The sequence below is a fragment of the Providencia vermicola genome (assembly GCF_020381325.1).
GTDB classification, from domain to species: domain Bacteria; phylum Pseudomonadota; class Gammaproteobacteria; order Enterobacterales; family Enterobacteriaceae; genus Providencia; species Providencia vermicola.
Map to the genome: position 1 here is coordinate 57,672 of NZ_JAGSPI010000008.1, position 115,343 is coordinate 173,014.

Consider the following 115,343-nt stretch of genomic DNA (forward strand, 5'->3'; position numbering starts at 1 on the left):
TTAATGTATTTATTATTAATAAAAGTTAAATGTTTAATTAATTATTTTATATTGGAGTGTGGTTAATGAAATCTAATATAATTAGTTGTCATGTTGGTGTTTTTTTAAGGCGTGCCCGTAAAGAAAAAAATATGACAGGAAAGCAGATGGCTAAATTAATGAATATTAGTCAACAGCAAATCTCACGTTATGAAATAGGGACCACATCTATCACGTTAGATCAATTAGAACAATTTTTGAGAATATTAGATAAAAGATGGATTGACGTACTTCGATTTCTTGAAGATGAATCAGTGATTGGAATAAAAACAGATAAAAACGAAAGTAAAAATAAATACCTTGCATGGAAAGGCTATTCTACTAAAAGTTTCATTAATAATTTCTAGTCATTATAACAGCCAGAATAAAATAATCAGGTTTTCTGATTATTTTATTGATTATATTTTATAAAAAGCACGGTTAAAAGTGTTTTTTATACTATGTAATTATTTTTTGATATAAATTAAATTAGAGAGAATAATATGTTAAATAAAAAAATGGCATCTGTTTTGCTATCAACAGTTATTGCTGCGTCTTTTGCAACCGTTGCTAATGCCGATACCCGTACAGCTCAAGCGACTGCAACTTGGCAAGCAACAGCAATTAAAGATACAACAAGTATGTTAGTTGTTACTCCATTAAAAAGTTTAACGTTTAATTATGCTGAAGGCCAAAAAAGCTTTAACCAGCAAAATGGTGCATTCGATGTTGCAATTCAAGGGCAAGCAGGTGCTACAGACTTTAAATTAGCATCAAAAATTATTGCAAACACATTAGCAAGAACAACTGACGATTCTAAATTAACGGTTGGTGTTAAATGGAATGGTGAAGATCTTAATAAAAATACAGATTTAGTTTTAATTGATACATCAAAAGGCTTAACTTCTGGTTTAGATAACTTAGCGGCTGATGGTATCTATAACGGTTCTGAGCGTGCAACAGACCGTGGTGAATTCACCTTTGTTATTGCAAGCGCAGAAGCTGCTGGTGCAGCAACAGACTTTAAAGCACTGACCGATGGTACATGGGATGGTGATGTAAAAGTTCAATTTACCGCGACTTGGGACGGTACTTTCACACCAGCGCCTTAATTATCTCTTAATTGGATAATTGAATACTACGATAAAGATACTATAGGGAAATAATATCTTTATCGTTATTCCTTTCTTAGAAATTTATGATTATGAAAAAAATAACATTAGCGTTAATTTTATTATCATGGCTTCCATTAAAAAACAGCTTCGCTGTTAATGTGGGAAATATTACTGAGATAATACCATCTGATGAAGACACAATAGCGAAAGAAATAGAGAACACAGTTGATACAGCAAGGCTGGTAAATTTAACAATCGAAAAAATAGATTCTCCACTTGAGAACGGGAAGGTTATTCCAGTCGCTGACCCTAATGAAATATTGTCAACACCAGCTAATTTAATTCTGCCAGGCAAAGCAAAAGATGTGTTTAAAATTATTTATCAGGGGCCAAAGGACGATAAAGAACGCTATTACAGATTGAATTGGAAAGATGACCCTATTGGTGAAAGCGGTGTTACACAAAGTTCAAAATCAGCATCAGCAACGACATCGGCAACAATTAGCACGATTTTAGTTGTCGCACCAAGAATTGAAAATTTTAATTACCAATATATTAATTCTCAAGTTGCAAATATTGGTAATAGTTCTTTTCGTGTTGTGGCCTCAGGACCGTGTTTAGCAGAAAAGCAAAAATATGCAGTAGATGGTGTTTGTCGTGAGCGATATTACCTCATGCCACATTTAGCCGTTAAATTGCAATTTGTCGATCTTTCAAATAAAAAATCTAGCGTAGGTATTTGGCACAAAGGAGAGTTCATTGTTGTCAAATAATGAAGAATGGACTTAAATCATGCGTAAGAGTGCTATTGCTTTATCAATATTGAGTATTATTTTTTCGAATTCGATTAATGCTGATGAAATGAAAAGTATTAAGATTGGTGGATATATTATTCCTCCTGCATTTGTGAGTGCATTGGAAGAAGGTATGTCTGTGCCTGTTTTTTTACGACTGAACGATGAGACTAAAAAAAGTCAGAGTGAAAGCAAAATTGCAGATGCAGTTATTGTCATTGATCAGGATAAAATTAAATTATCAAGTCTTCATCTCATTGAGAATGATCAGGGTGCGAAACTCAATAATTTATTAGTTGATAAGCTTGAAAGTAAGCAAAATGCTATTTTTAATGAAAATAATGGCATTGTGATTGATAACAATGCCGTTCTTCAATTAAACATCTCTTCATTCAACCTATCATTAGATGTTGATAAAGCCGCGTTTGCACCAAAAGAGCATGCGAGACAATCTGTTTTAGGAAATTCTTCAGTTAATTCACTTTCGGCTGTTGCCAATTATGATTTAGGGGTATTTCAGAGCCGAGTCAAAGACGCAAAAGATTCATCAAGTAGCTATTTTAATTTAGATACCTTATTTGCTGCCGCAGAGCATCATTTTAATGTAAATGCCTCGGCTTACAGTATTGGAAAATCGAATTCGAATGTTGAGCTGTATCGTGCAATGTATGAGCGTGATTTTAATGGATTCCGCTTTGCACTGGGTTTAATGAGCACATGGAATCTACAATCGATTGCCAGTTTAACGGCGCTCAGTAGCAGTAAAATTTATGCGGCTTCCATTGGAAATAATTCATCCAGTATGGTGGTGAATAAACAACAGTCATTAACACCCATTTATGCTTTTTTAAATAGTCCTGGTGAAGTGCGAATTTACCGCCAAGGTAAATTATTAAATATCCAAAATTTTCCCATGGGTAATTTTGAGGTTGATACTAGCGTGTTGCCTTATGGGATCTATGAAGTCACTATCGAAACGGTTGTTGATGGGAAAGTTGTCACTACACAGCACCAAACAATTAATAAATCTTTCGGTGCGATAACGGGAAATTACGACAAACTGAATTGGGAAATTTATGGTGGATATATTGATTTTGATAAACGCCATTATGTGAGAGGTGAAGATTCACATAGTCAAACCCCTGAAAAAAGTTATTTAGCGGGTGTTTCTTTTGCTTATAACTTCCCTGTGTTATCGGGTATTCGTTTCCAAATGTCTAATTATGGATTTGATAAGTTTGTTGTACAAGAAACCAGCGTTAACGCCACTTTAAATAACTATATTTCAGTTGCTTGGCAGGGCATGTTAGAAAATCATGGCAGTCACCGTAATATTGCGACGGTTTCGGTCAATATCCCCGAAGGGTACGGTTCTTTATGGGCATCTAAAGAAAAGACTGTCGTGACGGGCGATTTACCGCTTTATGATGCGGATAGCTATTCTTACGGCGGCACGATTAATTTTGACAAAATTATTGATAGAACAGGTTCGTTTACTATTAGTAACACCAAAGACCGCCGTGTCGGCAGTGATTCAATCAACTATGAGTACGCGAACACATTATTCTCGGGCCGTTATGGCACGGTAGGATTAAGAGCGGGTGTTCAGCGTTATCATTATGATAATCAAAATAGTACCAACGAAAAATACGTGAATCTTGATTTCTCTTTGCCACTTTCTACGTGGTTAAGTACTGGTGTTTCTTCGACAAACGGTAACGTAAAAGCCAATATTTATGCGAATAAGAATTTTGAAAATTCCGTGATTACTAATGCAGGTGTTTCAGTTTCAAAATTAGTTCGTGATAAAGATAATGGTGAGTCTGATTTTTCAACGTTGGGCTATGCGTCTTACGACACAAAATATAATTCAGGGACTGTAACGATTAATAGGCCTGATAATAACCGGCTCAATGGTAACTTAACTTCGCGCGGCTCAGTAGCCTATAGTGACGGAATGATCACGCCTAGCGGGCAGCAAGGTAAATCTGGCGTGATTATTAATTCAGATATTAAAGGTAGCGGCAGTATGGTCGCGAAAGTGAATGGCCAAAACTACCCAATTAGTGGAAAAAATACTTTTATTCCATTGTCTCCTTATTCTGATTATGACATCCAATTAATGAATGACGGCAAATCAAAAGACAGTTTTGATATTGTCTCTGGTCGAAACAAGTCCGTTACATTATATCCAGGAAATATTGCTCTTTATCAACCTGAAGTTAGGCAATTAGTGACCGTATTTGGTCGCCTGAAATCGCCTAATGGCGAATATATAAAATATGCTTCCATTCGAAACCATATTGGTCGAACAAAAACAGACCAAAATGGTGAGTTTTCCATGGACGTTGATGTTCGATACCCAGTGATATCGTTATTACAGGACGACCAACAGACTATTTGTGAAGCAGACTTAAACCTGCAAGGTGCACGCGGTGCATTGTGGGTTGGCGAGGTAACTTGTGAGCCTCAAGAAGCATTTGCTAAACGTTAATTATCTCTTTAAAGGCTAACTGAATATGCGATTATTATCGATAACAGCACTCTTTTTTTCATTTGCTGTTTTAACGCCGAATTCTTTTGCAGCAACCGCACCACTGCAAGAATATGTCATTGTTGAAAACCAAATTGATAACGAATTTTTTATTGTGGCAAATAGGGTTGATCCGCGTTTTTCGGGTTCCAATGTTTTCACAAAATATCAGCGTAATAGTCAATTAAGTTTAGGCTATATGGGATATACAGGTACACCATTTAGCTCAACGTATAATATAGGCGATATTTGGTTAGAAAATTCCCCTGTTAACCAACCCTTTATTGGAAACCGTTGTATGACGAACAACCGAAATTGCCCTGCAACCTCTTATTGGCCTGCTCAGCAATTACGGGATAATGGCGCATATAAAATACAGCAAACAGGTACGCCAGGTGAATCAGGTTATTCAAGGCCTATTTTCTCGGAAGCATTTTATCGTTGGTTAGCGGAAATCCCGCCAGGAACAGAATACACGTTTGATTTAAGAACATGTACAAGTCGTGATGATTATAATTTAAGTAACACAACGTGTATGACCAGCGGGGGCCGAACAAGCACGCAGCAACACTACATTCCAACCAATAAAAAAGGGAACATTATTTTGAAAGGCACTGGCGCCTTGCAAGAGGTGTTTGTGGACAGCAATGGGAACCCAACTATTGGGCTGGGTTCTAATTTTTGTTCCACGGGTATTGTGGCAAATGCTTCTGGTGTGATTTGTAAATTAGTGGAGTTAGAAACTAAAGGTTCATCAATTAGTGGCTCATTTACTGTCCGTATGTATATTGATAATGCAAAGTTAGGTTTAGCGAGGGCGCCAGCTGCGGCATCTATTAAATATAAAGGCACTAACAGTACACGTTGGACAAATTGGTCTTCAACGACAAATATGTCTGATATTTTTAACAATGGCTCACAGAATATTGAAGTCTTTCTTTCCAATGCATATTTAAAATCGATTGTTGATGCTTCGCCAAACTCCACTGTCACATTGGCGGATAGTGTTTATACGTTTGGTTTTCAGTCTCCGCTTCCTCAATCAGGATTTTATGAATTCACACCGTCTAACTACTTAATTATTAAACCAAGAGATTATGGGATTAGCATTATTCCTGCGGATTTTAATCCAAATCAATCGAAAACGGGTAAGGTTGGTAGCGAAGAGCCGCCGATAGAGTTTAATTACATTGTGACGACCAGTGGCCCAAGACAAGCAGACTCTATTATGGCAAAAGTTGAAGGACCCCAAACAACATTAAAAGGTCAGTCGTATTGTTTATTCACGTCAAGTGATAACAAATTTAATGTCCCTTTTTCTGCATACCTTTCATTTAAAAATGGCAGTGGGGTGAAGGAGTCACACCGCGCAAGTTGTGATAATAATGAAATTTCATTGAAAAATGCATTATGGGCGGAAACCCCTTGGGACAGGCCAAATGAAGATCTCGGTTCCTTTTATCGTACTGATTTAGACTTATCATTCCCAATGAATGACGCTAATTCATTTTTCACATTAGACGGTATTGATTGGTTAGGGACAGTTTCAGCAAGTGGGACGATCACCGTTAAGGCGATTTGGACAGGGCCTGATATTCAATAACTTTAATGGCTATTTTGTGGCTACTTGTAAAGACGCAAGTAGCCTTTTTATTGGTACCAATTCTTCCTTCAATTTAATAGCAGATTTTTATTATGAAACGCTTCTCTTTGCTTAAAATCCCATTCTTAATGGTGTTGTTTTCGTTTTACAACAACGCATTTGCGTTATATATCAACTCAGATATTTCTTCGATGGATTCGGGCCAAGAGTTTTTTTCTAAGCCATATATTAATGACACGAAAAAAACGAATTTATATAATTTTAGCGCTTATAAAATTGATAGACCAGGTGGCCAAGAACGAGGTGAGCCGATACTCAATGGTGAAATTATCTTTACTCCACTGAAGAAAATTTTATTACCAGGAGAGCAGGAATTTTTTAAGATATTTTATCGAGGGCAAGCGGATGAAACTGAGCGCTATTATAAGATCATTATTAGCGAAACGCCTTTGGATATGCGTAATGATAATGGAAAAAAAAAGCAGCCATTATTTTACCCAACAGTGAGCTTAGAAACCTATTTTGTTGTGAGGCCCAAAAAACCAGACTTTAAATACGACCTCAATTCAAATGATGGGGCACTAAAAAATACGGGTAATACCTATTTTAGGGTGTTATTACATGACAGCTGTGATGCAGATGATGATTCGGAACCTTATGTCTTTTATTTGCTGCCTAATCAAGAGTTTAATGATGTGCGATTAAAGAAAAAAAGCCGAAAATATATTGTTATTTTCGATAAATATTACTCGGTTGGGAATTGTGAATAATTAATGCAAAAGAGGCTTTTAATAAGTAAAAGCCTCTTTTTAACACTACGGTGTGGACATAATAATTGTTGCTGCAGAGTTAAACTGGCCTTCGGTGAGCTCATTTGGCGATAAATTTGGCTTCTTTACTAACGTAAACATTAATGTATCTCGGCCATGGCCATTTTCGATTTTTGAATTGAAATGCCCATTCATTGGGGAAACACGTTGCCCTTGATGATAAATTTCTACACCTAATCCTGGCATAATCGGGCCTTGGCTGCCGATATCACCTGTTCTGACGAGTAGCGCATCTCCTGAAAAGGTTGATGTTTCACCACTTAAAATCATTTTTATTGGTGCTGTTAGATTATTATCTTCACAGCTATATGTGATCTCAACATTACGCTGAAAACGGCTCGCACTACCCACTGTTGAAATGCCTGATGCATTAACCGTTTCAAAATCAACAATAATGATTTGGTTATCATTGATATCGCATGTCCCTGTTCCAACAACGACATCATTTCCAGCATAGAAATTCCATTTAAAATAGGCGTGGTCAATATGTTGGTTGCTGCCTACAAATGTTGCATATTTATGGAGATCGAGTGTCATCAATAAATCCCCTTTTCTGACTAAAACTGAAGGTGTAGGCTTAACATTTACTTGCAAAAATAACTTAATTTGTAAGGGCTCAGAGGCGGTGGTTAAACGGAAAACTGGAATTTCTTGACCACTAAATGGTGCTAAATAATAAGCACCGCGTACAACAACACCCGCTTTTAATTCAGGATTATTTTTAAACGCAGGGCCTAAGTCAGCTCCTGTGACATTCAGGTAGTCGACATAGGCGGAGGGAGCTTCATTGCGGCAGGTCATAAAGTCGCTCACATCCGCGAATTCATTAATTCGATTAGGTACAGCAAAAATATCATTATCAAGAGGAACATCTTGAATGCTTTGTGTTCCGCCGCCAACTTCTTGGCCCCCATTTGTTTTACATTGGAATGCAAATATGGTGGGGGAGAATAATAAGGTTGCGAGAAGTAATATTAATATCTTCATTGTTACTGATACCTTAATCATAAATTAAACTAAAAATAGCGGTTGCAGTAAAATGGCCAAACGCAATACTTTTATTTTTTATTGCATCGGGTTCCCCTTGTACATTCGCATTAAAACTTAATATATTTGTACCATTTTCTAGATTGTATGCGGGCGTCGTACTATTAATGGGAATTTTTTTACCACTGTATTCTAAAATTTCAATTCCTATGCCCGAAGCCATACTGCCAGAATCTAATGCAAGGAGGCCTGGTAGATTGGTATTTTCGGTTCCTGTAAATTTAACTGTCACCGTTTTAAAGATACTATTATCACAGTCATCTAGGTGAATATTAAAATTTTCCAGTGGTGTTTTTTGGTTAATATAGAGGTATTTATTTACGATAGTACCAAAGTCCACAATGATATTTTCATCACCAGGCCTGACCGTGCAAGCTTCAGCGACAAGCTGTCCTCTTATCTTAATTTCACCTATTTGGCCATTTTTTGCATGGCTCGTTAATGAAAAAAATAACAAACTGAATAGCATGAAGAGTATTATTTTTTTAAATTTGTTAAAATTGAAATTTAAGTTATTCATATAAATACCTTCAATGCTCTATCCGCTAATTGAATTAGCTTATTCATAGGTTATTTGGAAAGAAATAATGCTTCGGTACGCGCCTGCCTGTAATTTTTCTGCAACTCTGACGGGGGCTACGTAATAAGTTAAAATATTTTGCCCAGACGAAATAAGTTGTGGTTCGCTGTACTCACCAAAGGCAATTTCTTTCCCTTTTGGGTTAGTAATTTGTAATCCCAATCCAGTAACACCTTCTACGCTGGCAATGTTAGGGCGAAACGGAATGACAGGGGCAATAAACCGAATTTTCATCCCAGGCTGGGAAGTGCTCCATGTGACGTTGCCCGATTTATCATTTCTTAGGGCGGTTGGTGTGTCGATACAATCCAGTAATTCAATATTAATCGGGGTTTTATGGCCTTGTGCACCAATTGCTTTTAATGACGCAGTTTCAACATTCCCCAAATCAACGGATTGAAATGCAGAGTCCATAGATAAATGGCAAGCGCTCTCAGTTAAGGAGCCGTAAACAAAAATTTTTCCATTGGCGCCTTCGACATCCCAATTCCCTGTGGCATTATGAAAGGCATTCTCGGATGCTCCATATATTACAGACGATGGAAATATCAGAGATAACCCGAGAAGTAAGGTAAGACTTTTTTGATTAATCATCTTTTACTCTCTATTTATTTTCAGGAATAACCTGGCATGTGCTGGCTTGGCATTTAAATTGCAATTTTGGGCGACCACCATAGTCATTGATATAGGTTAGTACTGGGTTCGCACCAACGGTGGAGCTTGGGACACCTAAATTTTCTTCGCTAAATGGCGCGATCATAACGGCTTTAAAATTATGATTTACAGGCGAGTTTATGCGCTCTGCTGCGCCAATAATGGTGATATAAAAAGGTGTTGGATTTTTAATAATATATTGGTCGCCTTGTTTAATAAGCTGTGTTTTTTCCTGCCAAGGGTTATTCAACATTTCCGTTTCACTTAGCATGATACTTTTCGGGCGGTAAAATAATTTAATTTTGCTTTGTAATGCTAATTGTAAAACATTCGGCTTATCACTTTTAGGTGGTATCTCCCTTAAATTAAAGTAATAAACGCTTTCTCTGTCTTGAGGTAATTGGCTTATTTCAGGAAGCGCTTCAACACGAACTTGGCTTGATTTTTCGGGTTCAACTCTTTGCACTGGAGGTAATACCGCAAAAGGAGAGGTAACTTTCACCCCTTGAATATTTTCTACCCAGCCTTGGGCTAAATAAGGCAGTTGGTTATTTTTATTGGTAATAGTAATTGAAACGCTTTTTTGATCGCCATTAAAAATAATGCGAGTTCTATCTAAAGCAATTGCTGAGAAAGCGCTTCCGCTAACTAAACTGCTTAATAAAATAGTACTGATATATAAATTAGTTAATTTTTTCATAGCAATCACTCAGTTACAGATTATTATCTGTTTCATTACGTTTATTTGATAATGGCTTACAAGGAATGAATAATCCTTGGCTAATTGTTTCTAAGTTCTCAGGAAAATGAATTTCACATTGAGCTGCGCCACCCCAATGAATAATCATGACTTCATTTGGATTGATACCACTGACGTAGGCATATCCATTATCAGTGACGATCCCTGTTTCTTTTCCTTTCAAATTAGTAATCTGAGCACCAAATGGCGGCGCAGTGCCGTCAGACATACGCATTGAAAGCATCATTTTTTCACCAGACAATACATTAAATTTACGGTAGCCAATTGCACCTTCTGTTAATGTTGCCTGAACAATAGAATCAGTTACCTCGGCATTATTCGGTAATGCATTTAAATCGACTTTAACTTTACTGCGGTAGTAACTATTTAAGTCAGGCACGACCACTTTACCGAATGCATTGGATGCAATAGGGATACCGCGGTCTGATACGGGGATTTTAGCTATGCCGTCAGTGTCGATAAGTAAACGAGTGCCGCCAATATTTGAAACTCGGTGAGCATCCGCACCTTTCAACGTCATAGTGAATCCGCCTTGAGCCCCTAATCCAAATGACGTGTAGTTATTGTGAATATAGCTGGCATTTGCGGTTAATTTCGTATTATCTCCGTAATGAGTAATATAGGTGCTTGCGGTTCCACCTTTGTTGGTTGATCCTGCGCTCACTTGGTAATTAGTTCTATCTGATAGTTTGTCATAATAGGTAGCCCGATTAACAGTATCATCCCGCGTTGCTTGTAATGAGTAACCAATATTGGCACCATTTCCCCAAGGCATTGATGCTGAAATATAAAGACCGTCATCATTTGTTTCATTATATTTATTGCGATATGCAGATAATGAAATATTAATATTTTTCAGGCTTCCCCAATCTAAGGTTTTTGTTACCATTAAATTGTAGCGATTGCTTTCTGGCTTATCCCAATAGGTTTGGTGCGAATAATTTAAATAAGCAGTGATCCTTGATTCTCTAAAATTTTTATTTAGAGAAATCACATACATTTCCTTATTACTGCCTTGGCGTTCGCCTGAATCTTTAGCTGTTAAAAAATCAGTCACAGTCATAAAACTGCGCTCAGAGAAGCGGTAACCTGCGAATTGGACTTGGCTATCATAGTCATCAAAGCGCTTCGAATAGTTTATTCGATAAGAGTTACCTGTCAGTTTTTTATCATTCGGAATATTTGCAATAGAATGCGTAATATCGAAAGATAAAGCACCAAATGCTAATAGGTCGCGTCCTATACCTACGTTGAATGCATTATAGTCTTGGCTATTTAATGAGCCTGCGAGCAATGACCAACCATTGGTGACACCCCATGACATTTCACCACTTGCGAATGTGTCTCCGTTCACATGGTGATCCATATCGGTTGGTCGACCCATTGCTAATTTATATCGAATACTACCAGGACGCGTTAAATAAGGGATATTAGCCGTTTCAACTTGATATTCTTGAACCGAACCATCCTGTTCTTCGATTCGAACATCCAGTTTACCCGTCGTCGCATCGCTTAAGTTTTGGACACGGAAAGGCCCCGCAGCAACTTGTTCTTGGTAAATAACTCGCCCTTGTTGACTAATAATGACCGTAGCATTGGTGGTTGCAACACCTGTGATTTCTGGCGCATATCCACGTAAGTTTGGTGGAAGCATTAAGATATCTGAGCGTAAGCTAATCCCAGTGAATCGAAAACTGTCGAATAAATCCGTATTAAAATAGTCTTCACCCAAAGTTAGTTTTGCTTTAATGCTAGTTAAAGCTTTATAAGCATAAAGTCGGCTCCATTGGAAATCATGCTCATTTTTACTATTTGAGCTAGTTTCTCGTTGGGCACGTCCCTGCCAATCACCCCTGAAGCGCCATGCACCAAGGTTAACACCTGCAACACCATTCGCCGTCACATTATAATTACTATTGTTATCGTGAGGTTTATTGGCTCTTGCATTAATGTTGTAGTCTAAAATAGCCCCTGAAATCCCCTCATCCCAAAGAGAGGGTGGATCCCAGTTAGCGGTTCTATATTCAAGATAGGCTTGCGGAATACTCAGGTATAATGTTGCGTCAGATAAATCGCCCTGAGCTTGAAAGCCAGGTAAACTGAGTAAATCAAGACACTCATTATTATGCCACCACGTAATTTTCTTCAATGAGTCCGCTGTTAGCCCTAATTGTTGGACTTGTTCTTGTGTAATACATACAAGGCTTGCTTCAGGGTCATTTTCAGGTGCATAAAAAGAAAATCGTTGTTCAGGCAGAGTTTCTTTATTTAATTGTATTTTTAGAGGGTAAGTGCCAGGCATAATATAGCCAGCACGTGAGAATTGCTTAATATCGATGTTTTTTTTGTCTTCTAAATCAAATAATGCTGTATTAAATTGTATAGTATCAGCAGCATATAACTGGGCAGATAATGACCCAAAAGCGAACATTATCGTTGTCGTTATTATATTTATTTTGTGTTGTTTAAAAAACATAAAAAACATCCCTAAAACACCAATATAACTTTTAGAATTAATAATAATCGACCTTGAACCTTAATAAGGTTTGGTAATTACCCGCTTTAACAGGATGATAATTGGTGACTAATTGCATTTGATATTTCAGTATCATTGTGCCAGGAGTAATTCCTAGTGCAGGTAATGGCTTTCCTGGTGTAATGGAATATCCTGAGATATCATGCAGTGCCAATTGCACTCCTTTTGCTTCACCCGAGAGTGTGAAGAAATTACCTTCTGACGGACCATCAAAAGTGACTTCGAGTGAATTCCATTCGTTATTATCTTTTGAATATTTTTCCCAACGGCAATCAACGAGTTTAATATTGAATTCTTTTATGGGGCCTTTCCCAACTTCGCGAATATAGCTTGTTGGAAGAACCCCCATATTAATGGTCTGATCCCTTGACCCGATATCTATTGCACAGGCAGTATCGACTATTTCGCCGTTCATTGTGACTTTTCCCCATCCATGAGGTGATGCCGCCATTTGTGGCGAAAGAAATAATGTAAGAAGCAATAGAGACGATATATTTCTTGGCGAATAGATAAATCCTTTCACTTTAACCTCTGACTTAATTAGGTGGCTAATAGAGGAATACAGGAGTATTCCTCTTTAACTAATCAATTAGTTATAAGTTAAGGTAAAGTTAGTTACGCCTTCGAATTTACCTAATGGAATTTTATCTACTGCAACGTTTGCACCTTGTACATAAGCGCTATAACGTAGAGTGTTATCACCTGCTTGTAATTGGTGTTCTTGTGCTGTTGCAACACCCATATCTAATGCTGCACCGTTTGTATCCGTTAATTGAATACCGACGTTACCCGCAATAGTTGGATCGGTTGCATCTAAGCCAGTTACACCTAATAATTTAGAGTTGAACGCAGCACTAGAACCAGAGAATGTGATGCTGACTTTGTCATTATAGACTTTGTCATTTGCATCTTTAGGGAATACACAGTCTTCTAATTCAATGTTGAATTGTTTCGCACTAGAAGTACCGCCATTTGCTAAAATAGAGTTAGCGATTTGGCCTAACCATACTGTTTGGTCAATAGAGTCGGAACTAATTGAGCAAGGTGCATCGATGATTTCACCTTTAAATGTAACTTTACCATGCCCTTGATCAGCGAGTGCTGGAGAAGCGATAGCGGCAGAAACAAGTGCTGCTAAAAATACTTTTTTCATTTGAACCTCATTTATATATAACAACGTGATGATTACCCAACAATTAAGTGGGCATAGTTAAAATTTTATATTTTTTAAATAACTATTTGCTGTATAAAGAATTTAAAATAATTTCAGATTGCCGATTAAAAATATAATGGCAATTATCTTGCTCATCGAAGCGGCTTTCATTGTTATGAATAAATGAATTAGCATGAGGATGTTCTTCATTTATTTTCAATGTTATACTTTCGAAAAACGCACTAGGGTTAGTATCTAGATAGAATAAGATTGAAAATAACATCCCACAGTTAATGCTACATATTCCTCTTTCGTATCGAGAAATTTGTTGTTGTGATATTTTTAATTTTTTAGCTAGATCTTTACCGCTTAGCCCTTTTTCTTTTCTAAGGTGGAATAACTCCAAACCAATTTGCTCAGTTAGTATTTTCTGAAAATTATCTATACTGGTTTTTAACTTATTATTTTTCATATCTCACCAATAAAGCTTTATGTCATTTGGTTTATACAGTTAGATTGCGCTCGCAAAGCAAACAATTTGCTTTCTTTTTGACCGATAAACGCAACAAAATAAATCAAAATGTTGCGTTAAATTGGTTTTAGATAATTTGTTTAATATATTGGAGTTGTCAGGATTAAAATCTTTAATTCGCGTGTTTTGTTAGTAAATATGGAGTCTTTATCTGGTGGATTTTATTGGTGAAAACATCACCGTTGGTAACTTTCTGTTGTAGATAACAATTTCTTACATTAATTACTAATTATCTCTAAAATAGATAATGCAAACAGAGTTTTATGCTATTTGATTTTAGTTAGTCTCAGAATTATACTTATTAGGCATTTTAAACATTTTGATTTATTTTGTTGCATTACCATTTGATTTTAAATGATTTTTTATATAGATCATTGATTTTTATTTATTATTTAAAATATTTTTTATATTATTCTTATTTTTTGGTTTTATTTTTATATTTAATTTTTATTTTCCTGAATTACATGGCATTCATGAAACTAAAAACTAAAATAATTTAATTATGATTTTTTTATTTATTAAATGTCTTTATATGACACTCTAAATACGAACTGAAATGTGATTTATACGTATATATATTGATAATGTATTGTTAAATTTATGCGGTTGACTGAATACTCATATTTTGAGTATTTAAATTATGATAGTTGGTAAAAGAAGAATAAATAAAATTATTAACTAACCTTATTTTGGCGGGTTGAAAAATAACGTACTAATGGCTCTATTTAGTGGTATTCACATTAAACATTCATAAGAATACCTCAGTTTTATAAAACCAATTGGTTAAATAACTGAGGTATTCTTGGTGTTTAATTCATTTTATAATATTGAACTTTGGTTTCATGTTGACACAAGTCATTAATTTGTCTATTGATTAGACCAAATACCGCTAAAGCGTTTTTCATTACTTGCGGTATAAATTACAGTATGGGCAATATTTCGATGCCCTAAATAGTCTTGAATTAATCGGGTATCTCTACCGAGGTCAGCTAATGCATACCCACATGCATGTCTTAACATGTGCGGGTGAAGCTTGACGGGAAGTCCTGCTATCTTGCCGTATTGTTCAAATAAACGATAAATTTGATAGCGAGAGATTTGGCTCCCTTTTTGTGAGATAAACAAGCTATCTGAGCTGGACGTTTTCCAAGAGTTTCGCTCGTTCAACCACCTTTCTATTGCAGTAAACTCTTCAGGAATTATCGGTTGAACAGTGGATAAACCTCCTTTTAACCGTCTGATGTAGATTATTTTTTGTACTAAATCAATATCAGCCATTGTGATGTGAGTCAGTTCGCTAACCCTTAGACCATGTAGGAAGCTCATTAATAACAAGCAGTAGTCGCGATTGGGATATCTCCCTTGTTTGGTTGCATTTAATAGAGCGTTAACTTCTGTGCGTGTAATAAATTTACGTTTAGTCATTATGATCTCATTTATACCTCGTTACATTTCGCTATATACCGACAGTAAATTAACTAAAAATAATTAATTTTTCTAAAATTAAATATAATATGTCATAAACATGCGTGATGATACCTAAATACAAGTGATTAATCATGATGACTTTTCATACTCTCTCACCGCGTTAAAAAGTGTAAGAAAACAGAAAGAACGGAATTCTTGAAGGATAAAATTTATTTTTCTAAAACAGGTCTCACTCACTGAAATAAATTGATTTATGAGGGGATGTTGTTGCGTTGGTACTAAAGAGGAAGGGGATGTAAAGGGCATCTACGGGTAAAAATTTGCCAAACAACGCCATAAATGACGCTGTTTGGCGGTTTTAATTTACGATTATTCTTTCTTCTCTTTTTCTTCTTTTAATACTTCGCGATACCAACGAGGATGGTGTTTCCTTGCCCATCCACGCGTCACCCAGCCTTCAACCATGCTACGGATAGAGCCTTTTACCCAAAAGGCAGCATAAGCATGAACAACAACCGTAATTATCAGGGCTATTGCAGACAGTGAGTGTGCCAGTAATGCTGCTCGAATTATCGAAATTGAAAAATAATCAGCGAAATAAGGACGCCAAATAATAATTCCACTTACCGTTAGGACGATAAGGCACAGGCTGAGAACCCAATAAATCCCTTTTTGGCCAAGGTTATAATGGCCGATATCGCCAGCTTCCTCATTACGTAATACCTTGTGAATGTTTTTAGCCCAAATAAGGTCTTGCTTATCCACAAAGTTATATTTTAAATATCTAAAAAACATAAAGATAAATAAAAATGCCATGAGGCTACCGACAAAGGGATGCAGTATGCGAGATAACTGGGGCGTCCCTAAAATATTCATAAACCAGTTTAATGAGGGAAAAAAGAAACCTAATCCACTGAATGCCGTAAAGACAAAGGCAATGACGACTAACCAGTGATTAATTCGCTCAGATGCATTGTGGCGTAAAATTGTGTCGCTGTGTTTTTTCATCAGTATTGCTCCTCGTTGTGCTCAGATTGTGCAGTTTGAGAAGCAGCTTCTTGTTCTTTTCGCGCTTCTTCCTCGTCTTCTTCTGTGGTGTGGTTTGGCCCGATACCAAAATAATGGAACATTGCGCCAGCAAAAGTTGCCGCAAAGCCGACAGCTGCAAGCGGTTTCCAAATTCCTTTCCAGAATTTTACCGTTTCACTGATTTCAGGATTTTCAGGGAGACCATGGTAAAGATTGGGTTTATCTGCATGGTGAAGAACGTACATCACGTGGGTTCCGCCGACACCTTGGGGGTCATAAAGCCCTGCATTTTGGTAGCCACGGGTATTCAGTTCAGAAACACGTTCTTGAGCAAGATGTTTCATATCTTCTTTGCTACCAAAATGGATAGCACCCGTTGGGCAGGTTTTTACGCACGCAGGTTCTTGACCAACTTCAACACGATCGACACACAATGTGCATTTATAGGCGCGGTTGTCCTCTTTATTAATGCGGGGGACATCAAATGGGCAACCTGCGATACAGTAACCACACCCAATACAGTGCTCGGATTGGAAGTCGACGATACCATTGGCGTATTGAACAATAGCGCCTTCTGCAGGGCAGGCTTTTAAGCAACCTGGGTCAGCGCAGTGCATACAACCATCTTTACGAATTAGCCATTCCAATTTGCCATTTTCTTCAACTTCAGAAAACCGCATAACCGTCCAAGATTTTGCCGTTAAGTCAATAGGGTTATCATAAACACCAATATTGGTACCGACTTGATCACGAATATCGTTCCATTCAGAACAAGCCACTTGGCAGGCTTTGCAGCCAATACAGACAGTAACATCGATCAGTTTCGCGATTTCTTCTTGATGGTTGCGCACGTGTGGTGCTGGCGTGAGGTTATTCGTTGCCGAACGGCGAATAATATTTTGAGATTGCAGTGACATAATTTCTCCTTACGCCTTTTCAACATTGACTAAAAACGCTTTATATTCAGGCGTGAATGCATTTGCATCACCAACTGATGGCGTCAATGTATTGGCAAGGAAACCTTTTTGTGTTGCTCCCTCAAATCCCCAGTGGCAAGGGATCCCAATGGTTTCAACCACATTACCATTAATAGTTAATGGACGAATGCGTTTGGTGACTACGGCTTTGGCTTTAATAAAACCTCGTTTTGCACTGACTTTGACTTCATCACCTTGTTTAATGCCTTTTTGTGAGGCTAATTGTTCACCGATTTCGATAAATTGGTCGGGCTGTGCAATGGCGTTTAATAATGAGTGCTTAGTCCAATGACGGAACAGTTCAGTAATAGAGTAAGTTGTTGCTACATAAGGAAAATCTTTTGCATTTCCTAAGTGATCCGCATCATAACTGTATAAACGAGCAACAGGGTTACGCGATACTTTTGGATGCAAAATATTGTGTTCTACTGGGGATTCAAACGGTTCGTAGAACTCAGGAAATGGGCCGTCAGCCATTTTATCCACGGCGAATAAGCGACCGACACCCTCAGGTTGCATAATGAATGGCCCTACACCGCTGTTTGGTGGTGCATTACCAAAATCAGGGACATCAAAACCGCTCCATTGGGTACCATCCCACTTAATGAGTTGGCGTTTTTCATCCCAGGGTTTTCCACTTGGGTCGACGGAAGCTCGGTTATAGAGAACGCGGCGGTTTTGTGGCCATGCGAACGCCCAGCCTGGAGTACAGCCTAAGCCTGATGGGTCTGCATTATCGCGGTTCGCCATCTGGTTACCTTTTTCTGTCCAGCAACCAGAATAGACCCAGCAAAAACTGGCCGTTGAGCCATCGGATTTCAATTGGTGGAAACCATCAAGCTGTTGCCCTTTTTTGAACAATAACTTGCCCGCATCATCATAAATGTCCTGCATCGCTTGGCCATTCGCTTCTCTTGCCACTTCTTCGGGCTGTGGATCATAAGGGTCAACATAATTCCAAGAGAGGTTCATTAACGGCTCAGGGCAAACACCGCCTTCTTCTTGGTATAATTGACGAAGTCGCATCAATAAGTGCCCTAGAATTTTGCCATCATGCCAGGCTTGTGCGGGGGGACGAGCGCCAGCCCAATGCCATTGTAACCAACGACCAGAGTTTGCAATCGATCCATTTTCTTCAGCAAAACAAGAAGATGGAAGGCGGAAAACTTCTGTTTGAATATCGGGGGTGGTGACGTCGTTCATCTCGCCGTGGTTTTGCCAGAAGTTTGATGATTCGGTAACCAACGGGTCAATGATGACCAAATATTTGAGCTTCGAGAGTGCCACGCTACATTTGTTTTTATCGGGGAATGCAGCTAATGGGTTAAAACCTTGAACGATATAGCCATTCATTTTTCCTTCAACCATCATTTGGGTTTGTGCCATGATGTCATAGCTCTTATCCCATTTAGGTAGCCAGTGGTAACCCCATTCATTGGCTGCAGTGGCATTATCACCCCAAAAGCTTTTCATTAAACTAATGAAAAAATCGGGCGTTCTTTTCCAGTAATTTACTTGGTCAGGCACGATTGAGCTTGGTGTAATTTGCGATAGGTAGGTTTGCAGTGAAGCCTGTTTTTCGTTGGGTAACGGCATATAACCCGGTAGATTCAAAGAGAGTAACCCTAAATCGCTATAACCTTGGATGTTGGAGTGGCCTCGTAGTGCATTGACACCGCCACCAGGCATACCGACGTTACCCAGCAATAACTGGATCATACCTGCGGTACGAATAGTTTGGGCACCACCAGTGTGATGTGTCCACCCTAATGCATACAAAATGGTCGATGTTCTGTCTTTGCCAGAAGTAGAAGCAAGTTGTTCACAAATATAGATAAAGTCTTCAAGTGGCGTACCACATAAGGTTGTGACGACTTCAGGCGTATAGCGGGAAACGTGTTGCTTCAAGAGGTTCCAAACACAACGAGGATGTTGAAGTGTTTGATCCTTGAGCGCATGGCCATTTTCATCGGTTTCATAGTGCCAAGAGCTGCGGTCATACTGTTGTTTATCGTCATCAAAGCCGCTAAAAAGCCCATCATCAAAATGATAATCTTCACGAACAATTAATGGCGCATTAGTATAAGCTGTCACATACTCATGTTGAATTTTATTATTTTCAATAAGATAGCGAATGATACCGAGTAAAAATGCGGTATCTGAGCCCGCACGGATCGGCGAATACATATCTGCGACAGAGGCGCTGCGGTTAAAGCGTGGGTCAACAACAATGACTTTGGCATTATTTTTGATCTTGGCTTCGATAACCCATTTGAAACCGACGGGATGCGCTTCTGCTGGGTTTCCACCCATGATTAAAATGACGTTGGCGTTTTTAATATCAACCCAGTTGTTGGTCATTGCGCCGCGCCCAAATGTTGGAGCAAGCGCGGAAACGGTCGGGGCATGGCAAAGTCGGGCTTGGCAGTCGATAGCGAGCATGCCTAGTGAACGGGTGAATTTATTATCGAGAATGCCAGTTTCATTGCTCGCAGCGGATGAACATAGCATCCCTGTTGTCAGCCAGCGGTTAACTTCTTGGCCTTTTTCATTATGAGTAACGAAATTCTCATCGCGGTCTTTTTTCATTAAGCGCGCAATTTTATCTATTGCCTCATCCCATGAAATACGTTCCCATTTATCGGAGCCTGGTTTGCGATATTCTGGGTTTTTTAGGCGGTTTTCACTGTGGATATAGTCGATAAGTCCCGCCCCTTTTGGGCATAACGAGCCTCGGCTAACAGGGTGGTCAGGATCCCCTTCAATGTGATAAATACTTTTTTCTACGTTTTTGGCGCCATCACCTAAGCTGTACATCAAAATACCGCAGCCCACGGAACAATAGGTACAGTTGTTACGTGTTTCGACGGAACGTAATAGCTTATATTGGCGAGAACCTGCGAAAGATATATTTGGGGCAAAACCAAGTAGTGCAGCAGAAGTTCCTGCCATACCACCGGCACAGATTTTGAAAAAAGACCGTCGACTGACTTGCATCAGCGTCTCCTTGTTAATTGATAAGAAAGCCCAAGGCTAGGTCGTTAAAAACAACCTATCCGCGGCGAATTTCATTTTTCAATCATTCAAGACAGACCTGAGCATCATGTTCGAACTCAATGTAATGAACTACTACATAAAATGATGGGCGCTAATTATAATTACTAAAAAAAATAAATCCATAGTAACAATATGGAAACAGCTAGGCAGGAAATTGCATAACAAAAGGTGATAATACCAAAGGATAATCGAAAAATTTACGTTTTAGTGGGAAATATGACTCAGTCAGTGTTGCTGAGAAAAATATATCAATATACTCAGTTATTTTTTCAGAACTTATTGTTTTAATTCAATCATTGCACCCTCTCACAAATTTACCTCCCTAAATTCTACATAAAGGCCCTATTTGGCGTATAATCAGCAAATTGATTATTTTGTGCTATTTCATCATTATTAATCGTCATCATGTTGTTGGCCCCTACAGTACAAAGGGATTTTTCGGCGAAATTGGTCAGGTGGGATATGTTGGAATTTTTAAAAAATTACGATAATTTAACGCTCAGTGAAAAAAAGGTATTAAAATACCTGAACGATAATATTGCCGATATACCTTACTTAAATATCAATGAGTTAGTCGCAAAAACCTATGTGTCGAAAACAGTCATTATTAACTTATCGCAGAAATTAGGCTTCAGTGGTTTTAAAGAGCTTAAATTTCAAATTAATAATTATATTCTGTCCAAAAATAAAACTGAAAAAGTCACTCCCGCTTCCTACAAAAAACAACTCGAGAAAAACATTAATAAAAGTTTTACGCTGATTAATGAAGAGCAAATTAATGACTGCGCGAATATCTTACATAAATCGCGAAATATTTTTATTGTTGCGAGGGGGACCAGTAAGGCCGTAGGGTATTATCTTGAGCACTTACTCTTTGCATTAGGTCTGCACTGTTTTTTTATTAATGACTACAATTTGTCTGATTCTTTCACTCGGCTCGTCAGCAAAGATGATACGGTGATATTTATTTCACTTTCTGGCGGAACAAAAAAGATTATTGAGACCGCTAAAATTGTCCAATTAAAAGGCGCAAATATCATTAGTATGACTGCATTCAATACGAATGAATTAACCAGTTATACTGATAACACGCTTTTTTGTTTTGCAGACAGTTACGATACTAAAAGAGATGATACTAAGTCTCGTATCGGTTTTTTTATTTTAGTTGACTTACTTATCAATGAGTTAGAAAACCTACTTTAGACGAATTTCTTAATTTACTCTTCTTATATTACCGCCTTTTTATTGTTGTTTTTAACAATAATGCCGTTTCAAAATGACCTAGGTCATAAATTATGACCTAAGATAATTTTTAAAACCAGGACATCATTTCTTTTATAAAACCCCCAAGCTAGTATGCCTTTAATTCTAATAATAGAAGTCATAAGGAAAAAGTATGGCCAGAAGAAAGTTTGGTGAATCTATCCAACGCTTTGGGAGAACATTACTCCTTCCGATTGGTGTGCTTGCACCTATCGGTATGATATTGGGTATCAGCGGTGCGTTAGTGCAAACGTATATGATTGCACGCTTTCCTTTCCTCGGAAATGAAACCGTTAACGCATTATTAGTTAGCATTCGTTCTATTGCAGGGGTGATTTTCGATAATATCCCATTGTTGTTTGCGATGGGGGTCGCTTATGGGATGAGCCAGAGAGATAAGGGGATTGCCGTCTTCGCGTCGGTAGTCGGTTATTTATCCTTGATCATTACCATGAATATTTGGTTGGTGCTCACCGGCAAGCTCGCAGATGCAGCGATCATGAGCCAAGTGGGGCAGATTAAAGTCCTTGGCATACAAACTCTGAATATTAGTGCGGCAGGGGGGATCATTACGGGTTTAATTGCCTCTTGGGCGACTGACAAGTTCTATAACCTTGAGCTTCCTACCGCGTTTGCCTTCTTCTCGGGGAAAAAATCGGTATCCATTATCATGATTGGTTTAATGATCATGGTTGGGGCGTTATTACCGTTTATCTGGGAAGTTTTAGTCCAAGGGTTAATGAAGTTATCTGCTGTATTCTTGAGCCCTGTCGGCCCATTCTTTACGGCAGGTGGTGAACGTTTATTTATTCCGTTTGGCTTACACCATGTCTGGAACGTGTTATTCCGTTTCACTGAAGCGGGCGGTACCTATGTTATTGATGGACAAACTTTTGTGGGTGTTGTCCCTGCGTTAACTGAAGTGTTATTTAAACAAGGCCCTAACAGCGAATATTGGGCGATGATGCCAAGTTTGACTCGCTTTATGGCGCAACAACAAATGTTAGTAACACTGTTCTTATTCCCTGCGATTGCGCTGGCAATTTACAGAACATCGAAGAAAGAAAACCGTGCAGAAGTGAAGTCGATGTTGGTGACAATGGTACTGACCGCGATGCTGGGGAACGTAACAGAACCGCTCGAGTTTACCTTCGTATTTATTGCGCCACTGCTGTATCTCATTTACGCGATTATCGTGGGTATCGGTGCAGTATTACTTTCTTTCGCGGGTGTTGCTATTGGTTATATTCGTGGAACGGTATTCGACTTCACGATATTTGGATTGCTATACGAGCATACCAACTGGATATTCTTAGTCATCATTGGTAGCTGCTTAGCCGTCGTCACTTACTTTATTTTCTACTGGGCGATTATCAAATTTGATATCAAAACGCCAGGGCGTGAAGAATCCAGCAATCTGAAAAATACTTTAATTAAAGAAAAACGTTATGGTGAAATTGCAGAAATTTTAATCCAAGCGTTAGGTGGCAAACAAAATATTCGTAACGTAGATAACTGTATTACTCGTATGCGTATTGATGTTGGCGAAGTGAATCAAATTGATAAAGATTTAATGTTGGAATCAGGATGTACCGCATTCTTCTTTCCATCGGCAAACCATGTCCATGTCGTTTATGGGCCGAAGGTTGAATTCGTTCGCAATGCTGTTGATGAAGCAATGAAGAAATAAAGAAGGGATACGAAATGAGAGCATTATACGATTCTAAAAGTAAAACAATTGATGATCGAGGTATTAAAGCGCTTTTATCTGATGAAGCGAAATATACAACTTGGTTAATGTTTGAATCTATGTTGGCTCAAGCACAAGCGGAGCAGGGGTTTATTCCCCAATCCGCAGCTGATGAAATTAAAGAAAAGGCGATTATTGAGAATATTGATTTCGAAGAAATGAGCCGTATTTATCAAAAAATCGGCCATGGCTTCGTGCCTTTTCTGAAAGTATTAGTGAATGCCTGTTCAGAAGAGAGTGGAAAATATATCCACTACGGTATTACCACACAGAATATTCAGCAGAGTTCCCAGTTGTATATGATGAAAACAGTACACAACAAGTTTATGTTGTTACTGAGTGAAATCATTGAAAACCTTTCTGGTTTAGCAGAAAGAACTAAGCACATGGTAATGCCAGGCAGAACCCATGGACGCCATGCGATCCCGATTACTTATGGCTATAAAGTGTCGGTGTGGATAAGCGATTTCATTGATTGTTATCAGCGCATGAAAGAGTGTGAAAAGCGCGTATTCACCATCATGATGGGCGGTGCGGTTGGTGCTTTTAACTCGATGCCAGGTATCGGTTTAGAAGTACAAAAACGCGTCGCCGAGCTAACAGGCATGCATGCGATGGAAGTGCCATCGAGAAACCTAAGCACCCATAAATTAGAATATATGGCGAATTTAGCGCTGATGGCGAATATCTGCCATAAAATTGGTGAGGAAGTCTACAGCACCACATTGGAAGAAATTGCTGAGGTTTCTGAAGGGTTTACGAAGGGCACCGTAGGCAGTAGTACGATGCCACACAAGATTAACCCGAAATTAGCAAAAGGCATTATTGCGAATTCACAGAAACTGTATTCTTTGCCAAGCGTGGGGATGTACTCAGCGGTACGCCCTTATGAAGGTGATAGCAGTTCTTATATGTTATTCGATGGCTTAATTGAAGAAGCGTTAGAATTAACGACAGAAATCTTATTAAGAACCGAAGAGCTTTCAAGAACGCTGGTTCCTCATGAAGATAGAATGCTGCATAACGTATTGAGAAATAAAGGGTTAGATAACACTGAGTACGTAATGATGAAAATGGCAGAAAAACTAGGGAAAGATAAAGCCCATGAGCTGCTATATGAAGAAGCGATTAAGACCGCAGCAGATGGCGAGGATTTCTATACTAACCTCACCAAAAACAGTGTGATTTCCGCTGCTTTTAGCAATGATGAAATTAAAGCGATGCTAGACCCGCGTTCTTATATTGGTTTGTCTGTTGAGATAGCAGAAAAAGAAGCAAAACGTGGCTTAGCGATTTCGCAAGAAATTAAAAAAAGCTATCAATAGCAATTATTAAAAAATGATAAAAGAGCGACCTATTTATTAGGTCGTTTTTTTTGATAAGCAATAATAGCGTATAACTGATTATATTTTTTAAAGTTGTACTAATTGATGAGTTTTTCATTTAATGCTTTTTTATTTATACATAGATACGACATCTCCTCTGTTGAGTTGTCATTTTTGCTCTCTTAAATAAAGGTGAAAATTATTTATGTCTAAACAATATCGCTTTATTGCTAAAGCTGTTGATTTTCTATTACCCAGCCTTAAAAATGCGGAACCAGATAAAAGTGCGATTTATATATATGCGACAGGCTCTTTTGAACATGAAGAGGAAGTGAGGAAAATTCGATTTTTTCTCAGTGGGTTAGCGGTGAATTCAGCGCCGTTTACAGCGCTACTCGCCTTTGTTTTTGGTTCAAAAGAGGCTGATGCGAAAACAGGGTTTACGCCACCAACCCAGCTAGTTTTTACCTGTACAGAGAATGAGCTGAATGCAGGTGCTTTTGATATTGTCTCTTTAGGTTTAGAGTCAGAAGGACTTTGGTAAAAATTATCGCTAGGAAAATAACGGGGTATTTGTTAGGCAAAAATGCCGTTTACTCCCTCTTTTGCCTAATTATTTTTCAAATGCTTTTTTAATTGAAAAAGTGCTTGTTGTCTTATTTCATTACGCTGTAAAAACCGAAAAATTGCAGCCATTTTTGTTGGTTCTAATCTGTTTTGTTGAATTCGTTTTTCAAGCACTTTAAGCACTCTCATCTTCGATCCTTGATGCGCAAATTGTTTCTGTAAAATAAACAGATTTATCCAAACGCCATGTCGAGATGCAAAAAATTCCAGTGTTGATTCATAAGGTTGCTCATTTTTACGTGCAAGTAATAAGCCGCTCAATAAACGGTGCATCATCTGGGTATTCGACGGCTTGTTCCCTTGAATTAGTGTGGTGATCCCTTGTTTAAATTGCTGTTCTGAAAGATAAATTAATTGCTGGTAACGTTTTTTAGGATTGGTAGGAAAAATCCATGCAAAAGCCGCCATGGCAATTAATGGGCCAGAGACTACCGCAATGGCATTACCCACATTTTGCGCCAGTGAAAGGGAAAAAGGATAGCTGGGTTGTAGCAATATCAGTGAAACCATAATGTAGTCAAATGCGATTAGGGCTAATTTATTGTGTGAATAAATCACAACGCCACTAATGATGACTGGAGTAATCAGCAATGCCATTTGCCATGATGATGAGGCGAAAGGCCATAAATACCAAGTGCAAATTAATGCGGCAATCGCACCAAAAAATTGCCCCGTAAAGATGTATTTCATAAATCTTGCAGGGTAATCAATGGAGGCAAACAAGGCGAGCATAACTGATAGCCCCAGTGTTAAGTAAGCCAAGGCTTGCCATTGTGTCCATAACCATAAAAAGCCAACCGCTATAATGGCGATAAAAGAACGTGCAAAAGCATGCCAAGCAGAAATTTTATTTTGATGGAGTTTTAGCTTGTCATGCTGACTCGGGCGTTTGGTTGATTTTCCGAGAGCCGCATAATAAAGAGGGATTAAGAGCAATTTTAGTACGCCATTTGGGCATAAAGACAAAAGATGTTTCCATTGTCTATCCGTAGGCTCTTGCGATGGAAAATAGAAAGGTGGCATCGATTGAAATTGTTCTAAATGTAGCAATATCTGGCTTTGGAAAATAAGCTTCTGTCGAGCTTTGGCGACTTGTTTGCGGTGGTAGCGCCAGCCAATACGGTTTGCTTCTAAAATCTCTTCATAGCTCGCCATTGTTTGCCAAAGTTGGTCAATATCCTGTTGCTTTATCGGACGTTTTTGTTCCAAAGCCTGATGCAAAATTGGATAAAACTGTGTATCGACTTGATTTTTAAGGGCAATGACGGGCTCTTGTTCTCGCTTCGGGGTAAATAAAAAGTTAAACACCACCGCCGAAAGTACTCCAACGAGGATTGTCCACAGTCTATCCCAAGCCACCATAAATAAGCTATCGGTACTATGGACACTCAACATACTGACCATGACCGCAGAGTAACCCGCCAAAAAGGTACCATAGGCGACAAAGCCTTTTTGCAGCTGACCGATACCGCTACACGTTCCTAACCATATTGCTAATCCCACAATAAATAACAAAGGGTTAATGAGATGCAGTTGAATTAATATCACACCAGCTAGCACACCAATGACGGTGCCGGCAAAACGCCACCAACTTTTTTCGAGTAAATTTTCTCGCCAAGGTTGTGCTGAAGCCCAGACCGTCATGGCTGCCCATTGTGGATGAACTAATCCCATATATTGAGCAATAAAAAGTGCAGCGACAGAAGCGCAAGCGGTAATAAAGGCAAAACGAAAGCGTATAGGATTAAACCCTAAGCGAAGCAGTAAATTTGTATTATGTGGCATAGATTATCGGTGAGTTTGGCGTGTTAAAAGGGTTGATAGTTGATAAAATCAACTAAAGGCAGTGTGATTATCGACTAATTAGTTGATAAAATCAACTAACGAGGGATTTATGCGTACAGAACAGGCACGGGTGTTTGGGGTGATTAGCCGAGCAGCCCACCATTATATGAAATGGATGGGTGAGCCTTATGGGATCAATGCCATTGAGTGTTTAATGATTTTACATATTCATCAATATGATGCCTTGACACTCGAACAAATTTCGAAGGCGATGGTGGTGGATAAGTCAGTGACAACACGAGGGGTTGGTAAGTTCTTGGAAAAAGGCTGGATAGTCAAAACCCACAGTCAAACAGATAAACGGGCTTACCATATATCGTTGACACCCTATGGTCACACTATTGTGGGTGAATTAAATGATAAATTAGATAAGTGGAATGATTACTTAGCCACTGGTTTATCTGAAGGCGAAGCGCAGCAATTATTTGCCTCTTTAGAAAGCTTGGCAAAGAGGGCGGTAGAAAGTTCGGTAACGGATTTTCCTTTGATATGTGAAGGAAAAATGACGTGAGATGACATAAAAAAGCCAGTTGGGTTTAGCAACTGGCTGAGTATTTAAATTGAGTTATTATTTAAATACTGGGCGTATGTGGGCTGCGGTTCATCCCTTCCCAGTAAAACTCTAGTTCGTTGGTTGCTGATTTATCACCGAATTTCAAATGAGTCTGTAATTTTCCAGTTCCATAATGGTCACGCCAACATGCACTCATCACTGAATATGTTCGTGAAGTGCTGTCAAATTTATAGCGGTCGCTTTTGGTAATCTGATATTGATTATTAAAACTAAAGGTATCAACATTGCTCTTTACCTTTTCAACAGAATGATGAATAGTCAAGGGAACGAGTAGCTGCTTGTTACCTAGACTGACTTTGGTGATAGGCTGGATCATAAAATGTCTATCACTGTCAGTCCAGAAACGTGCGCATTCATTCTTTTTATCATCAACACCATCATCGGTGACTATATAGCGTGGTTGATAATCAGTTTGTATAGAACCAATTTTGCTTGGGTCAGTATACTCGACTTGTGTATCATGATTTTAGCTTAATAGACCCCTTTATTCGTAGCCAGTTCTCGGACATCCGAAATGGTAATGGCGTTATTATTGCTATTCCATTGTACTGTTTTACCTGTTACTGGATTATCCCATTGGTCTTTTAGCTCAAAGGTAGCAGTTGCCTGCTCCTGCCCATTAGCAACAATAGTTTGCGGTTTGATTACCAGAATACTATTTTGTGCTTTTGCCGCGGAGGCAATAAAGTGAATTGTGGTTTCTTCTGTTGCGTTATTGAGTAATTGTGCAGTTACCTTGGTGTCCCCAGATGTATAACCTGACAATTCGGCCTGTGCCTGACCTCGGTGATTAGTCTGTGTGGTGCAGGCTACCCTGTGTGAAAAATAACTTTTCCTTTGTTTCATAAATGGGATGTAATACATCGATTTGAGAGTTGCTAAGTGAAAAATCTTTATCTGCTTCAAGGCGAATTTGCGCGTTACCAGTTCGATTTAACCACTGCGCAATAGAATCATTTGCTGTTGACATAGCGATATTGCGAGCTAGATTTTCAGCTGAATCTACACTGGGTTTGTTTGATAGAAATCGACCTGCTTGTGAGGTTAGTTGGGCGAATTTTATTTCTTTAGGGGTTGGTGTTGCCGTCGGCTTGTGCTGTTTTGGGTTATCCCACTGAATTGTGGGCAGGGGAGCCATTGGGATATCTAATTCTTCACCTGGTTTTAATTGCTCAAATGAATGGGCAAAGGTACGAAACTGATTTAATTTTCGTAGTGAATCAACGGACATATTATATTTTTTGGCGACAGAGCTCGTGCTTTCGCCCTCTTTTAAGATATAAGGCTGAGTTTGACGGTCGTTCAATATGGCTGTATTTGGCAATAATTTGTGATTATGGCTATTTGCACTATTAGCCATAATGGGGGTGAAGGTACATGCCAATGGGAAACTAATTTGGGTAATAATATTTAACCAAGTTATTATTTTATAGTTTTTGGGAATAGGATCCCGTGATCCGGTTTTCATTAAATAGCTCCGAATAGAATAAATAAAAGATATGCTTAAGGTATATTTCAATGGAAAGGTCTAGGGACTTATTTCCGCTAATATAATATTAATAGAGTGATGTTTAATTTATTTTATTGCTTTATTTGGTAGAGTATTATTATTAATGGTCTTGTTTTTTTATGAAATCGTCGAGAAATTAAAACCATATTATAATTTATATGGTTATTTTATTTGTGTAACTGTAAGTGTAATTTTTTCTGATAAATTATCAGGTAGCTTTGTTATTTTATTGCTCATCATGATTAGCTCGCTATTTTTCTCTATTCGGATACTAATTCCTAGTTTTTCCATATTGTTAGCCGTATTTTCGAGTAAGTTAATTTTAAAATCGATGGTTTTATCCGCATCTTTAGAGCGTAATTGATAGTTTAATAAATTCTCCGTTGGTGATAGTAAAGTATCTATTGGACTAATAGATATAGTTATCTCAGAGTTTTCAGGAATGATTGATGGTGAGTAAATAACCCCTTGTAATTGATGGTTTGAAGAATTTTGAATAGCTTTAGGGAAATAGCTACAACCGAGTAATGTGCTAATAAAAAACAGAGAAATTAAAGGTTTATATATTTTATTTAGCGTTCCAATGATTAACATGATAATAACTCAACTTATTGAAATGAGAGGGAAAATACTTTCTGAAAGAAGCATTTAATATATGCATAAAGTGTATTTTGTGGATAATATTTAGATAAAACAGGCATTTCTGATTTTTCGCCAGTATATAAAATGCCAATTCTTGGTAGTGTCATAATAAGATTTTCATCTAATTCAACTTTTTTAAATGATTGGCGGAGTTGCCTTACTAGCTTGTAATAGCTGCTTTCGGTAACAATTGTTCCTCTTTTTTCCCAAACTTCGTACATAACCTCTCTTTTATTACTCTTTTTTACGAGTAGTAATTTTAATAAGCAAGATTCATTTTCTGTCAGGCTGATAGATTTTTTTCCTTTGGAAAGTGTCCTCTTTAATGGGTTATAAACCACTTCCTCGGATAACAAAATCATGGGTTCTATTTCCGCGTATTCCATATTACTCATATATTTTCCTATAAGTGATGACTGAGTAAGAATTTAGTCATATCCTAACTTCCGCTAAAATATGCTTCAATATAAAAAAACAAGACATAGTCATAAATGAAAAAAATTAAGTCGTTTTTTTACAACCAGTCTGAATTTATTGTTAGGATAAATTTAACTTATATTACTAGGATATATATATCAAAAAAATATACATAATTTTTATTTTTTGGAGGATGGGAAGGGAGTATAAAGAAGATGAAAAATCATTAGAATAAGTGAGCGTTTTACTCCCCTAAAAAATGTATTTTATATTGATAATTGAAATAGGTTTTTAATCCCAATCATCATCATCGTTACCATCAACATTAAAATGAGATAAATTCCTGTTAAGTTGCTCTGTAAAAGGCTGATTCATTAAATTTATTGCCATATAACGATTCAGCCCTTTTGTGAATTTATCATAGAGGGAGGGAAGGGAATCACTCGGAAGTGATTTTAGTGTTTGAACGGTGCCAGCAATAAAATTCTCTTTTTCATTTTTTTTAAGCCGTGTGAGGGTGCTGAAAATAGTGGAGAAAAAGTCTTTATCTGTCTCTTTTGATTGTAACTGTTTAATAAATTTATCTATTTTCTTTTGTGATTCAGCTGAAATATCAACAATATTTTTTACTGTTTTCGGTGCTGAGAATTCCACATGTTTAGTCGCCGTTTTTATCCTATCCTGTAGGTGATTTTTTGAGATTGCTGTATTTTTTAGTGTTGGTTCATTAATCGGGTTATTTGCCTGTATCTTCATTTTTTGGGTTCTCCGTGTGTATTTTTTCGATAAGCTTTTGGTAGGCTATTTTTCGTTCATTAAGTATTTGGCAACGCGTTGGGATGGAGAAAATTTGTGGTAGCGTATTTTTAGTCGCAATTGAGGGCGAAAAGTCGCAAATTTGATTATTACTTTCTAACGCAATTGATCCATAATCAGCGTGAGAGAGTATTGTAATATTTTGTTTTGTAATATTTAAATTCGATTGCATATTCGCGGGTAAATGTAAGGTGATTTTTGATGTCATTTTGCTTTTCTGAGCGAAATAATGCGCAATAATTTCTTTTAATCGGTCATCATCAAACAGTGCCATGAGCAGATTTTCTAATTTTTTTTGGCTTTGATTAACCTGTTCTTGAAAAGTAATTTCACTGTGTTCCAACTTTGTAATAAAATCATGCAAAAGTTGTTTTATGCCATCATCATATCCTTGCTGGTAGGCAGTTTTATGCAATTGAAGCACACTTTCTTGAGCGTGTTGATAAAGGTCATTAGATTTCTTTTTGGCATATTGTATGATGCTTTTTTTATATTTGAATGCGGTTAATACCTGTTTTTTAATCAGGACTTTTTCTTGTGCCATTGTCATTATTTGTGTTTGTGTTTGTGTTTGTGTTTGTGTTTGTGTTTGTGTTTGTGTTTGTGTTTGTGTTGACTTAGTTTCTACTTCTATTGACACGATGAAACGCCTCCTCAATCAGGTTCCAAGGTAAGATCTCTTTGGAATAATTTGAAATAAGTTGTTGTGTATTTTGGCTAAACATATATTTTGCGCGTAAAACATAAATATTGCCGAAAGGGGCAAGGCAAGCCAAGAGCTGAGCTGCACCAAAGGCAGATAGAAACTGTGGTATATTCTCTTTTTGAATCATATTCTTATGGAATGATTCCTTTTGCCATAAACTACCGAGTGTAATAGCAATTGTTGGAAATGCTTCCCAACTATTTGAAAACAGGCTGGGTAATACACGAGTATGATTGTCTGGCATTTTTAATGCGTACTTTTCAATCAGATATTGGTTATGCTGCTGTTGTAATTTTACGGGTAATTGATGATAAATTGGGGCGCTAAATTCCTGATGAAAGTAGCTCCCTGGTGCTAAGAAAATATTCTCTTGGTCAATAAGAAGTTTATTTAGTAATAACATCTAAATTACTCTCAGTTATTTCACTGGCTCTTTTCTTATTTGTTTGCTGTTTCAATATAAAAGCGAATAAGCTAAAGAGAAAAATAATCACGACAAAAACAGTTCCTATTAAGACAGGTTGAATACTATTTTCAGATGTTGGGTTTAATTGGTATTGGAGTGGCGGACGATTAATCACAACAACGGAAACATTATCGTAAGTCGTTTCTATAAAACTATTATTTAAAAAGAGTTTTATTTTATTCATCATCATTTTTGGATCTTCATTCCCTGAATAAGTCACCAAACTAGACACTTTTTGTATTGGTTTTACTGTGCCATTGCCATTTAATGGGTAACTTACATGCACCCGTGCATTGACGACATCAGGGATAGATAACAGGGATTGTTCTAAACGCTGTTCAATTAAAGATAATAAACGAGTTCGCTCCGCTTGTGGCGAAGCCACAAGTGAGTCGCTAGGGAAGGCCTGAATAATTTCAATTGGCTCTTTTGAGGGCAAGTTATATTGTTGTAATAAGTCAACGGCTAATACGAAATTATCAGGGGAAACTCGAATAGAGTCTCCATTTTTATTATCATGTTTACGGCTTGCTTCAATACCATGTTTTTGTAGAACAGCGAGCACCTCGTTACTTTGCCGTTGACTTAAATTACTTAACAATAATTGATTATCACAACCAAGTAATAAACTGATAAAGCTAATTAATAATAGTTTCTTTAAAATATTCATGATTATTGCGCTTTTAACACAGTATCAATAGCGGAAACACTTTTATGAGTGAGTGTACTAATCATACTCATCGCTAAATTGTAGTTACCGACTTGGTTTTGTATTTCAAGTAATTGAGCGGGATTACTGACATCCAGATTATTGGCTTTGCTGAGCAAATTTGCTTTTTCATTACCAACCGCAGCGGTATATTCCGAAAATAATTTTTTTACCTTATCCTCAAAGGAACCAATAGATATTGGCGAGGTTGTATCATCAGTAATACTAGATGATATGTCAGAAAGGGAGATAGGTGTAACCATATATTTATCCTATAAAATAAGAGCACCATAGTAATAGGTGCTTTTATTCAAAAATTAAACGTTACGAATAATCGCTTGAGCGGCGTCTTTAATTGATTTCATGACGTTACTCTGTAATTGGCGGGCCATATTATAATTACCACTTAGCGCGGTGATTTCGCCCAGTACTAGGGGGTTATCGACCTCAAGGTTGGTATCGTTGAGCTTGCCATGTAGTCGATCCGCAATGACTTTAGTTCTTGCACTAAGGCCAGCCGAAGCACGGTACATCATTCCCCATTTGCTGTCACTGACACCACTTTCTTCGAAGGTTGAACCTACCCATTGACCTGATTCTATTCCTTTATTATTCGAGTCTGTTGCTGTATTCGTTCCAATTTCTGGCATAATGTTTTCCTCTTGATTAATATTAAAAAGTTTTTTCGTTAAATAACCAATGGTTATTACCTAATAAAATATAACCATCTTCATTTGTGATAAAAGATTGGCCTACAAATTCATTATTGGCCAATGATATAGAGAATTGAATTTGCTGCTCTCCCCATTGTTGATAAAATGAATTTACAAAATTGATTAGTGAGATAGTTTGATTGTCGTTTAAGCTATCTTTAATCATAAATATGGTTTTATTATTTTTAGTGATTTTATGCCATTTGACGTGGCTTTCTGTTAATCCTAGTTCTGCATTTTTTAGTAATTCATCGAAATTAACAATGTTTGAGGTATAACCTGTATAGCAGATAAAGTAATTTTTGAATGTTTTTTCAATAAAATTATTACCTTCTACCATATTCAGGCTGGATAATGAATTAATGACTGGATTGCAGGGGTCAGTAATATCAATATTTAATAGATCAGGAATTTTATTTGATATTTTGTTTTCTATCTCATTTTCTAATTGGTTCTTCATTTTTATAGAGAAATTGTTGCGAAATTTTGTTTTCAGCAGTTGTTGCATACTCCAATCATAATCTCGCTGGGATTGAACTAATATGAGGGGCATGTTGTTATTGTTTTTTGTCACAATAATTTTTTGTGTGCTACCGATAAGCATGTTTTCAATAGATTGTAGTTGGGCATCTTTTTGTAACGTGGAATTATTTGGAAAAAAGCAATAACCAACAAGAATACAAACGAATAATGATAGACCAGTAAAAAATTTATAGTTGTATGGCGATTTATTAAATTTATTATATTTTTTTTCTGTTTTAATAGGCTGCCATTGCTTATCTTCAGTTATTAATGGTGTTTCCCAAGGTGTATCGATTTCTTTAAGTGAGAATGGGAATAGCTCTTTTAAAACAGTTTCTTGTAGATTTATGGGGATGATTTCACTCTGGTTTTTTGTGTGAAGATCGACTGCAATTTGGCCTTCATGGGAAATAATTGAGAACGTGAAAGTTTCTTGATGGCTAGGTATTGAGTAGCCAGTGAAACCTTCATCAGTCAAGTTAGCCTTATATGTGTCTTCCTCACCAATAATAATCAAATTGGCATTTAAATTAATTATTATTTCATGATCATGCATCTTGCCACTCATGATCTTCATCACGTAAGTCTGATTATGGATATCTGCCACGTATATAATCTCTGTAAAAATAAGTTGAATGTATTAGATAGAATAAAAAAAGTACTGTCAGCTGAATTAATCTTATTATTTATGACTATGTGAACACAGACTAAAGTGGAAAGTATTCCTTTTTATTCCTTTGTATTCGTTGGGCATATATTTCAAGCTGCTGTGTGAAAAAATCAATAGATGAGGCTTATATATCATGACAAAGAAAGATATCGCTGCACCGTTGGAAAATAAAAACTGCTGTTTTTCTTTGCAGGATAAATTGGTTTTGGTAGTACCAAATGATGGCGCGACGACTTTTTTTTATAAATCACCATATTCAAACTTAAATATTTCGTTTGATAAACAATCTATATTTATTACCAATGATGAAGCGTTAGAGAGTAATGAGAACCTAAACTGGGATATTTATTCAATAGCATTATCAGAGTTGATTGAAATTCTTGCTGTTATTGATACAGCGATGGGGCAATCATTCTTTTCGAAGAAGGAAAATTGCAGCTCAAGCGAACAAGTCACACAAGAATTTATCACATTGGATGAAGAGCTTTTTACCAGTGTCTCGATTAGAAATGTTGTTATCGATTTGGTGATTAAAATACACCCGTTATTTAACTGCTGGTGCAATGTATTACGTAAGTATGAAGCTTACGGAATGATGCGTTTTATTTTGGAAGCGGCACAGAGTGATAGGAATGCCAACATTAATCAGCTTTGTGCTCGTTATGGTGTATCAGCATCTTATTTTAGACAACTTTATCGAGAAAATTTTAATAAAACAGCAAAACGTAAAATTATGAGTGTTCGTATGGCGAATGCAATTTTACAGTTAATTGAGAGTGAAAGTTCAATTTTAGATGTTGGGTTAGAAGCGGGTTACTGCTCAGCCTCACATTTCACCAATGATATCAAAAAAGAACTGGGGTTAACACCTTCAGAAATAAGACATCTTGGAGCAAATTTATATGAGCAGTAAAAGAAAAGGGGCAATATTACTGACACTCCTTTTACTGAATTCTAATGTTTACGCGGCCCAATCTGAAATATTTGTTGCAGAGCCAGTCGCACACGAAAAAAGCCATGACACCTTCGTTGCGAATAATATTGCAGTAGGTAAGGTGTTTGAAGCAGTGGCTGAACAATTAAATAAGCCCATTATTTTAAGCAAATTAGCGGCCCAGAAAAAAGTCACGGGTAATTTTAACCTAGCGAATGCCGATGAAATGTTTAAGGCTCTAACACGTCGTATTGCGTTAGTGTGGTATGACGATGGCGCCAGCATTTATGTTTATGATAATAGCGAAATGCGCAGCGTTATTGTGCCAACACACCGCGTGAGTAGTGGGCAAGTGCTAAGTTATATTCAGCGTAATGGGATTTATGATGAACGATTCCCTGTACGTTCCCAAGGTGCTGATAACTTGCTCTTTATTTCAGGGCCCCCTCTGTATGTTGAGCTTATTAAAGCGGCTACGCTATACCTTGAGAAACAATTAAACCAAGAAGAGTCAACAAGCAGTGAAGTTGCTGTTATTTCATTGAAACATGCTTCTGTCACCGACCGGACATATTCATCCCGCGGTCAAAGTACAACGGTGCCTGGCATGCTGACCGTTATTAGTTCGTTATTTAAAGATAGCGGCAATATGGTAGAGGAAACCGTTAACATCCAGCCTGCAAAACTTAATGTATCTGGGGATTCAATTGATGAACTGATGGATGCGCCAATAGGGGAAGAAAGGCAGGAAAAAAAGCAGGTTATTGTTAACCGCTCTTCGGGGAAAAATGCACTTTCATTAGTGGCTCATCCAGATAGTAATAGCTTAATTGTTAAGGGCAGCCAAGAGCAAATAAACTATGTAAAACAGCTTGTTCGTACACTAGATGTACGTCGTCGCCAAGTTGAACTCTCATTATGGATTATCGATATCACTCGTTCTGAGTTAGATAATTTAGGCGTGAGTTGGGAAGTAGGAGCATTTAAAGCGGGTCGAGGGGCGATAGCCTTTAACCGTAGCACACTATCGAATAGCCAAGAGTTTCTGTTGCAAATTGATGCACTTAGCAAAAAAGGTAATGGGCATATCGTGTCGCGCCCTGTTTTACTGACGCAAGAAAATATTCCAGCGCTATTTGATAACAACACCAGTTTTTACGCCAAATTGCAAGGTGAGCGTATTGCGACGCTAGAGCAAGTGACTTACGGCACCATGATCAGTGTCATGCCACGTATTTCAGCGGGTCAGCAAGTTGAAATGGAAGTGAATATTGAAGATGGTGCACAAAGCTATGGGAGTGATGGAAAGGCTTCTAGCGTTGAGGGGTTGCCGTCTATTAATCGCACCAGTATTAATACGGTTGCACGCATTGCGAAGGACAATAGCTTACTGATAGGTGGTTACACTCGTGAGCAATATATTGAAAATGAAAGCAAAATACCTGGGTTAGGGGATATTCCTTGGATTGGCGGATTATTTAGTAGTTCCTCAGTTAACCAACAGAAAATGGTTCGCTTATTCCTTATTCAGCCACGTTTATTGGATGAAAATGAAGCGTGGGATGGTCGACAATTTTCAGAAAAAACACGTATTACTCAACGTGATAGCCAGCTGCATGGCACGGTACAATTTTTACAGCAATATATGAGTGAATCATGGCAATAACGCCAATGAATTACAGCAACCGGTTTTTATCCAATCTTCAGGATAAAAACCGTGCATCATCAAAGAGCAATAGTGATGACAGCGAGGAGGTTGCTCGTGGCTTAGGTGTTATTGATAGTAGTAGTGAATATGCATCAATGGCTATGCTAGCTGCAAGCCATGTGCGTCGAGGAAGCTCCCGAAAGGCGCCTGATGAAGAATGGACTCGTTTCTCTGAACGCATTTTAGATAATGATGCAGATGAAAAAGTGATGAAAATCGAGGGGTTGCTAAATAAGCAGCTTATGACACCGCAGCAATTACGTGCATTATTGTTGCAGTTTTTCCCAGACCCCAGCGATTTACTAATGGCGCTCGCAACATTAATTCATCGAAGAAAGTTAAAGCAGGAGCAAATTAACAACCTCGAGACATTAAATGAGTCTCTTCTGAATGATGAAAATGCGCGCAATGCTCAAGCTGGTGCAAATGTCGCCCTATTAGCGAAAGCATTTGCTGAAAAACTAAAACAAAGTGCTGGGAACCTGAGGGCTGTTTATCGTGAGTTTATTAATTATGATGGCCCTGTGGTTTATTTATATGAACAGTGGGTTGAAGAGCTAGAGTTTCAAGAACGTGAAAATATGATGCGTTATCTCGCTAGGGCATTGGCATGTGATTTGCAGGCCTTGCCATTGGGAGATGTCAATGTCAGTGAATTTGGTAATTTTTTTATTCGGGTAGGACGACTAAGAGAATTACAGTCACTTGACCATATATTTAGCCAGCAATTTTTTCTATCAGCATGTTTTCAAAATAATATTGAGATCAATAAACCCATATTGGAAAAATCGCTTAGCCAAGTTTTTACCAGCGGGATCCGCGGGCAAACAATATTTGAAGAAAAAGTAGTTTATTTTATTAATAAAGAACTTCGCATTGCTCATACCGAAATACGTGCTCAATTTTTGCAGTTATTACTATTGGCTTTTTCAATGATCCCTGTAGCGGTTTTTCCATCATTGGAAGAGAGAGAGCAATTATTGGAATCTTTAAAAAAACATATGAGCGATATTGTGGTTAAAGAACAACAGAAAAATAATAGATAGGAAATTCATAATATTTATGAAAAATGTAACAGGTTTTTTATTACAGATCCGACAGCGACCTGAATTAATGGTATTGGTGATTATGGTTATGGTCATCGCCATGTTAATTATTCCATTACCGACAGTTTTGGTCGATTTATTAATTGGCCTGAATATTATGATCTCAGTACTTATTTTCATGAGTTCTTTTTATATTACACGAGTACTGAATTTTCAGTCATTTCCATCCATTTTATTAATTAGTACATTATTTAGATTAGCTTTATCAATTAGTACAAGCCGCTTAATTCTATTAGAGGCGGATGCTGGTGATATTATTGCTACTTTTGGTGAGTTTGTTATCCAAGATAACCTTGTTGTGGGGATGGTGGTATTTGCCATTGTCACCATTGTGCAGTTCATCGTGATTACGAAAGGTTCAGAGCGTATTGCCGAAGTGGCTGCACGATTTTCTCTTGATGCGATGCCAGGCAAACAAATGAGTATTGATGCTGATTTGCGAGCAGGGGTGATTGATGAAGCGACTGTGAAAGAAAAACGTGGAGATCTCGAAAAAGAAAGTCAGCTATTTGGTTCTTTTGATGGTGCCATGAAATTTATTAAAGGCGATGCGATTGCGGGTATTGTGATCATCTTTGTCAATTTAATTGGCGGCATTTCTGTCGGTACCGCACAGCAAGGCATGGATATTTCGACAGCGCTGAATACTTTTTCCCTGTTAACGATAGGTGATGGTTTAGTTGCTCAAATCCCTGCACTACTAATTTCTATCAGTGCAGGCTTTATTGTAACGCGCGTCGGGGGAAATGATAAAAATTTGGGTGAGAATATTGTTTCTGAATTATTTGCTAATGATTTTACGATATTAATTACCGCATTGATTGTTCTTTTTATGGGATTTTTACCAGGGTTTCCAACAACTATTTTTCTATTTCTGTCTGCACTACTCATTGGGCTTTTTGCTGTGCGTTATTATAAAAAACGCAAGAAAATAACCACTCAGAAACAACAAGAAATAGAGAGTGTCACATCAGAAGCAACAGAAGGGGAAACGCAGCGTGTTAACCAAGATTTTGTTGATGAATATATTCCTGAGACGCTACCTATTATTATTTCAGTGAATCAAAATTATAAAGAACATTTAGAGGAAAATAATTTCTTATCTCGAATGAAAAAAGATGTTTTTATTCGTTATGGTTATCGAATCCCAGATATTGCAATAAATTATTCCCCAATAATTGAAGAAAATAAAATAGTAATATTAATTAATGAAGTCAAGGCGGGAGAATATGACATTTGCTTTTATGGCCATCGATTACTATCAAATACGGATGAGTTGGCATATCTCGGTGTGGATTTAACCGAGTATACAGATGAGTATGGCTCAAAAAATATTTGGTTTGATAACAAAGATAAAGAAAGTATTGAGCAATTAGGCTTGTATGCTCGCGATGATGTTTCAGAAATGATTGATTGTGTCAGTACACTTATGTTACGGCATATTAACGAATTCTTTGGTATTCAAGAAACCAAAAATTTACTTGATGATCTAGATGGTAAATACCCCGAATTGCTCAAGGAGTGTTATCGCCACGCCACTGTGCAGAAAGTCACTGAAGTTTTCCAACGTTTATTAATGGAAAAAATCTCAATACGAAATATGAAACTGATCATTGAGATTTTAGTGCAATGGGTACCCAAAGAAAAAGATAGCCTGATGCTTGTTGAGCATATTCGTAGTGGGATGGCGAGGTATATTTCATCAAGGTTTGCGGTGGACGGACGCCTCAATGTTTTAATGGTCAATTCAGAGTTTGAAGACATCATTCGACAAGGTATTCGTCAATCATCTGGTGGCGTGTATTTACATCTTGAGCCAGAAGCAAGTAATGCTTTAATTCAATCAGCAGAGCTTGCGTTAGAAAATAATTATTTATCAATCAGAGATGTGAACGTACTGGTTCCTGTTGATATTCGTCGTTTTGTGAAAAAAATCTTAGAAGGGCGTTTCCCTGAGTTAGAGGTTCTCTCCTTTAATGAAATTTCGGACACCATAAAAGTGAATGTAATTAAAACTATTTAAATAAGATAAGGAATGTAATATGAAATATCGTTTTATAGAAGTATTAAATGAATATTTAAATGTGATGGGGCGTAGTGACTTAATTAATAGTCAATTGGATTGTCATTCAAATATTCAATTAGAGATGAATGATTTACCTGCGATTAACGTTGACCTTTCATCGGATGAGCTCATTATTTGGTGTAATGTATTGCCATGCAATTATAGTCTTTTAGACTCAATGAGTGCATTGTTATTAAAATCCATCCTTGAATACCCGCCGCGTAATTTTCAACCTGGGCAACCTGCTTTAAATCTTGTTGAGAATGAATTGATTCTATCTGCGGTTTTGAAACCCTCTTCATTGAATGAAATGTCATTATTTTCAGATAGCTTTGAAGAGTTTTTTGAACGCGTTGTTGAATTACGCCAATTATTATCTGCTTAAATGATGAAATTTTTCGATATATGCGCACACCCTGTGCGCATTCATGGATGCCTTATTGAAGCGCCATTGCAAGGGGTTTTTATTGGCGAAATCTGCTTTATTGAACAGTCGATTTTGAATGCTCAAATTATTGCAAAAGCGCAGGTGGTGGGTTTTAAAGAAGGGCTTACAGTTCTAAGCTTGATTGGCCGTATTCAAGGGTTAACCCGTGAAGTTGTTATCAGGCCCAGTGGTTATCCTTTTGTTTTCCCTGTTGGTCAGCACCTTGCAGGTAAAATTTTTGATGCGACAGGGGAGGAAGTTGGGCGGCTAACTGAAGATGAAAGTGAAATTAATCATATTGATAATAAATTACAACGTATTGATAGCCCACCAATTAGAGTGACTCAACGGCACCCAATTGATAAACCCCTGTTCACGGGTATTCGAGCAATTGATGGGTTGCTAACCTGTGGTTTGGGGCAGCGTATTGGTATTTTTGCTGCTGCAGGAAGTGGAAAAACCTCTCTGATGAATATGATCATTAATCAGGCGGAAGCGGATATTCATGTCGTGGCGTTAATCGGTGAACGTGGTCGTGAAGTTATTGAATTTATTGAGGAGCTGAAATCTTCACCTCAAGCTGGACAGACTATTTTAGTTTATGCCACCTCGGACAGTCCCCCTGTTGAGCGTTGTAATGCCGCATTACTCGCCACGACGATTGCGGAATATTATCGTGATGAAGGCAAAAATGTCCTGCTTTATATGGATTCGATGACACGTTATGCAAGAGCCTTGCGTGATGTGGCATTGGCAACAGGCGAGTTGCCTGCAAGACGGGGTTATCCAGCGTCAGTATTTGAACAATTACCACTGTTACTTGAGCGCCCAGGGCGTCTCAAACACGGGGCAATCACCGCTTTTTATACGGTGCTATTAGAAAGTGAAGATGAGGCAGACCCAATTGGTGATGAGATCCGCTCTATTTTAGATGGTCATATTTATCTTAGCCAAAAACTGGCAGGCCGCGGCCATTACCCTGCAATTGATGTTTTAAACAGTATTAGTCGTGTATTTTCTAAAGTTACACAACAAGCGCATCAACAATCGGCGGCGCGGGTGCGTGAGATGCTAGGAAAACTCGAACAGCTTCAGTTGTATCTCGATCTCGGTGAATACCAACGGGGTGAAAATGCAGATAATGATGAAGCATTAGATAAGCAAACCAGTATTGACGCTTTTTTAAGACAACATATGACGGAGAGTCAATCTGTGGAAACACTGCTGGATGACTTAAATCAGTTGGCTTCATGAGTGTCAAAAATCTATTACAGTTGGCTGAGCGTCGCTTGGAAAAAACACGTAATGAGCAGGTACGATTACACTCACAAATTAATACGTTACAAAATGCCTCTCAAGATATGAGAGAACGAATCCTGATTTTATCTGAGCAGGTTGCTTTATATGAAAAATCCCAAGAACTCAGCCCGATCGCTTTTTGGGAACGCCAACGGTTGAAAGCGGCGGTACTCAGTAATATTGCCCAGTTTGAATATGAAATTGACACTATGTCGACTCAAATAGGCAAATATCAACTCTTAGCTAACCAAATGGCAACGCAGGCGCGAGTATTACAGGGTAAGTGTGAAAAATTCCAAAAATATCTTAAACAACAATCTATCACTAAATGTTTAAAATCAGAGCAACAACAGCATACTGAAATAGAGGAGCTCTTTATTCATGTCCGTAATAAATTCATCAAAGAGTGAAAGTGTTATAAGCAATTCTTATATGGGAACTGTAGAGCCCTCAGATAAAAAATTATCGGGTTACGTTCTAATAGGTAAACAAGAAGAGAAAAATACCAGTTTACAAATGATGGCTAAAAAAATAGCCATGAGTTTTAATAAAAGTAAAATACCATCAGATGTAAAACAAAATATTTTTTTTCAATCTAACGAAATAGAAAATCGTATTACGCCAGTAAATATCCAACCAACTAATATACTGAAAGAAAATGTTGTTTCTTCGAATGAGGAAAATAATCATTTAATTATAAAATCAGATTTTTTTGAGTTATTCAATTGTCAGGAAGAAAATATTATTGATGCTAATAATGTGAATCCGCTTGTTTCTAATATAAAAGACGAACCTCATGAAATTCAATTAACTAAAGAAGATGAGTTTATTTTTCTGCAACATAATGAATCTGATATCAATAAGAGCCAGGTGGCTTCCATTGAGGAGGAAGTAGATGACGTTTTATTAACACAAAGTGAGTTTGATGATGAAATTCCATTGATTAATCTAAATGGGATGCTTGCTATTCCATTACGAGATAGCCCCTTACCAGTAAAACCGTTATTTGGCCTGACACAAGCAGCACTTATGCCTAAAAGTACCCCGCTATATTTTGGCGCGGTTGATGAACAACATAATGATGGTACACATTTTATTCAATTATCTCATGAGGAAAAGAGTGGTCATCAGGTGGTGAATGTAGAGTTGGGTAGCGATAAAGAAACGGTATTACATAATGAAAAAGCGTCACATTTTTCGGATGTAGGTGCATTGGATGATCAGCAGTCATTGATTCAAACATTTGCTGATTTTAGACAAGAGCTGACGAAAAATGAGAAAAAAGCACCTGTTTTACAAGAGATGCTAAATATTGAGGACGCTAATATGGTTCAGAATAGTTCATCACGGATTGATGTGGTTGGTGAAGTGTATCGCCAGACTCAGGCTGCGCCATTACAAGGAACAACGACTAACCCTCAGAATATCAATCAACCTATTGAATATAATTCGATTTCTCATTCATTGCTTGCCAATGAAAATGAGCCAAGAACGTTAACTTATACTTTTCATCAATGGAAAAATACACCATCAGTGACTTTTGAATTGGCGACTAAAACCGAATTGGTTGCTCTGACCCAGAGCCAAGAAGTGCAAGAAACTCTAAAAGAAAATAAGCACTTACTAAATAGTGAACAAGATATTTACTTTCACCAAGAACAACATAAAGAGCGTGGACAACATCACCCGCAGCAGGAACATCACCAGCAAGAAGAAGATTAAGTATGTTGAAAATAAGGCGAATAAGCCAACGTGAAAACCAATTAAAAGATTGGGAGAAACAGTACCAAGTAACAGCAATCCTTAATAAAGATAATATCGGAAAACGTTATTTTAAAATAGGTTTAAAAAATGATGACCAGCAAATTCAATTGGTTATTGATGTGCATGGCTGGTGCCAACACCGTTGGCCTCATTTAGCCCATTACGCATGGGACGCAGTAGATAATCAAAGTATGTGCGAGATATTTAAATTTGAAAATGATAATAAACCTTTTTTTGCCCCTGCGTTTTACTGTTATTCCGTGGATGTTGTTAACAACAGTAAGATTGAAAGGTTTGGTTTATCCGTATTCGAAGATCAGCTTGGTACGGTAATTTTAGAGGTTCCATTTGAAGGGTTACCAGCTCGAAATCTTGCACATTATTCCTATGGCAATCTATTACTCTCCATGGATTGGGTTTTAGGATACAGCTATATCAGCGCATCATTATTAGGCTCTTTAGCGTTAGGTGATGTGCTGTGTATTCAACAATTAACATTGAATATGACAATCGCAGGGCAAATATTTGCACGGTTTCAAAAACAAGATGAGGGGGTATTTATGATTGAAGAACTTATTTCGACTGAACATGATGAAAATAACATACATGCTGCGGCAGATTATCAGGATGAAGTTATTCGCCCATTTAATATTAACGAGATGAATATTAAATTGAGCTTTGTATTAGGAAGTACAGATATTAAAGTTAATGAATTGCAGAATATACAATTGGGAACTGTTTTTTCAATTGGTGAAAATAAAGAGCGAGAAGTTAAAGTCTATGCGAATAAACAATTCATTGCAGAGGGTGAGTTGATTTATATTGGAGATAGTGATGACCTTGGTTTAGAAATTACTCGCATTATTAGCCTTGGTGATAAAAGAGTTTAATATGCCAACCGTTCCACAAGAAATTCCATTATTAGCGTTAATTGCATTTTCGACTTTACTCCCTTTTTTGATTGCAGCGGGAACCTGTTATTTAAAAATATCCATTGTATTGGTTATGGTACGTAATGCGATGGGGGTACAACAAGTGCCCTCAACGATGGTATTAAATGCTATTGCGTTATTATTATCTATTTTTGTCATGATGCCAGTTTTACAAGATGTCAATAATTATATGCGCCAAGAAAATGTGGATTTTAGCAATATAGAATCTATTGATCATTTTGTGGATGACGGATTAGGGCGTTATAAAACCTATTTGCAGAAATATTCAGACCCTCAGTTAGTGACTTTTTTTGAGTCTATTCAGCAAGGGCGTAGCGAGGACGAAATTAGTGCGGATGCTACTGCACCGACACTTTTTTCACTGTTACCTGCTTATGCATTAAGTGAAATTAAATCGGCTTTTCAAATTGGTTTTTATATTTATTTGCCTTTTGTTGTTATTGATTTAGTCATTTCCAGTATTTTACTGGCACTGGGCATGATGATGATGAGCCCTGTGACAATATCGGTACCCGTAAAATTAATTCTTTTTGTGGCGATTGATGGTTGGACTCTGATTTCTAAAGGGTTGGTGATGCAATATTTTGAATTAGCACAACATTGACGCGAGGTAATGAGATGGATGAGATTGTCTATGCCAGTAATAAAGCAATGTTATTGATTGTTATTTTATCGGCGATCCCAGTCATTGTTGCTACGGTTGTTGGGTTATTAGTGGGACTAATTCAAACAGTCACGCAGCTTCAAGAACAGACTTTACCTTTTGGTGTGAAGCTATTAGCGGTATTTGGTTCTTTATTTATGATCTCTGGCTGGCTAGCCGACAAAGTGATGAATTACGCTATTGAGGTCATTACAACTGCAATTCCCGCGGTGGGGCTATTTTAATGAGCCAGGAGTTGATTTCGTTGGCGTCATACTTATTTTTTCTCTTTCAACAGGGACTCATTAAGTTGGCACTTGCGTGGTTACGAATTGCCCCAGTGATGTTTTTTTTACCTTTTTTGAGTAATAAGCTGCTTAATAGTGGCATTATAAAAAACTGTGTCGTTGTGTACTTAGCTTTAGGCTTATGGCCTTTTTTCTCCGCAGCAGAAGTACAGTGGCAACAAGTTGGATTAACTGAAATTTTTCTTTATGAAATCACAATTGGTTTGGTGCTCGCCTTTATATTAGGTTTACCCTTTATGATAGCGAATATTATCGGGGAATTAATTGATACTCAACGAGGGGAAACTATCAGTAGTATCGTCGACCCCGCTAGCGGGGCGGAAGCATCGGAACTCGCTGTTTTCTTAAGCTATATTGTCTGCATGGTTTTTTTAGCCCAAGGTGGTATGTACCAGCTATCAATAATTTTTGCACAAAGCTATTACTTATTGCCTTTGGGGCAGGGGTTCTCTTCATTTAATAGCTTACCCCTAGGTGAATGGCTGAATAATATGGTTGTAAAGGGGGTTATTTTAGCTGCACCCATTATTGTGACATTATTTATTACTGAAGTTGCTTTAGGGTTATATTCACGATTTTGTCCACAATTAAATGCATTTTCATTATCTTTAGCAATAAAGTCGACTATCGCATTTATTGTATTTTTACTTTATTTCCAAAATGAAGTGCCTGACATTTTAGTCAATATGATTTCATTATCACCATTATCAAAAGTGTTCCTCTCAACGTAATAAATTTTAATAGGGGGAAAGGGTATGGCAGAGAAAACAGAAAAACCAACCGACAAAAAAATAAAAGATTCAGCAAAGAAAGGGCAGAGCTATAAAAGTAAGGACTCGGTAGCGGCTATTGTACTGGTTGTCAGTGCTTTTGTTTTTGAAGGAATAACAAATTTAAATGATTTAGCAATATTAACTAAAAAAATATTAATTTCACCAGCGAATATTCATATTGATACTTTGTTATGGGAGTTTTTCACTATTTTTATTCGTGTGCTATTACCCGTTTTATTAGCCTGTTTTTTAGCAGGAACGCTGATCTCATTATTACAGAGCCGATTTAGGTTGGCGACAGAAGCGGTAAAAATTGATTTCACAAAGCTTAATCCTATAGCGGGATTTAAAAAAATATTCTCACTTAATTCATTAAAGGAATTAGTAAAAGCCTTCTTATATTTGATTGTTTTTGCTATTTCTGCGGGCGTCTTTTTTTATTTCTGGCGCCACGAAATTTTTATGCTTTATCGCACGGTACTAGATGGCATGATACAGCAATGGGTCAATCTATCAACGACATTCATTGTGGTCTTTTTAGCGGTTGCGCTTTTGATCATCGTTATTGATATGATCACGGAGTTTTTCCTATTTATTAAGAATTTAAAGATGGAAAAACAGGAGGTTAAAAAAGAGTATAAGGATAATGAAGGCGACCCTCATATTAAGAGTGCACGTCGGAGCATACATCAAGAGTTATTATCTGAAGAAGTTAAATCAAATGTGCGTAACTCAACATTCGTTATGGCAAACCCAACGCATATTGCATTACTCATTTATTATGACCCTGATATCGCACCGCTACCGTTTTTATTTTCTAAAAGTAGAGGGTTACAAGCAAAAGCGATCATCAAATATGCCGAAAAACAGGGAGTGCCTGTTGTTAGAGATATTCCTTTAGCAAGAAAAATTTGGCGAAATTATAAAAAAGATAGGTTTATTGATGAAACTGGATTAGAAGAAATCATGAATATTGTTTCGTGGCTAATTCGGGTTGAGCTTATTCGCATGGGGGTAGATATTGATAATCTACTCGAGAAAGAAAATGATAAATAAATGACTAATTTATAAAGTAAGGCGAATAATAAATATAAATTAATAAATAAAATCGTTTTTTTAAAGCGGAGGTTTTTTTGATTAATTATTATGGAAATAAGTTTATTTTTTCATCATATATTAAATTTTAACGTAAAGGTAAATATATGAATAATACACAGCATTTAGAGGAGAAAAATGTCGATATGGAAGCATTGCTCGGAAATATTACTACTGCTTTGATGGAAGGTTCGACTTACAAAGATATTCATGGGATCCCACAAAGCACAATGGATGGCATTTATTCTTATGCTTATGAATTTTATCAGCAGGGTAAATTAAAAGAGGCCGAAACCTTTTTTCGTTTTTTAAGTATCTATGATTTTTATAACACTGACTATGTTATGGGGCTAGCGGCTGTATATCAGTTAACTAAGCGTTATGAAAAGGCAACAGAATTATATGCCTTGGCTTTTGTGCTAGCTAAGAATGATTATCGTCCTTTATTCCATGCTGGCCAATGCAATTTAATGATGAAAAAAGCCAGCGCAGCAATTCATTGTTTTGAGAGTGTTTTAGAAAGTAGTGCTGATGTGGATTTACAGAAAAAGTCACAGGCTTATTTAACTGCTTTAAAGCAAAACGTTTAAAAATGACTCAGAGAGATCTCCAAATGGTTGATATTTCAGATATTGGCAATAGCGCGCGAATTAAAAATATTCACACTTTTTTGCAAGGTAACAACCCATTAGCGCTAAGTGAAGATATTACAAAATCAGCACTTGCTTTAGAAGAAGCATGTGGCGAGCTGGTTTCTTCAGAGCAAACAAAGCGCGCTCGAATAGAAGGTTCACCACAACTGAGTAAGCCAAAGATGGCGAGAGCATCACAAGGAACTCAACCCGAAAGTAGCGTGAATTCAAAGACGTTATTCATTGAAACGTTTTCAACAATTCGGCGTCTATTGCACGAAGGTAATCTTGGTGAGTTAAGTAATCGTTTACAACTTTTAAACCTTGAATCGGCCTCTTTACGGGAGCAAGGGCAGTCATTGCTAGATTCTTTTGCGAAATCAACAGAAAAAATGCGTGATATTGGAATGCAACTTGTTGATGTTAAAGGGAAACTAGACTTAGCAAAAAATACGCTAGTCGGTACTCAAAATTTATCACAGAACCATCAGCTTTCTGTAGTAAATAATCTAAAAGAAATTACGAGTATTAAAAAACAATTGCAGGATAGCGAACAACGACTAGCGCAAATTAATACCCTTGAAAAACCGATTACGGAAGCTATTTATCAAGAGGAAGTTGCGCTTGAAAGAGAAATAGGTGTACTCGCTAATAAGCTGACTGAGCTAACCAATGAACAGAGCATCTTAGAAAGTACAGAGGGTGCTTTTAAAAGCGAAATCGAAACACTTACTCAAAATGCTCATCAACTTCAAGATAGGTTTGAGGTGCTTTTAGATAAGGAAGCTGAGTTAGCGAAAATTGCCGATAATGATAGCCAAAAATTAAATGCTTTTATGGAAACAGCGCCTAGGCCCGTCGAGGTTGATGGTGAGAAGTGGGAAAACACGTTAGCCCTTTTAACGATGCTAACAGCGCAACTTAAAAAGGCGATGAATGAAGATTCAATCCGCAATATGAAAGAGCAAGAAGCGGTAATGATGAAAATCAATGAAGCCTCTCGTAAAGACTCTGATGCAAAAGCCAAAGAGGCTGCTGAGTCTGAGCGTAAAGCCGCAGATGCCAACAAAGCGGCATCGTGTGCCAGCAAAATTTTCAGTTATGTGCTTTTAGCCGTTTCAGTCATTGCCACCGTGGCGTCTTTCGGAACCGCAGCTCCCTTAACCCTTGCAATAGCTGCTATTGGTATCGCGATGGCAGTAGCCGACATTGTATTGGAAGAAACAGGGCATGGGAGCTTGATGCAGATGCTTGCCAATGAAATATCTTCAGCAGTGACAGATATGTTAATTAGTTTTGGTGTAGATGAAGATAAAGCCAAACAAATTGGCAGTATCGTCGGCATGATTGTCGCCGCCATCGCTTTCTTGGCAATTTCGCTGCTTTCTATGGGATCGATGATAAAAAACCTCGTGAGTACGGTAAAAAATGCGGCTCAGTTGTTGCTTAAGAATGTGGGTTCTTTGCTTAAAAACACAATTAAAGCCATGCCAAAAAGTTTAACCAATGCGTTGGGAAATATTGCGACTAACACGGCAAAAGTGACAGATTCCGTAGCTGACGGTGCAGACAGCATGGTGAAATTATCAACGCTAGCGAAACTATCGGATAAGTTTGATGACGCGAGTAATATCGCGAAAAGTGTCAATCAGGCTGCGAGCAAGGTAGATAAATCCTCAGGCTTTATTTCACTTGGTGGGCAAATGGTGAAGGTCAGCGATCCCGTGGCGGATAGCGCAGATAGTGTGGTGAAGTTAACCAAATTGACGAAGTTAGCGGATAAGTTTGATGATGTAAAAGGGGTTTCTAAGTCGGCTAACCAAGTCACGAACAAAATAGATGATGTATCAGACACGGCGTCATCGACAGAAAAGCTCACTAAAGGTGTCAAAAGTCAGAGTGCAACGATGGCGCGTGTTGAAGTAGGGATGAAAGCAACAGGGGCTGGGCTGACAGTCACGAATGCTGCGACAACGGGAGGCCTTCGTTTGAATTCAGCTGCACATATTCGTGATATGAAAGAGATGTTAGCAGGAATGATGCTAAATAATGAAACCATTCAATCGTTAACTGAACTGCTTAATACCCTTATTAAAGCCATGTCAAAAAACAGTGAGCAATTTGATGAAATGTTCATGGGCATGATGACGTCTCTAAAGCAATCTGGCGATAATAAAGTCGATATATTAAAAACAGCTCGATTTGCATAATTTTAAAGGAAAACAAATGGATATCAAAAATTCTAAAATACAAGCTAGCATGATCAATAGTTTGGGTTTAATGCAGCCACCTGTTACACAAGACGGGCCAAATGCATCAACTGTAGAGAGTTGCAAAGAAATCAGTTTGCTGAATGTTCCGTCTGTTGACGTTGAGTTTAACACTGAAAAACCAGCCTTAAAATTGGCAACTAAAAAGGTTGATGATGAGCAATTATCCAGTGTATTAGGGCAATTTGCTTTATCCAATCAACCAATTCCTGTACAGGTTTTTGATGAAAATAAAGCGGTTTTTGAAAAGGTTTTTCAACATGTAACGCCATTAGATGTCGCTGAAATTAAACAATTACCACAGATTGTGAGTGCTATTTATAAAGAGGTACTCAATAATCAGGTTACGGTTACAGAGGGATCTAACGAGGTTAAGTCGGTTAACGAGGCAAAATCTAGCCAGTTTGTTGGTATTGTGAGTAGCGATATTCTACTTGAGTTGGCTAAGATCATCCGCAAAGTACTAAGTGAATTGAATATTTCAGACCGCAAAATTAGTGCAGATTTCTTAATGCTGAATGCCAAGATGGTGGAAGCCGCGGCAGAGTCGACCATAAAAGAAGGTAAAGAAATGATGATCGGCGCATTAGCGGGTTTTTGTACTTCGATGGCCATCAGTATGGCGGGGGCTGGGTTCCAATTAAAATCACTGCGCACTCAGAATCAGTCAATTAAAAATAATTTAGTGAAAGGCAATCAAAATAATTCCGTTGCTGATCGTTTAGGTGAATTAAACAAAAGTAGCAATCCATTAGCAAAAAGTCATTCATTGAGCTTAAAAGGTAAGGATGGCCAGGCAATAGATATGGTGGATAACCCAAGTGCATCTCAGCAAGCCACGGCAAGTCAACGGACAGCGGAATCTGCCCTACGAACGAATAAGCTTGGTCAAGCCGAATATCAAAAACATGACCAAGTGATGAACAGTGAGCGAACAAAAAGTAGTATCGCGGAACAAGGTGCTCGCTTAGCGGATAACGCAGGTCAAATGGCGACTTCGGCAAACCAAATTAATGTCAAAGAAGAAGAAGCCAATAAAATGCAGCAGCAGTCCGTGGCAGATATTGCTCGTTCAGTTTCTGGTGATAAAGATAAGCAGGTCGACAAAGATAGAGACTTAGTGAAACAGATGAATGAGCATTTGCGTGAAATTCGAGAAGGCCAGTTAAGGACTTTTCAAAGTGTTGTAAGGGGATAGTGATGGAAATTGTATCACAGAGAAATTATGCCAATACAATACCTGCGAACATGGCTGGGAAAATGCCAGAAAATCATCGTTCTCAGGTTAGTGAAAATATTAATATGGATATTTTAGCCGATCCTTATGAGCAAGGCGTTCAGTTTGCGAAAGATCTTGGGTTTTCTTTTAGTCCAGCGAACTTTCGTGAAAATATGGTGAGCTCTGATTTAGATAAAATTAAAGCACAAGGGCAAGCGGCTAAACGTGAGCTCAGCTATACCGATGATTTAGTAAACGGTTTGCGAACGAAAAGAAGCGTCACGGAAGAAAAGCTCGAAGATGGGCGCCCGCATATAAAGAGTGTGAGTGATCTCATTGAAAATATCCATTCAGGCTATCAAAAACAGTACGGTAAAGTGATAAAAGGTGCAACAGAGTTCATGCAAGACATGAATACTGCATTGGGTAAGATAAGTAGCCATATACAAGCAGGCAGCGACGGGAAAATAAAGTTTAACGGTAAAGCGGCTATATTAGATATTGATAAAACAGTAAGTAAGTATGCAGGATTAGGCTTCTGGGAGGATACGAATCACAAGCCCTCATTAGATAATTTTTTTGGAAATTGGGAAGCTAACATCTCTAATGCTAAGCTTATTATCCAGATACCTGAAACAAAAGGTGCATTGGATTTTTGGGAGAAAAAGCTCTCAGGGCAAGGTTTTATTGTTAAAGGTAATGGAACAAACATAAATATTTATCCTAACTTTAAGCCTATTAAGGAAATTTATTCGAGTATTAAAAATATTTCTATTGAATGGCGACATGATAATATTATGGTTCAAGAGTTTCAAAGTTTACAAACAGCGATAGATAGCCAAAAGAATGCAATTAATAGCAGCGTGTCTAGACTACTAGAAACTTTTCGTCAAGATAACAGCCATTTTGAAACATTAGTTCAATTGTTAATTCAATTAGTGAAAGATTTAAATCAGAATAATAGTTCTCTAGTCAATATGTAACTAATCAGAATTAAAAGTCACTAAAATTCAAATCATAATTTATTGTGAGGGTATCTCATGCATACAAGCGCGATCCATTCTAAATCCATTGAAGTACCAAGGATGATATCTGCTAATAACTCAGCATCTGTATCATCTAATATTTCGTCAATTCATTCTTCAGGAATGAAAGAGACATTACCACTGAACTCAGAAAAAAATGTGAGTACAGGCACGCCACTCATGAGAAAAGAGGAACTTCATCGTTTAAATAACCAAAAACAGGCCCAAAAAATTGCTCATCTATTAGGTGGTGATATTACTGTTGATATGGTTAAACATGCATTAAACTTTGATGGAATGGGGGATTTAAATCAGCAAGCTATGAATTATCGCCCAGAAAGTAGCTTGGTTGTTTTAACTTTACTGGAACCCCATGAAATGGAGGATGGGTTATTAGCATCAGCCGCTAAAATGGTGAAAGACTTGAACCAAACAACGAATGATACTTATAAAGTCATTCTTAAAAGTTCATTAAAACAATTTGATAAAAAACTTCAACAATCGTTATTTGGTATTAAAGGTGATAATTTTTTAATTATGAGTGAAAGGTTTAAAGAGATATATATTAAACCTAAATTTGAAAACATTTTAAAACCGTACTTATCCGAAAATATAATAAAACAGCTTTCGATGGATGATTGTTTACTCTCTTTGGAAAATAAACGTAAACAAGAAAAAATCTCGGTTTTAAATGACGCTTATCAAAAGGAAGGAAATACTCCATCTGTTGATAAAGCTCATTATATGCACAGCATGTTTAGCATATTGGAAGAAAGCTTAGAAATTATTAAGACATTAAAAACGACCGTTGATTGGCAAGAGCATTCTCCTCCCTCTAATTTAGAAAATTCGCCTTTACACGTAGCGGATGAAGTTGATGGAGCAGCGGGCTTACCTCAGTCCAAGACGTCATCACAGCATCATATATCAGGTAGTTATAATACAACGAATAACTATTACTTTAGTTCTCCACTCAGTGAAAATATCACAAAGATCAGTTATAAAGATCCTGAAGTGGATCACTCATCACCAGAAGAGTCTAAACCAACCAAGCAGAGCGAAGATCCCGTATTAGCACCTGTCAAAAATCAATTTATAGCGAAACTGCCGCGCACTATATTAAACCAATCCGCGAAAGAGCCGGAAGTGGATTACGAATTTCCAAAGGTGAATAACTCTATTTACCAGAGCAAGGGCTTTGTTGCGAGTACGCTGCGTGGTAACCAAGATACACAGGCAAAGGTAAAGTCAGGACGTCAATCGGCCAAACAAGATGCCATACAGCAGTTTTTACCTAAAAATGGTCATCTTTTAGGGAGCTACTTAAGAAATGGCGAAGTGCCCGCCAAAGTCACATTATCAACGGAGGGCGCATTAATACGTAGTCAATCGGATAAAGAAATTTATCGTGGCACACGTGAAGTAACAAAAGTGGTCGTAGATACAGCGTCTTATCTGCCGAATAGCGAGACTCCGGTGACATTAACGGAACGAGGCGCATTGACGCGCGATCAAAGCAAAAAAGATGCTTACACCACAGGCCAGTGAGGGGTTAAATGGATATTAAACCAAACAAGATTCACTGGTTATGGCTGTTGGAACAAATCCAGCAAATACGGACCTATTCAGGGATCACGAATAGCTACACTATGGATTCTGCACTGATCGTAGACGTACATATTGATTCGCTGGAAATGTTAGAGTTAATCACTGCTATTGAGCAATATACGGGGCAGGGAATTAATGATGAAACTTGGATGAAGTGGCGTTATTTACGCGATATCGTCGATTACCTTTCAAATGTTAAATAACACCAAAAGCCACTGGATATTTAAATAGTGGCTTTTTGCTTTTCATTTTCTGAGTTATTTCGCCTAATCTCATCATAAAAAGATGTCTTCTTGTTAATTGTTTATTATCTATCTTTATAAATAGAAATTTAATAATTGATTTTTTGAATATAAAATTTGAGATTAGTCATCGTTATATCAATAAGCTAACATCGAAATTAACTATTTTTTATAAAATAAAATTAACATTAATTTTTCATGCCTTGAAATCGATCACAAAATAAATGGTTCAATAAATGTAATGTTCGAAATAATAATTTCAATTTAAGGGGTTGAAATGGACGCTATTTCGAGCAGGTATCAATTCATTCAAAAAGTTGCTATAGATGCGGGGAAGCTGGCAGTTCTTTATTACCATCAACGTGGGCAATTAAATATTGAAAAGAAGCAAGGTGATGGGCAAGACCTTGTTACAGTTGCGGATAAAAACACAGAGAATTTTATTCGCGAAAAAATTAACCATCATTTCCCTGATGACGCCATTTTTGGTGAAGAAGGCGGTTTTTCTCAAGGAAAATCAGGCTATACCTGGGTGGTTGACCCAATCGATGGCACCAGCGCCTTTATTTTTGGCCTTGCATCTTGGTGTGTTTCCATCGCATTACTTGATGAGCACAAAAATACGGTGATTGCGGCGGTGTATGATGCCGTTCATGATGACCTATTTCATGCAATGCAAAACCATGGCTGCTATTGCAATGAAACACATGTGAATGTTAATCCAGTCCATTCTTTAAATTCAGGCTTATTAGGTGTGGGCATTTCAACTAGAATGTCACCTGAAACTATTATTCCATTTTTAGATAAGTTACTCCATGCGAACGGCATGTTTGTACGCAATGGCTCGGCGGCATTGATGTTAGCTTACGTTGCAGCAGGTCGACTGATTGGCTACTTCGAACCACACCTCAACTCTTGGGACTGCCTCGCTGGGTTGTTATTAATCCAAGAAGCAGGCGGCACAACCAATGATTATTCTTCGAACCCCGATTTTCTAATGAAAGGAGGCTATGTTTTAGCGTCAAGCCCTGATGTCTATCAGCAGCTTGATACGTTCCTTAAGTAATTAAAGACAAAATATTAAAATAATTAAGAACGATAAAAGGGCAATAAAATGAGTTCTAAACTTTCCTTTTTTGATATTAAAAGACTCCCGATTGGCAAGGTCCCTCTCTCTGTACAACGTGATTTATGGCTACGCAAATTTATGGAACCCTTTTTGGTGATGTGTCTCGCCTACACAGGGATCTACTTTCTACGCTATAACTTTAAAGCAGCAACACCATTTATTATTGAACAAACAGATTTTACGTTAAGTGATTTAGGTACAGTGGGGTTTGGTTTCTCCATTACCTATAGCTTAGGGCGGGTATTGCTTTCCTATTATATTGACGGGAAGAATACCAAGAAGATACTCAGTTTCTTGTTATTACTGTCCTGCGCATCTTCATTTGCCATTGGGATGTTCTTGTTGTCTTCAGGCCATTCACTGGGAATATTTATTTTCCTATGGGCACTCACTGGGTTATTCCAAGCACCTGGTGGGCCTTGCTCAAATTCAACCATTAACCGCTGGACGCCAAGAAAAAATCGAGGCCGTTATATTTCATGGTGGAATGCCTCTCATAATATTGGCGCAATCTTAGCAGGGCCAATTGCTTTATTTGGAATGGAATATGCATTCAATGGCAATGTTGCTGGGATGTTTATTTTCCCTATTTTATTTGCCGCTGTTATCGCAACTTTTGGCCTGTTTTTCGGGAAAGATGACCCATCGGAATTAGGGTGGAATACGCCAGAAGAGATTTTTGATGAGCCTGTGTCTAAAGCGGATACCGCGGCAGAGAGCATGTCAAAGCGTGATATTTTCGTCAAATATGTGCTGAAAAATCCCGCAGTCTGGTTTTTATGTTTTGCGAATTTATGTGTATATACCATTCGAATTGGCGTCGATAACTGGAGTGTGGCATACGTTAAAATGGCGCTAAATTGGGATGATATTTCTGCAATAGGAACGATTACTGCACTTGAACTCGGTGGGTTTTTAGGTTCACTGACATGGGGTTATGTCTCAGATAAAATGGGGGGAAGACGCGCGTTACTCGGCATGTTGTGTATGATTTCAGTGATTTTCCCATTGATAGCCTATCAGAACATGACCAGCGTTTGGGGGATTTACATCGCACTGTTTTTTGAAGGGTTCTTCATTTTTGGCCCTGTGATCCTGATTGGTATTTCTATCATTGGGTTTGCGCCAAAATGTGCGACAGCGGTGGTTAACTCAATCCCAGGTTTCTTTGGTTATCTGTTCGGTGACGGGATGGCAAAAGTACTCGTTTCACGCATTGCAGACCCAAAAGGTGATGGTATTTCATTAGGCGGTTTAACGCTACACGGTTGGTCAGATACCTTTTATTTATTATTTGCAGCAACAGCGGTAGGTATTGTGATGTTAGGTATTGTTGCCATTTATGAAGAACGGAAAATTCGTTTAGATAGAGCTGGATAATTTTTTCAAGTACTTAGCCTTTTGTGACATCAAATGTGCGAAAGGCTGTCACTTCTTTTTTGTATCATTTATTTTCTCTGCTTTTCAGTCATATAAAATTCATATTTCTATCATCAAGTGATAATGCTCACAAAATAGGATCACCTCGTTTGCTTAATTCTACGCGCGTAGACTATGCTTTAAGTAAATAAAATCACAAACTATATTGTCTTGATTAATCGGCTTTGCGCCAATACCAAGGGTTTATGACTATGGTCACACAATCAAATGTTGAGACTAATCAACAAGCTGCACAAGAGCGGTTAAATACTCCCGAAGGGAAGAAAGATTTCCGCCGAGCGATTTTCTCATGCTGGTTAGGGACAACCATGGAGTACGCAGATTTTGCTCTTTATGGTTTAGCGGCAGGTATCATTTTTGGTGATGTTTTCTTCCCTGATGCGACGCCGATTATGGCATTGCTCTCAAGTTTTGCCGCCTACTCTGTGGGGTTTATCGCACGTCCGATTGGTGCTCTGTTTTTTGGATGGCTCGGGGATAAACATGGCCGTAAGATGGTTATGGTCATCACGATTGCATTAATGGGGTTATCGACCACATTAATCGGTGCGATACCTAGCCATGCACAAATTGGTGTTTGGGCGCCAGTCTGTTTGGTTATTTTGCGATTTGCTCAAGGGCTAGGTGCGGGGGCTGAGTTATCGGGCGGTACCGTGATGTTAGGGGAATATGCGCCAGTAAAACGCCGAGGTTTGGTTTCTTCGATTATTGCGCTCGGCTCAAACAGTGGAACCTTACTTGCCTCCATGATTTGGCTGATCGTGTTACAAATGGACAAGGAAAGCCTGATGTCTTGGGGTTGGCGTATTCCGTTCCTCGGTAGCATTTTAATTGCGTTAGCCGCATTATTTATTCGCCAACATATGCGTGAAACTCCTGTATTTGAACGCCAAAAAGCACAGCTAGCGGAAGAACGACGTTTAGCCTTGGAATCTGATGCGGTAGCACATCCCGTTGATAATCGTTCATTTTGGCAGAAAACAAGGGCATTTTGGACGATGGTTGGCTTGCGAATTGGCGAGAATGGCCCATCTTACCTTGCTCAAGGTTTTATCATCGGTTATGTCACAAAAATATTACTGGTGGATAAATCGGTTCCGACTACCGCAGTGCTAATCGCATCAATTTTAGGATTTGCCATTATCCCATTTGCGGGTTGGTTATCGGATAGGTTTGGTCGCCGTATTATTTACCGCTGGTTTTGCTTTTTATTAATGCTGTACGCCGTGCCTGCATTTATGTTGTTGGATTCTCGTGAGCCAATGATTGTTATTCCAACCATTATTGTGGGGATGGGGTTAGCGTCACTTGGGATTTTTGGGGTGCAAGCGGCATGGGGGGTTGAATTGTTTGGTGTGCGTAACCGCTATACCAAAATGGCATTTGCGAAAGAACTCGGTTCCATTTTGTCGGGTGGGACGGCGCCACTGGTCGCCTCTGCATTACTGTCCTGGACAGGGCATTGGTGGCCAATTGCGATTTATTTTATGGGAATGGCGTGTATTGGGCTCGTGACAACATTCTTTGCACCAGAAACACGAGGCCGTGACCTGAACTTGCCGGAAGATGCAATATAAGTGGTATATAAAAGCCAGAACGACTGTTATTCTTTGCAGAGAATAAGGGCAATCGAATAAGGAATGCAGTGTGTCTGATGAGAATAACCGTAAAGTGACGCGAGTAGATGTTGCTCGTGAAGCGGGAACATCGGTTGCGGTGGTCAGTTATGTGATTAATAACGGCCCCCGCCCTGTAGCGGAAGCGACAAAACAAAAAGTGTTGGCTGCAATCAAGAAAACGGGGTATCGCCCCAATGGGATTGCAAAAGCGCTTGCATCAGGCAGTACGCAGACATATGGGTTAGTGATCCCCGATATCTCAAACCCTTTTCTGGCTTCGATAGCCCATGCGCTACAACGGGAAGCATTTAAACATGGGCACGTTTTACTACTTGGGGATGCGGGTGATTCAAGAGCACGCGAAAAAGAGCTGATCAACAACTTACTGTTACGGCAGGTTGAGGGATTGATTTATACCAGTGTTGATAGGCACCCTTATATTGACCTGATCCAGTCGTCAGGTACACCGTGCGTCATGCTCGATAGAGTAGAAGCTTCAGAAGGTGTTAGCACTATTCAAGTGAATGAGAAGCTGGCGGCTTTTAAGATCACCCACCATCTGATAGAACATGGATATAAAAAAATTGGCATTATTTGTGGGCCAAATGAAATGCTCAATACGCAAGACCGCTTGAGTGGCTGGCAAGAGGCATTGGCAACAGCAAACCTTCAAGTACAGCAAAAATGGATTTTAGCGGGGAACTATACGCGCGATTGGGGTTATCAGGCAATTTATCAAATGCAACAGGTTGGTTTGCCAGAAGCCATTTTTGCGACAAATGAATTACAGGCTTTCGGTTGCTTAAAGGCGTTAGCGGAGCTAAAAGTGCGTGTTCCTGAAGATATTGCACTGGTTTGCTTTAATGGCACAATTCAATCTGAATATACCGTTCCTACGCTGACAACAGTCCGTCAACCCGTTGATAAAATTGCCGAAAAAGCGATACAAATCTTACAAAACTGGCCATATAAAGAAGCCATTTGTGAGGTGGAGTTTGAATTACAGATTGGGCACTCTTGTGGGTGCTAACGATTTAATATTTCAGGGAAAATTATGCGTGTAATTATTGATTGCGATCCAGGTAATGGCATTGCAGGCGCGAATGTTGATGATGGGCTCGCACTTGCGCTTGCGATTGCGGCACCTGAAATCCAGTTAGACATGATCACGACGGTTTCAGGCAATACGCCAAGTCGCGTAGGGTATAATGTCGCCAGCCATTTGGTGCGTTTATTAAAGGAAAATATCCCTGTTTACCGAGGTGCATCATCCGCCCTAGTTGAAGCCAGTGCTCCATGGCGGGAGCAGCTAGATAATGGTGCGCAAAGAGCACAACTGACTCACCTATGGGACAACCTTCCTTCAGTGCCTGTGTTACCTGAATCGATTCCTGAAGCGGCTTTACGTATTGGTAAACGGGTTTGTGAAAATCCGAAGCAAATCACCATTATCGCCATAGGCCCACTCACTAATATTGCGATGGCGATGCAGTTATTTCCTGAATTTGCGGAAAATGTTGCTGAAATTATTATTATGGGAGCGGTTTTTAATGTGCCAGGTTATGTGAAAGACACAAACTTTGGCTTAGACCCAGAAGCGGCTCATGCAGTCTTAAACAGTGGTGCGAATATCACGTTAGTTCCTATGGATGTAACGGTGCAAACCCAGATGGTGCATAGCGACCTCGACAGGTTTGCTGAGCTCGCCTCGCCACTGAGCCAATTTCTGGTCAGTACTCTGCGCCCATGGATAGACTATTCGCGAGCAACGCGGCAACTTGAAGGCTGCTGGATCCACGATGTATTAACCGTGGCATGGCTATTGGATAAAAGCGTGGTGACTTATGAATTGCAACAAGTGGATATTGAGTTGCAGGGGGCGTTAAGAGGAAAAAGTTACCGCCTCGAGCCACTGCGACTACGCGTGGGGATCCCAGCGTTAAAAACTAAACCTATTAGAGTGTTGCAGTCAGTTGATAACCAAAAGTTATTAGCGTTAATTTTTCAAACCATAAAAAGCTATTCAACGAAATGATAGCGCCGATTGGCGCTATCAGACTACGGACAAACCGATTAGGTTTGACTGCAGGTTGGTTTTGAAAAAGACTAAGGAAAATCAATTCATTGATTTTCGGCTGATAACACAAAGCAGGAAAAACCACGCTTTTATCCTGCTTTGTCAACAACCTCATAGCGCCGATTGGCGCTATCTTGCATGAGTGCTATGCAACAGATTTTTGCATAACACCATGGGCAAGGTTACCTTTATGGAAGCTTGCATGTCTTGGTGAAATACGTGCGACGGCTTCAGCGGAGCAAGACGCATCAACCAACACGAAACTTGCATCATCTCCTTTTGCAGGCCACACCTGCGTTCCTTTTTCATCTAGCGGCAGAATGTTGCCTGTCGCGATTGCCAGTGAACGTGATAACGAAAGTTCGTCAGGGCGGGTATAAAGCTGTGCGTATAAATTGGCTTTTTCCAGCATATCCCCAAGGCCAAATGGCGACCAATGGTCAACCACGCTATCTGTTCCGGTCATCACAAATACACCATTTTTATTGAGTGTCTTCAGTGGCATATGCAGTGTGCCAATCGGCACTGTTGAGGCAATGGTGATTTGTTGTTCTGCTAGCTGTTTTGCCGTTTTTTCAGCTTGCTCTGGGCTCAGCGTTGCGAGAGCAAATGCATGGCTGATGGTGACTTTTCCACGTAAGCTACGGTTTTCATCCACAGTTTTGATCATGTACTCAATAGCGGCAAAACCCGCAGGGCTGGTTTCATGTAGATGAATATCCACGCCTTTGTTGTAATCCAAGGCGATTTGGAACATGGCATCAAGGGATTTTTCCATCGCCCCATCGACATTAGTCGGGTCTAAGCCACCGACATAATGAGCGCCTGCTTGCATAGCTTCACGCATTAATGGCACTGATTTAGAGAGTAAGAGCCCATGTTGCGGGAACGCGACAATTTCGCAGGTCAAATCTTGTTGATGTTCACCCAGTACTTTTTGTAGTGCCTCTAAATTTTTCAATCCAGAAACGGGTTCGATATTGCAGTGGCTGCGTGCAATGGTTGATCCTTGGGATTGGATCAAGTTGATCAGTGCGTGCGCTCTTTCTTCGGTGAAAGGTTGCAACTCGGGCAACATTTTTTGCTCAAGTGCGATCATATCCATAATCGTTTTTCCTTCACGGGAAGCAGGAGCTTGCCATGGGCCGCCATAGAAGGTCTTATCGAGGTGAATATGCATATCGCGAAATGCAGGTAACATCAATTTACCTTGTGCACTATAGGCATTTAAGGTGCTATTGGTATGTTGTTTATTCGGTAAAACCGCAACAATTTTACCTTGATCGATTTCAATGGTTTGCAAGGCCGTTTTCGTACCGATTACCGTTGAATCTCGGAAATTAAACCCTGTTTCAAGTAATACATCATCGAGGTAGTAGTGCTTGTCGGTGATGCTTGAAATAGCGGATTGCCCTGTGGGTTCATTTTGTGCATGGGCGATACTCGACATCGCGCCAAACAAGGTGCAAGCGGCAGCTACTTTTGCGCCTGTGGATAGGAACTCTCTTCTGCCGGATGGTCTTTCTGCTGTCATAGAAACTCCTTTTTTGGATGGCACTAACCGCCCAGATCATGTTCAAACGATCTGGGAGATTATTAAACTGCGAGACGGATAAGACATTCGCGGATCCTAATGAAGCGATCAGCGAACCCAATGTTTATCCTTTAACGATGTGGGTACCTGTTTCACCGCGTAAGGCTTCAGGTAATTTTTCAGGGGTAGTGATAATCACGCGCTTACCGCCGTTAGCAATAAACGATAGGCTTGCTTCAATTTTTGGCAGCATGCTACCCGCAGGGAAATGCCCCTCTTCCATATAGCGTTGCATATCGCTGGTGGAGGTTTCACCAAGGGCTTTTTGCTCAGGTTTACCGAAGTGAATACACACTTTTTCAACACCTGTTGTGATGATCAAAATATCTGCATTCAGTTCTTTTGCGAGTAGCGTTGTTGATAGGTCTTTATCAATTACTGCATCAACGCTTTTGTATCCACCATTTCCATTATCAATGACAGGGATACCACCACCGCCAGCAGCAACGACGACATAATCGTGCTCTGTTAAGGTGCGAATGGCTTTTGATTCAATCACTCGCTTTGGTTCTGGAGAGGCAACAACACGGCGATAACCACGGCCAGAGTCTTCCACAAAATGCCACGTTGGATTAGTTTGTTGCAATTCGTTGGCTTGTTCTTGCGTGAAGAATGCACCAATTGGCTTTGTTGGGGCACTAAAGTTCGGGTCGTTTTTATCCACTTCCACTTGCGTGACAACCGTAATCGCTTGGCGATTATGGCGCTTCGCAAGGACGTTAGTGAGTGCTTGCTGAACTAAATAGCCGATCCCACCTTGTGTGTCTGCAACACAGTTAGCGAGCGGTGTTAATGGCAAACCTTCGGTTTCGTGCGCAATTTCAGCACGACGCAAATCCAGCCCAACTTGAGGTCCATTTCCATGAGTTAAAACAATGTTGTAATCGCCTTCAAGCATGTCGCTAATATGGTGCGCGACTTCTTGAACCGCTTTTTCTTGAGCTTCGATAGACTGGCTGTTGTTATCTTTGATAATACTGTTGCCCCCGATGGCAACAACCACGAGTTCTTTCATTGTTAATATTTCCTGATACAGAGAGTTCGGATAGTAGGTGTGCAGCACACACCTACTAGGCAAGGTTGGCTACGTTACACTGACTTGCTGAGCTTCTCAGACTTTTCAGCTTGTTGTTCTTCAACCGATTTACGGCTATCTAAAAAATGCTTGAGTACAAATAAAGCCGCCATCATGAGGTAAGCGTAAACAAACATCAAGGTTGAACCGGTTGCAATTCCTACCGCTGGGGAGTGAATAATTCCAAAGAACACTAATATTGCACCTGCAGCCGCGGCAATCGCACCACGTAATGGTTGATTGAGGATGGCGAAGATAGCAATACAGCCCCACAACATACTGGCTAATGGTGCGCCGTTACCTAAATGAACAAGTCCTTGGTAATAAACGCCTTTGTGTAATAGAACTTTAGTACCTATCGCACTTGCAGAGGTGCCTGCAGCGCCCATTACACTGTTCACCATGGTCAGTGCCCAGTTGGCAATCCATGGGAATAAACAGATAAAGATGACAGGGACTTCCACTTTTGGCGTTTCTCGCACCACTTGGTTTGCGGTAACGACCCCGATGAATACCAGAATTGGCACGATAGCGGTCATTGGGATGATAGCTAACATAAATGCACCAATACCGAATAATGGCACGATAAACATGGTGATACCTGATGCTAAGGTATAACCCACGCTTGCGCCCATTGCTTTCCAACCGGCGTGGCCCACATAAACAGTGACAGGGAATGGGTTACCCATAAAGCAACCAACTGTGGAAGATAAACCGTTCGCTAACATGACTTTACGTGTGTTGTACTCATCACCTGCCGCGTGCGCACTTTCAATGTTTTCAAGGTCAAAGATATAGTTTGCTAAGCCCAATGGTACCGCGGATGCTAAGTATGGCAGTGCGTGTGGTAAGCCTTGGAAGAAGCTATCAATGTGGATACCTGGAGGGTTAAAACCAAATGACGCCATAGAGTCTTTAATCGCTTCGGCACTTTGTAAGCCAGAAACCCATGCTAATACAGTACCTGCGATTAACAGCAGTAAACCTGTTGGAACGCGAGCAAAGATAGGCTTTTTACCGAACCAGTTAATGAAGATTAACAGTAAAACCACAAAAGAAACGGTCGGTGCTTCAAACGCTTGCAGCATTGGGTTCATCGCTAGAAGCAGTAAACCTAAGCCAGACAAACAAGATAACAGCACGGTACGTGGGATCATCTTACGGATAGTTTCACCTAAGAAGGAACCACCCACTAAGATCATTGATTCTACAAAACACCAAACCAAGGCGATTTGAATGGCAAACTCGGCATTCTGCGTGGTTTGGTACACGGGCATGATAACTAAGAAAGTTACGGTGAAGATGGACGGCGCACTTGGGCCAGAAGGCAGTGCGGTCACATCATTACGACCCGTTTGTTTGATCATTTGCTGACCAAAGTAGGCATAACTGATGCTGGCGAGTAAAACGGCGAAGCCAAAAGCGGGAGCGATGCGGCCGTAAACAATTTCGGATGGGATCCCAACGACGAAAATTAATAAGCCCATCATGGTGAGGAGGTTGGTCAGGTTATTGGTCATTAGGCCGAAGTAGGCCGCCAAGTCACCGCGTTTCCATTTGATATTAAATATACTCATTTTAAGTATTCCCCTGTATACCCGTCATTACCCTTCATACTTTAAGCTGCAACTGCGTTGGCTGCTCTCGGCTACACAGGTCACATACTGGTGTATGCTCCCTGAGATATCCTCGTTTGCCGCCTTGCTGCAACTTAAATTATTTTGGGTAACTGCTTACTCATTTTAAGCCGCAACAGAGCTGGTTTTGCTTTACTTCTGTATGTTAATAATTTGGGTATTGATATTTTATTATTGCCCGACTAAGGTCGGGCGTTTATTGATTAAATGGAAACTAAGCGTATTTTTCCGCGTAGGCCAACATCGCTTTTTCAAAGCAATCAAACGGCGGGTGAACAATACCTGCTCCAATCATACCGATACCTGCATCTTTATGGGCAATTGCTGTATTGATGACAGGTAAAATACCGCTGGCGGAAACTTTCGTAATATCAATGGCAGTTGGGATACCCATAAAGCCGAGCAATGGGATAGTCACATTCGGGTTTTCGCCTAATGTGATTTCGCGCATTTGACGAGAGAAATCCACCGCTTCTTCTACTGTACCGCCGACTAATGCCACGATTGCGGGGGCCGTTGCCATTGCAAAGCCGCCGATACCATAGGTTTCAGTGATGGCAGAGTCACCAATATCTAAGCCTGAATCTTCAGGTTTATAACCTGCGAACATTGGGCCGATAACTTGTTGTGAAGGGCCGGTAAACCAATGACCTGGTAAGCCACTGATACGCAAGCCAAACTCGTAACCGTTACGCGCCATCGTAGTGACCACGGTGCTGTACTCAATGCCGTGTGCCGCATCCATTGACGCTTTACACATAGCCATCCATGTTGGGCCTGAGAAATAGTCACTGCTTGCGACGAAATCAAACACGTCTTTTTGTTGTGCGACAGAGAAATCGGTTTGGATAATCCCAGTGGTTAGCGCTTGGATAAGCAATGTAGTGCCCGCGTTATTACGGTTATGACACTCATCCCCCATATGCAGTGCTTGTGCTAACATCAAACGCAGGTCAATTTCACCGACAATTTTCATAGCGTCACGTAGCATTGGACCCAAGACATCACGCATCCAATTTAAACGGTCAATCACGCTTTGGTCGTTTGCACCCATGCGCAGAATTTTTGCCATTTGCTCACTTAAGTTAGTGAACGCGCGGTTACCGTAAGTCTTGTTTTCAACGATGTGCATAAACATCGATGCAGACGTCACACCCGCCATGGAGCCAACACAATCATGTTCATGGCACGGAGAGAAAATAATTTCACCTGATGCCGCAACTCGCTCAGCATCCGTTAAATCTTTCGCGAGACCTTCAAAGACCAAAGCACCTGTTACTGCACCTTTCATTGCGCCGCACATATCTTTCCATTCCACTGGCGGGCCTGCGTGTAAAATGGTGTTTTTTGTCATCCCTGGCACAACATTAATCGCTTGGTCGTAGCCGATTAATACAGGTTGAGATTGAATAATACGTTCAAGAGCTTGTGCGTTAGCGGCTTCAATTTTTTCTTGCAGCGCGGCATTTCCTTCGATTTGGTCGAGAGCACGAATAACCGCAATGTTACCTTGTCCTGGTGGTGTCCACGTTAAGTGAGTCACTGGAACATGTTGTTTTTTCAGGTCATCACTGAACATCTCAATACCCACATTGATGACACTTAATGGTTGCTTAAATAATGTCGTCATTATGCATTCTCCCCTTTCCACACAAACTCACGTCCTAATAACCCAGTATTGGTGCTGCTGCTTGCCCAAATCACACCTGCATCGGTCAGCATTTTGACCTGTGCATCCATATTCGGCGTATCTTGGTCGGTACCCAGCACATAACCTAAAATTTCGAGTTCACGGCCGTCTTGCTTGGCAATGTTTTTCGCTTCTTTGATAGCGTCAATCATCACGCCAACAGGGTCTTCGTGAGAACCAAAACCAAGGACGAAATCCATCATGATGACGCCAACTTCTGGATCACGGGCTTCTTGCAGTAAACGCTCAATACGGTTTGTAGGGTCGATCATTGGGTGTGGTTTACCGTTGGTAAAGTCATCATCACCAAAGTCAAGGAACGTGTGGGCAATGCTTTTGTTTAAATCTTTCAAGCGATATTCAGGGTTTGGCTGGATATTGCTGTAAACATCGTCATATTTTTCCAGTGCCGCAAACATGGCTTCATCACACAGCGTACCGCCACAGAACAGGCCACGAATGTATTTTTGCTCAGGTTTGAGTTTAGCTCTCACTTCATCGATTAATGGCAGGTTCAGTGGGTGCAGGTCTAAATCTTCTTTACGAATCCCTGTCAGTAGAACCGCTTTCAGTGCCGCCTCTTTGGTGCCTTGTGCAAAGGTCAGCCCTGGTTTGTCTTCTGGTAGTGGCTGGCTACCTAAGAAACAAACAACAACGGGTTTATGGCATTTTTCAGCTTGTTCAAGCACTTTTTTCGCAACCGCTGGTGCGGGTGGCTTAGAAATCAATGCGATAACTTTCGTTTCTTCATCCGCATCAAGCATCTTCAGGGCATCAATCATCATGATACCGCCGATTTTTTCACTTAAATCGCGACCGCCTGTACCGATTAATTGAGAGACGCCAGCGCCGAACTCATGGATACGCACGCTCAGCTCTTGGCTACCTGTACCTGACGCACCAATAATCCCAATACTGCCACGGCGTACATTGTTACCAAAGCACAGTGCGGTGCCATTGATAATCGCGGTTCCGCAGTCAGGGCCCATCATTAATAAGCCTTTTTTACTGGCAAATTGTTTCAGAGCCAATTCATCTTCAATAGAGACATTATCGGAGAACAGCATGACGTTAAGGTCATTTTCTAACGCAATGCGCGCTTCACGAGCAGCAAATTGCCCATTGACAGAAATCACTGCTAAGTTGGCATCTGGAATGTGTGTTTTCGCGGAATTGATAGTGGCGTATTTTGCTTCATGGGATCCGCCACCTTGGTTTTTCTTATTAAATAATTCTTCGATAGCAATTAATGTTGCATCGTTGGCTTCATCACTCGGCCCTTTAATTACAATCATTAAATCGCCATTTTTGGCTTCTTCTAATTCAGCAGTTAATAACCCTAAATTACGTAGAACGCCTTTATTCATTTCCGTTGCCATCGCGACAAAAGCTTGCTCAACATTATCGAGCTGATTGGCTTTAGTCGAAATAGACATCAGTGACACGGAATCAAAATAGGTATTTTTCTTTATGACAACTTTAGTCGACATGTCTTTCTCCGAAATAGTGAGTGAGATACAAAGCGTCGCGAAGGCCAAATAGCATGTCGCTGCCTGAACTCGACCCGATATTTAAAATCTCTAAAAATTGTGGATAAATATTTGTCTCTTGCGCATCAACTAATGACTGAATTAATTGCTGCATGTTTTCACGATATTCTTGGTTTAAAACTTTTTCTAACGTGATGGCGCTAATGGGGGTCGTTTGGCTTTTGCTTTGTGTTATTCCTTGATAAAACGCAGGGAATAAAGCTGAAGCGGGGTGACCTTTTAATAACAAAAATGCCATTAACCCAACTAAATAATCATCACCTGAAGGCGTAAGCCCAATACCCAACCCAACAAATTGCTTAATACACTTGGCGATACTTTGTTGGTCTTTATTAATTAGTGATTCAATGAGGTTTAAACGTAATTGAATCAGTTGTTTTGATGCTGTTAGATAAAACAAGTTGTTTCCCTGATAATTAAATAGGGAGCTTGAGTTATCCTGTAAAATAAAATCCAAACATTGAATTTGGTTTGCTATATAGACTAAATAGTTTTTATTAATTAACTTTTTAGAATTAAAATCAATTTTTAATGGTTGCCAGTGTTTACATAAAGAAAATGAAATTGTGTAACTTTCGCCAATATTCCATTCTTTATTTGAGAGATAAATAGGGTCTCCTGCTTTTAATTTTAAAAGAGAAAAATCAGTATTTATTAATCGGCAACTATTTGGTGCATTATCTAACGAAGAGCAAAGTAACGTATAAAGGGTATTCTCTACCGTAAAATTAATCGCTTTATTGAATACCTGCTCTACTTTTCCTAAAGACTGCGGCTGATGTAAAAGGTTGAGAAAATGGTTATCAGCCGTGAGTCCGTATAATATTTGCCGATGGGATATGGATGCGTTCACATGCCTCCTTATCTCTACTCGTCATACTTCAAGTTGCATGGGTGTTGACTATGTGCAATTTGAATTATTTAGAGTATATGGTTTAGTTACGCTCCGGCAGCAACCAGTAGTTCAGCAATTTCGTGGTAACCTTTCTCACGTGCAAGCTCTAACGGCTTTTTGCCATATTTATCCGTCATATGTGGGTTTGCACCATGGTCTAATAGCAACTTCACGATTTGTTGCTGTTTCTCGCCACCGTCATTTAATACGATAGCTTCAAGTAACGGAGTCCAGCCCACAAAGTTAGTATGGTTGACATTGATTTCTGTTTTTTCGAGCAGTTCACGGACTATTTCAACGTGGCCTTTTTCACTTGCTGGCGTGATACCCACACCACCAAAACGTGTTAATAAATCTAAATTCGGTTTTGCAGGTAACACTAGGCGTAATAATGTTAAGTCGTTATTCAAGCAGCTTAATAAAAATGGGTTAAAACATGTTTGGTCTTGTTTATCGATGTCTGCGCCTGCACTAATTAGAAAAGAAACACATTCATAATGTTTATTAAGACTTGCATTCACAATAGCGGTACGGCCTTGGCGGTTGGTTGTGTTGATATCCACACCTTTTTCAAGGCAACTTTTTAATAAATCTAATTGCCCTTTTTCAGCAGCGGTTAAAAATTCTTGAGCAAGTGTGCTGGCGGTCATTATTTTCCCCTTAGGTTGGCTTATTGATATTGCCAACATAGATAAAGACAATTTAAAGATTATTTATGATGGTTAGAGCATACCAATTGCGATTAATAAAAAGAATCCATTTAAATTTAATTCATCAATGGGAGGCTCTATTGTTGAATGAAATTCAATAATCAGCCTTTTTTGTGCGTGTACGCATTATTTTTCATCCTTTTTTGACGTTTTTTGCCTGTTTTTCACTCGTTTTTATCGATTATTTTTAATTAATAGAGAGTGGTAAGATATCATTATTCTGTTCTGTGACGTATATCAAATTGAAGGTTTTGTGATTGTTAAATTTGTGATTAATTTGATCGTAGTTAGGGTAGATGTTAATACTTGGTTTGGGTATTTAATTCAATAATATTAAGTATTTTGATTATTAATAGTCTCTTAGCTTTTGTGGATAAAATAACAGCTTAAGACAAATAAGATTAAAACACTTCTTCTTGGCAATTATTCTGTTAAGCTATCAATAAATCGGTTGAAAAATAGCCTGATTTTCAATCTATTGAATAATATTCACATAAAAAGCCAATTTGATTAAAATTAAAACACTTTGGGAAGGCGAGTATGAACTCAATTTTTACTGAAGAAAATTTATTGACCTACACTACCGCAGCTAAATTTGCGAGCTTCAGTAAAGCCGCTGAAGCATTAGGTATTACCACATCGGCCGTGAGTTATACTATTAAGCGTATTGAAACTTATTTGGATGTCGCGTTGTTTATTCGTGATACTCGCAATATTGAATTAACAGAAGCAGGTTATTATTTTTATCGTAAGGCAACGGACTTACTGAATAACTTTCATTCTATTCAAAAAAGTATTTATTCTATTGAACAAGGTATTGAAGCGCGGGTACGCATCTGTATTAACCAACTTTTATATACCCCTTACCATACGGCTAAGTTACTGCAAATATTAAAGAAACAATTTGCCACTTGCCAAATTACGGTTACCACCGAGGTGTATAACGGTGTGTGGGATGCGATTATTAATAACCATGCGGATATTGCGATTGGTGCGCCAGGAACGCTAATGGATGGGGGCGGGATAGATTATACGGAAATTGGTGCGATTCATTGGCAATTTGCCATTGCGGCAACGCACCCACTTGCACTGATGCCAGAGCCGATTGCTGAAAGCCAGTTGCGTCTTTACCCCAATATTATGGTGGAAGACACCGCAGATACGATAAATAAACGAGTTGGTTGGTTATTGCACGGGCAAGAAGCGATACAGGTGCCAGACTTTAATACCAAATGCCAATGCCAAATATTGGGTGAGGGGATCGGATTTTTGCCAGACTATATGGTGAAAGAGCACGCCAAGAGTGGCCGATTAGTAGTCAAAAATATTCAAAACCCGCGGCAAGATTCCAATATGCTATTAGCCACACAGCATTCAGCTACAGGGCAAGTAACTCAGTGGATACGCAAATCGTTCACGGAAAATGGGGTTTTAGCTGAGCTTTACAGTGACTTGCTAAAACCCATTAGTGGGTAGGTAGTCAGTGAGTGGCAACAACCAACGCTTTATTGATGGCATCGGGGATCACGCTACCGTGGCTTTTACCCTCAAATAAAGTGAATTCACAGGTTCGCTGGTGGGTTTGAATTTCAGTGCACACTTGGCGGGGACTGATCCAACTTTTGCGGTTTTGGTAGTTTTGTACTTGTTCTGCCGTTAACTTGGATAAATCAGGGGTCTCTTCTAAGCCACCCAAAGTGACAAAAATAGGTGCTGCGGCTTGTTTTTCAGTGAGTTTCGCTAGCTGCACCATTTCACCTTTCCCCCACCACAATGACGGACTGGCTGAAACATAGTACTGAAAATCATCAGGTTTTTGTTGATAAGCCATTAAGGTGAATAACCCACCAAATGAATGGCCAAATAAGGTTTGTTTCTGCTTATCAATAGGAAATTGCTGCTCAGCCCAAGGGCGCAATGTTTGGCTGATAAATTGGTACAATGCAGGTGCTCCCCCACCATGGCTAAAGTCTTCCCCAGATACGGGTGGGGTATAGTCGTAGGTGCGTAATGCCTTTGGAAAGGCTTCATCAACGGGGTAGCCGATGCCGATAATAATGGGTAGTGAGTTTTTATTGAGTGTTTCCACGGCGCGGTTGACGACGTTTGGATATAACCCATTTCCATCAAGCATATACAGCACAGGGCGCTTTGCCGTGACGTTATACGGCACGGCACTGTAAATGCGTAGTGCTCGGTCACCATAAGTCATATCCGTCTGTTTAATATCGTAAAATTGCGCGACATTGTCATCCAAAGGCGGAATACTTTGGCTAGGGCGAGCCATTGCACTGCTTGCCATCATGCACAGTAGTAGGCCGGAAATTAGGAATTTATTCATATACTCGTCATCCTTCAAGCTGCATGGTTGTTGACTACGCTCAGCTACCCGAATCACATACTTTTGTATGCTCATCGGGATAGTTTCTCTTGTCGCCTACATGCAACTTGAATGGTTTATACTCGTCATCCTTCAAGCTGCATGGGTGTTGACTACGCTCAGCTACCCGAATCACATACTTTTGTATGCTCATCGGGATAGCTTCTCTTGTCGCCTACATGCAACTTGAATGATTTAGAGTATGGAATAGGTAGCCTACAAAAATTAAAATTAGAAACTGACGTTAACGTTCGCCCAATAACGGCGTCCATCTTCCACATCCCAGTTTCCGCCACCTTTGGCATCAATTTTATCGCCTTTTTCATTAGCAATATTTAATACCGCAAAGTTCAATTTGGTATTTTTCAATAACTGATAGGTTGCGCCTACATCCATGGTGGTGTAGCCACTGCGGTAGCGAGGGACTGAAGCACCATTACGTTGCGCTGCCCACACTTGCTTACCTTCGTAATGAGCACGAGTATACAGAGTTAAATCTTCATTATAGTTCCAATCTAATTTCGCATTGGCTAAATGCTTTGGTGTTTTATCTAAAGCATAGCCTTTTAGGGATTGCCCACTAGTTAGCTTTTCATCATCACTTTTACGCTCTGAGTCGGTATAGGTATAGTTCAAGCTCAGCTTCCAATCTTCGGCAATTGGAATGCCAGTTGCGACTTCAACCCCTTTAATATTGGCTTTACCAACATTGTCATAGGTATACAGTTTTAGGCCAGTAAGTGGGTCATCTCCCCCCGTGTAATAACTGGTTAATTTATTTTTAAAATCCGTATTAAAGAACGTTAAGCTTGCATCAAAGCCCGACTCATGGTTATAGGCAATGCTGATTTCCTCACTAACACTTTTTTCAGGTTTTAGATCAGGGTTACCGTGAATGATACCTAAGCCTTTTTCAGTAGACGTTCCATAATTAGGGCTGATTTCACGTAACGTTGGTGCACGGAATGCCGAAGAAACGCCACCCTTAATAGTGATCTCATCCGTCAGGTAATAAACTGCATAACCGCGAGGGTTCCAGTGATCTCCATAAAATTCATGGTGATCTAAACGTAGCCCACCCGTCAATATTAGGTTTTCTGTTGCTGTGAACTCATTCTCTAGGAAGAAAGCGTGCTGCTCTGCGGTTAGTTTTGCATTTTCAGTTGTTGAAGAGCCTGTTGATGAGGTGTCTTTTAACTTAGCATGTTGAAATTGACCACCAACAGTTAAAATATTGTCAGGTAAAAACGCGACAATTTTTCCATCAACAACGGTATTGGTAATTTCAGGTACGCGAGCCTCGTAACGATATTCCGTGATCTTAGTTGCTGGGTCTGTAATGTCTGTTTTGGTTCTTTTTTTCGTATTTTCTTGGTAAACACTTAGTTCAGTATTAAACGAATCCCAGTCCCCTTTATAGGTTAATGCAAAATGGTTACGGTCATTGTGGATTTCTGAGTGTTTATTTGCTCTTGGCTTACCATTAAAATCACTGGTTGGTGCAAGGGAGTTACCCGGTTTTTCTTCTCGTTCTTGTGTGGTTCTACCTGCTTCTAAAAGGAAGGTTTGGTTTTCAGTTGGTGTAAAACTTAACTTAGCGGTGAGGCTTTTATTGTCTTTTTTATGGTGGCCATCCGCTATCTTATCTTCCTGACGATAATCACCACCACCGTATAACTGTAAGCCTAATTTATCTTTAATGAGAGGGCCTGACAGATAGAAGTTACCGTCGGTGGAATTACCGCTATCACTGTTTTCTTGGATAATCGCACCTGTGGTTACGCTGCCGTGCCACTCATTGGTCACTTTCTTGGTGATGATATTGATAACACCACCCATTGCATCGGAACCATACAGTGAAGACATTGGTCCACGGATCACTTCAATGCGTTCAATGGCTTCGACGGGCGGCATAAAGCCTGCTTCAAAACCACCGCTGCCATTTGGGCGTGATTCACGGCTGTTTTGGCGACGGCCATCAACCAGTATTAAGGTGTATTCACCGGGTAAGCCACGGATATTAATATCTTGTTTATTGGCAGCACCCACAATGCTAACACCTTCAACGTCTTTAACTGCGTCAGCAAGGTCGCGCACAGGCTTGTTTTGCAGCTGTTCGGCGGTGATCACCGTAATACTGGCAGGGGCATCGCGTAATTGTTGTGAATAACCCGATGCGGTGACGATAAGTTTGTCTGAATCTTCTGCTGCTGTCGTACTAAATGAAGCCAAAGCCGCGCAAATACCTGCGGCGACAAGTGTGTAGTGATGTTGCGTAGTCATAGTAATCCCTAGCAAATAGAAATGAGAATGATAATTATATTGTTTGCGAATAGTATCACTAAAACATATTGGAAATAAATAATTGGCGAGCTAATTTCTGGTCAATATTTGATCTCAGTTAATAATTTTCCCGTATGGCAAAAATGAACTTGATGATTTTTGCCAAGCTTAACGAAAAATTAAGGTTTAACTTTGGTTTATGGAGTTTAGGGTTAAGCGAAATTACAGTAGCTCGAGCGTCTACTCGGGAATTTTATGACTTATGAAACACATCTTTTTAGCCATTTTATTATTTTTCATTTGCTTGAATACACAGGCAGAGGAAATTCGTTTAAGCGTCACAAACCCAAAAAACGTGATGGCGGTTGATGTCGTCAGCATTCCTGGAAAATTTGTGGCAAAAAATGAAATTTCGATTGGTTCTCCATTGCAACAGCAAATGGTCACCGCAGTATTTGTGGAGGAAGGGGAGTGGGTTGAGAAAGGGCAATTGCTCGCGACGCTGGAATCACCAGTCCAAAGTGCTGGGGTTAACCAATTAAAAGCAGAAATCGATAAAGCTGCTGCATACATTAAACAACAAGAAGCGCTCAGCGCTCAATCTCAACAAGAACTGCAACGGTTATCGCCGCTGGCAAAAACAGGGGTGATTTCGGCGAATGAATTTGGCAAAGCTAAGTCAGAGGCCGCTGCACAGAGCGCATTGTTAACCGCTAGCCGTGCAGAGCTGCGCCAGCTCAAAGCCCAATTAATGCGTGAGCAAAGCCAAGAAGACAAATCAAAAATTATTGCTCCTGTTTCAGGGGTGATCAGTGAACGTCATGCTATGAACGGGACGCTGACTGACAATAGTTTGTTATTTAAGTTAATTGAAAACAACGAGTTGGAATTTGAAGCCTACGCACATCCTTCAGAGCTCTCTCGTATTGTGGGCAGCAACGGCGTGACACTTAACCTCGATGAAAATCAGTCAATATCGGGGAAATTACGCTATTTATCGCCAAAAATAGATGCATTAACCCAACTTGGGAAAATTCGTGTGGCGCTTACTGAACCAACCAAACAAGTGCGTTTAGGTGAAACGGGCACAATGGTGTACCACAATTCTCCCCGTGAACAGTTGTCGCTGCCTTATAGCGCCATTCGTACAGAACCTAATGGAGAGCGTTTTATTTTTACCGTGACAGGCGGCAAAGTGCTCAAACAAAAAATACAGATTGGCAAAATACAGCAAGGGCGAGTGGAAGTGTTAACGCCACTTGCGCCAAGTTTAGATGTCGTGGCTTATGCACAAGCTTTTTTATCGGATGATGATATTGTTGTGCCTGTAAAGGATAGCCAATGAAATTACAGTTATCTTCTTGGGCCATTACTCGGCCGATTCCGACAATAGTGATGTTTTTGGCATTAACTATCGCAGGGTTATTCTCCTTTAATCAATTACCTGTAACTGCCAACCCTGTGGTGACGTTCCCGATTGTCACTATCACGGTAACACAAGATGGTTCTTCGCCGACGGAGTTGGAAAATGCGGTAACGAAGCGGGTTGAACGTGCGGTATCTGGGATACCAGGTATTCGCCATATTACTTCCTCCATTAGTGAAGGTGCATCGACCACGACGATTGAATTCGATCTCAGTGTTGATGCCCACGTAGCCACCAATGATGTGCGCGAAAAGATGGGGCAAATCCGTGGTGAGCTACCGCAAACGATAGATGAACCGCTGATTAACCGCATCGATGTTGAAGGGGGCGCGATTCTACGTTACGCCGTTTCGTCTGAGACGGAATCACTCGCAGATTTATCTTGGTTTGTGGATGACACCGTGAGTAAGCAACTGATTACGGTACCAGGGGTGCAAAAGGTCAGTCGTTTAGGGGATACCGAGCGGGTGATCCGCATTGAGCCCGATGCGAACAAGCTGGCAGCGATGCAAATCTCTATAGCCAGTATTAATGAATTACTGAAAAATAATCACCAAAACTCAGCAGGCGGTAACTCAAAATATAATTCATTGCAGCATACCATCCGAGTTTTAGGTGAAAAATCGGCAGCGGATGACATTAAAAACATCATGCTACCAGTCGATAACCAGCAATCTGTTCGGTTGGGCGAAATTGCGAATATTTATGATGGCCATAAGAATGTGAAATCGATTTCTCAGTTTAATGGCCTGGACGTGGTGGGTTTTGCGGTTTATCGTGCCAAAGGTTCAAGTGATTCCCAAGTTGGAAAAGGTGTTGCAAAAGCGGTTGAACAGCTGCAAAAGGCGAACCCAGATATTGATATCCGCCTGATATCTTCCACTGTTAAATATACGGAGTCCAGCTTCTTTTTAACGATTCAAACTTTGCTAGAAGGGGCTTTTCTCACCGTCATTATTGTCTTTTTCTTTTTGAAAAGTTGGCGTGCAACTTTGGTGGCTGCGGTCGCATTGCCATTATCGATTTTGCCGACCTTTTTTGTTTTAGCATTATTCGATTACAGCTTGAACAGTATTACGTTACTGGCTTTAACATTGGTTATTGGGATATTAGTGGATGACGCGATAGTTGAAATCGAAAATATCCAAAAATATATCGAGCGGGGTGAGCGCCCTTATTTAGCGGCGCTTAAAGCGTCTGATGCTATCGGTTTTGCGATTGTGGCTATTACATTAACCATTGTAGCGGTGTTCTTGCCTGTCAGCTTTATTGGTGGCTTTGTTGGGCAATATTTTGTGCCATTTGGTGTGACAGTCTCAGCGGCAGTATTGTCTTCATTGCTCGTCGCTCGTTTGGTAACGCCTTTAATGGCAGCTTATGTGCTGTTACCGCAAAAAGGGGCTCATGATGGCGTAAAACCGCCAAATTGGATAGCACGTTATACGCGGTTTTTATCGTTAACATTAAAGCATCGGAAACTAGCGTCAGCGTTAGCGGGAAGCTTTTTAATTGGTTCAGTCGCCGTGACTAGCTTGTTACCTGTCGGTTTTATGCCAGATGGTGATATCAGTATCAGCCAAATCAATATTGAGCTGCCACCAGGCACACCTGTTGAGCAAACACAGCAAAAAATTAATGAGATAACGAGACAGTTAAAAGATAGGCCAGAAATTATTTCAACTTATACGGTTGCAGGGATCGCGGACGATTCAGAAGGCGTGGCTCAACACAAAGGCGAAATGATCCTCACTTTGGTTGAACCAAGTGAACGTGAATTATCACAAAAGCAATTTGAGCTTGAAATAGGGAAGTGGTTAAGTGAAAAAACAGATGCACGTTATACCTTTAGCAATAGCAATGGTGGCAAAGAGTTTTCTTTAATGTTTACAGGGACAGACCCTCAAGAGCTTGAGGCATCAATGCAAAAACTGCGTGATGCGATGGCCAAAGTGGAAGGGTTGAAAAATGTTCAGGTCATGAAACCGTTATTACGTAAAGAGCTAATTGTTAAGCCCAATTTAGTGGATATTGGCCGAACGGGTGTCAATGTTGAGGAAATCGCCAATACATTACGTATTGCGACTATGGGGGAGGCTAACTCACGTAGTGCCAAATTTAATTTGCCCGATAGGCAATTGGCGGTGCAGGTTATTTTACCTGAGCATCAGCAAAATAATATTGATGTACTGAATAATTTATATGTGAATAGCACAGGGGAGCAAGCTGTACCGTTGAAATCGGTCGCTAAAATAGACTCCAGTGATGGGCCTTCACAAATTGAGCGGATTAATCGACAAAGGCAAATGTCGATAGAAGCCAATTTGGAAGGATTAACACTTGGTGAGGCCCTGGAAATTGTGGCACAACTCCCTGAATATCAGCAATTACCCCACAGTGTTTCACAAGTGGAATATGGTGATATGGAATATATGATTGATATGTTTGAGCGCTTTGGTACCACGATGGTATTCAGTATTTTGTTGGTCTTTGCCATCTTAATTGTGCTGTTTAAGGACTTTATGCAGCCAATCACCATACTTGTCGCGCTACCGTTTTCTATTGGCGGTGCCATCATTGCCCTTGTTTTATATGGTGCGATGATCGATTTACCTGTGATTATCGGTATTTTAATGCTGATGGGGATTGTGACAAAAAACTCGATTTTGCTGGTGGAATTTATTCTTGAAAAGCAGCGCTCGGGAATGCCAAGAGAAGCGGCAATCATAGAGGCAGGTCAGGAGCGTATTCGGCCAATTATCATGACGACATTTGCTATGATTGCAGGGATGATCCCCTTGGTATTAACCAGCGGTGCAGATGCAGGGTTTAGGGCACCAATGGCGATTGCGGTGATTGGCGGCTTACTGAGTTCGACAATTTTGAGTCTGTTATTTGTGCCCGTGATTTACAGCTTGATGGATGACTTAAAACATAAATTATTACCGCAGTTGGCAAAACTAACATCAGTGACGCAAGAAGACCGCAATATTAAACAGTGGTAAATAAAAGCTGTAATGTGTTGGTTATTGCTTTAAACATTGCGATTGCTGGAAAATTGCCACTAGCCTATATTTAGGCTATATTTAGTTCGTGAGTGTCGTATTGATTAGGAGTAGACCATGAAAATAGAGACTATTAGCTATATTAAAAAGCATGCTGCAGGGCTTGAATTATCAGAGCCTATTTTAGTAACTCAAAATGGCATTCCTGCTTATGTCATTGAATCTTATGAAGATAGAAAAAAAAGGGATGATGCAATTGCATTACTTAAATTACTTTCTATTTCAGAAAAAGATAGTAAAGAAGATAAATTATATTCACGTAGCCAATTATTGGATACGCTCTAAACGACCCATGATTGGAACGATTGGATGATAGTCAATTTTAAGTATACAGAAACGTTTATTAGCTCGTTAAAGGAATTAGGTATCGGGAGAAAACAGGCTAATTTACTCCTTGATAAATACGAAAAATATTTACACCCATTTCCAGAGTGTTGTTCAATACCAGAATATCTTCAAGATATTGGTGTCACAAGGTATAGAGGATATTTGTCACCAGAAAACTATACAATCCTCTATACGTATGAAATAGCCGAAAATACGGTTATATCCCATGCCAGCATTCATCAACGTCAAGATATGATGAGGTTATTATTTAATCGAATGATAGAGCGCTAAATATTTTAGTCATATTTAAAAAGCATCAAAAAAAGAAGAGTTATTATCGAATTAATGTATTCAATATATTTAATTGATATTGATTTTATTCAAATTGAATAAAAGTTATCTAATTATGACTAATTTTATTTAAATTAATCATAAAATGAATCTATTATAATAAGTTGTTATCTTTTTATTTATTTTATATTTATCAATGAATTATTTATTTTTTATGGTGATTGTTTTATTTGTAAAATATTAGCCCTTGCTTTATTGTATTTACTTCCTGAATATAGGGGGAGGATTAATATTGGTTTTAGACCCTGAGAGTTATTATGAGTCAATCAACCCATTCAGAAACAAATAATCAAAAAACGAAAAATGAAAAACGCCGAACAATATGGATGACCATTGCGACAATAATTATTATTTTATTATTTGTAGCCTATGGTGTGTATTGGTTTTTAGTTTTGCGTTTTCAAGAATATACCGATGATGCTTATGTTTCGGGTTTGCAAATCCCCATTATTGCGCAAACAACAGGCAATGTTACTCAAGTCAATTTTGAAAATACTGACTTGGTGAAAGCGGGGGATGTTCTGGTGGTGTTGGATAAAACCAACGCTCAACTGGCATTCGAACAAGCTAAGCACGATTTAGCAACTACGGTACGCAAAACCAAAGAGCTCTACATCAACGGTGATGAATATCAGGCGCAAATACAGAAAAACCGTATCTCACTTGCGCAAGCTCAGAAAGATTACCAACGCCGTGCTGCACTTGGGCGCAGCGGAACAATTTCAAAAGAAGATTTACAACATTCCCAAGAAGCAGTGCAGCTCGCACAAGCGGCGTTGGATATTTCCATTCAGCAATACAATGCAAACCGCGCGTTATTGCGCAATACCGCATTAAGAAAACAGCCTGCCATTCAGCAAGCCGCTGATAGTGTGCGCAGTGCGTGGATAAATTTACAACGTACTGAAATTAAAAGCCCAATGACAGGCTACGTTTCACGCCGAAATGTGCAAGTGGGTTCCCAAGTTAGCCCACAAAGCTCTTTAATGGCGATAGTGCCTGTTCAACCTGTTTGGGTGGATGCTAACTTCAAAGAAACCCAGCTGGAAAAAGTGCGCATTGGGCAGCCCGTTACCCTTAACAGTGATTTTTATGGTGATGACATCGTGTATAACGGCACAGTAGTTGGCTTAGACATGGGAACAGGAAGCGCATTTTCATTATTGCCTGCACAAAATGCGACGGGGAACTGGATCAAAGTGGTTCAACGCTTGCCTGTAAGGGTGGAGCTTGACCCTGAGCAGGTGGCAAAACACCCATTGCGTATTGGCTTATCAATGAATGTTACCATTGATATTAAAGACCAAAATGGCCCTGTGTTAGCTGAAGTTCAGCGTACAACGCCCGCGTTTGAAAGTGATGTGTTGGTGCTAAAATTGGCAGATGTCGACCACATTATTGATGGCATTATCAGTGATAATGCGGACTAGCTCGTAAGGAGTGATTGTGGCAGATATCCAACCCCTAAAGGGTGCGAAGCTAGTTTGGGCAACCATTGCATTATCCCTTGCGACTTTTATGCAAGTGCTCGACTCCACCATCGCAAACGTCGCTATCCCGACAATTGCGGGTAACCTTGGTGTTTCCGTCTCGCAAGGGACATGGGTGATTACCTCGTTTGGGGTGTCGAACGCTATTTCGATTGCTATTTCGGGGTATCTTGCTAAGCGTTTTGGTGAAATTCGTGTTTTCTTGTGGGCGACGGCACTTTTTACTTTATTTTCATTACTTTGTGGCTTCTCAGATAGCCTTGGAATGTTGATTTTATATCGCGTGCTACAAGGTGCTGTTGCAGGACCTGTTATTCCTTTATCCCAAAGTTTGATTATGCGGTGCTACCCACCGAAAATGCAGAATATGGCATTGGCTTTTTGGTCGATGACTATCATTTTAGCACCTGTATTTGGCCCCATTTTTGGTGGTTATATTAGTGATAACTTCCATTGGGGCTGGATATTCTTTATGAACGTGCCTCTTGGTATTTTCGTGATTATTGTGGGTTCTATTATCCTTAAAGGAATGGAATCGACGGTGGTTAAAGTACCGTTCAATGTGATTGGTTTGGCGTTATTATCCGTTGGCGTTGGTTGCTTACAAGTCCTGTTGGATAAAGGGAAAGAGCTGGGTTGGTTAGCGTCAAATGAGATTGTGATTTTAGCTGTTGTTTCTGCTATCGCTTTAGTGTTCCTCGTGATTTGGGAACTGACCGATAAAAACCCGATTGTTGAGCTGTCTTTGTTTAAATCGCGCAATTTTACCATTGGCACCATCTCGGTCAGTTTAGCCTATATGGCGTATTTTGGTGCGATAGTGTTATTACCTCAATTGCTGCAAGAGGTGTACGGTTATACCGCAACGTGGGCGGGGCTTGCACTTGCGCCGATTGGCTTGTTACCTGTTTTATTTTCAGCGCCAGTGGCGAAATTATCCGACTTTTTGGATATCCGCTGGATAGTGACCTTTAGTTTTGTTTTTTATGCTATTTGTTTCTTCTGGCGGGCGTATACCTTTGAGCCGAGCATGGGGTTCTCCGCGGTAGTTTGGCCGCAATTGGTGCAGGGCATGGCGGTTGCTTGTTTCTTTATGCCATTGACAACATTGACCTTGTCGGGGCTTCCCCCTGAAAAACTGGCATCGGCTTCCAGTTTGGCAAACTTTTTCCGAACGCTCGCTGGCTCAATTGGTACATCAATCACGACCACGATGTGGAGCGACCGTGAGTCTGTGCATCATAGCCAACTCACGGAGTTTATTACGGATTATAATCCGGAGTCTTTAGCAATGTACCAAGGCATGGCTGCTCATGGCTTAAGCACAGAGCAAACCTCAGGTTTTATTGCACAGCAAATTACTAGCCAAGGGTTAATCATAGCGGCGAATGAAATTTTCTGGCTATGTGGTTGGGTGTTTATTGCGCTGATCATTACCGTTTGGTTTGCTAAGCCGCCATTTGGTAATAATGCGAAGTAATAGTGAATGATTGGGAAGCGCTGTTGCGGGGCTTCCCAATCAGTTTATAGCTGAGATTTTGGGATAATATTCTCAAACTGAAGTACAGGGCGGTTGGCCTCTATTTCGGTTAACGGCTCAGTTTCTTTAAATGTAGTTAAACAGCGAGTGACTAGGTTCTGGTAGTCTTTGGTACCGTTACTTTTCCACTCAATTTCCTTTTCTGATAGTGTTCGTAACACTTTTGCTGGGGTACCCACGATTAGGCTATTTTGTGCAAATATGGCCTCCGCTTTAACAAATGCACATGCGCCAACAATCGAATTTTCACCAATCACCGCACCATCCATAATCACGCTATTCATCCCAACTAAAGCATTACGTTTGATATGGCAGCCATGCAAGATAGCCCCGTGTCCGATATGGCCATCTTCTTCAATAATGGTGTCGAACTGCGGGAACCCATGCATCACGCAATTATCTTGCACGTTAGCTCCATCTTTAATAATTAACCGCCCAAAATCGCCTCGTAAGCTGGCATTAGGGCCAATATAAACATTTTTACCAATTACGACATCGCCAATAACGACCGCAGTGGGGTGGACAAAACTGTCTGGACTAACAACCGGCGTGATACCATCAATTTGATAAAAAGGCATAAGGGCTCCTTAACGGTTAATTTAGGCGGCGATTTCCCGCAATACCCCACCAAAACGCCGATAATAAGCGCTGGAAGGTTGGGGAAGCTCACCCACTGTCGTTTCGCTATTTTCTGAAACATATTGCGTTGCAGCTTGGTCGATACGTTGATAAATATTGGTGCACAAATGACGCGCAATATGCCCTTCCCATTGAGGCGGTAAAAGTTCGTCAGGTAATAGCGGGTCTTTGAGCGTGACGCGACGATAAAAGTGAATTAAAAGTAGCCGTAGCTGAAAACAATGTTCAGGGCTGATGTGTGTTCCCGCATTATCCTTGAGTAACAAGGCCAATGGCCTGAATAAGGAAATAAATTGGTGATAATGCTCTGAAATATCTTGCAAAGACCATGCCTGAGACACGAGGTCTTTCAGGTTTTTTTCTGAGCGGCTATAAGGGTAGTCTGCATGGAAATAAATGGCTTGCTCAGTCGCATTGAGCTCATTTAATAACGCGGGTACATCACTTTGTGCACAACTTGGTGCTGCCATTAAGGATGTATTAAACTGCCCGAATCCTAGCCAGCTCAGTTCTTTTTTTAATCGAATTTTTTCTTCTTTATCAGCCGCTTCTAATAACAATAAGTCCCACTTTCCATCCCAATCAGGTTGCTCTGCGAGGTAAATTTTTTGCTCTGCCCGCCGAAACCGACTTTGCCCACGGGCTGAAATTCGGTAGTAGCTGCGTCGGCCAATTTTTTCGACATCTAACCACCCCTCTTTTTGTAAGCGGAAAACAGAGGTACGCACAAAGCGGTCAGTAAACCCCATCGGTTCTAATAACTTAGTTAGGCTGCCTAACCAAACCTCGCCTCCTCGGTGATGTAGTGCATCGCCGTATAAGGAACTAATGAGCGACGTACCACTAATGGGCTGACTGGCGATGGCATGTTGAATAAATTGGTCGAGCTTGGTATTCATTTATGTTTCATCCATAAATTTTTTGTATCAGAATTCTTCCTGAATAGTAGACATAAAAGTGAATATTGTCTCGTATCGTTTTTTATTAAAGCGTGTTGTATCAGGATGGCATATTAGGTAATCCATTCTTAATATGCCTTAATCCGTTGATTAAATTGCAATTCGGGTGTCAATGACACGCTCGGCTTTACCTTGTGACCGTGGAATATCGCCACAATTTACGATACTGACCCGCGTGCTGATCCCAACCATGGATTTGATACGGTGTTTTAAATGATGGCAGATATTACAGCGCTCATCGTAAGTGAGTTGCTCTGGATGTTTGAGCTCAACGCGGACTGATAAGTTATCCATATTGCCTTGGCGACCGATTTCGAGTTGATAGTGGGGTGAGAGTTCTTTGAACTGCATAATTTGTTCTTCAATTTGAGAAGGGAACACATTCACGCCGCGAATAATCATCATGTCATCAGAACGACCCGTGATTTTGCCAATTCGACGCATGTTGCGATTTACACCCTTCATTAGGTGGGTTAAATCCCGCGTACGATAACGAATTACAGGCATTGCCTCTTTTGTAAGGGTAGTAAACACTAACTCACCATGTTCACCATCCCCTAATGTTTTGAGGGTTTCGGGGGAAATAATTTCAGGGTAAAAGTGGTCTTCCCAGATAGTTGGGCCGCTAGAACCTGAGTCAGCACACTCCATAGCAACACCCGGCCCCATTACCTCTGATAATCCGTAGATATCTAACGCTTTGATGCCAAGGCGCGTTTCGATTTCAGTGCGTAGAGATTCTGTCCAAGGCTCAGCACCGAACACGCCTAATCTAAGTGAGCACTTACTAGCATCACCACCCATAATTTTCTCAAGTTCATCAATAATACTTAGGCAATAGGATGGCGTCACCATAATGACATCAGGCTTAAAATCGGCAATTAATTGTGCTTGTTTTTCTGTTTGCCCACCTGACATTGGAATAACGGCGGCACCAAGGCGCTCAGCACCGTAGTGTGCCCCTAAACCACCTGTAAACAAGCCATAACCATAAGCAACATGAACTTTATCGCCACGTACTGTCCCCGCAGAGCGTAAACTGCGTGCAATCAAATCCGCCCAATTATCAATATCACGCTGTGTGTAGCCGACAACGGTTGGACGCCCAGTGGTACCTGAAGAGGCATGAATACGAATGATTTGATCCATGGGGACGGCGAAGGTACTGAAAGGGTAGTTTTCCCGTAAATCCTGCTTAGTGGTATACGGAAATTTTTCGATATCACTTAATTGTTTAAAATCATCAGGGTGTACACCCGCATCATCAAACTTTTTACGGTACATTGGTACATTTTCATAGGCGTGAGTGAGTGTCCACTTCATTCGAGAATACTGTAATGACTCGATTTCATCACGTGAGGCAAATTCAATTGGGTCGATGCTATTTTGTATCATGCTCATAATTGCCATTCCTCATAATTATTATGTTAACCAGTTTTCGTTGATGACGTTGCTGGTTTTCGCCTGAGCAGGTGTCAGATTTCAGGCGATTATTATTGATATGAATGCGTTTTTCAGACTCGTTCGATAATCATGGCGATGCCTTGCCCTACGCCAATGCACATGGTACATAGGGCATAGCGACCTTGTTTGCGATGAAGTTCATTCATCGCGGCAATGGCGAGTCTTGCACCGCTCATCCCTAATGGGTGACCTAAGGAAATCGCGCCACCATTGGGGTTTACGTGCGGAGCGTCATCGGGTAAACCTAACCCCCTCAATACGGCGAGAGCTTGTGCTGCAAAGGCTTCATTTAGCTCAATAACATCCATTTGGTCGATAGTTAAACCCGCCATTTTCAATACCTTTTGCGAGGCAGGGAGCGGGCCAATCCCCATTAATCGAGGCTCAACACCACAAGTGGCCGTGGCAACAATACGGGCGCGTGGGGTTAAACCTTGCTGTTTCGCAATTGTTTCGGATGCAATAATCAGAGCTGCGGCGCCATCATTTACGCCAGAGGCGTTTCCTGCCGTGACAGTGCCATTTTCACGAAACGGTGTTTTCAGCTTTTGCAGTTGCTCAAAGGTGGTTTCTGCACGAGGATGTTCATCTTCAGTGACCACGATTTCATTTTTTCGCTGTTTAATGGTGACAGGGACAATTTCTTGCGCAAATATACCGTTAACTTTAGCCCGTTCAGCGCGCTGCTGGCTGCGTAGTGCAAATGCATCTTGGTCTGCACGGTTGATCTGGTAGGTTTCTGCCACATTTTCAGCCGTTTCAGGCATGGAATCAGTACCGCATTGTTGTTCCATTAATGGGTTGATAAACCGCCAACCGATTGTGGTATCAAAGACTTGCGCTTGGCGTGAGAAAGCCGATTCTTGTTTCCCCATAACAAACGGTGCGCGGCTCATTGACTCAACGCCCCCTGCAATCATTAACCCTGATTCACCTGCTTTAATACTTCTCGCGGCAAGCGCGATTGCATCTAGCCCAGAACCACATAATCGGTTAATGGTTGTGCCTGAAACCGACATGGGCAAGCCAGACAGCAAACCCGCCATGCGAGCCACGTTACGGTTGTCTTCGCCCGCTTGGTTTGCGCAACCTAAAATAATGTCGTCAGTCAGTGACCAATCTAACTGCGGGTTCCTTGCCATTAACGCTTTTAAGGGTAAAGTCGCGAGATCGTCAGGACGCAGAGAAGAAAGAGCACCACCATAACGGCCTATCGGAGTACGTACACCATCACAAATATACGCATCAATCATGGCAAATCTCCTCTAAGCGGTGCCCTAAACGATGAGAGCGGCCTTGGAACAAGGCAAGTGTTTTGCCATCTTGGTTAGTTATTTCGACGTCATAAAGTCCGTTACGTTTGCCTTGATGTTTCACTTTTGCGGTGGCAGTGAGTAAATCCCCTTCAAAGCCTGGGCGGATGAAATCAATGGAGCACATAGACGCAACAGCAGCATACCCTTGGCTATTACAGGCGTAGGCAAATGCAGTATCGGCTAGGCTAAAAAGTTGCCCGCCATGGCAGGTTTTATGGCCATTAAGCATATTTGCGGTGATTGGCATTTTTAATTGCGCAAAGCCATCTTCGACTTTCTCAATCGACATACCCATTGCCTTTGCACATGCATCATCACGATACATAATATGAGCGGATTGTTGAGCAGTCGTGATATTCGGTACAGAAATCATAGCAACTCCTTGAAAGATAAAGACTGATAATCTGCAGCTAACTGCCTAAGTAATGGGTTGGGACGATAACGACTATCCCCATAAAATTGCGCAAGTTGCTCAAGTACCGATAACACACGTGGCCAGCCGAGTTGAGCTCCCCAAGTTAATGGACCCTTGGGATAATTCACCCCAAAGCGCATGGCATTATCGGTATCTTGAACAGTAGCAACCCCTTTATTCACGACATCGAGTGCTTCATTACATAACATCGCGACCGTTCTCATTGTTAAGAGTGCAGGGTAATCAGGCAGTACAATCACGTTTTTCCCAAGGGATTGAAAAAAAGCAATCGCGTGCTGGTTTTGTTGCGCATTATTTTGTTTTGCGCAGGTGAGCGTGATGGCTGTTGCGGAAAGGTAATTCGCCGATAAATCAAATAAAACCACCGCTTGCCCTGAGCGCTGCGCATGAAACGATGCCAATTCACCATTTGTTAACATAATAATAACGTTATTAACAATAAGGGTAGGGGATTGATTCGGCTGTTGTGTCAATCCTTCGAGTGAGATCCCATTTTCGGATAAAAGCTGCGCAAACTCAGGAAATATTTGCCAATCGCCACGAACTTTTACAGTTTGTGGGTGGTTAAGATGAACTTTTGCGGCAAATGACGCAGTGGGTTGTGGTTTATTATCATCATAATGATAGAAACCTTGTTTTGATTTTCGACCAAAATGCCCTGCTTGCACTAATTCTAATTGCATTAATGAGGTTTGAAAGCGTGGGTCATAACCGAATGCCTGAAATACGGATTCAGTCACGGCATAGTTGACGTCATGGCCAATGAGATCAGTGAGTTGCAATGGCCCCATAGCAAAGCCTCCTGCATCCCGCAGCACACTGTCTAACGTGGCTGGGGAGCCCACTTGCTCTTCGAGGGCGCGTAAGGTCTCTGCATAAAAAGGTCTTGCTACGCGATTGACAATAAACCCAGGTGTTGAGCGGCAAATAACGGGTACCTTACCCCATGAGAGAGTCAATGCTTTCAATTGTTCAATAACTTCTGGTGATGTTTCTAGGCCACGGATCACTTCAACCAATTTCATTACGGGAGCGGGGTTAAAAAAGTGTAAGCCAGCAAGCCGTTCAGGGTGTTCCAATTGGCAACCAATCGCTGTAATCGATAATGACGATGTGTTACTCGCAAATATTGTTGATTTATGGCAAATGCCTTCAAGTTCACCGAAGATAGACTGTTTTATTGCTAATTTTTCGGCAACAGCTTCTATGACGAGTTGGGCACTAGACAACTCAGACAAGTGTTGAGCAACATGAATATTGGCGATCAGTGCTTCTGTCGTTTTCGACTCAGCCTTTCCTTGTTCCACACGTTTACGCAAGCGTTGCGTCATCGTGTCTAATGAACGGGTTAACACATCTTGGTTAACATCAAACAGTAAAACGGTGAGACCCGCAGTGGCTGCAACTTGTGCAATACCAATACCCATGGTGCCTGCACCAATTACGGCGACTGTCTTGATGGTGGAATTCAAAGGGAGTGTCATGGTTATCTTCCTTTGAACAGGGGTTCACGTTTGTTTAAAAAGGCATCGACCCCTTCACGGTAGTCTTCGCTACGTCCCCCTAAACGCTGCAAATCGCGCTCAAGGTCTAGTTGTTCATCTAGGGTGTTGGTTGCTGCGCAGTAAATGGCTTTTTTGATTAGACCGAGGCCGTAGGTAGGTTGTGTCGCAAGGTGTTGAGCGAGTTGCTGAACAGTGTCTGTGAGTGCTTCATTTTCAGTAACTTGCCAGATCATTCCCCATTGCAATGCTTGCTCTGCGCTGATTTTGTCCCCCAATAATGCCATGCCCATCGCTCTGGCGTGCCCAGCTAGCTGAGGCAAAAACCAGCTTCCCCCTGAATCGGGAACTAAACCTAGGCGGCAAAATGACTGAATAAAGCTGGCACTTTTAGCGGCGATAACAATATCTCCAGCTAATGCGATAGCTGCACCAGCGCCTGCCGCGACACCATTGACGGCGCAAATAATGGGTTTAGGTAAGGCAGTAAGACGGCGGATCAGTGGGTTATAATAGGTTTCTACAGAAAAACCAAGATCAGGCGCTTCGCTACCGACGCTGACATTACGATCGTTAAGATCTTGTCCTGCACAAAAACCACGGCCTGCCCCTGAGATCACTAAGCAACGCACCGTGTCGTCACGTTCTGCAATTTTGATGGCATCACTCAACTGACGATGCATTTCATCGTTGAAACTATTGAGCCTATCAGGGCGGTTTAAGGTTATCGTGAGAACCCCATTTTCCAGTGCGGTAAGGATCATCGCTTCGTTTGTCATGGTTATTGTCCTGTAAACTGAGGTGGGCGTTTTTCAAAGAAGGCCGTGATCCCTTCTTGCCGATCTTGCGTGCCTGCTAAGGCCACAAAATATTGGCGCTCCAGCTGTAGGCCCTCAGTAAGGTGGTTATCTTGGGAGTGGACTAAGGCTGCCTTTGCTGCACGCACGGCTAAAGGCGCATGCTCTGTAATACGTTGTGCAAGTCGTTGAGCACGTTCGACCACTAAATCGTCAACACAAATTTCACTGATTAAGCCCGCTTGGAGTGCGTGTTTGGCACTGATCGTTTCTCCTGTCAGTACCATTTGCATTGCTAAAGACTTACCTACTGCACGAATCAAACGCTGGGTACCGCCCGCTCCAGGCATTAAACCGAGGGTAATTTCGGGTAACCCAAAACGGGCAGATTCCCCTGCAATCACCATGTCACAGGCAAGTAGTAGCTCGAAACCTGCCCCGAGTGCATATCCATTGGCGGCAGCGATAATTGGCTTTGATATCATGGATAAACGACGCCATACTTGAGGGCGTTTATCCGTTATCGCGTTAGCGACAGTTTGCTGTTGTAGCTCTTTAAGATCCGCGCCAGCAGCGAAGAAACGCGGGTTGCCAGCGATGACTATCGCACCGATTTCCTCATTGTTATCAGCGGATTCAAGATGTTGTACCAGCAACTCAAGGCATTCGGTGCTAAGCGCGTTACGCACTTCGGGGCGATTCAACGTTAGAGTAAGAACACGCTGATTTTGCTGAGATAAAATCCAAGGGTTTTTCATTGCGTTTCCTATACGTCAAAGTCTAAAACAACGCCATCACCCTTTGGCCAAGCTTGGCAACTCAGGATGTACCCATCGGCAATCTGGTCTGGTTCAAGACTGTAATTGACGCCCATTTCCACTTCTCCTGAACGCAATTTGCATTTACAGGTTGCGCACACGCCCCCTTTACAGGCGTATGGCAGGTCAGCGCCTTGGCGTAATGCCGCATCCAAAATGCTGTCATCTTGACTGTCCATACTGATATCCAAAGTACGACCATCAAGGTGAATACTGACTTGGCGAGTTTCATTGGATTTGGCGGCAGTGGGTTTAAATTTTGCTCCTGATGTGTTGAAACGCTCAGTGTGTACGAATTCTTTTGGTATACCGTAATTCACGAGGGTGTCATGCACCTCATCCATCATACTTTCAGGGCCGCAGATAAATGCGCGGTCAAATTGTTTGAAATTTAATAATGTGTTGCCTAATGCAGAAAGCTGTTGTTGGCTAATACGCCCGCTAAGGAGTTCACTGTCTTGAAGCTCTTGGCTAAATAGATAAAGCACTTGGAAACGCTCAGCAAAGCGGTTTTTTAAGTCTGAAATACTCTCTTTAAACATCACTGAACGGCTATTACGGTTACCATAAATCAACACAAAATGGCTTTTAAGTTCAGTTTGCAATGTGGCTTTAATGATTGAAAGCAGTGGGGTGATCCCAGAGCCTGCTGCAACAGCAAGGTAGTGTGCATGGATATGCGTTTCAGGCTGGTAGCCAAACTGCCCCTGTGGGATCATGACATCGAGGCTATCGCCGACATTGAGCTGTTGATTAATAAAATTGGAAAAGCGCCCTTCATAAATGGCCTTCACACCTATTTTCAACGTTTCGTCATCAGGTGAACTACAAATGGAGTAGCAGCGGCGCAAATTTTCACCGTTAATTAAGGCTTTTAAGGTGAGATGCTGTCCTGGACGGTAACGATATTGTTCGCGCAAGGCATCAGGAATATTGAACGTCACCGCAACGGCGTCAGGGGTGTCGCGCTCAATGGCAGCAATACTTAAACGATGGAATACAGTCATATGAGTGCCCCTAAATACATTTAAAGTAATCAAATGGTTCTAAGCATTCGGCGCACTTATATAATGCTTTGCATGCGGTTGAACCGAATTCACTAATTTTTTCAGTCTGTTCGCTATCACAGCGTGGACAACGAATAGCCCCCTTGTGCTCGGGGTGCTCGCAAGAGGTGCCTTGTGGCGGTGCAATGCCAAATTCACGTAAGCGCCTTTTGGCATCTTGGCTCATCCAATCGGTGGTCCAAGCAGGAGTTAACATGATTTCAATATCAACCTGTTCAAAACCCGCATTGCCCAAAACCGTTTTAATTTCATTGAGTAAAAATTCGGTTGCAGGGCAACCCGAATAGGTTGGTGTAAAAATTACTTTCCAACCCTGATTATCTGGAAGCACTTTGCGGATCATGCCAAGATCAGTAATAGAGAGTGCAGGCAGCTCTGGATCGGGAATTAGATGCAGCTGTTGCCAGATCTGATGAACTTGGGGTGATTGAAGCTCGTTGAATTGCAGTCTCTGTTCCATCACATCACCACTGGCTATTTGGGTAAGCGCGTTGCATAAATTGCAATTGCGTTAACAGCAGGCCGAGATGTTCAGTATGGCTGCCTTGCTTACCCCCTAAACGATAAGCATCTTTCTCAGGTATGCTAAGCGTGGCTTCATCAAAGGTTTCATTGATGGTGTTTAACCATGTGTCTTTCAAAGAACGAGGATCAACGGCAAAACCCGCTTCGCTGAGGGCGATTTCAATGTTATCTGCGTGAAAAAGTTCACCAGTAAAGCGCCATAATGCATTAACAGAATCTTGCATTCGTCGATGACTTTCCTCTGTACCATCCCCTAAACGGATCATCCAATTACGGCTAAAACGCAGGTGATAAATCGCCTCTTTAAGGGATTTTTCTGCAATGGCCGAAAGTTGTTCATCGCGGCTATGGATCAGGGCTTGGTAGAGTGGAACATGGTAAGCGTCCATAAAAAATTGGCGCACCAATGTGTCGTCAAAGCCGTTATTTGGCTGTTCAACGAGTAATAGATTGCTGAATTCTCGTTCATCACGTAAAAAGGCCAGCTTATCTTCATCACAATCGGTGCCTTTTAGCTGGGCGGCGTAGCTTAAAAAATTGCGTGCTTGCCCCAGTAAATCCAGGCCAATATTAGAGAGTGCGAGGTCAATTTCGATTTCAGGTGCATGCCCGCACCACTCACACAGACGTTGCGCAAGAATTAATGGCGAGTCACCGAGCCGTAGTGCGTAATGATGGAGCTGTTCTTGATGATTCATAAGGTGCTCCTTACATGTTTTTAATGCCATCAGGGATGGTGTAAAACGTTGGATGGCGGTAAACCTTGGTGTCCGCAGGGTCAAAGAATGTGCTTTTATCTTCAGGCTGTGATGCAATTAAATGGGCTGCTTTGACGACCCAAATGGAGCAACCTTCGCTGCGTCTAGTGTAGGCATCACGGGCGTTTTCTAGCGCCATTTGGTCATCTGCGGCATGTAAGCTTCCGACATGGCGGTGAGCCAAACCTTGTTTACTGCGAATAAAAACTTCATATAAAGGCCAATCTTGGTTATTCATGGTATTTTCCTTTTTTGAGCGTTGGTCAGTAAACTACGCTGCGGATTTTATGGACTTTTGCTTACGACTATGTGCCATAGCACCTTCGCGTACCCATGCTCCGTCTTCCCAGCCTTTACGCTTTGCACCCAGGCGCTCATGGTTACAAATGCCGTTACCTTTAATCACTTGGTAAAACTCTGCCCAATCAATTTCCCCAAAGCGGTAGTGACCCAGCTCGTCATCCCACATGAGATCAGGATCAGGAATGGTCATACCGAGTGCTTCGACCTGTGACACAGTGTTATCGATAAACTTTTGACGGAGTTCGTCATTACTGAAGCGTTTGATTTTCCACGCCATACTTTGTGCACTGTGCGGAGAATCGGAATCATTCGGGCCAAACATGGTGAGAACAGGCCACCAGAAGCGATTGATCGCATCTTGCAACATCGCCTTTTGTGCTTCAGTGCCTTCTGCTAGGGCCATCACGGCTTCGTAACCTTGGCGTTGGTGGAAACTTTCTTCTTTACAAATTTTCACCATTGCACGTGCATAAGGGCCGTAGGATGCACGGCATAGCGCGACTTGGTTCACAATTGCGGCTCCATCGACTAACCAGCCAACTACGCCTATATCAGCCCAACTCAACGTGGGGTAATTAAATATCGAGGAATACTTCATTTTTTCATCAAGCAGCTTTTGGTAGATATCTTGGCGAGAACAGCCAAGGGTTTCTGCAGCGCTGTATAGGTAAAGGCCATGGCCAGCCTCATCTTGAATTTTGGCAAGTAAAATAGCTTTACGGCGCAGCGTCGGTGCGCGGGTGAGCCAATTGGCTTCAGGGAGCATTCCCACGACTTCGGAGTGGGCATGTTGGCCTATCTGGCGAATAAGGTTCTGCCGATAAGCATCGGGCATCCAGTCCTTGGGCTCGATGGAAATATCCGCTTCGATTTTGGCCTCGAAGTTAGCCTGATTTTTCTCGTTCATTGATTTTTCCATTAAGTGATTCGAAAAATATTTTTAAATGAAAATAGTGAATCATGTTTATTTAACATTGATGCTAGGAATATTTAACATAAAGATCAATGTTCATTAACTTAATTCTGCGAGGCACTTCACAAGGTATTATTTTAAATTCATTAAAATCAATTATATATATTCATTGTTTTTTGTATGGATTTGAATGGTAACTTAGGTTTATACAAATTTGTTTTCAATTTGTTAAATTTAAATTAGCATCTATGATTATTTTTATGATACATATCTAAGTATCATTTTTGTTTATTTACTTTATTTCTGGGGTGAAATATGCAGCATTTGACAAGTTACATTATGGGGAAGTGGGTACAGGGTAATGGTAAAGAGCGGGCGATTTATCATGCACTTACCAATCAGGCTTTATACGCGGTGACAACCGAGGGGCTTCCTTTATCTGAGAGTCTGGCCTATGGGCGAAAAGTTGGAGGGGAGGCGCTATCTGCTATGTCATTCCAGCAACGGGGGCAGATGCTTAAAGCGGTAGCCAAGTATTTGTTGGAGCATAAGGCGGAACTCTATGCTATTTCAGCGCAAACCGGGGCAACAAAAGCAGATAGCTGGGTGGATATTGAAGGGGGGATTGGGACATTATTTGCCTATTCAGGTTTGGCAAGTAGAGAACTCCCCGATGACACCATTTGGCCTGAAGGTGACACAGTTCCCTTGTCTAAGCAGGGGCAATTTATTGGTCATCATATTTTGACCTCTCGCCGTGGCGTGGCGCTGCATATCAATGCGTTTAATTTTCCTTGTTGGGGAATGCTAGAGAAACTGGCACCTACGTGGTTAGCGGGTATGCCTGCCATTATCAAGCCTGCGACAGCATCGGCTCAAGTCACCCAAGCGATGGTCAAGCTGATGGTTGACAGCGGTCTTATACCTGAGGGGGCTATTCAGCTGATTTGTGGTGGTGTCGGGGATATGTTTGATCACCTTGATTTTGAGGATGTCGTCACGTTCACAGGGTCTGCCTCCACAGGGCAAAAACTTAAATCCCATCCGCGCATCATAGAAAAATCAGTGCCTTTCACCATGGAAGCCGACTCACTGAACTGTGCGATCTTAGGGGATGATGTGCAGCCAGAACAGCCTGAATTTGCATTGTTTATTAAAGAAGTGACCCGTGAAATGACCGCGAAGGCAGGGCAAAAATGTACGGCCATCCGTCGCATTATTGTACCGAAAAATCAATTAGACAATGTTAAACAAGCACTGCTTAAACGGTTATCGGCGACGACGGTTGGCGACCCTGCAGTTGATGGGGTTCGTATGGGGGCGTTGATTAATTTAGAACAGCGCCAAGATGTACAGACGAAAGTGGATTATCTACGAAACAATGGCTGTGAAGTACTCTGTGGTGGGCAGTTTGAACAATTAGCGGTCATCGGTGCTGATAGCCAAAACGGTGCCTTTTATCCTCTGACATTATTGTACTGCGCAGAGCCATTTAAATCTTCGGCCGTCCATGAAACCGAAGCATTTGGCCCTGTTGCGACCTTAATGAGTTATGAAAGCCTTGAGCAAGCGGTGCAACTTGCCATTCTAGGGGGCGGTAGCTTGGCGGGCACATTAGTGACAGCGGATGCACAGGTCGCTCAGTCAGTGATCCGAGCAAGTGCACGTGCACATGGCCGCATGTTGGTATTAAATGAAGCATCGTCGACAGAATCAACAGGGCACGGCTCACCACTACCTCTACTAGTGCATGGTGGGCCTGGGCGTGCAGGTGGCGGTGAAGAACTGGGTGGATTGAGAGCGGTGAAGCATTATATGCAGCGCACGGCCATTCAGGGCAGCCCATCGATGTTAACCGCGATTAGCCAGCAGTGGATCCGTGGTGCAAAGACGGTGACTGATGTTGTTCATCCATTTCGAAAACATTTTGAAGACTTAGTGATAGGCGATACGTTGCTCACAGCAAGGCGTACGGTGACCGAGGCCGATATTGCTAATTTTGCTTGCCTCAGTGGTGATAATTTCTATGTGCACGTGGATAAAATCGGGGCGGCACAATCACTGTTTGGTGAACGTATTGCCCATGGGTATTTTGTGGTTTCAGCTGCAGCAGGTCTGTTTGTTGATGCAGGCGTTGGGCCAGTTATCGCAAATTATGGCATGGAAAACTTGCGTTTTATCGAACCCGTAAAAATTGGCGATACGATACAAGTTCGTCTAACGTGCAAGAAAAAGATAAAAAAACCACAAAAATTAGCCGAAGATAAACCAAATGGGGTCGTTGAATGGGATGTGCAAGTCTTTAACCAAGACGATACGGCTGTGGCACTTTATAGCATTTTGACGCTGGTGGAACGCCGTCATGGGGATTTTCATTAACCATAATTGTGACGAAACGGTTACAAACAAATAGGTGCTTTTTCAATCATTTTCTGTTGTGATGGGAAATCGCTAACAAAATGTCAGGAAACAGAGATGAAAACGCACCATCAAGCGGTTTATCAGCAATTTGATGAGCAAGCCAACGCCTATTTAACCAGTCAAGTTCATGCACAAGGTGAGGATTTACTCGCCTTGCAGAGGTTGCTACAGGGTTGCCAAGCTGAGGATGTCCTTGACCTTGGCTGTGGTGCAGGGCATGCGAGTTTTTACACAGCACCGCTGGTTAAATCTGTCACGGCATATGATCTGTCCGACTCGATGCTGAGTGTTGTGGCGAAGAACGCGCAAGAGCGCCAACTAACTAATATCACGACCTGCAAAGGCACTGCTGAACAACTGCCGTTTGCAGATAATCATTTTGATCGGGTGATTAGCCGCTATTCTGCACACCATTGGCATGATGTTGAAAAAGCGCTGCGTGAAGTCCGCCGTGTATTGAAAGTGGGTGGAAAAGGCATTTTTATTGATGTGGTTTCACCTGGCCACCCATTGTTGGACATTTATCTGCAAACCGTTGAAGTTTTAAGGGATACATCGCATATTCGCGATTATTCTGCTGGGGAATGGTCAGGGATGTTCAACAATGCAGGGCTATTTGTTAGTGGTGTTCAAAGTTTCCGTTTGCCCCTTGAGTTTACCAGTTGGGTTGAACGGATGCGAACGCCACAACCTTTAGTTGAGGCAATTCGTCAATTTCAAAACACGCTCAGCGATGAAGTGAAACACCATTTTGCATTACAATCCGATGGCTCATTTACTTCTGATGTGATGCTATTCGAATTTCATCGCCAATAAGTGCTTATTTTGCGATAAACTGCGCTTGGTTAAGTTGGCTGAGCGCGGTGTTCACGGCAAAAATTTCACCTCGGACATCGGGCACACCAAAGGCTTTTAAACGCGCACTGTGTTTGGTTAAATAAGCGTTTGCCTCTTGCTCAGAAGCAAACATGTAAACTCCACCTGCCATTTGAGTTTGTTGGTTTTCAGTCCAAATCTTCCAGATAAAGCCAGGTTCTTGGTTGATTGACTGAGCTAAATCATTCATTGCCGCTGTCATTTCTTCGCCCCACGGGCCTTGGTATGGGAAGTCTACTTGTAAAATTACGCTCATCGATTGCATCTCCTTATCATTAGGCTTGCATAATAACCCTTAACACAAATAATAACTTTGCTATTTATCGTATTTAAGGCTATTGCGCTTACCTGCTTCAAACGCTTCCAGTGTGTTTAAACGTGCTTGTTTGTGATCAACGATAGGTTTCGGGTAATCAATGGCTATATTGTTTTCTTCTGCCCATTCATGGGGGGTATGGATATATTTATCAGGGACGCCATTTAATTCAGGGAGCCAATAGCGGATAAACGTGCCCTGAGCATCAAACTTTTTCCCTTGTGTGGTCGGGTTGAAAATACGAAACCAAGGGGAGGCATCCACACCTGTAGAGGCTGACCACTGCCAGCCGCCGTTATTCGCCGCTAAACTTCCATCAATCAGCTGGGTCATAAAGTATTTTTCCCCTTCCCGCCAATCAATAAGTAAATCTTTGACTAAGAAACTCGCCACAATCATTCGTAACCGATTATGCATCCAGCCTGTGGTATTCAGCTGCCGCATGGCTGCATCCACAATTGGGTAGCCCGTTTGTCCGATTTTCCATGCCTCAAAATCGGTAGGTGAATCATTCCAATGAATATATTGTGTCCAATGAATAAAGGGCTGGTTGTGGCACAAACGAGGAAATGCCACTAAAAGGTGAGTATAAAATTCACGCCAAATTAATTCATTTAACCAAGTGAATGCGCCGCTATCAGGGTAATCAAGAAGCTGTGGGTTTTCAGCTTGTAAACGATTGATGCATTGGCGAGGGGATAACACTCCAATTGCGAGGTATGGCGATAGCTGGCTGGTGCCATTAATAGCGGGGAAATCTCTATCATGTTGGTAATCTGTCACTTTTTTAGCGCAAAACTGCCTGAGCTGCTTTAAGGCAGCTTGTTCACCTGCCGGGAAAGATTGCGCGATGTTTTGAGGCTCATGAGGAAATAGCGGCAGGGTTGTTTCAATCTCTAACGGCTTTGAACGCTGAGCAGGGGCACGTAAGGAACGGTAGTCTGTGACAGTGAGTTGGGTTAGAAAAGCACGGCGAAATGGGGTATAGACTTGGTACATTTCACCTTTTTGATTTATTACTGTGCCAGGTGGGAGCAACAGCGCATCATCAAAAGTATGGATATGCATTGGTGGTGCTTGCTCTATCAACCACTCATCACGTTTCTTTTCATTCCATTCATACTGCCGATTGAAAAACAAAGCATCCGCTTGCTGTTCTTTGGCGTAATTCAGTACCCATTTAGCGGCATCTACAAAATTACCCACAGTATGGCAAATGAATGGAATACCTAACTTAGCAAGGGAATGTTGTAATTCGACAAGGTTTTGGTGAATAAAGGCGATCTGTCGTGCAGAGACATCATGCTGTTTCCACTGTTCGGGTGTGGCAGTATAGAGGGCGATGACATTGGCCTGCGGGTCAGCGCAGGCCGAGGAAAGGGCTTTATTATCGGTGACGCGTAAATCATGACGAAACCAGATAAGATGCTTGGCTGCCACCGCTTTCCTCCTAGGCGTTAATCCAATTTAGGATGCTGATTAATTAACGACTGGCGTTTTTTCTCAAGTTCAGCAATTTGTTGGTCAATATCTTCAACTTTTTGCTCAATATTGTCAAAATGTTCACTCAAGATTTCCTTCGCCTCAGCTTTATCCGACGCCGCTGGTGTTGCACCCCGCAACGGTTTATTGGCTGTTTCTGGCATGCGAATACCTGTGTATAAGCCAATTAATGCAATCACCATCAAGTAATAGGCTGGCATATATAAATCTGTGGTTGATTCGACTAACCAAGCTGCAACAGTTGGGGTCGCACCTGCAATTAATACTGAGATATTAAAGGCGATGGCTAAGGCACTGTAACGAATATGCGTTGGGAAAATCGCGGGTAAAATTGATGCCATGACCCCAGTAAAACAGTTTAGCAATATCGCAAGGATCAGTAATCCGACAAAAATTAACCCAACTGAGCCGCTGTTAATTAGCATAAAAGCAGGGTAAGCCAATAGCACTAAACCTACGCTACCGATAATAACAAATGGGCGACGGCCAATTTTATCACTGGTTAAGCCAATCACGGGTTGAACAAATAGCATACCAATCATAATGGCGATAATTATTAGCACACCATGGTCAGTTGAATAATTCAGGTTATGCGATAAATAACTTGGCATGTAAGTCAACAACATGTAATACGTGACATTAGTTGCAATCACTAAGCCAACACAAATTAATAAGCTTTTCCAATGCTTCGATGCCACTTCGCGTACTGAAACTTTGGGTGGATTTTGAATATTGGCTTTGTCTTGTTTTTCCAGCGATTCAACATGCTGTTGGAAAGCAGGCGTTTCTTCAAGGGAATGGCGCAGATATAACCCAATAATCCCTAAAGGTAAGGCTAAGAAGAACGGAATTCTCCAGCCCCAATCATGGAAATTTGCCTCTCCAACAATACTGGAAATCAGCACGACTACGCCTGCACCTAGCACGAAACCTGCGATAGAACCAAAGTCTAACCAACTGCCCATAAAGCCACGCTTACGGTCAGGTGAATATTCGGCAACAAAAATTGCAGCTCCTGAATATTCCCCACCGACAGAGAAGCCCTGTGCTAATTTAGCGATTAATAACAGGATGGGTGCCCAAATACCGATGCTTTCATATGATGGGATCAAACCAATACAGAACGTACTTATCGCCATAATGATAATGGTCATCGACAATACTTTTTGCCGACCATACTTATCACCTAAGATACCAAATACCACTCCCCCTAACGGCCTAACTAAGAAAGGCACGGAGAATGTCGCTAGTGCAGCAATCATCTGGACGCTCGGTGATGCGTCTGGAAAGAAAACTTGACCTAATACGTAAGCTAGGAAGCCATATACACCAAAGTCAAACCATTCCATCGCATTACCCAGTGAAGCAGCGGTAATTGCTTTCTTTAATTTACCATCATCAATGATTGTAATGTCATTAATATTTAATGGTTTTTCTTTTTTCTTCTTGAATTTCATGAAACCATCCTCTTATTTGAATTTCAACAACGAGATAAATCACATTTAAGGTGTGGGTTTTCATACTTAAACAACGTGCAAAGTCCTATCATTTATAATAGTCGCTGTATGAATTTTTGATCAGTTTTTAAAATTTAAAATTGAGCTAAATAATGGAGTAATACAGTAGAGGTAGAGAGAGAAATAGAGAGCACTTTTTTTGTAAATAGAGCAAAATAACCACCTGAAAATAATCAAAGTCGTGACTAATAATACATTAATATCGCTGGAATGTAAAATACTTGGCTTTTAATGCCGAAAAAAAAGAATTTTTAGCGTTTTATTTTAGCTGGTTAGGTCTATATCAACATGTTACTTATATCAATAATGCATTAGGCTAACAATGTTGATTTAAAATAATAAAAACATTAATAATCAATCAGTTATATTTCATTTTTGCTGATTTAAACTATGCTAAATACTCCATGAATATAGGGGGTAACATGAATAACTCCGTGAAAATATCAGCGATTAATGTTTATCATCCAGCCCAAATTAGGGGGAATGATTATTTTATCGAAAAACATGGCGATATTAGAAATATTAATAATCTATTTGAATCATTAGGTAAGCGACAGCGTTATGTTTCTGACCTTGAAAGTGAAAATGTATTAACGATGGCATTTAAATCAGCAAAGCCGATAGTGGATGATAGTAATATTGATATTATTATTTTCGCATCAACGACACTAGAGTATTTATCGCCAACTCATGCATTATTTATTCATCGAAAATTTAATATTAAACACAATTGTATTTGTATCGATATGAATATAACTTGTTTAAGTATGTTAGCAGTTCTTGAACAAGCAGCTATGATGCTGAAATTAAAAGCGTCCTATTGTAGAGCATTGGTTATCTCTACAGATCAAATTTCTCGATATGCAAAACCAGATGAGCTTTTCCCTGAGGCTTTATTTGGGGATGCGGCGGTTGCAGTGATACTCGATAAAGTAAAGGACAACTTAGGCGCTGGGCTCATCGATAGTCAATATTACACTGATAGTCAGTATGCCGATACGATTGTATTTCCACACTATGGATTATCACATAGCCAAAATATGCAAGAAGAGAAATTTTACTGGGATAATTTTACAGGGGAGCTCTGTGTACCCTTTGCGATAGAAGCCATTCAATTTCAGTTGGAAAAACATCATTTAAAAGTGAATGATATTTCTTGTTTTTTCTTTTCTCAATTTTCAAAGAATTATATTGGAATGATTAAAAATGCATTAAATATTTCCTGGGAGCAGATTGAATATATTGGTGATGAGTATGGTTATACAGGCGGAAATAGCCCATTAGTTGCCTATGCACATCGTTTGAAAAAAGGGCTACTTCATGAAGGTGATATTATTGTATTTTGGTCATTTGGTGCAGGGTATCAAACTGGTGTTTTACTGTGGAAAGTGTAACTTAATCATTCTCAAATTGATTGGGTAATTATGCCAATCATTTTACGATATTCTTATGGCAGTGATTAATATTAACAATAGTCTCTTAATTTATTCCGTTATTATCATCTTCTTTTGATAATAACGGAGGATTGTGTCGTTCTGTTTTATAATGGATTTGATAAGTAGGAATGAATAATTGACTTGGTTACAATCAAATAAATGATTGTAAATAAGTTTGATAATCAGAGAGTACAGTAAGATTTAAAATGAATTTTGCTAAACTCTAAAAGAATACGCGTTGTATTTTATCAAGCGCGTATGACATCCGACTGAGAAGAGTGCCATTATGAAAAAACAGAGTGTTGCATCCTATATTGCAAAAGTACTTGATAATGCAGGTGTTAAACGTATTTGGGGCGTTACTGGAGATTCATTGAATGGCTTAACCGACAGTTTGCGCCGTCAAGGGGCAATTGAATGGTTAGGCACTCGTCACGAGGAAGTAGCTGCATTTGCCGCGGGCTCAGAGGCCCAGCTTACTGGGCAGCTAGCCGTTTGTGCAGGCTCTTGTGGGCCTGGAAATATGCATCTTATCAATGGATTATATGATTGTCATCGTAACAGAGTGCCTGTATTGGCGATTGCAGCGCATATTCCATCAAGTGAAATTGGCAGCAATTATTTCCAAGAAACCCACCCAACAGAACTATTTCGTGAATGTAGCCACTATTGCGAGATGGTCTCTAACCCAGAACAAATCCCACAAGTGCTTGGCATTGCGATGCGTAAAGCAATTCTGAACAAAGGGGTATCCGTTGTTGTCATTCCGGGGGATATTGCATTAAAAGATGCACCAGAGACCGCCAAAGAAACATGGTATCAGCCTCAAGCCCCATTGATCATGCCACAGCGCTCTGAAATCGAACAATTAGCGCAAGCCTTAAATGAAGCTAAAAATGTCACATTATTTTGTGGTAATGGCTGCGCAGGGGCACATGATGAAGTGATCAAACTGGCAGAAACGCTAAAAGCACCTGTAGTTCATGCATTGCGCGGTAAAGAGCATATTGAGTGGGATAACCCGTACAGCGTGGGAATGACAGGTTTAATCGGTTTTTCATCGGGTTACCATGCAATGATGAACGCGGATACGGTTGTTTTGCTCGGAACGCAATTCCCATATCGTCCTTTCTACCCAAATGATGCAAAAATTATTCAAATTGATATTAATGCAGGGAGCTTAGGTTCTCATTGCCATATCGATATGGGGCTGATTGGTGATATTAAAGCCACTCTTGATGCATTACAGCCACATTTACAGGCTAAACAAGATAAAAAGCACCTTGAGAGCGCGTTAAAGCATTATGACGAAGCCCGTAAAGGGTTAGATGACCTTGCAAAACCAGGGCATGAAGGGCTCATCCATCCACAGTACTTGGCAACTAAAATTAGTGAGCTGGCCGATGATGATGCAATCTTCACCTGTGATGTGGGGACGCCAACGGTATGGGCAGCACGCTATTTGAAAATGAATGGTAAGCGCCGCTTAATTGGCTCGTTTAATCATGGTTCTATGGCGAATGCGATGCCACAAGCAATTGGTGCGCAAGCTGTTGATAAAAAACGCCAAGTGGTTGCCATGTGTGGTGATGGTGGATTTAGCATGTTAATGGGGGATTTTATTTCTCTTTCACAAATGCAATTGCCAGTAAAAATCATTATTCACAATAATGGGGTATTGGGCTTTGTGGCAATGGAAATGAAAGTTGCGGGTTTTTTAACAGCAGGAACAGATTTGCATAATCCGAATTTTGCTGCAATTGCGAACGCTGCGGGTATCAAAGGTATTCGTGTGGAAAAAAGTGAAGATCTCGACAGCGCACTTAAAGAGGCTTTTGCCCACGATGGCCCTGTGGTGGTGGATGTCTTAACTGCAAAACAAGAGCTTTCAATGCCACCAGAAATTGCGGCTCAGGAAGCTAAAGGTTTTAGCTTATATATGTTAAAAGCCATTATGAGCGGGCGCGGTGATGAAGTGGTGCAATTAGTGAAAACTAACTGGCTACGTTAATACCTATTGTTCGTTCATAGAGAAGCCTAATCAATTGATTGGGCTTTCTTTTTATCGGCCATAAATTAATAGCCTGCGGCAGATTGACTCCGCCATAAATGTGCTGCAACTAGCGCTCGCCACGGGGAAAATTGCGCTAACCATTTCTCTGTCTCTTTCGCGGTCGGTTGTTCTTGGCTGTTTAATAAGGTTTGTAAATTACGCCTTACCGCAACATCGCCATGCAAAGAGCCATTGAGATAATTAAAGCCCCGCAAGAGTGCATAACTGACCGTCCAAGGGCCAATTCCTTTAATTTTGAGCAGTTGTTCTGTCACCTCGTCGGCATTGTCATGAGTCACTTGTACAGATAAATCAATCTGTTGGGTTTTAATTGCTTCACATAACGCCCTAAGAGCAACAATTTTCCCTAATGAAAACCCTGTTTGTCTGAGTGTATCATCACTGACTAAATCCACTTGTTGGATATCAGGAAAACACCAAATCCCTGATGAATGCTGTACCCCAACAGCTTGTATAAAGCGCCGACGGATTGCGATAGCGGCATGGACACTAATTTGTTGCCCAATAATCGCCCACACTAAAGCCTCGAAAGCATTAGAGGACTGATAAATTCTTAATCCCTTTTGTTTTTCAATGAGTTGACCAAGCACGGGGTCTGTTAGGTAGTGTATTTCAAATTCATTAACGGGTTGATGTAAACCCAACAAGTGTTTCCCAAGGGTGCGCAGCTCTGTTTCAGTTGGGGAAACATCCGAAGAATCAATATCTAAAGAAATTGTTGCATGTTGGTTTTCAATGGCTAACCGAATGTTGGCGGGATGATTTTGCCAAATTAGGCCTTTTTGCAAACAATTGTCGACGACAATCTCTGCCACATTTTGTTGGTCTCTTAAATGGAAGGCAAAAAAATCTGCAGAGCGATAAGGTTGTGGGAGAAGTAAATTAACAGTGAATGTTTGCATTATGATGACCTGATAAGATTTTTCTTTAATCCCAATATATTGTGTATTGGTGCATTAGGTAACTCATATTTTAGTGAACAAGTATGTTATCTTAATAAGATGGATTATTTCGTCACTGACATGGTGTTTACAGCGAATAAGGAAGTGAAATGAAAACTGAAGATCGCAGTTCATCTCATAACCCTCCAGCCTCTCCTAAGCCTAAACCTGAACTAACAGGGATAGGTGGTTGGCTGATTTTACCCATGTTAGGGATCGTGCTATCCGTTATTATTCTTCCATTTGCAATTTACGGGCAAAATATCCAGGTTATTGAGTATTGGGATGAGTTAACGAACTCCCAATCCGATACATTTATACCCTTATTTAAAGAACTTATCTATTTTGAGCTTTTAGGAAATGCGATTTTATATACTTTATTGCTTTTCTTGTGTTATGTCTTTTTTACGAAGAAAAAGCTCACAATCAAAATTTATATTTTCTTCCAGCTATTTGCTTTAGTGCTGACTATTTCAGATATTATATTGGCAGGAGCATTGTTAGATTTAGAGGTTGAAGCATCGGATATTCGCGACATTTTTCGTGCCCTAATTGGCTGCGCAATTTGGATACCGTATTTTTTGGTTTCTAAGCGGGTAAAAAATACTTTTGTGAATTAAATACCGTCATTGAGGTGAAGTGATGATTTATTGCAAAAGAGTGTATGACCCTGTGACTAAGGATGATGGCTATCGTGTCTTAGTCGATAGGCTATGGCCTCGAGGGATTAAAAAAATCGATTTACAGTGTGATGAGTGGAATAAAGAGGTGGCTCCCTCTAATGAGTTACGAAAATGGTTCCATCAACATACCGATCAATTCGAGCAATTTGTGCAGCGCTATTGCGAAGAATTGAATAGCACCGAGGCTTGGCAAAAGTTAGTTGAGCAGGCGGAGCAAGGTCATGTGACCCTATTGTATAGCGCGAAAAATACAGAACATAATCAAGCGATTGTACTCAAAAAATACATTGAAGAAAAAATACAGGATACAAAGGTTCGTTAAATGGAGAATTCTCAATCCACGGTTCAATTAGAGCAGGTTGTCGCTCAAGTCATTCCACAACCTGCCCCGAAAAAGTCGCTTGAAGGGCTAGGTGGTTGGTTAATTTGGCCAGTTATTGGGCTGTTTTATATGTTGTATAAAATGGTCATGATGCTAATGCAAGAAGTCTCTCAAGTAAAAACAGTTTGGCCACTTGCTACACAAGTGGGTTCTGATTTTTATGTGCCTGGCTTTTCAATGGGTTATTACCTATTGCAAACGGGTTATGGGGTTATCATTGCATTACTATTGTGGACCTTTATTGCGGCAGTTAAATGGAAAAAAAGTGCGAAGTGGTTGTTTATCATAACCATGTTGCTATATACCTTGATGGTGTTTGTTGCCCGCTTTGTATTCCCTTATACATTCGGTATGGAAATTAATTACTCAAACGTTATCACAGCGATTAATGGCAGCTTCTATTGTGTGTTATGGATACCGTATTTTTTAGTTTCTAACCGCGTTAAAAACACGTTTATTCGTTAATAATTAACCACCTCTTTTGAAGGTGGTTAATTATTCTATTCGTTAGCAAGATTCAATGTATGGGTAATATTGCAGCGCTCAATAAAGGCGTTATCATGGGAAACCAATAGCAATGTACCTTGGTAATTGTTTAATACATCCTCTAGTAATTGCTTCGATTCTAAATCCAGATGGTTATCTGGCTCGTCGAGTAACAAAATCGCAGGTGGATTCGGGCTATGGGTCAGTGCTAATAATGTGGCTTTGAGCTGTTCGCCCCCACTCAGTTGTTGTAGTGGTAGCAAGGATTTATCGCCTCGAATCCGTAACATGCCCAGTTGTGTCCGCCATTGTTCAACCGTAAACATGGGCTGGTGTTGGTGGAGTGCCTCGCCAACGGGTAGCGTTTTATCCAGTAAGTTTAGGTGCTGGTCTAAGTAGCAAAAACGTCCACTTAGGCGGGATTCACCCGATAGGGCTTTCAGGTGCCCTGCAAGTACTTTAAGTAAGGTGGATTTACCACAACCATTATCACCTTGAATATGCCAATGTTCCCCACTGTATACGGTGAATGATAGTGGCGATAAATGGCCATAGGGTAACGAAAGATCGGAAGCGAAAACCGTCACTTTTTTCCCCTCACCCTGATAGGCAATGACCATCTTTTGCTGCTTAATATGGTGCATTTTCTCTTGGTTTTCTTGTCGTTGGCCTTGTAAATTATCCATCACCCGCTGATGGCGGTCGGCAACACTAGACTGCCTTTTTTCTGCACGGTTTTTCTGCATATCGAGTAGCAGTAAGGACTGAGAGCCACCATAACGGATTTTTTCTCCTTGTTTTTTCCGCTGAGCGGCTTTTTGTAATGTGGCTTGTAGTTGCTTTTTCTCTTGGTTAAGACGTTTTTCTAAACGCGCAGCTTGGGCATCAATCGCCGCGATTTCGAAATTCTTCTGCGTGTCATATAACCCATAGTTCCCTCCGTATTCTTGCAAGCTTTTCTCGGTGAGTTCAAAAATTGTGTCCATTTCATTTAACAGTGCTCGGTTATGAGAGATAACAAGGCTACCTGCTCTGTGCTCAGTCAGTTTTTGGCTTAGCCATTGACGGCTTCTGGTGTCTAAGTGGTTATCTGGTTCATCAAGCAGTAGAAAGCTATCTTGCTGTAAAAAGGCACGACATAGTGCAAGGCGCGTTCGTTCGCCACCACTGAGATGGACGATAGGGGTTTCCATCGAAACGGGCAATCGTGCAGAATCTAACAAATTTTGCCATTGAGACGGTAAATGCCATTTATCGTCGACTAACTCAAAATCGCACTGTGAGCCATTACCTGCTTCAATGCGAGAAAATGCATGATACAGCTCCGTAATACCTAAAGCATCAATCAGCGTTTCGCCTGTTAAGCGGGTGAGCTGATTAATATGGATAAAGGGCATATTCCAATGCACATTCCCCTGCGTAGGTGGTAGAACTTGAGCTAGCAGCTGCATCAGCACAGATTTACCCCGCCCATTATGGCCAATTAAGGCATTTTTTTGGCAAGACAATGTCCCACTTAATGGTGGAAACAGGGCTGTTTGGTTAAATTCGATATTCAGTTGTGAAAAGTGACACGCAATTGTCATAGGCACCTCCAAAAATAAAGAGTGCAGACAACGTCGTTGACTTATCAAGAAGCGTCGATGAATAGCGTTGCCTGCCAGGAACAGAAAAATGAATACCAAGGTGGTATTGGAAAATATTTTCTGGCAGTGCTTAATTCATCGTAGGGAGTACCTGCTAAGTTAAGAGATAGGATAAAAGACGTGCATATTATAGGCAAAGAAAATCAATTTAAGCAACATATAGGCTGTAAATATAAAAAGACCAGTCAATTGACTGGCCTTGGACTAATAACAACGAGATTTTGACGATTATGCAGAGGTGTGCTCTGACAACCATTGTGCAATGTGCTGTTTTTCTGAATCATTCAACCACATGCCCAATTTAGTACGACGCCAGATGGCATCATCTAATTCGGTTACCCACTCATTTTTCACTAAGTAGCGTAGTTCGGCTTCATACACATTCGCGCCGAATGCTTCACCGAGATCACTGAGCGAGCTCGCGCCATCCAAAATCAGCTTGCTGTTACTGCCGTAAGTTCTTGCATAACGCAGTGCGATCCCTTCAGGAAGCCATGGATAATGTTTGCGTAATACGCGTGCATAACCATCACGATCACAACCTTCGATATCACCACCCGGCAATTGACCATTTTTCGTCCACGGACTACCTGCATTTGGGTAATAAGTCGCCAATTTATTTACAGCGGCTTCGGCTAATTTACGGTAAGTGGTTAATTTACCACCGAATACGGATAGTAATGGCGCTTGGCCTTGCTCATCGTGAATATCTAAGGTGTAATCACGAGTAATTGCTTGCGGTGAGTCAGACTCATCATCACACAATGGGCGAACCCCTGAGTAATCCCATACCACATCTTCAACCGTTAACTGTTTTTTGAAGTGGTCGTTATACACTTTAAGCAAATAACTGACTTCTTTGTCGTCAATTTTGACGTCTTTTGGATCGCCCTTGTATTCCACATCTGTTGTACCGATGATTGAGAACTCATCCATCCACGGAATAACAAAGACAATACGGTTATCCTCGTTTTGCAGGATGTAAGCTTGTGGTTCATCGTGAGCGCGTGGAACAACGATATGGCTACCTTTAATTAAGCGAATGCCGTATGGCGATTTTAATTTCAAACCATCATCAAAGAACTCTTTCACCCAAGGGCCCGTTGCATTAACCAGTCCTTTTGCTTTCCAAGTGAGAGTTTCACCCGTACGTAAGTCTTGTGCTTCAACAACCCATAAGCCATTTTCGCGGTAAGCACGAGTCACTTTTGTGCGAGTGCGAACTTCACCATGCTTACGTACCACTTCTTGAGCGTTTAGAACAACCAAACGCGCATCATCAACCCAACAATCTGAGTACTCAAACCCTTTGGTTAATTCAGATTTCAGCACAGAGTTTTGGCCGAATTTTAAGCTTTTACTGCTTGGCAGGCTGACACGCTTGCCTAAATGGTCATAAAGGAACAGGCCAATACGAATCATCCAAGCTGGACGCAAATGTGGTTGGTGTGGTAAACGAAAGCGCATTGGAAACGCAATGTGCGGTGCGAGTCGTAATAAGACTTCGCGCTCAGCCAGTGCTTCACTGACTAATCTGAATTCATAATGTTCGAGGTAGCGTAAGCCACCGTGGATCAGCTTTGAACTCGCTGATGAGGTTGCACTCGCTAAGTCTTGAGCTTCGAGCAGTAATACCGATAATCCACGACCTGCAGCGTCAGCTGCAATACCAGCGCCGTTGATCCCGCCGCCGATGACAATCAAGTCTTTAGTTTCCATGCATCCCCCTGAGATGTTCGAAAAACTTTCAATAATGTTCGTTTTCGCTCATTTGATTGTAGTCAAAATGAATAGTGATGCCAACTATTATTAATAAGAAAAATAACAACTGCGTGATATTGGTAACAATTTTTTTTCAATAACCACAAATAAAATAATGGTATATAGGCAGGGAAAAACATTTTTGAGCGAAAAAGAACACAGAACAGCGAGAGGTGGGGGTTAAAACAGAAGGGGCGTATTAATAAACACGATAGCAGTGCAAGGGCACCGCCATCATGAACATAATGATTTGATTAGCAAAGTTCGAGCTGGACGTTATGTTGCTCAATCACTTTGAGAATGCTGTCTGGCGGCTGTTTGTCGGTAAATAAATAGTCGATTAAGTTCATATTACCGAGATTGACCATTGCATTACGGCCGAACTTAGAGTGATCGGTGACCAACATGACGCAACGTGAATTTTCAATAATGGCGCGTTTTGTACGCACTTCATGATAATCGAACTCCAGTAGCGAGCCATCCATATCAATGCCACTAATGCCCAAAATGCCGTAATCTAACCTGAATTGAGAGATAAAATCGAGGGTGGCTTCGCCGACAATTCCGCCATCGCGTGAACGCACTTCGCCCCCCGCTAAAATTAAGCGGAAGTCTTCTTTTGGCATGAGTAACGTGGCAACGTTTAGGTTATTAGTAACAACACGCAGGTTTTTATGGTTAACCAACGCATGAGCCACAGCTTCAGGCGTGGTTCCGATATCAATAAATAGCGTCGCACCATCAGGAATTTGGCTCGCGACATGTTGCGCAATACGGGCTTTTTCATCTGACCACATGATTTTACGGTCATGATACGCCGCGTTTACGGAGCTTGAAGGCAGTGCTGCGCCACCGTGGTGCCGCTGAATTTTATTTTGTTCAGCGAGGTCATTGAGGTCTCGTCGGATGGTTTGAGGGCTAACCTCAAAGTGCTCGACAAGTTCTTCAGTACTGACATATCCCTGAAGACGCACAAGTTCAACGATTGCATCATGTCTCTGGGTTTGTTTCACAGCGTTAGCCTCTAATTATTAAAATGTATTATCTGGAACTCTGGTGTTTAATAAAGCTGTGCCTATTATCCCACACTCCCATCAATAAGCCGATAATTAACCCTGAAGTGTGTGCGGCATTTGCAATATGCATCCCTAAAATATCGAAGTAACCAAAAAAGAGCCAGATAATTGAGAAAATCATTAACCCTCGGGGAACATTCACGCCGCTTTCTGGGTTGCGCTCACCGGTTAGCCAAACGTAGCTAACTAGGGCATAAACGACACCCGATAAGCCCCCAAAGTTGTTTTCGCTAAACAGCGATTGTCCCCAGTTACTAAACAGGGCGGAGACTAATAAAATAGTAAAGAGCTTTCCTGTTCCTAGCTTGCGTTCAACTTGGCCAGCTAAAAACCACCATAGCGCAAGGTTAAACCCAATATGTGACAGTGAAAAATGCACAAAGGCGGGGCTTATCCAACGCCAAAGTTCTGATTGTTGGTCACCAATTGGCCACGCTAAGTAACGTAATACTTCACGGGCATCAGTCATTTCTACCCAAAGATATACAATAATCGATAGTAGAATAACAGTAATTGTGAGTGGCCCTGATTGTTCTTTCAGGTAACCCCAAGTGAGAAAATTACGATATTGAAATTGCATATCAGCATTACCTGTTTGCCAGCTGGCAGCAAGGTAGCGCGGGTCATTTGGGTTTTTCAGGAAAGTATCAAGCTCTTGACGGACTTGATTGAGAAATTGGTCATCCTCCAACCAAAGTTCATACAGCGCTTGTTCTTGGGATGGCTTAAGGCTTAAATGGATATTCCGCCCAGCCATATAGTCAACAAATGCTTGCGCCATTCTTGGGTTAGCAAAGGAAGTGATGTGGATCATGAATGCGTTTTCTCGTCTAGAGCGCCGTGACGGCTTGTGGATATTCCCTTAACCAGGCTTCAAACCCGCCATTAATACTGTAAACAGATTCATAGCCGATGTTGATCAGGTACTGTGCTGCACCTTGGCTGCTGTGCCCGTGGTAGCACATTACCATAACGGGTTGTTCATAATCTGTTTGTTCTAAAAATTGGCTCAGCGACTCATTGGTGAGGTGATAAGCACCGCTAGCATGACCTGCGCGGAAGCTTTGTGGATCACGTACATCAACAAGTACGGCAGTGCTTTCCAACCAATGTTGATAAGCTTGCTCTGGTGTTAGTGTCTCAAAATGGTCCATAAAATACCGGATATAGCGGGGAAAACCCCATAAAAAACGAATTCGGCACCTGTAAGCAGAAAAACAGGTGCCAGATATCAGTGGCAATTAGTAGAAAGAGTGCTCGCCACGTTGGTGCTCAGTCAGGTCTTTAACGCCTTTTAACTCACCATCAAACATTTTCAGTAATTCTTTTTCGATACCTTCTTTTAAGGTGACATCGACCATAGAACAACCGTTACAGCCACCACCAAATTGCAGGATAGCAAAGCCTTCATCGGTGATTTCCATTAGGGAAACACGGCCGCCGTGGCTGGCTAATTGTGGGTTAATTTGTGACTGTAAAACGTACTCAACGCGCTCAATTAATGGTGCATCATCAGAGACTTTACGCATTTTTGCGTTTGGTGCTTTAAGCGTCAGTTGTGAACCCAGTTGGTCGGTAACGAAATCAATTTCGGCTTCTTCTAAAAAAGGCGCGCTAATTTCATCAACATAAGCAGATAATTTTTCGAACTTCAGTTCCTTATCTGTTGCTTCAACAGCACCTGGTGGGCAGTATGAAACGCCACACTCAGCTGTTGGTGTACCTGGGTTGATGACAAATACACGGATTTGGGTTCCTGGCTCTTGATTTTCCAACAACTTGGCAAAATGAGCCTGTGCTGCTTCAGTAATATTAATCATAATCATTTGCTCAATAATAGTTGACTGCTTTAGTTGGTTATAATACGCCCATTTACCCCTTTCCTACAAGGTGCGACAGAGTGACCATGCATCAACAGTGCGGGCACCCGCACAAATCAACAATTGTGCCGCCGCATTCATTGTCGAACCTGTCGTGATAACATCATCAAGAATGGCGACATGTAGGCCAGAAACCGCAGTTTCTAAGGTAAACGCTCCCTTTAGGTTTTTTCGGCGATGTTCACGTTTTAATGTAATCTGCGCCAGTGTATCACGACTACGGAGTAATGAATTTTGCGAATAGGGGATATTTAACCATCTGGATAAATTTTCGCCTATTAATGCCATGTGGTCAAATCCTCGCCACCATAATCGGTGACGATGCAAGGGAATGGTCATAATGAGGTCGGGTTTTTGCCATGTATTTTCGCGGTAACCCTGTAGCCAAAATAAAACAAAAATGCGCGCTAAAGCAAAAGCAAGCTGAGATTGTTGATTAAACTTAAAGTGATGAATAAGCTTACGCAATGGAGCTTGATAGGGCGTGACGGTAATTAAACGTTGCCAAGCAGGGGGCTGTTTTAAGCAGCGACCGCATTGCAGTGTTTCGAGTTCACTGGGCAGTGCACAGCGTGAGCAGCACTTCGGCATAGTTGGTAAGCTTTTTAGGCAAAAACTGCAAATACCTTGGCAGCTTAAATTGAGTGATTGATGGCATAGCCAACATGCCCCTTCCATTGATAGCATAATGATATTCCGTTAAAAAATGTTGATTGAATAAAGAGAGTGTAACCATGGCAAAGCTATATTGGCAGACCGTCGGCGAAGGAAAACAAGATCTTGTGTTGCTGCACGGGTGGGGGTTGAATGCGCAAGTTTGGCAAACAATTATTCCTCGAATCGCTTCGCATTTTCGTGTTCATCTCGTTGACTTGCCAGGTTATGGGCGGAGCCAAGATTTTGCACCGATGAATATTCAATCTATGGCGGATATTTTGTGGGGATATGCCCCGAAAAACGCTATTTGGCTAGGGTGGTCTTTGGGGGGGCTCGTTGCCAGTCGAATTGCACTGGATCACCCTCATGAAGTTCAAGGGCTGATTACCGTTGCATCCTCCCCTTGCTTTAGAGCCGATGGGGATTGGGCAGGTATTCGTCCCGAAGTGTTATTGGGCTTTGAGCAGCAGCTTGCCGCAGATTTTCATCGCACTGTCGAACGCTTTTTAGCGTTGCAAACTTTAGGCACGGAAAGCGCCCGCAACGATGCTCGCACCTTAAAATCAGTGGTGCTGGAACAACCTATTCCGACGGTGGAAACGTTAAATGCGGGGCTTGAATCATTGCGAACAGAAGATTTACGT

General features: G+C 40.6%; 107 protein-coding genes (1 of these 107 only partly in view). 49 read left to right on the forward strand and 58 right to left on the reverse strand.

What is annotated here, in order from left to right:
- Positions 1 to 65 precede the first annotated feature (65 nt).
- The 6 genes from KDJ85_RS12850 to KDJ85_RS12875 all read left to right on the forward strand — a co-directional run bounded on the left by KDJ85_RS12850 (position 66) and on the right by KDJ85_RS12875 (position 6,833).
- Positions 66 to 386, forward strand: a complete 321-nt coding sequence (locus KDJ85_RS12850) for a helix-turn-helix domain-containing protein (RefSeq protein ID WP_225820001.1) — start codon at positions 66 to 68, stop codon at positions 384 to 386.
- 135 nt (positions 387 to 521) lie between these two features.
- Positions 522 to 1,130 carry a common pilus major fimbrillin subunit EcpA gene (gene ecpA / locus KDJ85_RS12855; RefSeq protein ID WP_225820002.1) on the forward strand — a complete coding sequence of 203 codons (609 nt, stop codon included), beginning with the start codon at positions 522 to 524 and terminating at the stop codon, positions 1,128 to 1,130.
- 92 nt (positions 1,131 to 1,222) lie between these two features.
- The gene (locus KDJ85_RS12860) at positions 1,223 to 1,906 is read left to right on the forward strand and encodes an EcpB family pilus assembly chaperone (protein ID WP_225820003.1); all 684 of its coding nucleotides are present in this window, start codon (positions 1,223 to 1,225) and stop codon (positions 1,904 to 1,906) included.
- A gap of 19 nt (positions 1,907 to 1,925) precedes the next feature.
- The gene (locus KDJ85_RS12865) at positions 1,926 to 4,421 is read left to right on the forward strand and encodes a TcfC E-set like domain-containing protein (protein WP_225820004.1); all 2,496 of its coding nucleotides are present in this window, start codon (positions 1,926 to 1,928) and stop codon (positions 4,419 to 4,421) included.
- A 25-nt stretch (positions 4,422 to 4,446) separates the two neighbouring features.
- Positions 4,447 to 6,063 carry a fimbrial protein gene (locus tag KDJ85_RS12870; RefSeq protein ID WP_225820005.1) on the forward strand — a complete coding sequence of 539 codons (1,617 nt, stop codon included), beginning with the start codon at positions 4,447 to 4,449 and terminating at the stop codon, positions 6,061 to 6,063.
- A gap of 92 nt (positions 6,064 to 6,155) precedes the next feature.
- Positions 6,156 to 6,833: a fimbrial protein gene (locus KDJ85_RS12875; RefSeq protein WP_225820006.1), complete on the forward strand. Its 678-nt coding sequence runs from the start codon at positions 6,156 to 6,158 to the stop codon at positions 6,831 to 6,833.
- A gap of 45 nt (positions 6,834 to 6,878) precedes the next feature.
- On the opposite strand, the gene KDJ85_RS12880 is transcribed toward KDJ85_RS12875, so the two are convergent.
- The 12 genes from KDJ85_RS12880 to fdnG all read right to left on the reverse strand — a co-directional run bounded on the left by KDJ85_RS12880 (position 6,879) and on the right by fdnG (position 20,586).
- Positions 6,879 to 7,880, reverse strand: coding sequence for a fimbrial protein (locus KDJ85_RS12880; protein WP_225820007.1), 1,002 nt, complete (start codon positions 7,878 to 7,880; stop codon positions 6,879 to 6,881).
- A 13-nt stretch (positions 7,881 to 7,893) separates the two neighbouring features.
- Positions 7,894 to 8,460 carry a fimbrial protein gene (locus KDJ85_RS12885; RefSeq protein WP_225820008.1) on the reverse strand — a complete coding sequence of 189 codons (567 nt, stop codon included), beginning with the start codon at positions 8,458 to 8,460 and terminating at the stop codon, positions 7,894 to 7,896.
- 39 nt (positions 8,461 to 8,499) lie between these two features.
- A complete protein-coding gene (locus KDJ85_RS12890) occupies positions 8,500 to 9,114 on the reverse strand; it encodes a fimbrial protein (RefSeq protein WP_225820009.1) in 615 nt (204 codons plus the stop codon).
- 10 nt (positions 9,115 to 9,124) lie between these two features.
- On the reverse strand, positions 9,125 to 9,874 hold the full coding sequence (locus KDJ85_RS12895; protein WP_225820010.1) for a fimbria/pilus periplasmic chaperone: 750 nt from the start codon (positions 9,872 to 9,874) through the stop codon (positions 9,125 to 9,127).
- A 13-nt stretch (positions 9,875 to 9,887) separates the two neighbouring features.
- The gene (locus KDJ85_RS12900) at positions 9,888 to 12,419 is read right to left on the reverse strand and encodes an outer membrane usher protein (protein ID WP_377210624.1); all 2,532 of its coding nucleotides are present in this window, start codon (positions 12,417 to 12,419) and stop codon (positions 9,888 to 9,890) included.
- A 28-nt stretch (positions 12,420 to 12,447) separates the two neighbouring features.
- A complete protein-coding gene (locus KDJ85_RS12905; RefSeq protein ID WP_225820012.1) occupies positions 12,448 to 12,993 on the reverse strand; it encodes a fimbrial protein in 546 nt (181 codons plus the stop codon).
- A 66-nt stretch (positions 12,994 to 13,059) separates the two neighbouring features.
- Positions 13,060 to 13,623: a fimbrial protein gene (locus tag KDJ85_RS12910; protein ID WP_225820013.1), complete on the reverse strand. Its 564-nt coding sequence runs from the start codon at positions 13,621 to 13,623 to the stop codon at positions 13,060 to 13,062.
- A gap of 82 nt (positions 13,624 to 13,705) precedes the next feature.
- Entirely contained in the window at positions 13,706 to 14,095 is a 390-nt protein-coding gene (locus KDJ85_RS12915; RefSeq protein WP_225820014.1) for a helix-turn-helix domain-containing protein, read from the reverse strand.
- Between the two features lie 927 nt (positions 14,096 to 15,022).
- Positions 15,023 to 15,580, reverse strand: a complete 558-nt coding sequence (locus KDJ85_RS12920; RefSeq protein WP_225820015.1) for a tyrosine-type DNA invertase — start codon at positions 15,578 to 15,580, stop codon at positions 15,023 to 15,025.
- A 372-nt stretch (positions 15,581 to 15,952) separates the two neighbouring features.
- Positions 15,953 to 16,594, reverse strand: coding sequence for a formate dehydrogenase cytochrome b556 subunit (gene fdoI, locus KDJ85_RS12925; RefSeq protein WP_225820187.1), 642 nt, complete (start codon positions 16,592 to 16,594; stop codon positions 15,953 to 15,955).
- Entirely contained in the window at positions 16,591 to 17,529 is a 939-nt protein-coding gene (fdxH, locus tag KDJ85_RS12930; protein WP_225820016.1) for a formate dehydrogenase subunit beta, read from the reverse strand. The genes fdoI and fdxH overlap by 4 nt, the downstream gene beginning before the upstream one ends.
- Before the next feature lie 9 nt (positions 17,530 to 17,538).
- The gene (fdnG, locus tag KDJ85_RS12935) at positions 17,539 to 20,586 is read right to left on the reverse strand and encodes a formate dehydrogenase-N subunit alpha (protein WP_225820017.1); all 3,048 of its coding nucleotides are present in this window, start codon (positions 20,584 to 20,586) and stop codon (positions 17,539 to 17,541) included.
- A gap of 522 nt (positions 20,587 to 21,108) precedes the next feature.
- On the opposite strand from fdnG, the gene KDJ85_RS12940 reads away from it, so the two are divergent.
- From KDJ85_RS12940 to KDJ85_RS12955, 4 genes are all read left to right on the forward strand, one after another.
- A complete protein-coding gene (locus tag KDJ85_RS12940; protein ID WP_225820018.1) occupies positions 21,109 to 21,849 on the forward strand; it encodes a MurR/RpiR family transcriptional regulator in 741 nt (246 codons plus the stop codon).
- Between the two features lie 193 nt (positions 21,850 to 22,042).
- Positions 22,043 to 23,599: a PTS transporter subunit EIIC gene (locus tag KDJ85_RS12945; protein WP_219245279.1), complete on the forward strand. Its 1,557-nt coding sequence runs from the start codon at positions 22,043 to 22,045 to the stop codon at positions 23,597 to 23,599.
- A 14-nt stretch (positions 23,600 to 23,613) separates the two neighbouring features.
- Complete coding sequence (locus tag KDJ85_RS12950; protein WP_225820019.1) at positions 23,614 to 24,984, forward strand: class-II fumarase/aspartase family protein; 1,371 nt, start codon at positions 23,614 to 23,616, stop codon at positions 24,982 to 24,984.
- Positions 24,985 to 25,189: 205 nt separating this feature from the next.
- On the forward strand, positions 25,190 to 25,528 hold the full coding sequence (locus KDJ85_RS12955; protein ID WP_225820020.1) for a hypothetical protein: 339 nt from the start codon (positions 25,190 to 25,192) through the stop codon (positions 25,526 to 25,528).
- 65 nt (positions 25,529 to 25,593) lie between these two features.
- Here the strand turns inward: KDJ85_RS12955 and KDJ85_RS12960 are convergent, their stop codons facing one another.
- Complete coding sequence (locus tag KDJ85_RS12960; RefSeq protein ID WP_225820021.1) at positions 25,594 to 27,396, reverse strand: FUSC family protein; 1,803 nt, start codon at positions 27,394 to 27,396, stop codon at positions 25,594 to 25,596.
- Between the two features lie 109 nt (positions 27,397 to 27,505).
- Between KDJ85_RS12960 and KDJ85_RS12965 the strand changes: the two genes are divergently transcribed.
- Entirely contained in the window at positions 27,506 to 27,967 is a 462-nt protein-coding gene (locus tag KDJ85_RS12965; protein ID WP_225820022.1) for a MarR family winged helix-turn-helix transcriptional regulator, read from the forward strand.
- Positions 27,968 to 28,028: 61 nt separating this feature from the next.
- On the opposite strand, the gene KDJ85_RS12970 is transcribed toward KDJ85_RS12965, so the two are convergent.
- From KDJ85_RS12970 to KDJ85_RS13025, 12 genes are all read right to left on the reverse strand, one after another.
- Positions 28,029 to 28,346: a hypothetical protein gene (locus KDJ85_RS12970; protein WP_225820023.1), complete on the reverse strand. Its 318-nt coding sequence runs from the start codon at positions 28,344 to 28,346 to the stop codon at positions 28,029 to 28,031.
- Positions 28,347 to 28,501: 155 nt separating this feature from the next.
- Entirely contained in the window at positions 28,502 to 28,795 is a 294-nt protein-coding gene (locus KDJ85_RS12975; protein WP_225820024.1) for an Ig-like domain-containing protein, read from the reverse strand.
- A gap of 25 nt (positions 28,796 to 28,820) precedes the next feature.
- Positions 28,821 to 29,498 carry an inverse autotransporter beta domain-containing protein gene (locus KDJ85_RS12980; protein ID WP_225820025.1) on the reverse strand — a complete coding sequence of 226 codons (678 nt, stop codon included), beginning with the start codon at positions 29,496 to 29,498 and terminating at the stop codon, positions 28,821 to 28,823.
- A 204-nt stretch (positions 29,499 to 29,702) separates the two neighbouring features.
- Positions 29,703 to 30,134 (reverse strand): hypothetical protein, encoded by a 432-nt coding sequence (locus KDJ85_RS12985; RefSeq protein ID WP_225820026.1) that lies wholly within the window; start codon positions 30,132 to 30,134, stop codon positions 29,703 to 29,705.
- Positions 30,135 to 30,148: 14 nt separating this feature from the next.
- Positions 30,149 to 30,577: a winged helix-turn-helix domain-containing protein gene (locus KDJ85_RS12990; protein WP_225820027.1), complete on the reverse strand. Its 429-nt coding sequence runs from the start codon at positions 30,575 to 30,577 to the stop codon at positions 30,149 to 30,151.
- A gap of 313 nt (positions 30,578 to 30,890) precedes the next feature.
- Positions 30,891 to 31,355, reverse strand: a complete 465-nt coding sequence (locus tag KDJ85_RS12995) for a hypothetical protein (RefSeq protein ID WP_225820028.1) — start codon at positions 31,353 to 31,355, stop codon at positions 30,891 to 30,893.
- The gene (locus KDJ85_RS13000; RefSeq protein WP_225820029.1) at positions 31,336 to 31,959 is read right to left on the reverse strand and encodes a hypothetical protein; all 624 of its coding nucleotides are present in this window, start codon (positions 31,957 to 31,959) and stop codon (positions 31,336 to 31,338) included. Before KDJ85_RS13000 ends, KDJ85_RS12995 begins: the two co-directional genes overlap by 20 nt.
- Before the next feature lie 73 nt (positions 31,960 to 32,032).
- Complete coding sequence (locus KDJ85_RS13005; protein ID WP_225820030.1) at positions 32,033 to 32,524, reverse strand: hypothetical protein; 492 nt, start codon at positions 32,522 to 32,524, stop codon at positions 32,033 to 32,035.
- Positions 32,508 to 33,257: a type III secretion system inner membrane ring lipoprotein SctJ gene (gene sctJ / locus KDJ85_RS13010; protein WP_225820031.1), complete on the reverse strand. Its 750-nt coding sequence runs from the start codon at positions 33,255 to 33,257 to the stop codon at positions 32,508 to 32,510. The genes KDJ85_RS13005 and sctJ overlap by 17 nt, the downstream gene beginning before the upstream one ends.
- A gap of 2 nt (positions 33,258 to 33,259) precedes the next feature.
- Complete coding sequence (sctI, locus tag KDJ85_RS13015; protein ID WP_225820032.1) at positions 33,260 to 33,559, reverse strand: type III secretion system inner rod subunit SctI; 300 nt, start codon at positions 33,557 to 33,559, stop codon at positions 33,260 to 33,262.
- 54 nt (positions 33,560 to 33,613) lie between these two features.
- On the reverse strand, positions 33,614 to 33,946 hold the full coding sequence (locus KDJ85_RS13020; protein ID WP_225820033.1) for an EscF/YscF/HrpA family type III secretion system needle major subunit: 333 nt from the start codon (positions 33,944 to 33,946) through the stop codon (positions 33,614 to 33,616).
- Positions 33,947 to 33,968: 22 nt separating this feature from the next.
- Positions 33,969 to 35,138: a PrgH/EprH family type III secretion apparatus protein gene (locus KDJ85_RS13025; RefSeq protein ID WP_225820034.1), complete on the reverse strand. Its 1,170-nt coding sequence runs from the start codon at positions 35,136 to 35,138 to the stop codon at positions 33,969 to 33,971.
- Between the two features lie 196 nt (positions 35,139 to 35,334).
- Here KDJ85_RS13025 and KDJ85_RS13030 point away from each other — a divergent pair, with 196 nt between their 5' ends.
- From KDJ85_RS13030 to KDJ85_RS13145, 24 genes are all read left to right on the forward strand, one after another.
- A complete protein-coding gene (locus KDJ85_RS13030; protein WP_225820035.1) occupies positions 35,335 to 36,114 on the forward strand; it encodes a helix-turn-helix domain-containing protein in 780 nt (259 codons plus the stop codon).
- Entirely contained in the window at positions 36,104 to 37,801 is a 1,698-nt protein-coding gene (gene sctC / locus KDJ85_RS13035; RefSeq protein ID WP_225820036.1) for a type III secretion system outer membrane ring subunit SctC, read from the forward strand. Before KDJ85_RS13030 ends, sctC begins: the two co-directional genes overlap by 11 nt.
- Positions 37,792 to 38,889 (forward strand): type III secretion system gatekeeper subunit SctW, encoded by a 1,098-nt coding sequence (sctW, locus tag KDJ85_RS13040; RefSeq protein WP_225820037.1) that lies wholly within the window; start codon positions 37,792 to 37,794, stop codon positions 38,887 to 38,889. Before sctC ends, sctW begins: the two co-directional genes overlap by 10 nt.
- A 16-nt stretch (positions 38,890 to 38,905) precedes the next feature.
- Entirely contained in the window at positions 38,906 to 40,972 is a 2,067-nt protein-coding gene (locus tag KDJ85_RS13045; RefSeq protein WP_225820038.1) for an EscV/YscV/HrcV family type III secretion system export apparatus protein, read from the forward strand.
- Between the two features lie 19 nt (positions 40,973 to 40,991).
- Entirely contained in the window at positions 40,992 to 41,399 is a 408-nt protein-coding gene (locus KDJ85_RS13050; protein WP_225820039.1) for an InvB/SpaK family type III secretion system chaperone, read from the forward strand.
- A gap of 3 nt (positions 41,400 to 41,402) precedes the next feature.
- Positions 41,403 to 42,695 (forward strand): type III secretion system ATPase SctN, encoded by a 1,293-nt coding sequence (gene sctN / locus KDJ85_RS13055; protein ID WP_225820188.1) that lies wholly within the window; start codon positions 41,403 to 41,405, stop codon positions 42,693 to 42,695.
- Positions 42,692 to 43,150: a hypothetical protein gene (locus tag KDJ85_RS13060; protein ID WP_225820040.1), complete on the forward strand. Its 459-nt coding sequence runs from the start codon at positions 42,692 to 42,694 to the stop codon at positions 43,148 to 43,150. Before sctN ends, KDJ85_RS13060 begins: the two co-directional genes overlap by 4 nt.
- Positions 43,122 to 44,462 carry a SpaN/EivJ family type III secretion system needle length determinant gene (locus KDJ85_RS13065; protein ID WP_225820041.1) on the forward strand — a complete coding sequence of 447 codons (1,341 nt, stop codon included), beginning with the start codon at positions 43,122 to 43,124 and terminating at the stop codon, positions 44,460 to 44,462. The genes KDJ85_RS13060 and KDJ85_RS13065 overlap by 29 nt, the downstream gene beginning before the upstream one ends.
- Before the next feature lie 2 nt (positions 44,463 to 44,464).
- The gene (locus KDJ85_RS13070; protein WP_225820042.1) at positions 44,465 to 45,394 is read left to right on the forward strand and encodes a FliM/FliN family flagellar motor switch protein; all 930 of its coding nucleotides are present in this window, start codon (positions 44,465 to 44,467) and stop codon (positions 45,392 to 45,394) included.
- Between the two features lies 1 nt (position 45,395).
- Positions 45,396 to 46,061, forward strand: coding sequence for an EscR/YscR/HrcR family type III secretion system export apparatus protein (locus KDJ85_RS13075; protein WP_225820043.1), 666 nt, complete (start codon positions 45,396 to 45,398; stop codon positions 46,059 to 46,061).
- 14 nt (positions 46,062 to 46,075) lie between these two features.
- Complete coding sequence (gene sctS, locus KDJ85_RS13080) at positions 46,076 to 46,345, forward strand: type III secretion system export apparatus subunit SctS (RefSeq protein WP_219245301.1); 270 nt, start codon at positions 46,076 to 46,078, stop codon at positions 46,343 to 46,345.
- On the forward strand, positions 46,345 to 47,139 hold the full coding sequence (gene sctT / locus KDJ85_RS13085) for a type III secretion system export apparatus subunit SctT (protein WP_225820044.1): 795 nt from the start codon (positions 46,345 to 46,347) through the stop codon (positions 47,137 to 47,139). The genes sctS and sctT overlap by 1 nt, the downstream gene beginning before the upstream one ends.
- Positions 47,140 to 47,163: 24 nt before the next feature.
- Positions 47,164 to 48,237 (forward strand): EscU/YscU/HrcU family type III secretion system export apparatus switch protein, encoded by a 1,074-nt coding sequence (locus tag KDJ85_RS13090; RefSeq protein WP_225820045.1) that lies wholly within the window; start codon positions 47,164 to 47,166, stop codon positions 48,235 to 48,237.
- 146 nt (positions 48,238 to 48,383) lie between these two features.
- A complete protein-coding gene (gene sicA / locus KDJ85_RS13095; protein WP_263974621.1) occupies positions 48,384 to 48,866 on the forward strand; it encodes a type III secretion system translocator chaperone SicA in 483 nt (160 codons plus the stop codon).
- 23 nt (positions 48,867 to 48,889) lie between these two features.
- The gene (gene sctE / locus KDJ85_RS13100) at positions 48,890 to 51,118 is read left to right on the forward strand and encodes a type III secretion system translocon subunit SseC family protein (protein WP_225820046.1); all 2,229 of its coding nucleotides are present in this window, start codon (positions 48,890 to 48,892) and stop codon (positions 51,116 to 51,118) included.
- A gap of 16 nt (positions 51,119 to 51,134) precedes the next feature.
- Positions 51,135 to 52,376, forward strand: a complete 1,242-nt coding sequence (locus KDJ85_RS13105; RefSeq protein WP_225820047.1) for an IpaC/SipC family type III secretion system effector — start codon at positions 51,135 to 51,137, stop codon at positions 52,374 to 52,376.
- Between the two features lie 2 nt (positions 52,377 to 52,378).
- Positions 52,379 to 53,380, forward strand: coding sequence for an IpaD/SipD/SspD family type III secretion system needle tip protein (locus KDJ85_RS13110; protein WP_225820048.1), 1,002 nt, complete (start codon positions 52,379 to 52,381; stop codon positions 53,378 to 53,380).
- A 57-nt stretch (positions 53,381 to 53,437) separates the two neighbouring features.
- Entirely contained in the window at positions 53,438 to 54,970 is a 1,533-nt protein-coding gene (locus tag KDJ85_RS13115) for a hypothetical protein (RefSeq protein ID WP_225820049.1), read from the forward strand.
- A gap of 8 nt (positions 54,971 to 54,978) precedes the next feature.
- Positions 54,979 to 55,233: an acyl carrier protein gene (locus KDJ85_RS13120; RefSeq protein WP_225820050.1), complete on the forward strand. Its 255-nt coding sequence runs from the start codon at positions 54,979 to 54,981 to the stop codon at positions 55,231 to 55,233.
- A gap of 316 nt (positions 55,234 to 55,549) precedes the next feature.
- On the forward strand, positions 55,550 to 56,338 hold the full coding sequence (locus KDJ85_RS13125; RefSeq protein WP_225820051.1) for an inositol monophosphatase family protein: 789 nt from the start codon (positions 55,550 to 55,552) through the stop codon (positions 56,336 to 56,338).
- Between the two features lie 48 nt (positions 56,339 to 56,386).
- Entirely contained in the window at positions 56,387 to 57,781 is a 1,395-nt protein-coding gene (uhpT, locus tag KDJ85_RS13130) for a hexose-6-phosphate:phosphate antiporter (RefSeq protein ID WP_225820052.1), read from the forward strand.
- A 251-nt stretch (positions 57,782 to 58,032) separates the two neighbouring features.
- A complete protein-coding gene (locus tag KDJ85_RS13135; protein ID WP_377210625.1) occupies positions 58,033 to 59,418 on the forward strand; it encodes an MFS transporter in 1,386 nt (461 codons plus the stop codon).
- 70 nt (positions 59,419 to 59,488) lie between these two features.
- The gene (locus tag KDJ85_RS13140; protein ID WP_225820054.1) at positions 59,489 to 60,490 is read left to right on the forward strand and encodes a LacI family DNA-binding transcriptional regulator; all 1,002 of its coding nucleotides are present in this window, start codon (positions 59,489 to 59,491) and stop codon (positions 60,488 to 60,490) included.
- 24 nt (positions 60,491 to 60,514) lie between these two features.
- Positions 60,515 to 61,495 (forward strand): nucleoside hydrolase, encoded by a 981-nt coding sequence (locus KDJ85_RS13145; RefSeq protein WP_225820055.1) that lies wholly within the window; start codon positions 60,515 to 60,517, stop codon positions 61,493 to 61,495.
- Positions 61,496 to 61,682: 187 nt separating this feature from the next.
- Here KDJ85_RS13145 and KDJ85_RS13150 read toward each other — a convergent pair whose 3' ends face one another.
- The 7 genes from KDJ85_RS13150 to KDJ85_RS13180 all read right to left on the reverse strand — a co-directional run bounded on the left by KDJ85_RS13150 (position 61,683) and on the right by KDJ85_RS13180 (position 70,628).
- A complete protein-coding gene (locus tag KDJ85_RS13150) occupies positions 61,683 to 63,071 on the reverse strand; it encodes an amidohydrolase family protein (protein ID WP_225820056.1) in 1,389 nt (462 codons plus the stop codon).
- 124 nt (positions 63,072 to 63,195) lie between these two features.
- On the reverse strand, positions 63,196 to 64,146 hold the full coding sequence (locus KDJ85_RS13155) for a carbamate kinase family protein (protein WP_225820057.1): 951 nt from the start codon (positions 64,144 to 64,146) through the stop codon (positions 63,196 to 63,198).
- A 74-nt stretch (positions 64,147 to 64,220) separates the two neighbouring features.
- Positions 64,221 to 65,783, reverse strand: a complete 1,563-nt coding sequence (locus tag KDJ85_RS13160; protein WP_225820058.1) for a permease family protein — start codon at positions 65,781 to 65,783, stop codon at positions 64,221 to 64,223.
- A gap of 274 nt (positions 65,784 to 66,057) precedes the next feature.
- On the reverse strand, positions 66,058 to 67,473 hold the full coding sequence (locus tag KDJ85_RS13165; protein WP_225820059.1) for a YlbE family protein: 1,416 nt from the start codon (positions 67,471 to 67,473) through the stop codon (positions 66,058 to 66,060).
- Positions 67,473 to 69,023, reverse strand: a complete 1,551-nt coding sequence (fdrA, locus tag KDJ85_RS13170) for an acyl-CoA synthetase FdrA (RefSeq protein ID WP_225820060.1) — start codon at positions 69,021 to 69,023, stop codon at positions 67,473 to 67,475. The genes KDJ85_RS13165 and fdrA overlap by 1 nt, the downstream gene beginning before the upstream one ends.
- A complete protein-coding gene (locus KDJ85_RS13175; protein WP_225820061.1) occupies positions 69,013 to 69,936 on the reverse strand; it encodes an oxamate carbamoyltransferase subunit AllH family protein in 924 nt (307 codons plus the stop codon). The genes fdrA and KDJ85_RS13175 overlap by 11 nt, the downstream gene beginning before the upstream one ends.
- Before the next feature lie 86 nt (positions 69,937 to 70,022).
- Entirely contained in the window at positions 70,023 to 70,628 is a 606-nt protein-coding gene (locus tag KDJ85_RS13180; RefSeq protein ID WP_225820062.1) for an ankyrin repeat domain-containing protein, read from the reverse strand.
- A gap of 600 nt (positions 70,629 to 71,228) precedes the next feature.
- On the opposite strand from KDJ85_RS13180, the gene KDJ85_RS13185 reads away from it, so the two are divergent.
- Complete coding sequence (locus KDJ85_RS13185; protein ID WP_225820063.1) at positions 71,229 to 72,164, forward strand: LysR substrate-binding domain-containing protein; 936 nt, start codon at positions 71,229 to 71,231, stop codon at positions 72,162 to 72,164.
- A gap of 4 nt (positions 72,165 to 72,168) precedes the next feature.
- On the opposite strand, the gene KDJ85_RS13190 is transcribed toward KDJ85_RS13185, so the two are convergent.
- Both KDJ85_RS13190 and KDJ85_RS13195 read right to left on the reverse strand, forming a co-directional pair.
- Positions 72,169 to 73,029 (reverse strand): alpha/beta hydrolase, encoded by an 861-nt coding sequence (locus tag KDJ85_RS13190; RefSeq protein WP_225820064.1) that lies wholly within the window; start codon positions 73,027 to 73,029, stop codon positions 72,169 to 72,171.
- A 270-nt stretch (positions 73,030 to 73,299) separates the two neighbouring features.
- Complete coding sequence (locus KDJ85_RS13195; protein ID WP_225820065.1) at positions 73,300 to 75,351, reverse strand: TonB-dependent receptor domain-containing protein; 2,052 nt, start codon at positions 75,349 to 75,351, stop codon at positions 73,300 to 73,302.
- A gap of 262 nt (positions 75,352 to 75,613) precedes the next feature.
- Here KDJ85_RS13195 and KDJ85_RS13200 point away from each other — a divergent pair, with 262 nt between their 5' ends.
- The 5 genes from KDJ85_RS13200 to KDJ85_RS13220 all read left to right on the forward strand — a co-directional run bounded on the left by KDJ85_RS13200 (position 75,614) and on the right by KDJ85_RS13220 (position 83,487).
- Complete coding sequence (locus KDJ85_RS13200; protein WP_225820066.1) at positions 75,614 to 76,696, forward strand: efflux RND transporter periplasmic adaptor subunit; 1,083 nt, start codon at positions 75,614 to 75,616, stop codon at positions 76,694 to 76,696.
- The gene (locus KDJ85_RS13205; RefSeq protein WP_225820067.1) at positions 76,693 to 79,779 is read left to right on the forward strand and encodes an efflux RND transporter permease subunit; all 3,087 of its coding nucleotides are present in this window, start codon (positions 76,693 to 76,695) and stop codon (positions 79,777 to 79,779) included. Before KDJ85_RS13200 ends, KDJ85_RS13205 begins: the two co-directional genes overlap by 4 nt.
- 117 nt (positions 79,780 to 79,896) lie before the next feature.
- Positions 79,897 to 80,124 carry a type II toxin-antitoxin system Phd/YefM family antitoxin gene (locus KDJ85_RS13210; protein ID WP_225820068.1) on the forward strand — a complete coding sequence of 76 codons (228 nt, stop codon included), beginning with the start codon at positions 79,897 to 79,899 and terminating at the stop codon, positions 80,122 to 80,124.
- 650 nt (positions 80,125 to 80,774) lie between these two features.
- Positions 80,775 to 81,947 carry a multidrug efflux MFS transporter periplasmic adaptor subunit EmrA gene (gene emrA / locus KDJ85_RS13215; RefSeq protein WP_225820069.1) on the forward strand — a complete coding sequence of 391 codons (1,173 nt, stop codon included), beginning with the start codon at positions 80,775 to 80,777 and terminating at the stop codon, positions 81,945 to 81,947.
- A 16-nt stretch (positions 81,948 to 81,963) separates the two neighbouring features.
- Complete coding sequence (locus KDJ85_RS13220) at positions 81,964 to 83,487, forward strand: DHA2 family efflux MFS transporter permease subunit (RefSeq protein ID WP_225820070.1); 1,524 nt, start codon at positions 81,964 to 81,966, stop codon at positions 83,485 to 83,487.
- A gap of 44 nt (positions 83,488 to 83,531) precedes the next feature.
- On the opposite strand, the gene paaY is transcribed toward KDJ85_RS13220, so the two are convergent.
- The 13 genes from paaY to paaA form a co-directional block, all read right to left on the reverse strand.
- Positions 83,532 to 84,125: a phenylacetic acid degradation protein PaaY gene (gene paaY, locus KDJ85_RS13225; RefSeq protein ID WP_225820071.1), complete on the reverse strand. Its 594-nt coding sequence runs from the start codon at positions 84,123 to 84,125 to the stop codon at positions 83,532 to 83,534.
- A gap of 21 nt (positions 84,126 to 84,146) precedes the next feature.
- On the reverse strand, positions 84,147 to 85,085 hold the full coding sequence (paaX, locus tag KDJ85_RS13230) for a phenylacetic acid degradation operon negative regulatory protein PaaX (protein ID WP_225820072.1): 939 nt from the start codon (positions 85,083 to 85,085) through the stop codon (positions 84,147 to 84,149).
- A 150-nt stretch (positions 85,086 to 85,235) separates the two neighbouring features.
- Positions 85,236 to 86,546 carry a phenylacetate--CoA ligase PaaK gene (paaK, locus tag KDJ85_RS13235; protein ID WP_225820073.1) on the reverse strand — a complete coding sequence of 437 codons (1,311 nt, stop codon included), beginning with the start codon at positions 86,544 to 86,546 and terminating at the stop codon, positions 85,236 to 85,238.
- A gap of 113 nt (positions 86,547 to 86,659) precedes the next feature.
- Complete coding sequence (gene pcaF, locus KDJ85_RS13240; RefSeq protein WP_225820074.1) at positions 86,660 to 87,862, reverse strand: 3-oxoadipyl-CoA thiolase; 1,203 nt, start codon at positions 87,860 to 87,862, stop codon at positions 86,660 to 86,662.
- Positions 87,855 to 88,298: a hydroxyphenylacetyl-CoA thioesterase PaaI gene (gene paaI, locus KDJ85_RS13245; RefSeq protein WP_225820075.1), complete on the reverse strand. Its 444-nt coding sequence runs from the start codon at positions 88,296 to 88,298 to the stop codon at positions 87,855 to 87,857. The genes pcaF and paaI overlap by 8 nt, the downstream gene beginning before the upstream one ends.
- Positions 88,295 to 89,845: a 3-hydroxyacyl-CoA dehydrogenase gene (locus tag KDJ85_RS13250; protein WP_225820076.1), complete on the reverse strand. Its 1,551-nt coding sequence runs from the start codon at positions 89,843 to 89,845 to the stop codon at positions 88,295 to 88,297. Before KDJ85_RS13250 ends, paaI begins: the two co-directional genes overlap by 4 nt.
- Positions 89,846 to 89,847: 2 nt before the next feature.
- Positions 89,848 to 90,642: a 2-(1,2-epoxy-1,2-dihydrophenyl)acetyl-CoA isomerase PaaG gene (paaG, locus tag KDJ85_RS13255; protein ID WP_225820077.1), complete on the reverse strand. Its 795-nt coding sequence runs from the start codon at positions 90,640 to 90,642 to the stop codon at positions 89,848 to 89,850.
- A gap of 2 nt (positions 90,643 to 90,644) precedes the next feature.
- The gene (gene paaF, locus KDJ85_RS13260) at positions 90,645 to 91,418 is read right to left on the reverse strand and encodes a 2,3-dehydroadipyl-CoA hydratase PaaF (RefSeq protein WP_225820078.1); all 774 of its coding nucleotides are present in this window, start codon (positions 91,416 to 91,418) and stop codon (positions 90,645 to 90,647) included.
- A gap of 8 nt (positions 91,419 to 91,426) precedes the next feature.
- Positions 91,427 to 92,485, reverse strand: coding sequence for a 1,2-phenylacetyl-CoA epoxidase subunit PaaE (paaE, locus tag KDJ85_RS13265; RefSeq protein WP_225820079.1), 1,059 nt, complete (start codon positions 92,483 to 92,485; stop codon positions 91,427 to 91,429).
- A gap of 10 nt (positions 92,486 to 92,495) precedes the next feature.
- Positions 92,496 to 93,005 (reverse strand): 1,2-phenylacetyl-CoA epoxidase subunit PaaD, encoded by a 510-nt coding sequence (paaD, locus tag KDJ85_RS13270; protein ID WP_225820080.1) that lies wholly within the window; start codon positions 93,003 to 93,005, stop codon positions 92,496 to 92,498.
- Between the two features lie 4 nt (positions 93,006 to 93,009).
- Positions 93,010 to 93,768 carry a 1,2-phenylacetyl-CoA epoxidase subunit PaaC gene (gene paaC, locus KDJ85_RS13275; RefSeq protein ID WP_225820081.1) on the reverse strand — a complete coding sequence of 253 codons (759 nt, stop codon included), beginning with the start codon at positions 93,766 to 93,768 and terminating at the stop codon, positions 93,010 to 93,012.
- Positions 93,769 to 93,778: 10 nt separating this feature from the next.
- Positions 93,779 to 94,066, reverse strand: coding sequence for a 1,2-phenylacetyl-CoA epoxidase subunit PaaB (gene paaB, locus KDJ85_RS13280; RefSeq protein WP_225820082.1), 288 nt, complete (start codon positions 94,064 to 94,066; stop codon positions 93,779 to 93,781).
- A gap of 33 nt (positions 94,067 to 94,099) precedes the next feature.
- Entirely contained in the window at positions 94,100 to 95,038 is a 939-nt protein-coding gene (paaA, locus tag KDJ85_RS13285; RefSeq protein WP_225820083.1) for a 1,2-phenylacetyl-CoA epoxidase subunit PaaA, read from the reverse strand.
- A gap of 321 nt (positions 95,039 to 95,359) precedes the next feature.
- Here paaA and paaZ point away from each other — a divergent pair, with 321 nt between their 5' ends.
- Together paaZ and KDJ85_RS13295 are read left to right on the forward strand one after the other, a co-directional pair.
- Complete coding sequence (paaZ, locus tag KDJ85_RS13290; RefSeq protein ID WP_225820084.1) at positions 95,360 to 97,423, forward strand: phenylacetic acid degradation bifunctional protein PaaZ; 2,064 nt, start codon at positions 95,360 to 95,362, stop codon at positions 97,421 to 97,423.
- A gap of 48 nt (positions 97,424 to 97,471) precedes the next feature.
- A complete protein-coding gene (locus KDJ85_RS13295; RefSeq protein ID WP_225820190.1) occupies positions 97,472 to 98,281 on the forward strand; it encodes a class I SAM-dependent methyltransferase in 810 nt (269 codons plus the stop codon).
- Between the two features lie 4 nt (positions 98,282 to 98,285).
- Here KDJ85_RS13295 and KDJ85_RS13300 read toward each other — a convergent pair whose 3' ends face one another.
- Genes KDJ85_RS13300 through proP form a run of 3 tightly spaced genes read right to left on the reverse strand, consistent with a single transcriptional unit; the run spans position 98,286 to position 101,617 of the window.
- A complete protein-coding gene (locus KDJ85_RS13300; protein WP_206085043.1) occupies positions 98,286 to 98,597 on the reverse strand; it encodes a monooxygenase in 312 nt (103 codons plus the stop codon).
- 60 nt (positions 98,598 to 98,657) lie between these two features.
- Positions 98,658 to 100,097 (reverse strand): deoxyribodipyrimidine photo-lyase, encoded by a 1,440-nt coding sequence (gene phrB / locus KDJ85_RS13305; RefSeq protein ID WP_225820085.1) that lies wholly within the window; start codon positions 100,095 to 100,097, stop codon positions 98,658 to 98,660.
- A gap of 17 nt (positions 100,098 to 100,114) precedes the next feature.
- On the reverse strand, positions 100,115 to 101,617 hold the full coding sequence (gene proP / locus KDJ85_RS13310) for a glycine betaine/L-proline transporter ProP (RefSeq protein ID WP_206085039.1): 1,503 nt from the start codon (positions 101,615 to 101,617) through the stop codon (positions 100,115 to 100,117).
- Positions 101,618 to 102,111: 494 nt separating this feature from the next.
- On the opposite strand from proP, the gene KDJ85_RS13315 reads away from it, so the two are divergent.
- Complete coding sequence (locus KDJ85_RS13315) at positions 102,112 to 103,071, forward strand: 3-oxoacyl-[acyl-carrier-protein] synthase III C-terminal domain-containing protein (protein WP_225820086.1); 960 nt, start codon at positions 102,112 to 102,114, stop codon at positions 103,069 to 103,071.
- A gap of 328 nt (positions 103,072 to 103,399) precedes the next feature.
- Positions 103,400 to 105,124 (forward strand): ubiquinone-dependent pyruvate dehydrogenase, encoded by a 1,725-nt coding sequence (gene poxB / locus KDJ85_RS13320; protein ID WP_225820087.1) that lies wholly within the window; start codon positions 103,400 to 103,402, stop codon positions 105,122 to 105,124.
- A 65-nt stretch (positions 105,125 to 105,189) separates the two neighbouring features.
- On the opposite strand, the gene KDJ85_RS13325 is transcribed toward poxB, so the two are convergent.
- Positions 105,190 to 106,089 (reverse strand): DNA-3-methyladenine glycosylase family protein, encoded by a 900-nt coding sequence (locus KDJ85_RS13325; protein WP_225820088.1) that lies wholly within the window; start codon positions 106,087 to 106,089, stop codon positions 105,190 to 105,192.
- Between the two features lie 149 nt (positions 106,090 to 106,238).
- Between KDJ85_RS13325 and KDJ85_RS13330 the strand changes: the two genes are divergently transcribed.
- From KDJ85_RS13330 to KDJ85_RS13340, 3 genes are read left to right on the forward strand one after another with little or no spacing between them, the layout of a single operon-like run.
- Complete coding sequence (locus KDJ85_RS13330) at positions 106,239 to 106,748, forward strand: DUF2569 domain-containing protein (RefSeq protein WP_225820089.1); 510 nt, start codon at positions 106,239 to 106,241, stop codon at positions 106,746 to 106,748.
- A 22-nt stretch (positions 106,749 to 106,770) separates the two neighbouring features.
- Entirely contained in the window at positions 106,771 to 107,133 is a 363-nt protein-coding gene (locus tag KDJ85_RS13335) for a DUF488 domain-containing protein (protein WP_225820090.1), read from the forward strand.
- Positions 107,134 to 107,658 carry a DUF2569 family protein gene (locus tag KDJ85_RS13340; RefSeq protein WP_225820091.1) on the forward strand — a complete coding sequence of 175 codons (525 nt, stop codon included), beginning with the start codon at positions 107,134 to 107,136 and terminating at the stop codon, positions 107,656 to 107,658. It abuts the gene before it with no gap.
- 35 nt (positions 107,659 to 107,693) lie between these two features.
- Here KDJ85_RS13340 and KDJ85_RS13345 read toward each other — a convergent pair whose 3' ends face one another.
- From KDJ85_RS13345 to KDJ85_RS13375, 7 genes are all read right to left on the reverse strand, one after another.
- Positions 107,694 to 109,265 (reverse strand): ATP-binding cassette domain-containing protein, encoded by a 1,572-nt coding sequence (locus KDJ85_RS13345; protein ID WP_225820092.1) that lies wholly within the window; start codon positions 109,263 to 109,265, stop codon positions 107,694 to 107,696.
- 288 nt (positions 109,266 to 109,553) lie between these two features.
- Positions 109,554 to 111,044, reverse strand: coding sequence for a glycerol-3-phosphate dehydrogenase (glpD, locus tag KDJ85_RS13350; protein ID WP_225820093.1), 1,491 nt, complete (start codon positions 111,042 to 111,044; stop codon positions 109,554 to 109,556).
- A gap of 296 nt (positions 111,045 to 111,340) precedes the next feature.
- Complete coding sequence (locus KDJ85_RS13355; RefSeq protein ID WP_225820094.1) at positions 111,341 to 112,099, reverse strand: DeoR/GlpR family transcriptional regulator; 759 nt, start codon at positions 112,097 to 112,099, stop codon at positions 111,341 to 111,343.
- 28 nt (positions 112,100 to 112,127) lie between these two features.
- Positions 112,128 to 112,976 carry a rhomboid family intramembrane serine protease GlpG gene (gene glpG, locus KDJ85_RS13360; protein WP_225820095.1) on the reverse strand — a complete coding sequence of 283 codons (849 nt, stop codon included), beginning with the start codon at positions 112,974 to 112,976 and terminating at the stop codon, positions 112,128 to 112,130.
- Positions 112,977 to 112,992: 16 nt separating this feature from the next.
- Positions 112,993 to 113,316, reverse strand: a complete 324-nt coding sequence (glpE, locus tag KDJ85_RS13365; protein WP_219245354.1) for a thiosulfate sulfurtransferase GlpE — start codon at positions 113,314 to 113,316, stop codon at positions 112,993 to 112,995.
- A gap of 87 nt (positions 113,317 to 113,403) precedes the next feature.
- Entirely contained in the window at positions 113,404 to 113,982 is a 579-nt protein-coding gene (gene nfuA / locus KDJ85_RS13370; protein WP_047756247.1) for a Fe-S biogenesis protein NfuA, read from the reverse strand.
- Between the two features lie 63 nt (positions 113,983 to 114,045).
- The gene (locus KDJ85_RS13375; RefSeq protein ID WP_225820096.1) at positions 114,046 to 114,729 is read right to left on the reverse strand and encodes a DNA utilization protein GntX; all 684 of its coding nucleotides are present in this window, start codon (positions 114,727 to 114,729) and stop codon (positions 114,046 to 114,048) included.
- A 47-nt stretch (positions 114,730 to 114,776) separates the two neighbouring features.
- On the opposite strand from KDJ85_RS13375, the gene bioH reads away from it, so the two are divergent.
- Positions 114,777 to 115,343, forward strand: the 5' portion of a protein-coding gene (gene bioH / locus KDJ85_RS13380) for a pimeloyl-ACP methyl ester esterase BioH (protein WP_225820097.1). The gene runs 210 nt beyond the window's last position; 567 of the gene's 777 nt are visible here — the first part of the coding sequence; the start codon lies at positions 114,777 to 114,779; the stop codon falls past the right edge of the window.

Coding starts and splice junctions, on each gene's coding strand:
- KDJ85_RS12850 (WP_225820001.1), top strand. CDS start 66: ATGAAATCTAATATAATTAGTTGTCATGTTGGTGTTTTTTTAAGGCGT.
- ecpA (WP_225820002.1), top strand. CDS start 522: ATGTTAAATAAAAAAATGGCATCTGTTTTGCTATCAACAGTTATTGCT.
- KDJ85_RS12860 (WP_225820003.1), top strand. CDS start 1,223: ATGAAAAAAATAACATTAGCGTTAATTTTATTATCATGGCTTCCATTA.
- KDJ85_RS12865 (WP_225820004.1), top strand. CDS start 1,926: ATGCGTAAGAGTGCTATTGCTTTATCAATATTGAGTATTATTTTTTCG.
- KDJ85_RS12870 (WP_225820005.1), top strand. CDS start 4,447: ATGCGATTATTATCGATAACAGCACTCTTTTTTTCATTTGCTGTTTTA.
- KDJ85_RS12875 (WP_225820006.1), top strand. CDS start 6,156: ATGAAACGCTTCTCTTTGCTTAAAATCCCATTCTTAATGGTGTTGTTT.
- KDJ85_RS12880 (WP_225820007.1), bottom strand. CDS start 7,880: ATGAAGATATTAATATTACTTCTCGCAACCTTATTATTCTCCCCCACC.
- KDJ85_RS12885 (WP_225820008.1), bottom strand. CDS start 8,460: ATGAATAACTTAAATTTCAATTTTAACAAATTTAAAAAAATAATACTC.
- KDJ85_RS12890 (WP_225820009.1), bottom strand. CDS start 9,114: ATGATTAATCAAAAAAGTCTTACCTTACTTCTCGGGTTATCTCTGATA.
- KDJ85_RS12895 (WP_225820010.1), bottom strand. CDS start 9,874: ATGAAAAAATTAACTAATTTATATATCAGTACTATTTTATTAAGCAGT.
- KDJ85_RS12900 (WP_377210624.1), bottom strand. CDS start 12,419: ATGTTTTTTATGTTTTTTAAACAACACAAAATAAATATAATAACGACA.
- KDJ85_RS12910 (WP_225820013.1), bottom strand. CDS start 13,623: ATGAAAAAAGTATTTTTAGCAGCACTTGTTTCTGCCGCTATCGCTTCT.
- KDJ85_RS12915 (WP_225820014.1), bottom strand. CDS start 14,095: ATGAAAAATAATAAGTTAAAAACCAGTATAGATAATTTTCAGAAAATA.
- KDJ85_RS12920 (WP_225820015.1), bottom strand. CDS start 15,580: ATGACTAAACGTAAATTTATTACACGCACAGAAGTTAACGCTCTATTA.
- fdxH (WP_225820016.1), bottom strand. CDS start 17,529: ATGTCACTGCAATCTCAAAATATTATTCGCCGTTCGGCAACGAATAAC.
- fdnG (WP_225820017.1), bottom strand. CDS start 20,586: ATGCAAGTCAGTCGACGGTCTTTTTTCAAAATCTGTGCCGGTGGTATG.
- KDJ85_RS12940 (WP_225820018.1), top strand. CDS start 21,109: ATGTTGGAATTTTTAAAAAATTACGATAATTTAACGCTCAGTGAAAAA.
- KDJ85_RS12945 (WP_219245279.1), top strand. CDS start 22,043: ATGGCCAGAAGAAAGTTTGGTGAATCTATCCAACGCTTTGGGAGAACA.
- KDJ85_RS12950 (WP_225820019.1), top strand. CDS start 23,614: ATGAGAGCATTATACGATTCTAAAAGTAAAACAATTGATGATCGAGGT.
- KDJ85_RS12955 (WP_225820020.1), top strand. CDS start 25,190: ATGTCTAAACAATATCGCTTTATTGCTAAAGCTGTTGATTTTCTATTA.
- KDJ85_RS12960 (WP_225820021.1), bottom strand. CDS start 27,396: ATGCCACATAATACAAATTTACTGCTTCGCTTAGGGTTTAATCCTATA.
- KDJ85_RS12965 (WP_225820022.1), top strand. CDS start 27,506: ATGCGTACAGAACAGGCACGGGTGTTTGGGGTGATTAGCCGAGCAGCC.
- KDJ85_RS12970 (WP_225820023.1), bottom strand. CDS start 28,346: ATGATCCAGCCTATCACCAAAGTCAGTCTAGGTAACAAGCAGCTACTC.
- KDJ85_RS12980 (WP_225820025.1), bottom strand. CDS start 29,498: ATGAAAACCGGATCACGGGATCCTATTCCCAAAAACTATAAAATAATA.
- KDJ85_RS12985 (WP_225820026.1), bottom strand. CDS start 30,134: ATGTTAATCATTGGAACGCTAAATAAAATATATAAACCTTTAATTTCT.
- KDJ85_RS12990 (WP_225820027.1), bottom strand. CDS start 30,577: ATGAGTAATATGGAATACGCGGAAATAGAACCCATGATTTTGTTATCC.
- KDJ85_RS12995 (WP_225820028.1), bottom strand. CDS start 31,355: ATGAAGATACAGGCAAATAACCCGATTAATGAACCAACACTAAAAAAT.
- KDJ85_RS13000 (WP_225820029.1), bottom strand. CDS start 31,959: ATGGCACAAGAAAAAGTCCTGATTAAAAAACAGGTATTAACCGCATTC.
- KDJ85_RS13005 (WP_225820030.1), bottom strand. CDS start 32,524: ATGTTATTACTAAATAAACTTCTTATTGACCAAGAGAATATTTTCTTA.
- sctJ (WP_225820031.1), bottom strand. CDS start 33,257: ATGAATATTTTAAAGAAACTATTATTAATTAGCTTTATCAGTTTATTA.
- sctI (WP_225820032.1), bottom strand. CDS start 33,559: ATGGTTACACCTATCTCCCTTTCTGACATATCATCTAGTATTACTGAT.
- KDJ85_RS13020 (WP_225820033.1), bottom strand. CDS start 33,946: ATGCCAGAAATTGGAACGAATACAGCAACAGACTCGAATAATAAAGGA.
- KDJ85_RS13030 (WP_225820035.1), top strand. CDS start 35,335: ATGACAAAGAAAGATATCGCTGCACCGTTGGAAAATAAAAACTGCTGT.
- sctC (WP_225820036.1), top strand. CDS start 36,104: ATGAGCAGTAAAAGAAAAGGGGCAATATTACTGACACTCCTTTTACTG.
- sctW (WP_225820037.1), top strand. CDS start 37,792: ATGGCAATAACGCCAATGAATTACAGCAACCGGTTTTTATCCAATCTT.
- KDJ85_RS13045 (WP_225820038.1), top strand. CDS start 38,906: ATGAAAAATGTAACAGGTTTTTTATTACAGATCCGACAGCGACCTGAA.
- KDJ85_RS13050 (WP_225820039.1), top strand. CDS start 40,992: ATGAAATATCGTTTTATAGAAGTATTAAATGAATATTTAAATGTGATG.
- sctN (WP_225820188.1), top strand. CDS start 41,403: ATGAAATTTTTCGATATATGCGCACACCCTGTGCGCATTCATGGATGC.
- KDJ85_RS13060 (WP_225820040.1), top strand. CDS start 42,692: ATGAGTGTCAAAAATCTATTACAGTTGGCTGAGCGTCGCTTGGAAAAA.
- KDJ85_RS13065 (WP_225820041.1), top strand. CDS start 43,122: ATGTCCGTAATAAATTCATCAAAGAGTGAAAGTGTTATAAGCAATTCT.
- KDJ85_RS13070 (WP_225820042.1), top strand. CDS start 44,465: ATGTTGAAAATAAGGCGAATAAGCCAACGTGAAAACCAATTAAAAGAT.
- KDJ85_RS13075 (WP_225820043.1), top strand. CDS start 45,396: ATGCCAACCGTTCCACAAGAAATTCCATTATTAGCGTTAATTGCATTT.
- sctS (WP_219245301.1), top strand. CDS start 46,076: ATGGATGAGATTGTCTATGCCAGTAATAAAGCAATGTTATTGATTGTT.
- sctT (WP_225820044.1), top strand. CDS start 46,345: ATGAGCCAGGAGTTGATTTCGTTGGCGTCATACTTATTTTTTCTCTTT.
- KDJ85_RS13090 (WP_225820045.1), top strand. CDS start 47,164: ATGGCAGAGAAAACAGAAAAACCAACCGACAAAAAAATAAAAGATTCA.
- sicA (WP_263974621.1), top strand. CDS start 48,384: ATGAATAATACACAGCATTTAGAGGAGAAAAATGTCGATATGGAAGCA.
- sctE (WP_225820046.1), top strand. CDS start 48,890: ATGGTTGATATTTCAGATATTGGCAATAGCGCGCGAATTAAAAATATT.
- KDJ85_RS13105 (WP_225820047.1), top strand. CDS start 51,135: ATGGATATCAAAAATTCTAAAATACAAGCTAGCATGATCAATAGTTTG.
- KDJ85_RS13110 (WP_225820048.1), top strand. CDS start 52,379: ATGGAAATTGTATCACAGAGAAATTATGCCAATACAATACCTGCGAAC.
- KDJ85_RS13115 (WP_225820049.1), top strand. CDS start 53,438: ATGCATACAAGCGCGATCCATTCTAAATCCATTGAAGTACCAAGGATG.
- KDJ85_RS13120 (WP_225820050.1), top strand. CDS start 54,979: ATGGATATTAAACCAAACAAGATTCACTGGTTATGGCTGTTGGAACAA.
- KDJ85_RS13125 (WP_225820051.1), top strand. CDS start 55,550: ATGGACGCTATTTCGAGCAGGTATCAATTCATTCAAAAAGTTGCTATA.
- uhpT (WP_225820052.1), top strand. CDS start 56,387: ATGAGTTCTAAACTTTCCTTTTTTGATATTAAAAGACTCCCGATTGGC.
- KDJ85_RS13135 (WP_377210625.1), top strand. CDS start 58,033: ATGGTCACACAATCAAATGTTGAGACTAATCAACAAGCTGCACAAGAG.
- KDJ85_RS13145 (WP_225820055.1), top strand. CDS start 60,515: ATGCGTGTAATTATTGATTGCGATCCAGGTAATGGCATTGCAGGCGCG.
- KDJ85_RS13150 (WP_225820056.1), bottom strand. CDS start 63,071: ATGACAGCAGAAAGACCATCCGGCAGAAGAGAGTTCCTATCCACAGGC.
- KDJ85_RS13155 (WP_225820057.1), bottom strand. CDS start 64,146: ATGAAAGAACTCGTGGTTGTTGCCATCGGGGGCAACAGTATTATCAAA.
- KDJ85_RS13160 (WP_225820058.1), bottom strand. CDS start 65,783: ATGAGTATATTTAATATCAAATGGAAACGCGGTGACTTGGCGGCCTAC.
- KDJ85_RS13165 (WP_225820059.1), bottom strand. CDS start 67,473: ATGACGACATTATTTAAGCAACCATTAAGTGTCATCAATGTGGGTATT.
- fdrA (WP_225820060.1), bottom strand. CDS start 69,023: ATGTCGACTAAAGTTGTCATAAAGAAAAATACCTATTTTGATTCCGTG.
- KDJ85_RS13180 (WP_225820062.1), bottom strand. CDS start 70,628: ATGACCGCCAGCACACTTGCTCAAGAATTTTTAACCGCTGCTGAAAAA.
- KDJ85_RS13185 (WP_225820063.1), top strand. CDS start 71,229: ATGAACTCAATTTTTACTGAAGAAAATTTATTGACCTACACTACCGCA.
- KDJ85_RS13190 (WP_225820064.1), bottom strand. CDS start 73,029: ATGAATAAATTCCTAATTTCCGGCCTACTACTGTGCATGATGGCAAGC.
- KDJ85_RS13195 (WP_225820065.1), bottom strand. CDS start 75,351: ATGACTACGCAACATCACTACACACTTGTCGCCGCAGGTATTTGCGCG.
- KDJ85_RS13200 (WP_225820066.1), top strand. CDS start 75,614: ATGAAACACATCTTTTTAGCCATTTTATTATTTTTCATTTGCTTGAAT.
- KDJ85_RS13205 (WP_225820067.1), top strand. CDS start 76,693: ATGAAATTACAGTTATCTTCTTGGGCCATTACTCGGCCGATTCCGACA.
- KDJ85_RS13210 (WP_225820068.1), top strand. CDS start 79,897: ATGAAAATAGAGACTATTAGCTATATTAAAAAGCATGCTGCAGGGCTT.
- emrA (WP_225820069.1), top strand. CDS start 80,775: ATGAGTCAATCAACCCATTCAGAAACAAATAATCAAAAAACGAAAAAT.
- paaY (WP_225820071.1), bottom strand. CDS start 84,125: ATGCCTTTTTATCAAATTGATGGTATCACGCCGGTTGTTAGTCCAGAC.
- paaX (WP_225820072.1), bottom strand. CDS start 85,085: ATGAATACCAAGCTCGACCAATTTATTCAACATGCCATCGCCAGTCAG.
- paaK (WP_225820073.1), bottom strand. CDS start 86,546: ATGAGCATGATACAAAATAGCATCGACCCAATTGAATTTGCCTCACGT.
- pcaF (WP_225820074.1), bottom strand. CDS start 87,862: ATGATTGATGCGTATATTTGTGATGGTGTACGTACTCCGATAGGCCGT.
- paaI (WP_225820075.1), bottom strand. CDS start 88,298: ATGATTTCTGTACCGAATATCACGACTGCTCAACAATCCGCTCATATT.
- KDJ85_RS13250 (WP_225820076.1), bottom strand. CDS start 89,845: ATGACACTCCCTTTGAATTCCACCATCAAGACAGTCGCCGTAATTGGT.
- paaG (WP_225820077.1), bottom strand. CDS start 90,642: ATGACAAACGAAGCGATGATCCTTACCGCACTGGAAAATGGGGTTCTC.
- paaF (WP_225820078.1), bottom strand. CDS start 91,418: ATGAAAAACCCTTGGATTTTATCTCAGCAAAATCAGCGTGTTCTTACT.
- paaE (WP_225820079.1), bottom strand. CDS start 92,485: ATGACTGTATTCCATCGTTTAAGTATTGCTGCCATTGAGCGCGACACC.
- paaD (WP_225820080.1), bottom strand. CDS start 93,005: ATGGAACAGAGACTGCAATTCAACGAGCTTCAATCACCCCAAGTTCAT.
- paaC (WP_225820081.1), bottom strand. CDS start 93,768: ATGAATCATCAAGAACAGCTCCATCATTACGCACTACGGCTCGGTGAC.
- paaB (WP_225820082.1), bottom strand. CDS start 94,066: ATGAATAACCAAGATTGGCCTTTATATGAAGTTTTTATTCGCAGTAAA.
- paaA (WP_225820083.1), bottom strand. CDS start 95,038: ATGAACGAGAAAAATCAGGCTAACTTCGAGGCCAAAATCGAAGCGGAT.
- paaZ (WP_225820084.1), top strand. CDS start 95,360: ATGCAGCATTTGACAAGTTACATTATGGGGAAGTGGGTACAGGGTAAT.
- KDJ85_RS13300 (WP_206085043.1), bottom strand. CDS start 98,597: ATGAGCGTAATTTTACAAGTAGACTTCCCATACCAAGGCCCGTGGGGC.
- proP (WP_206085039.1), bottom strand. CDS start 101,617: ATGAAATTCAAGAAGAAAAAAGAAAAACCATTAAATATTAATGACATT.
- poxB (WP_225820087.1), top strand. CDS start 103,400: ATGAAAAAACAGAGTGTTGCATCCTATATTGCAAAAGTACTTGATAAT.
- KDJ85_RS13325 (WP_225820088.1), bottom strand. CDS start 106,089: ATGCAAACATTCACTGTTAATTTACTTCTCCCACAACCTTATCGCTCT.
- KDJ85_RS13330 (WP_225820089.1), top strand. CDS start 106,239: ATGAAAACTGAAGATCGCAGTTCATCTCATAACCCTCCAGCCTCTCCT.
- KDJ85_RS13335 (WP_225820090.1), top strand. CDS start 106,771: ATGATTTATTGCAAAAGAGTGTATGACCCTGTGACTAAGGATGATGGC.
- KDJ85_RS13340 (WP_225820091.1), top strand. CDS start 107,134: ATGGAGAATTCTCAATCCACGGTTCAATTAGAGCAGGTTGTCGCTCAA.
- KDJ85_RS13345 (WP_225820092.1), bottom strand. CDS start 109,265: ATGACAATTGCGTGTCACTTTTCACAACTGAATATCGAATTTAACCAA.
- glpD (WP_225820093.1), bottom strand. CDS start 111,044: ATGGAAACTAAAGACTTGATTGTCATCGGCGGCGGGATCAACGGCGCT.
- glpG (WP_225820095.1), bottom strand. CDS start 112,976: ATGATCCACATCACTTCCTTTGCTAACCCAAGAATGGCGCAAGCATTT.
- glpE (WP_219245354.1), bottom strand. CDS start 113,316: ATGGACCATTTTGAGACACTAACACCAGAGCAAGCTTATCAACATTGG.
- nfuA (WP_047756247.1), bottom strand. CDS start 113,982: ATGATTAATATTACTGAAGCAGCACAGGCTCATTTTGCCAAGTTGTTG.
- KDJ85_RS13375 (WP_225820096.1), bottom strand. CDS start 114,729: ATGCTATCAATGGAAGGGGCATGTTGGCTATGCCATCAATCACTCAAT.